Origin of the sequence: Chroogloeocystis siderophila 5.2 s.c.1 (genome assembly GCF_001904655.1) — a bacterium.
Classification (GTDB): domain Bacteria; phylum Cyanobacteriota; class Cyanobacteriia; order Cyanobacteriales; family Chroococcidiopsidaceae; genus Chroogloeocystis; species Chroogloeocystis siderophila.
The window spans coordinates 113,535-228,877 of sequence record NZ_MRCC01000007.1 but is presented as its reverse complement, the minus strand read 5'-3'; the positions used below and the strand labels follow the sequence as shown (position 1 = coordinate 228,877).

The following is a 115,343-nucleotide window of genomic DNA, read 5'->3' as shown; positions in this document are numbered from 1 at the left end:
TTTGAAAGTATGTCTTCGGATACGGGGTTCAAATGCTCTAGCAAGCGTCCTTCCGTTTTTGCTTTTTTACAGTTAGTTCGTTGACTCCAAACTTAGCCGAACGTTGCTGAACATTTGTACTACTTAATCGTTGCGCAGCTTTTTCTTTCGAGAATCGCGATCGCTTGATCAATCTTTGTACTAACGTCTGCGTCATCATTCTTCATCATTTACGAAGTGCTACTTTGTTTTAGCACTCAAAAATAGTGTTTAAATATTCGACAATAATGGTTTTTAATGGTAGCTATAGATTGTCTTAATGCTGGCAGTGGTGTGATGCAAGTTGGTTGAAATTGCACTCATAAGCTTTTTCCTATTCAAAATTGGTACAGGCGCGTGAATGTAAATGTGTCTACTTCAATAGAAATCATTGGGCGTTCGGCTCAATTTCAACAGATTGTGGAAGTTCTCGCCCGCGATGGAGATCTCTTGATTGCGGGAGTACCAGGGTGTGGAAGACGGACTTTAACACGAACCGCAGCTTTAGAAGTAGGCGCGATCGCTTTAGAAGTAGATTGCATCCGCGCGATCACAGCAAGGCAATTCATTCAATTACTCGCAGAAGCAATTAGTCAAAACTTTGACTCAACGTTGCTGCAAACGTGGATTGACACAATTGCCAAAGATTTGTTTACAGTTCACATCGCCGACAACAGCACTCACCTGAAACTCGCACCTGCGGTAACACCAAAACAACTATGGCAAGCTTTTGAAAGATTAATTCAGCTACCGCAACTTTTAGCCGAAGTTGTCAATAAACGCATTGTGCTGATTTTACAGAGTTTTCCGCACCTCCGCTCGTGGGATCGCAATAGTGAATGGGAAAACACGCTCAGACGAGAAATTAAGCTACAGACACGAGTCAGCTACGTACTCATTGCTACAATTGCAGAAATTATGCATACTGAAGATTACCCGCTAGAAGTTGTCGAACTCACGCCTTTAGCAGATGATGTGTTGGCAGTATGGGCAAGAGAAATTTTACATACCCAGGGGCTAATATTCGATTCGCGATCGCCTGCGATCAACATTTTCATTGATGCGGTTCAAGGACACATTGGCGATGCGATGACACTGATTCGTCGCCTTGTCAGCCGTCGTACCGATGGATTTATTCGCGATGAACAAGTACATCAAGCAATTCAAGGGTTATTACAAGATTTGTCAATTACCTTTGAATCATTAATCATGCTTTTACCTGCGAGTCAAGTGCAACTATTAGAATGTCTTGCTTTAGACCCCACAAGTAAACCACAAAGCCGCGAATATATTCAAAAACACGGGCTTTCGCGTGGCGGAAGTTTACAAGGCGCCTTAATAGGATTACAGCAGAAAGGCTTGATCTACAGTGCTGAGCAAAATTATCGTCTGGCGCTACCTTTTTTCGCTTTATGGCTGCGCCAACGTTTAAGCAGCGGTTCTAATACATGATGTTTGCCTTGGCAGTCATAGTTAAGATTAGTATATTAAGTCCTTAGACAAAATTAATTAAATCATTCTTGTCCTGTTCCCTATTTCCACGACTGGCAGTTTTATACAACTACATATGACTAACAGTAATAATCGTCTCGATCAAATAGAAGCACTGCTTGCAGAAACAGCCCAACTTACTCGCTCTAATGCTTTAGCTATTCAAGCTTTGACTGACGATCTCGTCACCTTTAAGTTAACAGTAGAACAAAATATAGAAAATGCTCGCACTGAAAGGGAGGAATTGCGGCAAGCAACAATTGGTATTGCTAACCTTTTGGCATCTCTAGATGAAGATCGACCTACATTGCGAAAGCTAAACACTATTGAGAATAAACTAGACCGACTTTTGCAACGAGAGAACGGCGATCGCGCGTAGTAAAATACCTCATTAGCCCTTTTAGCAATTAGCAATTAACTAACAGATACGAGTTCTTGCCGCTTTGCTTGTTTAATTGTACTAAGTTGTGTTTGTAATTGCTCTCGCACTTGATAGCGATAGTGGAAGAAGTGTTCGCCAGCACATAAGGCAACGAAGTAATCATATAATAGACGAGGTTTTGTGAGTGCGATCGCACCTAATTGCCACCAAAAACGAAATCGCGTCGAATGTAATAATCCTTGTCGCCAACAAAGTGCTGCAAACAATCGTAACTCAGTTATTGTGATAGGACGATTGGTCTTACCCCGCCAACCATTCATCATGCGGAAGTGATGAAACGTGCGTTTTAAGTAGGGCATTGGTTCATAAATATGGCAGAATGCATCGATATACTCTTCTGTCAGTTCTTCTACTGGACGAGTTGGCACAAAATTCATAATTGCACCTTGGTGAACTGGCCCTAACCCAATCACTTAATCGCCCTTCTTTTTGCAGACGATGCCCCATTGCTGTATTTTGCAATGCTTGTAATAGACTAAATAGACACTGAGGAATTCCTGTCTCTTCAATAAATGCTTGAATTCGCTTTCCTGCACCAGGTCGTTCGTTATCAAATCCCACAATAAAACCAGACATAATTTGTAGTCCAGCGCGGGTAATTTTATGGCACGATTCTATCAAATCTTGGCGTGTATTTTGTAATTTATGAATACCAACTAAACTATCTGTATCGGAAGTTTCAATTCCCATAAACACAATTGTAAAACCTGTTTGTACCATGAGTTCAATTAATTCATCTTCTTCAGCTAAATTAACGAAGCTTCGGTTAATAAAATAAAGGGATAATGGTGCGCTTCCATCGAGGGAATTAATGCCTTTAAAAAGACTTTGGCATTCCGCTTATTACCAATAAAATATCATCATCAACAAATACATACCGTCGTTAACCTAAGTCGTAAAGAACTTGAAATTCTTGCAACATTTGCTCTGGGCTTGTTGTGCGGGGCTTGCGTCCATACAAGTTAATAACGTCGCAAATATTCGCACTGGAAAAGACAACCCCGCGAAAACTGGACTGTAATTGCCAAGTAAGCGTCTAAATCTAGCAAGTTGTACCATGCAAAAGGAATGAGTGAAGTGATATATTCCCGCTTAAGAGAGTAATAACCTCAAAGCTACTGCTGTAGATGTCAAAAATTCCTAAAAATTCACCAATATCAATATTTATAAAAATTTATTCATGAAATCTGGCGAGTGGTTAGTAACTAGTAATTAATAAAACCGTTTCTGACCTCTGAACCTTAGGTCTGCGCGAAGCGCGCCTCTGATCTCCTTTACATCTCCTGCATAAGACGTAAGTAATTTTGGCGTAATTGTGCCATATTTTCCATCATTCGGTTGCTTAAATCTTTTTCTACGTTGCTCATTTCGTGCCAAAACTCTGCAGAACGTCGTGCAGCAATGACTTCTTGCCAGAGTATATCCATCAATTCTGCTGCTTGTGGGTTTGTCGCCGCTATTCCCTCACGCAACTGGGAAAATTCTTCATTTGCTTGGGGATGGGTAGAAACTTCTTGCGCTAACTTGAGGCACTGGCGCAGCAGAGTCGTCGGATTTGGGGAAGATTGAGTCATAATTGGAAACTAGTAATTAAAAAGTTACTTACTATAATTTTTGGGCAGTTATTGCGTAAACAATCAACTAAAATCAATGGCTAAGCAGCGCGTTCTATCTGGAGTTCAACCAACTGGTAATTTACACTTAGGGAATTATCTCGGTGCAATTCGCAATTGGGTAGAAGCACAAAGCGAATACGAGAATTTCTTTTGTGTAGTAGATCTACACGCTATTACAGTACCGCATAACCCAGCAACCTTAGCAGCAGATACATATACGATCGCTGCGTTGTATCTTGCCTGTGGCATTGACTTAGAATATGCAAACATCTTTGTTCAATCCCACATTTGCGCCCATAGTGAGTTGACATGGCTACTCAATTGCATTACTCCTTTGAACTGGCTGCAAGATATGATCCAGTTTAAGGAAAAGGCAATTAAACAAGGCGAAAACGTCAATACAGGCTTACTTGATTATCCCGTATTAATGGCAGCAGATATTTTGCTGTATCAAGCAGATAAAGTCCCTGTGGGTGAAGATCAAAAACAACACTTAGAACTAACTCGCGATATCGCAGCGCGGTTCAACTACCAGTTTGCCAGAGAAAATCCAGTACTTAAGTTACCAGATCCACTCATTCGCAAAGAAGGTGCGCGGGTGATGAGTTTGACAGATGGTACGCGCAAAATGTCTAAATCCGATCCGTCAGATGCTAGTCGGATTAACTTGCTTGATACTCCAGAACAAATTCAACAAAAGATTAAGCGCTGTAAAACTGATCCGATCAAGGGTTTAAGGTTTGATGACCCAGAACGCCCAGAATGTCATAATTTGTTAACACTTTATATGCTGCTTTCGGGTAAGTCTAAAGCTGAAGTTGCTGCGGAGTGTCAAGATATGGGCTGGGGACAATTTAAGCCGCTACTCGCAGAAACAGCGATCGCCCACCTCAAGCCCATTCAAGACAAATATCAAGAAATCATGAACGACAAAGGCTATTTAGAGTCAGTATTACGTTCAGGACGAGAAAAAGCCGAAGCGATCGCGATCTCAACCCTGAACAAAGTGAAATCTTCTTTGGGCTATTCTATGCCAGTGTAAGTGCAAGAAAACTATAAAATTTAATTTACACGCTCTAATGCTAAATAATTTAAACGGAACTTCTTTAAACTCATTACGCACAGCCATCATTCGGGGTGACTTTCTAGTTACAGCTGAAGTTGCACCTCCTAAAGGTAGCAATCCCGCGCAGATGGTGCAAATGGCACAACAACTCAAAAGTCGCGTTCATGCAGTGAATATTACTGATGGTAGCAGGGCAGTTTTGCGGATGTCTTCGCTCGCTGCTTCAGTGATATTGTTGCAACACGGGATTGAGCCAATTTGTCAAGTTGCTTGTCGCGATCGCAACCGTATTGGACTGCAAGCAGATCTTATGGGTGCTTATGCTCTGGGCATCCGCAATATTTTAGCGCTCACGGGCGACCCTGTAAAAGCAGGCGATCATGTTGATGCTAAAAGTGTCTTTGACCTCGAATCTATTCGACTCCTCAAATTAATTCATAAAATGAATTCTGGGATAGACTGTTGCGACCAACCTCTCACTGATGGTGCAACAGATTTATTTCCTGGTGCAGCAGTCGATCCACAACTCGCAAGCTGGTCAGGGTTACAAAGTCGATTTGAGCGTAAACTTGAAGCTGGAGCACAGTTTTTCCAAAGTCAACTCATTACAGATTTTGATCGCCTAGAAAAGTTTATGGATCAAATAGCCAATGGTTGTGGTAAACCAATCATGGCAGGGATCTTTTTATTAAAGTCTGCTAAAAATGCGCAATTTATTAATCGTTGTGTTCCTGGTGTAAACATTCCCCAACATATTATCGACCGTTTAGAACAAGCGCAAGATCCTCTCCAAGAAGGAGTCAAAATTGCAGCAGAACAAGTAAAAATTGCTCGCGACTTATGTCAAGGTGTCCATATGATGGCAGTCAAGCGCGAAGACTTAATTCCCCAAATTTTAGATTTAGCTGGAGTTGCACCAGTAAAAAAAGAGCCAGTTATGTCAATGACAACTTAGGTAAAATAGTACAAACTTGTTAAATAAACTGACTTTGATATCGATTGAATTGGCTTAGGCAATACTCGTGGCAATAAGAATTTTACTACACAGTTCTTGGCTTATGCTTTGCTAACTTTAATGCTGATATCAATAAAATCGTGCCCAGAATGAGGTATAGCAATGAAGCTGATACGTACCTCAATAAAATGCTGCCAATAAATGCACCTAAAATTGAACCAACTGCCATAAAACTAATAAATTTTTGCTCTGACTCAATTCCATTTAGCCGTTGCTGACTTCTATACTTAAATAAACCCATCAAAATTGTAGGAATGCTGATTGCCAAACTTAAACTTCCTGCTAATTTAATATCAACAGCAAACACTAAAATAATAGTTGGAATAATTAACTCTCCCCCTGCTACACCTAGCATACTGCTGAAGATGCCAATGATAATTCCTGCTAGAAATCCCAACATAATTTTGAACAAATATGATAGTGGTAAATCTCCAATACTAAAAATGATATCGTGTCCAATTAATACGATACTTAGAAACACTAAAAAACCGACAACAACTCGATTCAAAGCTTTTTCATTGACCTTGGTTGCATAATAAACTCCAACATATGAACCAATTAAAGAGCCTGCCAGAATATTAATGATTATTGCCCAGTTGGCAGTCACATTTTCAAGACCAACAACACGACTACGAAAAATAAATGAAAATGTTACTGCAACCAGGCTCACGATTAGATTAATGATGATCGCTTGGAGAGTACGGTAGTTAAAAAAACTAACAAGGATGGGTAGGCGAAACTCTGCACCTCCTAACCCGATTAATCCACCAAGTACTCCTACTACAGTACCCCAAATAAATGCCCAAAAATTTCTCATTCAAAGTCTCCATATTAGTAAGTTGGTGAAAATCAACGTAACATATACTAATTCGTAATTGATGAAATGCAATAGCGTTAGATTGGATGCAGCAACAACTATTTGTAATTCGTAGTTTGTAATTGATGAAGTCAGATGTAGTTGTATTTGGAAGAATTGGTATTAGGGTTTATTGATTGTTCAACTCTTCACTACAAGTCTTGTGAACAACTGAGGCTTGGCTAAGTAGGCTACAAAAGTTATGCAAGTATATTGGCAGCATATAGATAATACTTGCCCTGTTTTTCAGTGATAGAGACATTGTCAGCAAACCATGAAAAAGTGCTTGTGGTTTCTAGTTCTCGCTCTCATCGGTTGTTTAGCCGCGTGTGGAGTTTCTACTGTAAGTACGCCTACGTTAGTGACTTCTCCCTCACCTTTGGCTGAGACAATTACCTTGACTGTTTCCGCAGCCGCAGATTTAAACTACGTCTTTCCAGAGATTGGTAAGCTGTGGGAACAAGAAACCGGAAATCAAGTAACGTTTAACATGGGATCGACAGGACAACTTGCCCAGCAGATTGAGCGAGGAGCACCTGTGGATTTGTTTGCCGCAGCTAATAAGCAATTTATCGAAGATTTAGACCAAAAAGGGTTAATAAGTTCAGAAACAAAGGCATTGTATGGGGTAGGGCGCATTACAATCTGGCAGCGAAAAAATAGCTCCCTCAATATTCAAAACATTAAAGACTTAACTCAACCGCAGATTCAGCGAGTGGCGATCGCCAATCCCAATCACGCACCCTATGGCGTCGCTGCGCGGGAAGCTTTGCAATCGGCAGGTATTTGGGAAGAACTGCAACCGAAACTTGTCTTTGGCGAAAACATCCGACAAACACAGCAATACGCAGAAACAGGAAATGCAGATGTGGCGATCGCTGCGCTTTCTATCAGTGTCAATAAACCAGGCAAGTGGATTTTAATTCCTGCTGTTTTACATCAACCTCTCGAACAAATGCTCGCAGTTCCTAAAAGTGCCCGTCATCCAGAGGTAGCTAAGCAATTTGCCGCTTTTATCAATGGCGCACAGGGAAGACCTTTGATGCGCAAATATGGCTTCATTTTACCAGGGGAGGAACCAGTATTATGATCTGGCAGCCGTTTATGCTGTCTTTACAAGTCACAATCGTTGCTAGTATTCTAATTCTAATATTTGGTTTAAGCATAGGAATTTGGCTTGCCAGAAAACAGTTTCCAGGGCAGATTTTTGTTTCCACACTGCTAAATTTGCCATTAGTGTTGCCACCTAGTGTTGTAGGTTATTTCTTGTTGCTGGTATTGGGAAGAGGTAGCCCAATCAAAGAGTGGTTTGGCATTGATTTATTATTTACTTGGCAAGCTGGAGTAATCGCCTCTGCTGTTGTCGCATTTCCTTTAATGGTTGAATCAACCAGAGCCGCGATCGCCAATGTCGATCCTGAATTAGAAGCCGCAGCGCGTACCCTTGGTTCAACAGAACTAGAAGTCCTTTGGCGGGTGACAATTCCCGTTGCATACCGAGGTATTTTAGCTGGTTTTGGGTTGAGTGTGGCAAGGGGTCTTGGAGAATTCGGAGCCACCTTAATGGTTGCAGGTAGTATCCCTGGAAGAACGCAAACATTACCTTTAGCTATCTACGATGCAGTACAAATGCAACGCTATGAATTAGCAAACCTCATGGTTTTGATCACCACAGCGATCGCCTTTGCTGTGCTGTGGTGGGTGCGATATCTAGAATCACAACAACCCCAGAGTCAACGACAACAGCACAAGAAACTGCAAAAAGAAAGATTCAATGCAACTCATCGTCGATATTCAAAAGCAACTTCCCAGCTATTCTCTAGAAGTCGCTTTTAAAGTTGAGCAAGAAGCGTTAGGAATTTTGGGGAGTTCAGGTTCAGGCAAAAGTATGACTTTGCGCTGTATTGCCGGAATTGAAACACCTGATAGTGGAGTCATCGTGCTAAACGACCGAATTCTATATGACTCTTGCAAGGGAATTAGTTTGCCTAGTCGCGATCGCAACGTCGGTTTTCTTTTCCAAAATTATGCTCTTTTTCCTCATCTTACTGTTGCGCAAAATATTGCCTACGGTTTGAAAGGCTTACCGAAGAGTGTGCAAGCAAGACGCGTTGCCACTCAACTAGAACAAGTTAAACTAGCAAGGTTTGAGCATTGTTATCCTCATCAACTATCCGGCGGACAACAACAAAGAGTGGCGCTAGCTAGAGCGTTAGCGACTAGTCCAGAGATTTTGCTATTAGATGAGCCATTTTCTGCGCTCGATACTCATTTACGTAGCGAACTAGAAAAGCAACTTATTAAAACCTTATCTAGCTATCAAGGATTAACTTTATTTGTCAGTCATAATTTAGAGGAAGCTTACCGAATTTGCCAAAAATTGATTGTTCTCTCTGCTGGCAAGATTGTTGCAGATGGAAACAAACAAAACGTTTTTGAACAGCCCAACACATTAACTGTCGCACGACTCACTGGCTGTAAAAATATTTCCCGCATTCAACCAATAGGCTCCCAACAAATTCAAGCACTAGATTGGAACTGTACTCTGCAATCCTCTGAACCTGTTTCTTTGCTGCATACCCATGTAGGTATTCGTGCCCATCAAATTACCTTTCCAGAGCAATATCAGGAAAATACGTTTCTCTGTTGGTTAGTTTGGACGAGTGAAACACCGCATCGCATGACTGTATATCTAAAGTTGCAAGAACCACCGCTCAACACAGACGACTATCACTTCCAGGCAGAAATATTCAAGGACAATTGGGAATATCTGAAAAATCGCCCCTTACCGTGGTTTGCTTGTTTAGATTCACGTCGTTTGTTTTTACTCAACGATTGACAGCTTTCAGGCTATGTGGAATCTGGTAATGTAATACTAATTCGGAATACTCGTAATTTGTAGTGGGCTGCGCCCCGCTGCGCAGGGCGTAATTAAAAACCCATAGCCGTAGGTTTAAACCTACGGGTTGGCGCGTGAATCTGTTGTCAGAATCACGAGAAACGATACGTATGCAGGTTTGGGTAACATACGCTAAAACCACTGATGTTAGATACCGCTTTGTGCCAGTTCTTAAGAACTTTGATTAAGCAGTGTGAAGCAACACGATCTTTACAACAACCTCAAGCAAGTGCGGCTGCGCTTGGGTATGAGCCAGCAAGACTTAGCTGTTATTGCCGGAGTTTCTCGACAAACCATTGATGGTGTGGAATCAGGACAATATGCCCCGTCAACTACCAGAGCACTTCGTTTAGCAAAGGCATTAGGGTGTCAAGTCGAAGATTTGTTCTGGCTGGAACAAGACACTCCTCAAATTGAGGCAGTTCCCACACAGCATACTCCTACTAACAAAACACTACGCTTGAGCTTAGCGCAAGTTGGCGGACGCTGGATAGCTTATCCACTGTTGGGCAATGATGCTTTTCGGATGGAAATGATTCCTGCTGATGGAGAAGGAAAATATGATTCATCTTCATCGATACAAGTTAAGTTGCTCGACGATCTAGAAAAACTCCATCAAACCGTTGTTTTAGCCGGTTGCACGCCAGATCTCTCGCTAGGGGCGCGGGCAGCAGAACGCTGGCATCCTGAATTACGAGTTCATTGGACAACTGACAACAGTATGACTGCGTTGCAGCGACTATGTCGCGGGGAAGTTCATATTGCTGGTATGCATTTATACGATCCTATGACTCAGGAACACAATGTTCCTTTCGTGCAAGCTGCTTTACAAGACAACACAGCAGTTTTAATTAATTTGGGAAGTTGGGAAGAGGGATTAATGATGCAGCCAGGAAATCCACTCAGCCTTAAATCTGTAGAAGATTTAACTTTACCTGGAGTTACAATTGTTAACCGAGAAGCGGGATCGGGTAGCCGTCAATTGTTAGAGCGATCGCTTCAGCAAGCAGGCATTGATTTTAAACTTGTAAAAGGCTTTGAACAGACTGTCTGTGGACATCTAGAGGTGGCGCAGGCGATCGCAACAGTAAAGCAACAGCAGGAGTCAGTACCGCATCAGTTGCCGCTGCTTTTGGATTAGAATTTCTACCACTGCATCGTTCCCGATACGATTTAGTCCTTCTTAAGCCTTACCTAGATGAAGCCCCTGTGCAACAATTACTTAGTACATTAGGGCATCACCTCGTTCTCTCAGTGCGATTCGTTGGCTAGAAACCAAGCCTGCTAAAGGTTTGGGCGATTAGCCGCAAGGTAAAACTAGGGAGCAATCCCGAAAACAGAACCTTGACAACTGAGTGACCATGAGGGTGTAAATCCCTCCCCTGTAGATGCCACGTGAAAGCATATCGCCTACGGTAGCGACTAGCCATCAATCCGTAAAGCGGAGATAAACGCCTTAAACACTCCCAGTCCAGGGTAGTGTTGGGCAAGCAAAGAGCCTAGATGGGTGTAGCAATACCCCACATCCGAGTAAAGCAACGTAAAGCAACAGCTTGAATTTACGTTTAAACCATCGTCACGTGGAACCAGCAAAAAGGACTGATTAGCTGGGAGACCTAAAAAGGCAAGGATAGAGGTTGGCAGATGTTAGACTGACCAACAGCATCTCTAAATAAACCTGGTGGAGAGTGGAACTCTAAAGACTCATAGTATGGTCACTCAAAACGAAGTAACCCCCCGTATGTCTTGGTAGTCGAATACCAGGAGTAGGTGCTAACCGGATGCTGCGGGATGGTGGAATTGAGTCAAAAGCAAACGCCTTGCTGTAATGGCAAGGATAGGCTGACAGAATGAAAAAGATGGCTGCACGTCGCCGCAAAACGCTGGTGGTATGCCTTGAATGTCATCGTGATACGGAAACGGTCATGCGTCGTTTGGAGGGAGCGATTGGAAAAGTGCCAGCAATGGGAACTCGTTGGTCGCCTATCCTATCTCAAGCACGGTTTTGAAGACGAGCGGGACTCGTGAGGATCTCGCTGAGTTTAACCGGGCGTAAAGAGAGCATATGACTACTTCGGTAGCAATTCTCAGTGAAGCGTCAAGAATCCTAGCTCTAAAGGGCAGGGAGTATGTCAATTAACTTAGTTGAGCAACAAGTTGATTTTGCAACAAGATTTGATTTGTGAATAGATCCTCTACTGTAATACGTAAAAACCGCTGCTGATCGACTTGAAATAATACTTTAACGCGATCGCTTCCTGGATAACCTGGCGGCGTTAGTTGAGCAATTGATCGCGCCCCATCTTGATCGTTGAGCGGTTTAACTTGGCTTTGTCCGCTGTCGAGACGACGTGTCACAAGGCGATCGCCATCAAAATAAATTTCGGTTCCGCCCGTTTCTTGCCCAAGCTCACCGATAATTAATTCAATACTTGGTTGATTATCTACGGAAGCACCTAAAACGAGTTCTACTGGCTCGCTCATCGGATAAGGTTGTCCAGCTTTAATCAGAGGATGCCATTTATGACCGTTTTGGCGTCGATCCCAATAGCGCACGCCATAGCTGTGATAAAGAAAATCTTTAATTTCTATTCCTTGACTGAGTTGTAAAGCACCTTGTGCGATCGCTTCAAAAGGTTTTTCACAACGGATTTTTGCCGCATCGAAATACTGTTGTATCCACGTTTGTACAGCAGGCATTTGTGCTGTACCACCGACGAGTAACACGGCATTAATATCAGCAACTTCTAGCCCTTGTCGTCGTGCTTGTTGCAAAAGTTGCGTCATTGATTCATCTAATCGTTCAAAAAATGCGTGTTCTTGCAAAATATTTTCTAAACTCGCACGGTCTAACTCTAGTTGATAAGTTTCAAAGGTTTCATCATTAAAATAAACCTCACTTGCTTGCGGTTGCGTTGATAATTGAATCTTTAATTTTTCTGCAAGTCGTGTTGTTAAGGAATTGACAACTAAACCCTGCGTCGCAGCAAAGTAATCAACTAACCAATTATCAATATCCGAACCACCAAGATTTTGCCCTGCTTTGGCAAGTACCTGCGCCGTCTTGGGTTTTTGCCCTGATTTTTCGCTAAATAACTTATCGCCCCATTTCAGCACAAAGCCTAATGGTTTTTGCCCTGATTGTCCACTCCCATCGAGCTTTACCAAAGATAAATCGAGAGTTCCACCGCCAAAGTCAACAACGAGTAAATTCTCTCGATCGGCTAAACCATAACCTAAAGCAGCAGCAGTTGGTTCATCAATTAGCCGCACTTGTTCAACTGCTAGCGATTGACAAACGGCTCCTAACCAGTGACGATAAGCCTCAAAGCTATCGACAGGTACAGTCAATACGAGAGAATTACCAACATCAGGAGTTTCTGCATTGAGCGTTGTGATGATTTGTGTTAAAAACCATTGTCCGACTTGCTCAAAAGTGATCATCTCGCCATCGAGTTCGGGAAGAAATCCTTGAATATTGCTACCAATTCCGCGTTTGAAGCTGCGGAAAAATCGCGGGTTACTTGTAAGATCAAGTCCGCGATCGCGTACCGCTTGTCCGACAATGACCTTTTTTTGGGCTGCATCTTCCACATACACCAAACTCGGAACCAAAGGCGGATTTAACCCTTGTTGTACTGAAAGCCCCGCTAAACTGATTGTTTCTGGCTTTTGCGTTATGGGGTTCCAACGCGCTATGCAAGTGTTACTCGTACCAAAATCAATTGCGATCGCCATTCAACTATCTACTATGCTTTAATTCCTCATCTTATTCATACTATTTACTGTAAGCACAGGAACATCTGAATTACTTAGTTAGGATTGGTAAAAGATATTGGCTACTTTAATAACTACGCTTTCCCTCACTCCTCGCTCCTAGCTTTTAGCCCCTTATTCTAGCCACTCTTTTTGTAATAGAGTGATCGCGTCTTCTTTGGCTTTGGCTTCAACTTCGATCCAGGGGGCTTCGCGGTAGACGCTTGGCATTGTTGTAATTAAATTACTGTGCTTGCGATCGTTAAAAGCAGTTTCGCCGTTGGAAATATGTACCAATTGCCAATCTGGATTTTCCCAAGTGTCGCGCGCTGCATAAAACATTTCTGCAACTGAGGGATCTTCGTAGCTACTTAATTTTTCATGACAAATATGATGATGCGCGTCAAACACCATTGGTACACCTGTACATTGACACACTTCTAAAATTTCCCTAGCGCTATAAGCATATTCATCATTCTCAAACGTTAAACGGCTTTTGATTTCCGCTGGTAAGTCGTTCACAACTTGAATAAGTTGTTCTGGACGTTGCGCTTTACCACCATGAATATTCATTAAAGACCAATGCGATTGCGGTAATCCTAATAAGTCTAAATCTTGTGAATGCCGTTGCAAAATTTGAATACTCGATTGCACAACGCTAGGGGAATCGGAACTTAATACAACGTACTGATCGGGATGCAGCACGATCCGAATTCCTAATTCTGTGGCACGTTGTCCGATTTTACCCAACTCATCGCGCATTTGTTCTAAAACTTGTGCGCCGATTTGATCTTCCCAATCATTCAAGGGAAATAAACTTGAGGAAGCGCGGTAAAGCTTGATGTTGTGTTGCTGACAAAACGAAAGCGCTTTGTGGAACCGACTGAGATTATCGGTGTAAATATCTTTGAGCGTGCTTTCCCGTTGGCTATCACTTAGTGTGAGATAACGCGTACGCGTAATTGTGCGGAAGCGGACTTCTTTAGAAAAGGTGACACACACTAAACCAAGATTCGGTTGCGGCGATCGCACTGCTGAAGATGTCTTAAGCAAATTCTTTAGCTCAACTGCTGTCATTTATTATTTATTGTTAAACACATTCTTATTCAACTGAGCTTTGCCCTGGAAAAGTAGTACCTCCAGGAAGAATTGGCTGCGATCGCAAATATGTCAAGTATTGATGACCGCAACTAGTTATCTTTCTTTTAATAGATGACACTAGTTGTCTTCTATCTTTCTATAGATTTATCAAAAATAGTAAATTCCCCTCAAAGTGTGTTTCTTTGTGTCACAAACCTTGCATTCTTAACTGATTAATGCTCTAAGAACGCCAATTCACACGACTTTGCCCCACTTTGTCAATAATGCTACAAAGTGTCTTTTTGTCAAGTTTATGAAATACTTCTTTAGGTTAATGGCGGACAAATGAAATATTTCTTAACCTGAGGAGGCAAAGCGAGTAACGAGGATCACAATCCTGCTGACTCCTGAACCATGCAATAAGAGCGTTAATTGACCGTAAGGCGTCAAATTTATGAACAATCAGCAATCAGCGGATGCGACGATCTTCCTAGGAAACCTCAAAAACGGAATATGGCTATTGGGGATATCCTCGTGGCTGTTTGGTATCACTGACAGAACCATTGCTTCTTTTTCTGATGGTTATCTATCGGCAATAGATATTATTCAGTTATTTACCGCATCCTTCTTTTTCGTCAGTTGGCTCTTTCTCAAGCCAACATCAAAAGTGCAAACTCGATAGCATCAGCTTCAGTTCACTTGTGTCATTGAAACCAGAAAGCGCTTATCTGTTGATGGAATATTACGATGCAGAATCTCTGCAAGACTTTGAGTATCTTGAATAATTTTCATCCCAATCGGAGAGAAGGTTTTTTCGTTAAACACGTTTTCCGCAAGTAAAGGATTCGTCAACGCTTGCGAAAAGGCATCAATACCGACAAGTCTGCCAATTAAAGGAGACAAAGCAGAATTTGGGCGTGTATCTTCCGCAAACAGTCCTACATAGTATTCAATGTTATCAACATGACCGTATAAGGCTTTAAGATCCTTTTGCGTTCCTTCATCTTCCGTAATTTGATTGAAGTTGGTCACTCTAGGAAACTTGCAAATTTCTCTATAACCGTTGTAGCTAGCTAGTTTGGTATCGCGTCCTAATTTAATACTGTTGATGTCGGTGTTAAGAATAAAGTGAAGAGTGTTGTGCAAGCCAATATCGCCAGCAGGTTGCTTAGAGGCAGCGTCGAATAATATTCCTAAGCCTTTATCTGTAATTAAATCATTATTCCATTGAGTTTTTGCTATAGGAACTTCTTCGTTATTTAGCACAACTTTATCTGGTACAAGGCTATGCCAGCGATACAATAAGTTGAACTCTACTGTCATCCAATTTTGGCGATACCACTTTTCGTTTGTAAATGCAGTGGGATCGAGAATGAACTTGAAGTGATACGGAGTGATGTGATTAATGTACTCTTCAATCACAATTTTAATCAGCAAGACAATCACAATATTTCTCGCGGTTTGAAAGAGTCGTTCGTCATCCCAATCCTTATACGCTTGTGCCAAAACATCACAGATACGATTATGTTCCCTTAGAAACAGGGTATTCATCATCACATAGCCGATCTGGACGTTACCGCGTTCGTTACCCATGGCAAATAGGTGGTTCTTCTGCACTGGAGTCGTCCATTCTTCCCGAAAAATTGGTGCAGGTAAGTCTTTAAATTCTTCCCTGACTTGTCCGTTTTCAAAGTAGTAAAGAGGATAGTCTTCACCATTGATTGTTTGATAGCGTAACTTACCTCCTTGATGCAGTCTTAAAATATTAGTAATATTTTGATTTAATCCATACAGTGGGCTGATATCAATTTCATGATTAGAAGTATTTTTTAGGTTATTATTTCTATCAGTACGTAAAAAACCATCAGTAAACCACTGCGCAAAGTAAGAAAACAACAGCGTAGATTTGGGAGATAAAATTGCGTTGCCTTTACGCAAAAATAGATTTTCGGCGATCGCTTCCGGTGATGGTAGTTTCTCGTAATCTCGCTCAACTGGAGGTAAATGTCGTCCGCTATACTTTCTATCGGTTAACGAGTCCCATGATGTATAAGGTGCCATTGTGCTGAAGGGATACGGACGAGTCGGAATTTTATAAATGGCGTTGTTGATGAGGAATTTATTGATTTTGCGTTTGAGGTAATTGTTTTTTTGTACTAAGTTCCAAAACCACTTGAAGTGCGTTAAAATATAGTACTCAATATTATTTCTCAATCCGTCTTTTGCGGTACTCCTTCTTTTCATAGCAGCGCCCACCTATTGAGTATGAAAATGTTGCTGATGTTTACAAAGACGCAATACGAACGTGAATTCGACAGCCTGACAGTTAAAATCGCGGCTTGACAAACAAAGTCCATGAAGGTGGACTTATAAAATCAGCGTTGCTTAAGCCAAACGGTTTCAACTACTAAGTAAGTGGGTAAAAATAAACATAACTTAAGGGCTGGTAACTGGTCATTGGAAAGAGTTTCTATTACCCATTAACGCCAGTTGCTACAACGGAGGACTCCTCGAAGGGCGCACTGGCTCCCCATTACCTATTACCAGTTACCTGACAATGTTACAAATGTTACAAATGATATTTAAGTTATGCCCACCTACTTAGCTTTTCTTCGTCGAACTGACGTTATATTAACGTTAAGGAGTAACTACAAAAGAACGAGGAAAATTCCTGAAAATTTTCGACGTATCTTATCGATAAGAAGATACTGAGTTTTTCTCAACCTGAGCATGACGACGATGGCGACGTTGACGCCAAACTCGCAAGCTGAGAATACACGCAACTAACCACACTACTCCTGCTGCGTAACCTGCGATGACGTCAGTGGGCCAATGCACGCCTAAATATACGCGACTAAAGCCGATCGCAATGATTAATAAAACTGTAATGCTCGTAATTAATTTCTGTCGGTACGGAAAGTAACCCGTAAGTATATAAGCAATCAAACCATAAATAACGAGTGACATCACCGCATGACCGCTGGGAAAGCTGTAATCTCTTAATTTGATAAATTGTTCCCAAAACTGCGGTCTTTCGCGGGTAAATACTTGCTTGAGAACAAACTGAAGTAACAGCGCACCAATGTAAGCGATCGCTAGTGTATTTGCTGCTGATCGCCGATGATGTTTGTATAACCACACTCCCAACACAAGACAAAAGACAAACAACACGATTGGATCGCCCAAAAAAGTGGTTCCCATCATTGCTTGGTCGAGTAATGGGTAATGAATACCTCTTATTGCCAGCATAATTGCTGTATCAAAGGCATTCGTTTGTTGTTCTAAAACTTGCCGCGCCAATCGCGCAAATATCCATAGTGATAATACTGAAACGAGTATCCCAATGACTCTAATGCGGAATACTCGTAAAGAGAGTTTTGCCAGCTTGGAACGCATTCATATCGACTTAGACAACTAATATCCAGTTTAAGAGAAACTATCCCAAGCTTGAGCGACTACATCACTCAACCAGCGTCGTTGCTGGACATCGAGTAAACTATCGTCGGCTAGCACTTGAGCAGTCAATTGTTCTAATGATTGACCTTGAGCGCGGACAATTGTAATGACGCCAGCGATCGCGGCCGCGACTAATTCTTCGTCTACAGGTTTTTGGCGTAGATCAGCAATTTCTTCAGGACTAGCAGGAATGGGATAATGCATAGCGGGTTTTTACACAAATAGGAACTACTTTAATAAACTTAGTTAGATTGTAAACTTTCTTAAAAAAAATCTCAGTTAACTGTATGGGGAAGTTTAGCGCAAACTGTGATTTTGTCAACTCTATCTGCATAAATAATTAACTCGGAGTTAAGATCAGCAAAATGAGAGAACTTGTTTACATAGAAATTCCCACACCAAATACAGCGGCTGTCCGTAGCTGGCTGCAAACGGCATGGGTACCGGAAAAAGGAGAAAAAATTATCACTCCTGAAGGGCTACGTCTAAGAATGCCCCAAAATTTATCTCCGGTAACATTTATTTCAGATCCTTCAGAAGATCAACTGCCTTCTGAACTCTCCGTTTTTGTTTGGTCTGTGCAGCGGACAACGTATCTTAAAGTATTTCGCTGGGGCGATCGCGCTTTCCCAAATGAAAAGCAAATTTTGCAACGCCTGATAGCAGAACTACGAGTTCAATTTCCGCACAATTACCCCGAACCCCCTGAAATTGGCAATCAATCAATTTTTGCTGCATTAGCTCCCTATTATCCTTTGACTGTCAAGTTTTTTCAGAAATTTCCCCAAGGAGAGTATGACTTGACACGTGCTTATTGGTGGGAGAAACGATGGCGCGCAGGTGTCCGCAATCCCCAACAGCCACAGCAAGTTATTTTCAAGCTTGGTACCGAACAGCCCTCAACACCCACTTATGACTTGATTTATATAGGTGGCGCATTAGGCGTCATTCATGCGGCGGTGATGGCGCAGTTAGGATACAAAGTGTTGTTAATCGAGCGCTTACCGTTTGGGCGAATGAATCGCGAGTGGAACATTTCCCGCGCCGAACTCCAAAGCTTAATTAACTTGGGTTTGTTTACCGCTGTTGAGTGTGAAAGCCTGATTGCGCGCGAGTACAAAGACGGATTTAATAAGTTTTTCGACGGCAATAACCCGAATCATCTGAGATCGTCTGTTTTACACACTCCCACTGTATTAAACGTTGCGCTCGATGCTGAAAAGCTATTGCGGATGTGTGGCGAAAAGTTACAAGCGGCTGGGGGAGAAATTTGGGATGAGACGGAATTTCTCAACGCGGCGATAGCAGATACACATTTAACAGTAAAAGTCAAGCATTTATCTACTCACGAGGCAGAAGCAACGGGACGCTTACTGGTAGATGCGATGGGAACAGCATCCCCGATCGCGTGGCAGTTAAACGGCGGACGAGCGTTTGATAGCGTCTGCCCGACAGTCGGGGCGGTCATTTCTGGTGGTTTTGGTCCAGAGGTGTGGGATGCGCACTACGGCGATGTTTTAAATAGTCATGGAGATATCTCGCGCGGACGACAGCTAATTTGGGAATTATTTCCAGGTGCAGGCGACGACATTGCCATTTATCTATTTCATTACCATCAGGTAAATGCAACAAATCCTGGCTCCTTACTTGAAATGTATGAAGACTTTTTTACAATTCTGCCTGAGTACCGCCGCTGCGACATGGATCAGCTGGTTTGGAAAAAAGCAACATTTGGTTATATTCCAGGACACTTTAGTACGAGTAGCCGCGATCGCACAGTTGCGTTTGACCGACTGATTGCGATCGGTGACGCTGCATCACTGCAATCACCTTTAGTCTTTACTGGCTTTGGTTCTTTAATCCGCAACCTCGAACGTTTGACGACGCTGGTAGATACTGCCCTCAAGCACGACTTACTCAAATTTCACCACCTTAATCAAATCCGTGCTTACCAAAGCAATGTTGCTGTCACTTGGCTGTTTTCCAAAGGGATGATGGTTCCCACGGGTAGGTTTTTACCACCCCAGCGCATCAACTCGATGTTAAATACTTTCTTTGGCTTATTGACCGACGAACCGCTAGAAGTCGCGGATACTTTTATTAAAGACCGAGTAGACTGGTTAACCTTTAATCGCTTAGCGTTGAAAGCCGCCAGAAAAAATCCTTCTCAGGTCTTGTGGATTTGGGATTTAGCTGGAACAAAAGATCTTTGGCAATGGTTGGGTAACTATCTTAACTTTGGCTTAGCTGCCGTAATCAGTGCTTTACTCGGTAGTTGGTTTCCTCGTTTGCTGCGTCAAATACAACCTTGGTTGGAACCGCGTTATCCAGCTTTATGGCTAAAGCTCCTAGCTTATAACTACGAGCTTACAGCTGGTCTAGGACGTTCTTATCATATTAATCAGCGTGTCAAGCGGGAGAATCCGCAAGCAAGTAGTCAGATCGAAGTCAGAAGCTAATATACTTTTGATCGCTCCCCAACTCTGTGAATAAATGTTTTTCCTGATCTTCTCGTCTAGAAGTGGGAGAGAGTCAGAGGGGCAAGCGGTTTCCAAACTATTTAAAGTCCCCCACTCGTGGGGGATTGAGGGGGCTGATCATTCACTGTCTACATATGTGCAAAATTTGGTAATTCGATCGCCGCTAAGGTCTTACGCTTTTTAGCAACTCGCGAGGGATTTACTATCGGTGAAGGCCAGTTTGGATTCGCAAAAAATTCAGTTTCTTCCCATGCAAGTAACTCATCTAACTCGGTTGCTGGTTCTGCAACAGATTCAGATTGCGCTTCTATATCACTTTCTAGATTCAGTTCCGTTGTCGTGTTGTGATCGCCACTAGTTGTTGCGGATGATTCTAAATCTTCGGCAGACGATAGATTTTCTATCGTTAAGGTCTCACAATCCGGGGATTCTGTCACTTTGACTGTCTTCTGAGACACAGCATTAGCGCTAGTATCGCTGAGTAAATTCAAGACAGCATCATGTTGCTCTTGTGCGGTTTCCCCTAAAGTGGCGATCGCCTCAGGAAATTGTTCAATAAAAGTTTCTACTAAAGTTTTGTCTACAGGTGTTTCTGTAGTGTGCTTGAATGTTTGTGTGGTAAATACTTCAGTCTCAGGTTTCGATTCTTGGATTTCTTCTGCGTGTACTGACCAAGGCGGAATCGGTTGCGCTTGTGCAAATCTCGCTTGATTTGGTGCTGAATCAATATCCGAGTCGCGAGTTACTGTATAAGTAAAAATGCGATCGCCCTCAGTGTCAGTAGTAGTTTTAGATTTATTGCTTGATTGGTCAAAGCATTTGTCTAACGCTGCTTGCAGTTGCCTTCTGCGGTCTTGCTCGCGTAGCAAACGAGTACGTAGTTCTTGACAAGTGCTTTCGTTTTGTCGCAGTTGGTAAGTTTGTTCGTTGTAAGTTGCTTGCATTAACAACCACTCATGCTCAATCTGGTTGACGCGTTCTTGACTCGCTTGCAACTGAACTGTTAAGCCTTCAATTAAAATTTGTTGCTGTTGTGTTGTTTGTTGGTTGGTTTGTTGTTCCTGCTTGAGTCGCTTGATTTGTTCTTGCGCTGTCTCTAACTCTTGTATTTTCTGCGCGACCTGCGTCTGTAAAGCTTGCGATCGCTCGCGCTCAATTTGTAAATTTTTTCTAAACTCTACGAGTGCTTGTTCTAACTGCGTTACCCGCTGTTGTAGCTTTTGATTTGTGGAGCATAATGCTTGATTTACAATAGCTATTTCGTTTTCAAAACTTACAGGGGTGCTTAGCAGATCTTCTATTGCTTCCACGCGGCTGGAAGTCACGATTTCTGCCACATAATTTTCTCTTTGAGTCAGTTCCATATTCATAGGCAATTTGCCCTCAGCAAGCGCATTAGCATAGAGTACTCGTTCAGTTGCAGCTGAGTGAGTATTGTTGACGTTTGGGGAAATACTTAACTACGTTAATTTATCAGCTTTGTTCATAGCACATTGCTTGATGCAAGGATGCTATATTCAGCGCAACTTCTGTGTCTGTGATTTTCGTCACAATTTATTCAGAGGTCTTGGTTCAGCAGGAATAAGGATGTACTCGTGAATACTTAAATAGCTCAGATTGATACCGCAACGCAGCAACACACAAAAAAGTTGATATGTTCAGATGGACATGATATTAGGTCTTACTTAAGAAAACAAGAGGGCATCATCGAAGTATTTACATAATTAAACTGATAATTATGCATACAAACGCCGCGAATGCAGACTCATCAATAATTAGGCTTGTTGTTTCTTTGGGCGATCGCTGAGTAAAGATTTGTGTTATTAGTTTAGGAACAAAGTAATTTGGCAAACATAAACGCAACTTCGTAGCTAGCAATTACAAATAATTCAGCACTTAAGGAAGCCAACGCGGATGAAAACCTGGTAGAGGAAGTTGTTCGGGTTGCATAAATGGCTGTGGAGACGACGTTTGAGATAAGATTGGCAGTAACCATAACCGACTCGTTGTAATTGCCGCGCCGTCACTCGTGCGCGGTCCTGTCAGTGCTGAATTTGCTGCGTCTGTGACAACTTGGTCAAACAACACCGCCAAACCATCGGGTGCTAAACTCATTTGGACATCGCGTTGCTCAGGTAAAATCACCAAAGGTTTTTGGTTGCCTGTTTTGAGGTCAATTGCGACTAAATACGGTTGTTCTTCGTATTCCTCTTTTTCTAACAACTGTGTGAGCAGACAATAAAGATTCTGGCGCAGAGGATCGAACTGACAGCTTTTAATTGAGCCAGTTGTCCGCACAAGTTCGGTTGGTTCGCCTTGACTTGTTACCAAAAACAGCGATCGCGTGTAATCCGAATTAAATTTCACCATTGTTGCTTGGGTACCATCGCGCGAAAAACTCAGTACCATGCCATACTCTGGTAGAAAATCGAGCGGCTTCTCTGCGTCTGGTTGTAACGGTAAAATTCCAACCCCTTCGCCTTGTGCTACCGCAACTGAGGTGCTATCAGGTGTAATCATAAAATCGCCTCCTGGCTGGCTATTCAAGCGTTGCGGTTTTTCGTTATTACGCAGTAACCACAAGCCGAATTCTCCAGGATTTTGTTGATTCACGCGTTGCACAATAATCTTTTGTCCGTCCGCAGAAAGGTCAAATTTTAAGTTTTGATAATTTTTGTTATCCAATATCAGGTCAATCTTACCTACGGGTTCGGGATTAGCTCTATTTCCAACAAAAGGTAAGCGTAAGCCGAGAAAAGTGCGATCGCTTTGAATAAGATCAGAATTTATTCCTGTCGTTACCGTGTAAAGCTGTGAGGCGAGTAAGTCCTGATTATTGCTTCGCTCGGTAGCAGAGAACAAAACTTTTTTTCCATCAGGATAAGGCTTGAAGTCAACAACAACTAAATTTCTCGGTGTGAGAATCGTCTTCTGCTGTTGTGAGAGGTTGTAGAGGATCAGGCGTCCTTGTTCGTCTCCTTCGACTCCGAGATAAACAAAAGCGCGATCGCGCGTACGAAATCGACTACTAAACGGCTGCATCACTTTTGGAGAATTTTCAGCGACAGAAAGACGATCCTTAGCGCTGTGTAAATTAACTTGATAAGAATTTCCATACGGTGCAGGTGTCAGCAGCGTATACGCCATGCGTCGCCCCGCCCAACTAATTTTTCCTGGTAGCGGCGGATCAATTTGTAAATTTTCCTCAACGCTTACCGTATCCATCGGACGGCTAAAATTCAAAATAAAAGCAGTGTCTTCTGCTCCAATCGCTTTTCCGTCCCAGCTAAAATCTCGCACTTGTGGTGCGACACCATCTCCTCGCAACAGTAGCAGTCCAATGAAAACACTCAACACCAGCATTAAGGTGAGGGCGACGCGATCAAGTGGTTGCAGAAATTTATGACTGACAGACATAAAGCAGGGGTCAGGGATTAAAATCAGGTTGTATTAAAGTGATGAAGTACTATCAAGAGTAATGGCGCGTCTACCTGAGCGATTGACTAATATTCATAGGGGTTTTCAGGTTCAGCAATAGGCTTAAGCGAAGTTGCTTGAATCGTTAACTGGCGTTTTCCAACTAAAGTGTCAGTCGCCATTGTTCCTTCAACCTCTAACCAGGTATCGGGTGGGTAAGCTTGGCGCGATGTACTCAGTTTCACAGGTAATCCTACAGGATAAGCATCGGCAGCACAGCAAGTAATTACAAACCGCGAGATCAAAATGTAATCCGGGGGTAATTCGGGTGGATGAATCACAAAGCCCTGCACTTTAGCACGTTGTCCAGCATAAGCATCAGGTTCAGGATAAACATTTAAAGTTCTCACCCAGTCTAAAAGTGATCGCTCTTCAGGATTGCGCGCACTCCGAAAAGCTTGCGGTTGCGCCCGTGTTGCGCCTAAAGAATCAGTTACACCACGATCAAGTGCAGTTTGACTTGCAAAAACGCGGGGTGTAAATGTTAACCCCATAATTGCGGTGATTAACAATAGGCTACTACTCATTCCTGGAGGAAATAACGTTACGTGCTGCACAATCGCGCCTTTACTTGAACGCCGTTGTCGCAATAGTTGCCATGCTTTACTACTAGCAATAATCAGTAAACCAATTCCACCTGAAATCACTAACCAAAAATAATCAGGATGAATCAGCAAATTCAGCTTACCAGTTAGCCAATACCGCAGCATTAAAATGCCCCAGGCACCAATTGCTAGTACATCCAGCCATGTGAAAAACCAAGCTCTGCTTTTGGCTTGGCTTGGACTCAATTTTGCTTGTTTACGCTTGAATTTACCGCCGATCATATAATTAATTAAATAATCTGCAAGTTGATGAATAAAGTAAATAAAAATGTTAATTGAGCCGCTAAAGCAAATAAGTAAATAACAGCTTTAGGCTTAAAAATTGAGAGCATTAAACCAATTGCTTTTAAATCAATCATGGGTCCAAATATTAAAAATGCAAGCAGCGATCCGCTAGTAAATGTCGAAGAAAAAGAAAGCGCGAAAAAAGAATCAACTGTAGAACAAATCGACACAACCGCCGCCAGCAGCATCATGGCAATAATCGATGTGACTGGGCCATAACCTAGATTTAAAATTACTTCGCGCGGTACAGCAACTTGAATAAAAGCAGCGATCGCACTCCCAAACACTAAAACCGCACCCAACTCCCGCAGTTCCTGTATTGTGTTGTCTACTAATAATCGCAAACGGTCAGACAACGGTTTTGTTGGTGCCGTAGCTGCTAAACTTGCCTGAAGTACAGTAGCATCCATGCGCACCATTTGACCAGGCTGATTGAGTAAAAATGTTCCTGATTGTAATAGCGGTGATGCTTGTGTTGATTTTTTAAAATCTTGCGTTGGGCTAAAGTTATATTCCCAACTTTTAGCAATTGCAGGTTGTAGCAAAGGCTTAAGATCTTTTTGAACGCTAAAAACCCACCCGACGATAGTCGCAATTATTAATGAAAGCGCAATTCTCAGCACAACAATTTCTGGTTGATCGCGAAACGCTGTCCAAGTTGCCCAAATGACGATTGGATTCACGGTCGGTGCTGCTAACAAAAACCCGATCGCCACTGGTGTTGGTACTCCCTGCATCAACAATCGCCGCGCGACTGGGACATTACCGCATTCGCATACAGGAAACAAAAAACCTACCATACTACCAACCAAAGCACCTAATAACGGATTTTTAGGAAGTCTGGCGATTAACTTTTGCTCATCAATAAACAATAGCAGCACACTAGATAACAATACCCCTAATAACAAAAAGGGCATTGCCTCTACGAGCAAACTTAAAAACAGAGTGAAGGCGTTGTTGAGTTGAGTCATGCGTTTAGCTGTGAGGATCAACGATCTACAAGCGTCTGCTAAGCCATTCTATAAGGAGACTGGAAGAAGACAAAATATAGGCATTCAAACATATATTCCTACTTCGACATGACTTGAACGCATAAAATCATAAATGACGAAATAACGAGATGACAGTTCCAATTTCTGCGATCGCGTAGTCTGTTTAGATTTACACTCAGTACAGCCGTGTCTTAGGTTGTTATAAATTTATCAAACATTACGACCTTTGGAACTCTATTTCTATGGTTTAACAACAATAGGTGTGCTAATACTTACTGACTCGTAGCAAGTAAGAATATCTTGATTTCGCATTGACAAAAACTTAGGAAGAACATCTTTTCCAAGTAATTCTTCTGGCAACATGCTATGCAAAGCCTAGAATCAAGCTTAGTTGTGACAAACGAACACCTTACCGATTAATTTTTCTCTCGATGGAGAGACTGCTCTGTTACCCATCGATGCAGGCAAGCGCAATTAAGTTGCATATTTATGAATTTGCAATTCTGCTGGTAAACTTTCCACAATATTTCTATTTTAAATAAAAACTAGATGCAATTTTACTGTTTTGTTCGAGATAAACACAGCGTCAGTAGAATACTACAATTAAACAATTATGCTTTAACTTTATAATTATAAGGTTACGCTGTTAGTATTTATTGAATATTGCCAAGGAGTCTTTAATTTATAACGCGGCAATTTTATAAGCTGCAATAATTAATCCGCGTTTTTCACCATCAAGCACGGCAATTTCAGGTAGATGTCCTTTTGGCTCAAAACCAAGTTTCTCAAACATTCGCCGACTTGCATCATTGTGGTCAAAATACATTGCTATCAACGTTGTCACGCCTAAGCTAGGGCAATAATCGATCATTCGGCGGACTAACATTGTGCCATAGCCTTTACTCTGATGTTGTGGTGCGATATAAATACTAACTTCCGCAGTCGCATTATAAGCCGGACGTCCACCATAAAATGAAGTCAGACCAATCCACGCAACAACTTCGCGATCAATTTCTAGTACCCACAGAGGGCGCGATGCATTATGTTTTACAAACCAATCTAAACGACTCTCAACCCTAATTGGTTCAGTATCTGCGGTTGCTTTGCGTGTGGGGATTGATGCATTATAGATCCCAATAATATCTGGTAAGTCTGAAATCAGTGCATTGCGGATTTTCATACCGGATATATTAGATTTCCATCAACCCAGGTGGCGGATTAATTTCGACATAACGCGCTTGCAAATCCACTACAGGAACAATCTCTTTCACAAAAGGAATCAAAACCGTCCGCGAATTGTTATCTGCAATCGGATCTTGATATAACTTCACTTCTAATAAATCATTTCCCGCAGGAACTACATCAACAACAGCGCCAATCTTCGCTCCCGATTCCTGCATGATGACTTCCAAACCCACCAAGTCCAACACATGATATTCATCTTCGCCTAATATAGGACGATCGCTCACAGGAACCAACAACTTACACCCGCGCAAAGCCTCCGCCTGATCGCGGTTTTCCACTCCCAAAAATTCCACTACATACAAATTTTTACCAGCAAGATACCGCCCACTCAACAATTCAATTGGGCGTGGTTCCTCATCGGGAGAACACAACACCCATCGCGTTCCTGGCTGTTCAAACCTCTCAGGAAAATCAGTATCAGGATAAACCCGCACCTCGCCATTCAACCCTTGAGGTGCAACAATTCTCCCAATCTCTAACCACCCCGAACTTTCTTGTTCTAACTTCGCGTCCTTTGCGCCTTTGTGGTTCGCCATCAACTTGATTACGCACTCACAGCTGCACGTTGATAAACCTGTTCAGTCACCTTCGCCAAACGTTGCATCGCGGTTACAATTTCTGCATCACCTGCTGTTAGACTAATCCGCAAACACTGCTGCTTATGCAACCAACTTTCGCGCAAACCAGGAAAGAAAGTGCTACCAGGAACAACAATCACACCCACTTGCTTTAACTGTTGATATAACTCCCAATCAGTAATTGGCAAATCTTTCAACCACAACCAAGCAAAAATTGCTCCTTCACCGCGATGTAAAAACCAAGGTAAATCTTGCGGCATCGCTGCATTGAGTGTATTTTCTAGAACAGTAAACTTGTTTTGGTAAAAAGGTCGAATCACGCGTTCCGCAATTTCCGCCAACGCCCCAGAGTTAATCGCGCGCGCTGCGATCGCCTGTCCATACCGCGACGGGTGAATGCACATATTTGTTTGGAAAGATTCCAGCACCTGAATCAACTTCGCATCACCAATCGCTACCCCAATGCGTTCTCCTGGCAATCCGGCTTTCGATAAACTCATACAGTGCAGAATATTACTGCCAAACACCGGCGTCATTTCCGTAAAATTCAACGCCGGAAACGGTGGTGCATACGCCGAGTCAATAAATACTGGTACATCATACGGCGCAGCCAAAGCCGCAATTTTTCTGACTTCCTCATCTGTCATTACATTTCCGGTAGGATTACACGGACGCGAGAAAATCACACAACCCGTACTTTCGGTAATCGTCAATTGGCTAAAGTCAGGGCGATACTTGAACCGATGCGCAGCAGCATCAATATCGAGAGTTGGCTTGTAAGCAATTAATGCCTCTGGAACCAAGCTAACACCGCCGTAACCCGTGTAATCTGGGCTGAGAGGTAAAACGATTTGTTTTAAGTCCCCATCACTCGTGTATCCGCCAAAAGCATTCGCGGCATAAAAATACAGTGACTGACTTCCAGGAGTAATTAAGATATTGCGATCACTCAACTCTAAGTTGTAGCGTCGATTAAAATCGTTAGCGATCGCGGTAATTAATGGTCCATAACCTTGACTAGAACCGTAGCGACAAACGACCTCACCGTAATCTTCACTTGCTAAAAGTTCCGCCGTACAGTCTCGCCACAGTTGCTCTACTTCAGGCAAAATTAGCGGATTTCCCGCACTCAAATTAATAAATTCCCTACCTGAGCCAGCTTGTAGCGTTTCAATAATATCCTTCATAATCGCCCTGACGCCTGTCAGGTTGGACATTTGGTCGCCAATTTGAGTCAGGGCAGGGTTCATAAGTCGTCATTCATCAAGTAGTGGACAATTTGTAAGCAAGTGTTTTATTTAGTACTTTTACTTACCGAATTAACTAAAAATACACTTCTAACAGCGCTAAACGTTGATTCTACTGCGTATAGCCACTGCAAGCTGGTCATTTTTAAAATAGCTTAACTCTTAATTTATACATAAAATTTTACAAATGGAAAGGTTTTGCAGATAAAGCAAAGATATATTTGCATAAAAAGCGTGTAAAGTTGCCCACACCGCGCCCAATTGTAGAATATGCTAGCTAGCAGGAAACCAGTTGTTTTTCAGAAGCGTAGTCCCAGAACACTGATATCTCTGAGAAACAGTGAACGATGTGACATGGTTTCAACCGACGAGAATCAAGCATAACTCCAAGAACTTTATGACGAATAACGGTGCATTAACCCCTGCGCAACAGCTTAGTGAAAAGTTACCTCAAACGCTGCGAAGATTAGCAGACTTGGCATATAACTACTGGTGGAGTTGGACAACCGACCGAGTTTCTTTATTTCGTAACATCGATCCCGAAGAATGGGAAAACTGCGGACACAACCCCGTAGCGATTTTAGAGTCTGCTTCCTACGAACGCTTGACGCAACTTGCCGAAGATCCTTTTTACCTCAATCAACTACAATCTTTAGTTGCAGAATTTGACCAATACATGGCGCAGCAAGATACATGGGTTAGCCGCGTTGCACCACAAATATCAGCCGAACATCCGATCGCTTACTTTTGTGCTGAATTTGGCATTCACGAATCCTTACCGATTTACTCTGGTGGTTTGGGAATTCTTGCTGGCGATCACCTCAAGTCAGCTTCCGATTTAGGAGTCCCAATGGTCGGGATCGGCTTGCTGTATCGCCAAGGCTATTTCCGTCAACGCTTAAACCGTAGTGGTTGGCAAGAAGATTACTACGTTGACAATCCTTTCTCTCAAATGCCTTTAGAGTTAATTAAAAACGACCAAGGCGAACCTCTCACCATTGAACTGGAAATCCGCCAGCGCTGCGTTAAAGTCCAAATTTGGCGCACTCAGGTCGGGCGCGTCAGCCTTTATCTGCTAGATAGCGATCGCGAAGATAACGATCCTATCGACCGTTGGCTAACAGGACACCTCTATGGTGGCAATCAAGACACCCGAATTGCCCAAGAAGTCGTTTTAGGCATTGGCGGTGTTCGTGCCCTTACAGTGTTAGGAATCGCCCCTTCTGTGTATCACCTTAACGAAGGTCATGCGGCATTTTGTACACTTGAAGTCGCACGACAAGAAATGGAACGCACAGGTAAATCGTTCTACGATGTCGAAACTAGCGTCCGTAACCGTTGTGTCTTCACCACACACACTCCTGTTCCCGCAGGTCACGATGTCTTCTCTGGCGACCTTATGGACTCTTACTTTGCGCACTACTGGGCGCAAATGAAACTGTCTCGCGAGCAATTTATGGCTTTGGGTGCTAGACGACTCGGCGATCCTTGGGAACCTTTTGGTATGACAGTATTAGCACTGCGGATGTGTCGCGCCGCAAATGGTGTGAGTGAACTCCACGGTCATGTTTCGCGTAAGATGTGGACAATTTTATATCCAGATCGTTCCGAAGACAAAGTACCCATCGGTCATATTACAAACGGAGTTCATGCACCCACTTGGACTGCACCCCTCATGGCAGACTTGTACGCAAAGTATTTAGGTGAAGACTGGAAAACTCGCGTCATTCATCCAGAAACGTGGGCAAAAGTTGATGAAATCCCTGATGAGGAATTGTGGTGGCGACACCAAGTTCTCAAAGAAAGACTCATCGCCCACACGCGCTTTCGAGTCAGAAAAGCACGAGAACAACGCGGCGAAAGCTACGAAAACATTCAAGCAACCGAAACATTATTAGACCCCAATGTACTGACTATCGGATTTGCGCGACGCTTTAGTCCTTACAAGCGCGGCGATTTAATTTTGCGCGATGCGCAGCGAGCCATTAAGATTTTTGGTAACGCCGAACGTCCAGTGCAAATTGTCTTCGCTGGTAAAGCGCATCCTGCGGATGAAGAAGGTAAGCGGATTATTCAACGGATTATGGAATGGTGTCGCAACAACGCGATTCAAAACCGCGTGGCGTTAATTGAAGACTATGATATTTATACTGGTCAAAAACTCGTGCAAGGTGTTGATGTCTGGCTAAATAATCCGCGTCGTCCTTTAGAAGCATCCGGTACAAGTGGACAAAAAGTCTGCTTCAATGGTGGGATTAATTGTAGTGTTTTAGATGGCTGGTGGTGTGAAGGCTATCAAACAGGTTCTGATGGTAAAGGACTAAATGGCTGGGCAATTGGTGAAGATGCACACACTAGCGATCAGGAAGTACAAGATCGCATTGATTCGCAATCGCTATATCAGTTACTTGAAGAAGAAATTGTTCCGCTGTACTACGATCGCGATGTGCACGGTATTCCTCGCCGCTGGATTCAGATGATGAAAGCATCGATTAAAACGAATGCACCGTTGTTCAACACGGATCGCATGATCTCGGACTATGTATCGCAAGTATACGTACCAGAGATTGCTACTAGTGTGGCACCAATCCTTGCCAAGGTGAGCGCGTGAGCAACAATTAGCTGTTAGCGGTTAGCACTGTAGTTTGTACAATTTAAAATTGATGGCTCATTGCTAATCGCTAATGGCTGAGATTATCTGGCAAGCTGATTTTTATCGCCGTCCGTTGCGGGATGCATCTGGACAAACTTTGTGGGAGTTACTCGTTTGTGACTTAACTCGCACAATTGAATTTGTCGCGCTGTGTCCCCAATCGCAAGTTAACGCGCATTGGCTTGTGGAACAATTGCAGCTTGTTGCAGATAGAATGCCAGATAAAATCCAGGTTTTTCGTCCGCAGTCATTGAGTCTCATCACCGCTGCTGGAGAACAACTCGGAATCAATGTAGAAGCAACTCGTCGAACAGATGCTTTAAAGCAATGGTTGCAGGAGCGATCGCCGCTTTACCGCAGCATGGATAATTACACAGGAGAAGCCTACGAACTCTTAACAATCGAAAAACCACCTCCGATACCACTACCCGAGCAACTATGGGGCGAACAGTGGCGTTTTGCTGCACTTAGCGCTAAGGATGTAGAAGAAGCGTTTCAAGAACGTCCTATCCCACTTTTGGATATGCCGCCAGCATTGATGCCCTTACAGTTAGGATTAGCGTCTAATATTGCAATACCAGGTGTCATTATCTATGGTGGACGGCAATCGATGCGGTTAGCTCGTTGGTTACAACAGGCAAATCCTGTATCACTAAACTATATCGCTGGCGCTCCTGATGGCTTAGTGTTAGAAGCAGGTTTAGTAGACCGCTGGATTGTGGCAACTTTTGAGGATCAAGAAGTTTCTGCGTCTGCGCAAAATTATGAACAGCGCAAACAGCAAAGTAAAGGATTGCATTTTTTACTCGTGCAGCCTGATAATTCTGATATTACGTTTAGTGGTTTTTGGCTACTACGCTAAGATTGAACTTGGTATAGATCTCTCAGTTATTAATACTTAATACTCTAAATTAAAGGGCTTAAGACTGAAGATAGATGCAGTAAAATAAGCTAAGTTTTAGCATAAAAAGCTAAATAAACATAAGTTTTTTGAGGTCAAATTCATGGAAAATGAAGCACGCTCTAAAGAAAAAGTTACAAGAAACGAAGAGTTAGAAACCTCTACAGCAGATCGTGGTATTATTCCAGCCGAAGTAGCAGCGCGCATGGATCGCGAAGGTAGTGACTATCGTACCACTGCTGACGAACAAGCTGATCCTGAGAGCATTGATGTAACTGGGGGCGCAACTGTAGACCAAGAAGGTTTAGCAAATAACTACGCGATTGAACCTGAGATGTATTACGATACTCCAGGGGATGCGAGTCAAGAAGCTGCACAAGATCAAGCTCATCGCGCACAAGAACTTGCTGAAGCGAATCAAGATAAGCAAGGTGAGTTAACAATGGAAGAAGATAATCGTGGTAGAGGTCCAGGAGCAGTTTAAGCAAAAGTTATAAGAACTAGTTAGTAGAACCGCTCACAAGATTTCAAGGCAAAAATATTGAGCGGTTTTTTGTTATGAAAACTAGAGCAATTAACGCTCATAGCTAAGTAAAAATTGTAAGTAACTTAAATATATTTTATTTTGTATTTTTTTGTGCGTTTTTATTGCTTATTTCTCGATAAAATATCTTAAAAGCTACAGTAATACATTAATGAAAAATGGCTCAAGCTCAAATAGGAATCATTGGTGGTAGCGGTTTATATAAGATGAATGCGCTTAAAGATATTGAAGAAGTACAATTATCTACACCGTTTGGTTCGCCTTCAGATGCAGTAATATTAGGAACCTTAGACGAAACAAGAGTTGCTTTCTTAGCACGTCACGGTCGCAATCATACTTTGTTGCCATCGGAACTACCTTTTCGTGCCAATATTTATGCAATGAAGCAGTTGGGAGTCGAGTATTTGATTTCCGCTTCTGCCGTTGGTTCGTTAAAAGAGGAAGTAAAGCCACTTGATATGGTAGTACCGGATCAATTTATTGACCGGACAAAAAATCGAATTTCAACATTTTTTGGTGAAGGGGTTGTGGCGCATATTGCGTTTGGCGACCCAGTTTGTCATCAACTAGCTGGAATTTTGGCAGAGGCGATCGCTAGCCTCAACTTACCTGATGTCACACTACATCGTGGCGGAACCTACATATGTATGGAAGGTCCCGCATTTTCTACTAAAGCAGAATCGCATCTCTACCGGAGTTGGGACGCAACTGTCATTGGAATGACAAATTTACCCGAAGCCAAATTGGCACGTGAAGCAGAAATCGCCTACGCAACACTAGCACTTGTGACAGATTACGACTGCTGGCATCCCAATCATGACAGCGTTACAGTAGAAATGGTGATTGCTAACTTGCAACGCAATGCAACAAATGCTCAAAAAGTCATTCAAGAAACCGTACGCCGCTTAAGTCAGAATCCACCGCCATCAGAAGCCCACTCAGCACTAAAATACGCAATTTTGACTCGATTGGATCAAGCACCTGCGGCGACAAAAGAGAAATTGCACTTGTTATTGCAGAAGTATTTGTAAAACGTGAAGCGCAAGATTTTTACTGAGTGAGAAACTTCAGTTGTTCATAAACGCTAACCGACTCTTTACAAATCAAGTGGGCTACGAACAGCCTTACCACCACGGTTGAGCACATGGGTATAAATCATCGTTGTTTTGACATCCTTATGTCCAAGTAATTCCTGTACCGTGCGGATATCGTAGCCGTTTTGGAGTAAGTGGGTAGCAAAACTATGTCGAAATGTATGACAACCCACCTTTTTTGAATACCTGCTTGACGAACTGCTTTTTTGAGGGCTTTTTGTAGACTACTCTCATGTAAATGATGGCGGTGAACTTCTCCACTACGCGGGTCTCTAGAGATGCTACCAGAAGGAAAAACAAACTGCATTCATCCAATCGTACTTCGCTCTGGGATATTTTCTTTCTAATGCAAAAGGTAAATAAACCGAACTATAGCCTTTTTGTAAATCTTGTTGATGTAAAATTTTTACGCTTTGTAAATGAATTTTTAATTCTTCAGCTATACTTTCTGGTAACATTGTGACTCGGCTTTCATTACCTTTTGTATCGCGTGCTGTAATTTGATTTTGAGCAAAATCAATATCTTTAACTCTTAGGTTCAATCCTTCATTTAATCGTAGCCCTGTACCGTAAAGTAATTTAATTAAAAGTTGATGTACACCCGATAAGTGTTGGATAGTTGCGAAAACTTCATCTTTTGTCAGAACTGTTGGTAAATATTTAGATTTCTTTGCACGTACTGCATCAACCTTTATATCTAAATCCTGTTTTAATACTTCTCGATATAAAAATAAAACAGAATGAAGTGCTTGATTTTGTGTTGATGCCGCCACATTTTCATGAACCGCCAGATGCGTTAAAAATGCTTCAATTTCAGCACTTCCCATATCCTTCGGATGGCGTTTATTATAAAAAAGGATGTTGTAGCGTCTAATCCAGTAAATATAAGTTTTTTCTGTTTGGTAAGAATAGTGCTTAAGACGGATCGCGTCTTGTACTTGTTCAAGCAGCTTTTTCGGACATTGTTCCATAGGATGTTATACAGAAAATTCCGTTTAAGACTCCTGATCAGGATGTTATCTGGAAAAATTCTGCATAACCCCAAGGGATATACGGAAAAATTCCATATAATCCTCTCGGGAAGGGTATTTATCCGGAAGAATTCGGTATAACTCCCGAACAGGGATGTAAAAAAGAAATTTTCCATATATTTACATAGGAGTTAGCTGTAATGCTTGACATATCTCGAGCAAGAAAAAGATTATATGGAAAGTTTCCGTATAATAAATAGTTAGCCTGCAATCTTGGTTTCTGAGTTAGTCTAAGAATGCAACTCGCAGCGAGGTCAGAAATTGAGTTTTGATTTCTCCACTGCTTCAGATTCGATCGCGAATCCGCTGAGCTATTTTTCTGATCGAGGCGATGACTATGAAAAGTATCGCCCGATTTATCCTGCTTCTGCGATTGATACAATTTTGTCGGGTTTGGAATCTCCGACTCAGATTACTGCTGTCGATGTTGGTGCAGGCACGGGGATTGGCGCAAGATTGTTGGCAGATCGAGGCGTTCGGGTTGTAGCGATTGAACCCAACGAAGACATGAGGAGGGCAGCGACCCCACACGAAGGAGTAGATTTTCTGGCTGGAACTGCCGAGCAGACTCCTCTCAAGAATGCATCAGTCGATTTAGTTACCTCGTTTCAAGCATTCCATTGGTTTGATTTTGACAAAAGTCTCAAAGAATTTCGCCGTATCCTCAAAGCCAGTGGACGTTTAGCATTAATATGGAGTTTTTGGGATCAAGACGACCTTGTTTCCAAAGACTACACTCGCTTGGTTTTTGAAGCATCCAAAGATCGAGAGCATCAATCCCAATCTGGAGTACAACTGAACAAATGGTTTAAGAGCATACGTTATCAACTGTTTTGGCAAGGGTTATGGCTACCTTACTTTACAAACTTACGGCGACATGAGTTTGTGTCTAGTCAAGACCTTGATTTCACAGGGCTAGTAGGTTTAGCCCGAAGTCAAGGATTTACGCCATCCGAAGGAAAAGGTTTAGAAAAACTCATGTCAGACTTAGCCGTGTTCCAGCAACGCTTCTGCGATCGCCAGAGTTCTGTAAGGTTGATTTATCGCACACGCCTGTATACTGCAATTTCCAACCATCCTTAAAGTACTACTCGTTATGGATACAAAACCTTTGCAAAAGAAGGCTAAATCACGAGGTATTGCTGTTAATGGGCAAGGTGGTTATGAACGACATATTTTGTTGTGTACTGGGTTGCGCCAAAGTGGAGATACTTGTTGCCCTGCTGAAGAAGGTGCTAAAACTTGGAAATATCTGGGTAAACGACTAAAGCAACTTACTCAAGATGGACACAACATTTATCGCACAGAAGTGGAATGTTTGATGTTTTGTCGAGGTGGCCCGCTTGCAGTTGTCTACCCTGAAGGGACTTGGTATTGTCACGTTACAGCGGAGGTCTGTGAACGCATTATCCAAGAACATTTGTTGGAAGGCAAACCTGTTGAAGAATTTATGTTTGCGCGTAACCCATTTTTGAAAGATTTGTAAGCATACTCCCATACAGGCTAACAACCGCACTGCACCGGAACGCACCAATATAGTCGGTTGAGTTGCAAAGGTGATCTGCGTCCGGTGAGCGCGACCGTTGAGCGCCATGTTAGGCATTGGCTTCATTCAGTAGGTGGAAATTCGGAGAATCTGGGCATATCGTCGGCAAATTGTATCCAAGGCAACCGTCTAGAATCCCAGTAATGAAGTGTCGGAGTAACCATTTCCGGGTGGTCAAGGCTGCCGATGGTGATGTCGATTAAGCCAGGGATAAATTCAGCAGTAAAGCTAATCTGTGTGCCGCAGACTGGACAGAAACCGCGCTTTGCTTCTGCGGAAGACGCAAATAATTTGGGTGATTCTTTGACAAAAACAACTTGCGATTCTTGATACATTGCCCAAGCGACGGTAGGAGCTCCGTTTGCTCGGCGGCACATAGAGCAATGACAAATTGCTGCCATGACAGGCTCACCAGAAACTCGGTATCGGATAGCCCCGCAAAGGCAGCCACCCTCAAGTTTTTCATCAGTCATAAGCTTCTCCTCTTTGCTCCAACGACTTGTTAGCTGGCGGTTGTGTTCCGTTGCAACCATTCTACAAGTGCCTTGCGCTCTAGCTCACCTGCTGCAATCGCCAACACCAAACGCTCTTGCTCATCCACAGAGGAGCTAATTTCCAAGCCATTCAGAACAAGAAAAGTTTCCGTTGCAGCATGACCTGTACGTTTATTTCCATCTACAAATGGATGATTCATGATGATCGAAAACCCTAATGCTGCTGCTTTCTCCAGCAAGCTTGGGTACAGATCTTCTCCACCAAACGTCATGCGAGGTTGGGCGATCGCTGACTCTAACAAACCTATATCTCGGATACCTGACGCTCCACCGGATTGCTCAAGAATTCTGCGATGCAATTCTAATATCTCTACTAACGTCAAATAGCGGATCATGCCAAACGTCTATACAGTTCAGCATTCTTCAGGAGCACATAATCGGCTGTGTTAACAAAATCACCTTTTTGCAGATTTAGCCAATCTTCTAGGCTCGCCTTCAACAGCACTTCAATCGCAATGTCATGTGCTTTTGCTAAATCCTGTAGCTTTTGGAATTGGCTGTCTGAAAGATCAATTGTGATAGAAGCCACCGCAATCGCTCTCCTAGTGTTTCTGCATCAAGTTTAATACACACTCCATACCGATAACCTCCCTGTACCTCCCAGCCCGAAAACGAAGCCAGCTAACGGCGAGCGTCACCGGCGGCAGATTATATTGAAACGAAGCTAGGGGTTTTCAGTCCGTCCGTTGCACGCAAGGGTTAGCTGGCGATTGCTAGAGTAACAGACAGAGCTGATAAGTAGGAAATTGTTGGGTTGACAAAGGGAATTCAACCTACAAATGAATTAGGGTTTCGAGAGTTTTTTTCAGCCAACCAGGGTTTCTGTTCTATCCCTTATGAGCTTGTAAATAACCGAACTAACAAGCTGTAGCAATAGCCGCCAATCAATATCCCCGTCGCACCAATTAAACCAATTAATGGGGGAACCGGGGCAGGCAACTTCAACCAACCAAATACTATTCCGATAACCCAACCACCTAGTAGTGCCATGCTTATATCTCTGAAAACACTCATATTAGAATTCTCAAAAGTTATCAACTTTTAGCTGGAAAATCGCTCAGCTTGTCTGGATTGCGAATCGCATACAGATGGTGAATTTGTTCTGCATAAACGTCAATAGTCAATGCCGTCGCCAATTGCCCATTTTCATAGATGAGAATTCCTGGCACACCATTGAATCGTAGCATTAGGGTTTGAACTGCAATGTTCCGCTGGTGGTAGCGATCAAATATCGATATGAAGAATCTGGCTACCTGATTTGCTCCCTGAAGAATATCAAATAGAGCCTCTACCTTACCGCCACCATCGGAATATAGTTCTACGTTGTTGGACAGTACAGCCATAAGTTGTTCCAGATCTCCCTGTCTCGCTGCACTGATAAAGGCATAGAGTAGCTTATGGTGCTCTTCGGGGGTAGTGTGAAAGCGGGGACGCTGTTCCTGAACTCGCCTACGAGCACGAGTGGCTAACTGGCGGCAGCTAGCGTTGCTTTTCCCTAATATGCTTGCAATTTCACCAAAACTGAGATCGAACACATCATGCAGTAGAAACGCTGCCCGCTCTGGAGGTGATAATCGTTCTAACGCTAGTAGTAGGGCTACTGATACAGTGTCATCTAACTCTACCTGAGCACTCGGATCTTGGCTAAGCTTATCAAGGTATGGCTCTGGTAGCCACGTGCCAACATATAGTTCTCTTCGCGTGCGAGCAGATTGAAGTTGGTTCAATGCAGTACGGCTGCATACCGTAATCAGCCATGCCCGTGGAGAATGCAAACTGCTAAAATCAACCTCGCGCCATTTGAGGTAGGTTTCTTGCACGACATCTCGAGCATCGGAGAGATCACCCAGCATGCGATAGGCAATGCCTTCAAGGGTTTGGCGGTTTTGCTCAAAAATGAGAGTTCTTTCGTCTGTCATCTTTGACATGAGTACCGCAAAGCGCCAGCCTTGAGAAGTTAGACGGAAAATATGAGTGTATTTTTGGTAGGTAGAGAATACGCCATTAGACCTACTATCATGTTTATGCATGATGACTTTTTGACGACCCATTTCAAAGGCTAAATTTCCGCTTCGTTCAATGTGAAAAGGAAATTTTTGAAAATGAGCAAACTTCATGGTGCTAAAAAGTGCCTTCTCTGCGTTCAGGAAAGCAGCGCATCCTGAAACAACCTCATGGGAGGGAATTAGTAGGTGGATGTCGTCTGTACAAAGCCCGACATAGGCATCTGCATCCCCTTTAGTGATAGCATCTGCCTGACCAGCACGCAGGTATTCAATTTGCTGCTTGTCCTTTTCAGTGAACTCGCCTTGCCAAACTAGAACATCTGTCCGATCAAACAACCAATCCACCTGTTGCTTGCCATAAGATAATGCCTTCTCTTTGGACTCCTGCCCCAGAGCAGTGCCTTCCAGTGCAATGACATCTACTGAGTTGATTCCTATAAATGAAAGAATTGCTCTGAAATATGCTGTCTGAAAATCGTCCTCGTATTCTAGTGAACTTTTGCCACCTCGGGCAGTAATCACTGTTGCGCCCTTGCCGTTGAGCAGTCCCCGATAAGTTCCCTGCCGGACCCCAAAGGTGAATCCTGAGCGTACAACGTGATCGAAATAGGCTTTGAGGGTTGATGGGAGAGTAAAGTTGTAGAGAGGGCTACCGATCAGCAGATGATCTGCCTTCTTAAGCTCATCGATTAAAGTATCGGAAAGCGTACTTCCATTTGACGTCCCGCTTGAATGCTGAAATGCTTCTATCGTTTCATTACAAATATGTGGGACAGGATTACTACTAAGGCAGCGTTGAATAACACTACTGCCTGGATTAGCGCTTAGCCACTTGCTTTGAAAATAGTCTGTGAGAATTCGGGTGTTTGAGCCATCGACTCGAACGCTTGCATCAATGCGGAGGAGTGTCTTCATGGTTAGCCTCTTGTACTTGCTACCAATAAGACAATTTAGATTTGGAGAATGTGACAAGTTTAGATAGAGATATTGCGGCTGCTCAGGTAGTGATGCAGCGAGGACTCACAGCCGTAGGACATACGGTGAAGCTGCTGCTTGGCGAGGGGTTAAGCGTTAGCTCCCTAATGACCCAAGAATCCGCGTCAATTTAGTGCGCGGAGTGTCAAAAAAACACAAAGACTTGGCTTTTTCACCAAGAGGACTCAGGCGAATGGTTGATCAAAAGACAGATGTGGAACCTCAAGTAATAATTGTCAAAGTGAGAGTTCTGCTGTCAAGATACTAATAAATTGTGCCTAACAAAGCTGTATCTAACAAAGCCCATGCATGCTGACCGTCGAGAATTAATTGGTTATTATGCAAAGACTATCCACGTCCGGTGAGCAGGAACGTGAGACTGTCTCTGAAGTTGAAGATTAGTTTCCAAACACATAACAATATGCGTAGTGGATGAAGCAGCAGTAGTAATAGCCAACCCAAAGTAAGGTGAGCGAAGAAGTGTCAAACGACAATAATGGTGATGAGAAAAAGAGTAGTCTCCTGAGTAAGATTATTCCAACAGTTGTCATAACAATTCTTGTTGGTGGAACTTCTCCATGGTGGTATAGTGAATTCATAAAAAACCTCTAACATCAACCCCCAGTCTCTCGCCATCTCCGCCGTCACCGAGTCCTTCACCAACACCGACTCCATCCACCTCAAATTCAAATCTAAACATTAGTAGCAGATGGTTTGATCGCACATTAGGTTACATCTATGAGGTAATCCAAGATGGGAATGAGTTGCAATTTAAAACATGGGGTGCAGTACTGGCTGATCCCTTTGAGTCGTCAGGCAGTGGCACAATCACTGGAAGAACTTTTGAGTCCAGGTATGCTATTCAGTATCAGTCGGGTAGACAGTCAAGGGGACAGTGTTCAGGAACTATATCTGCTGATGGAATGCGCATGACATTAATATGTACTGACTCAGCTTCGGATACGTTTGTATCTGCTGCTGTGCAACAATGAAAGCTGGTACTGGCTGTGCTTAACTCGTAGCTACCTAACATAGCCCTGAGGTGGGGCGACTGCTTCCTGAATTTCTTCTCATGTCAGATTTTGATACAATTATTTAGGATAGCAGCTTTCTGAGAGGAATTGGGATTATGCGGTCAATTGAGCAACTGACTGAGGAAATATTGTCCCTACCTAGTGAGTCAAGAGCAATCCTGGCAGACAAGTTGGTGGAAAGCTTGGAGTTCGATACCGACTCAGCAATTCAGGCAGTTTGGGTAACTGAGTCCAAGCGCCGAAGAGATGAGGTGCGAAATGGTTCTGTTCAGCCAATTTCAGGTGAAGACGCTTTAGCACAAGTCAGACGGCTGATTGAGCCGTGAGGTACGTATTTCATCCTGAAGCGCTGAATGAATACGCTGAAGCAGTTCGATACTACACAGAGCAGAGAGTTGAGATAGCTCAAGCATTTATAAACGTGATCGAGGATACAGTTTACCGGATTAGGGTGTCTCCAACTCGTTACGCTAAGATTGATGAAGATGTTCGGCGGTGTATGGTGCGTAAGTTTCCTTATGGTGTTCTCTATACAATTGAGCAGGACTACATTCTGATTTTGGCGGTCATGCATTATAGTCGTGAGCCTGGATACTGGAAAAGCCGCAAGTAATTGAAGTTGCCAGCCGCCTAACACTGCGCTGCAACGGACAGCATCGAAATTCTAGTGAAGATGCAAAGGCTACTAGCTGCTGCTGAAGGGGAAACGTTATGCCGCCTCAGTTTTCGGTGGGGACGCATTTCAAGGCTATTGGTGAGATATCTACAGCTAGAGCCTAAGCAATAGTTTTAGTTACCAAAAAATCCATGTCAATTGTTCCAGTAAAAATTGACATGGATTTACAAGGTCTGAAGTGGACCAAAAACGTGAGGCGTGGTGATGGTGCGTGGGCGTATTCACAATTTAAAGTTTCTGATCTGTTTAAACTGGCATGGAAAGATGATGAAGCTAATGCCAATAGACCTGAAAAGGGCAATTTGATTTTGCTCAGACAGCAAGGATATGTCACTCATCTAGTGAGAGTTCTGGACTACAAAGCTGAACGCGAAGTTTGGAAGGGTGATTGCGACATTTACCGAATCGTTGAGGTACTTTGGGCTTTTTTCGCTTAAATCATTACTCTTTCCGCAACGCCTCACCGTTAGCCCTTAAGTAAGCTCTTCACTCTCTACTACCTGAAGGTAGGTTTTTTTACAATCAAGGAGTGCTAATAGGAAAAGGGAGGTGATAGCTGATGGTGGAAGAATCAGGAACACCACAAAAGTACTCGCTTGATTGGCAACGACGGCAATTTCTGCAACGTGCAGGAATCATTGGTGCTGGAGGCGCGATCGCCTATCTCATCTGGCAAAAACACAACACCTCAGCAGCAACACAAAGTCAAGCAGTAAATGCAAGTGAGGATTTTGGTACAATCCCGCGACGGATGTTAGGTAAAACAGGAGTAGAAGTTTCTGCTTTATCGCTTGGAGGCGCACACCTCGGTAACATCAAAGATGACCAAGTTGCGGTGCGGATTGTTCAAGAAGCAATTGACGCAGGTGTGAATTTTTTGGATAACGCTTGGGAGTATGGTAAGGGGCGCTGCGAAGAATTAATGGGTCAAGCGCTGCAAGGCGGAAGACGTGACAAAGCGTTTTTAATGACAAAAGTTTGTACGCATGGGCGTGATGCCCGCGTAGCAATGCAGCAGTTAGAGCAATCTTTACAACGGTTAAAAACCGATTACATCGATCTGTGGCAAATTCATGAAGTGATTTACGACAACGACCCTGAACTACATTTTGCCCAAGGTGGTGTGATTGAAGCCCTAGAACAAGCCAAACAACAGGGAAAGGTTCGATTCATTGGCTTTACAGGTCATAAAGATCCGGCAATTCATCTCAAGATGCTGGCGTACAAATACCCATTTGATACTTGTCAGCTACCCTTAAATTGTTTTGACGCTAGCTTTCGCAGCTTTGAGCAACAAGTTCTACCAGAACTCAACCGCCAGCAAATTGCGGCAATTGGGATGAAAAGTTTGGGTGGTAATGGCGACGCATTGAAAAAAGGAATCGTTACAGTAGAAGAAGCACTCCGTTACGCTATGAGTCTCCCTGTAGCGAGTACGGTTAGCGGTATTGATTCTTTGGCGGTGCTGTACCAGAACCTACGTATTGCTGGAAACTTTCAGCCGATGAGTACACAAGAAATGCAAGCTGTACGCAATCGATATGCTAGCTACGCCGCAGATGGACGCTTTGAACTGTACAAAACATCAAAAAAATACGACGGGAGACCAGGTAGAGAACAGCACGGCTTTCCGCTATCACAACAGTTGAAACTTTAGGAGAAATTTGAGGAGTTTGTATGACAGCAACACTTTCTGCACCAGAAACAATTGAATCTTGGTTGGGTGAAGAAGCCGAAGATTTGCTAACCCATAAAGCCAAAGTGTCAAAAGATTTACTGCACTTACCAGGACCCGATTTTGTTGATCGCATTTTTACGATTAGCGATCGCTCACCGCAAGTATTACGCAGTCTCCAACAACTTTACTCTTATGGTCGTTTAGCAAATACGGGCTATCTTTCTATATTGCCAGTAGACCAGGGAATCGAACACTCTGCAGGGGCTTCGTTTGCGCCCAATCCAATTTATTTTGATCCAGAAAATATCGTCAAATTAGCGATTGAAGCAGGTTGTAACGCGGTTGCAACAACTTTAGGAGTTTTAGGCAGTGTGTCGCGTAAATATGCTCACAAAATCCCTTTTATTGCCAAACTCAACCACAATGAACTGCTGACATATCCAAACCAATTTGACCAAGTGATGTTTGCATCTGTTGAACAAGCTTGGAATTTGGGTGCGGTTGCGGTTGGTGCGACAATTTATTTTGGTTCGGAACAATCAACGCGGCAAATTCAAGAAGTTAGTCAAGCTTTTGCCCGCGCCCATGAACTTGGTATGGCAACAGTTTTATGGTGTTATCTGCGCAACAAGGCCTTTAAGCAAGATAAAGATTATCACGTCTCCGCAGATCTCACAGGTCAAGCAAATCACTTGGGCGTAACGATTGAAGCTGATATTGTTAAACAGAAGTTGCCAGAAAATAACCATGGCTATGCCGCAGTTGCCCAAGCAACAGGAAAAAGCTACGGCAAAACCAATGATCGCATCTACACTGATTTAGTCACAGATCATCCGATTGACTTGACCCGTTATCAAGTCTTGAATTCTTATTGCGGACGTGCGGGGTTGATTAATTCGGGTGGTGCTTCTGGTAAAAATGATTTTGCTGAGGCAATTCGCACAGCAGTTATTAACAAACGTGCTGGTGGTTCCGGCTTAATTTCTGGTCGTAAGACATTCCAACGTCCTTTTGAAGATGGAATAAAACTGTTTCACGCGATTCAGGATGTTTATCTATCGTCGGAAGTGACGATCGCATAAGCTCATCTTTTTAATTGGTAATTGGGAATGCGGTAATTGCTTTTTTATTACCTATTCCCGATTACCCGTTACCCATTACCATTTCCCTACTTAAATTAATTTATGAGTACACATAGTGCTGTTGTTGCAAAAGTTAAGGATTTACAAAATGGCGAGATGAAGCAAGTTGCGGTGGGAGACACTGATGTATTGTTAGCGCGAATGAATGATGAATTTCACGCAATTGGTGCTTACTGTACGCATTATAAAGCCCCACTTGCGGAAGGAGTTTTGAGTGGCGATCGCGTGATTTGTCCTTGGCATAATGCTTGTTTTAACTTGGTGACAGGAGATCTACAAGAACCGCCAGGATTAGATGCGCAACCTTGTTATGCGGTACGAATTGACGGGGAAGATGTCGTTGTGAGTGTTCCTGATTCTGCACTACAGCAACGAACACCTGCAATGGTTGAGTATCAACCAGATGTAGACCAACGTACGTTTATTGTATTAGGCGCAGGTGCGGCGGGAAGTGCAGCGGTAGAAGCATTGCGACAAATAGGTTTTGCAGGGCGTATTGTTATGCTGACGGATGAGGACAAGTTACCGTATGACCGCACTTGGTTGAGCAAAGACTATTTTAATGGCAAAGTTTCTCGCGATGAAATGCCGTTGCGATCGCAGAAGTTCTACGATGAGCATGGTATTGAAGTGTTGTTGAATAAGCGCGTTGAACGCATTGATGCCACAACTAGAACTATCGCCTTTGCAGATAGTGAGACAATGACTTATGACTCATTGTTGTTGGCTACAGGTGGTAAACCACGTCAGTTGGATGTTGAAGGGGTAGATTTAGAAAATATCTTTACCTTACGTAGTTTTGCTGATACAGAAAAGATCCTCTCATCCGCAAAAAATGCATCGCGTGCAGTTGTGATTGGTTCAAGTTTTATTGGGATGGAAGCGGCTGCGGGGTTAACACAACAGGGTTTACAAGTTACTGTTGTTTCGCCAAGTTCAGTACCGTTTGAGAAAATCCTGGGTAAAGAAATTGGACAGTTGTTTCAGCAGGTACATGAAGAAGAAGGTGTGAAATTTCTGCTAGGCACAAAAGCTAAGAAATTTGAGGGTAACGGTAAAGTAGAAGCTGTTATTTTAGAAAATGGCGATCGCCTAGCAACAGATTTAGTCGTTGTCGGTATTGGCGTACAGCCAGCAACCGAATTTCTTGAAGGCGTGGAGTTACACGAAAAAGATCGCAGTGTCATTGTTGATGAATACCTTTGTGCGGCTGATGATTTGTATGCAGCGGGAGATATTGCACGTTATCCTGACTGGCGTACAGGTGAATCAACACGCGTAGAACACTGGCGATTAGCAGCCCAACACGGTCGCATTGCAGCTTACAACATGGCAGGAAAGTCTATAAAATTTGCAGGTATCCCAGTTTTTTGGACAATGCAATTTCAGTTTCCTTTGCGTTATGTCGGACACGCGACTGAGTGGGATGAAATTATTTTTGATGGTAGCTTGCAGGAACGAGAATTTATTGCTTTTTATGTCAAAAACAATCAAGTACTAGCTGCAGCAGGAAGTCAACGCGATACCGAAATGGCAGCAATTTCTGAGTTAATGCGTTTAAATCAGATGCCTTCTGCAATTGAATTGCGTAGCAGTAATATCGATTTAGTAGCACGAATAAAGAACTAATTTTGCATCTAGATAACAACAATGTTATTACGTGTAAGATTTGGTTCGCCGATCAGTTTGGCAATTTGAATCGCGTCAGCGTTGCCAGTTCCATCAACGTCAAAGAATAAATTACCGTTACTGCGGTTGTAAATGAAGCGATCGCTTGAATTTTGTGTAGCTGCTACGCGAAACTCTCTGCTTGTCAGAGTACCTCTCGAAAGCCCACCACCAAAGCCTGCTTGAGAAACTATGATTGTATCGAAGTTGGGATTAAAGTCTCTAATAATATCAACTCCCTCAGCGGGGTAATTAAACACAAAGCGATCGTAACCAGAACCGCCAATTAACGTATCATTACCAAACCCGCCAATGAGTGTATCATTACCAGCGTTCCCTTGCAGAACATTAGCAGCACCATTGCCGATTAACTTATCAGCAAATCGCGAGCCTGTAACATTTTCTATCCCCGTCAGAGTATCGCGGTCAACTAGTGCATCATACCAAGCGTTTCCCAGTTTATCGTAGCCTTGATGATGAGGATGAATACCATCAGAAGTTAAGTCACTCAGCTTAAGACTACCTCCTGCGTTGACAAAGCTAACATTCTTGCCTTGCGCAACTTTGCGATCAACTAAGCCAGGAAGAAGAGCATTAAAATCTTGAGCAAGGTTAGCAGCAGTTTCACCACGAACGCTAGCATTAATCGGAGCAATGGATGAAACAAGGATCTGAGTCTTTGCTGATTGCTGCACAATGCGGTCAATTAAGTAGCTTAAGTCGTTGTACATTTCTCTCAAACCACTACGACCTAAAGCATCATTTGTGCCGATCATTAGTAATACAATATCAGGTTGGTATGTTTTGAGAATTCCTCTATCGACTAAATTGGTGATTTCATCAATTGTCCAACCTCCGTGTCCTTCGTGGTTTTTGTCATCAAGGCTTGGAGGTCCATTAAACTGTGAACCTACAAAGTCGATTTTCAAACCATCCGCCGATACATTGTTCCACAGTCGAATTCGGTAAGTTCCAGGAGTAGGGTTAACGCGGTGTTCTCCCTCGGTGATAGAGTCACCTAAAGGCATAATTTTGGGCTGACTTGAGGGCGCAAAGATTGGCGTGACAACAATTCCTTGTTTAAGATTTGCAATGATTCCCTGAGTCGCCTGGTTATAACTTGCTGTATCTATCCCACTACCACCAACAAGTCGGTCATCACCACTACCACCATAGAGCGTATCATTGCCACTACCCCCAAATAAAGTATCTTGACCACTACCCCCTCGCAGCAGATCGTTACCCGCATAACCGTAGATTTTGTCATTACCAGCAAGACCGTAGATTCTATCTGCTAGTGGAGTGCCAGTCAGGGTATCGTTCTTAGAAGTTCCTTGAATAAAAGCCATGAAATTTATTTAAAGTCGTCTGCAAGATGCAGTCAAAATATCACAACCCAAAAACACGGTTAAATGTCCTAAGAGTATGGTTTTAGTTGCTACTATGACAAGCAATCAAAATTTACGTTCCAATCGATCTCAAGAATAAGTAAGCAATGAAAAATACAAATCAGGAGTAAGACTCTAAGATATCCTAGATAAATTAGAGTTTTGCCGAAGATAGTGAGCATGAAGTTGGCAGCACGAGTAGGTGAGGTAACTCCGTCTTTAACACTGGCGATCGCCGCCAAAGCCAAAGCAATGAAGCTAGACGGAATCGATGTTTGTAGTTTTAGCGCAGGAGAACCGGATTTTGATACTCCCGCGCACATCAAAGCCGCTGCTCAAAAAGCCTTAGATGAAGGTAAAACAAAGTATGGTCCCGCTGCTGGAGAACCGAAATTACGCCAAGCGATCGCGCGCAAGCTGCAAAACGAGAATCACCTCGACTACAACGCCGAAAATGTCATTGTGACCAATGGCGGTAAACACAGTTTATTTAACTTGATGCTGGCATTGATCGAGCCAGGCGATGAGGTCATTATTCCTGCGCCCTACTGGCTTAGTTATCCTGAAATGGTCAAGCTAGCTGGGGGAAAGCCCGTCATTGTCCAGACGGATGCGGCTACAGAATACAAAATTACACCAGCGCAATTACGTTCAGCGATTACTGCTAATACTAAGCTCTTTGTTTTCAATTCACCGTGTAACCCTACGGGTGTTGTTTATACACCAACCGAAATTCAAGCGCTTGCAGAAGTCATAGTCGAACAGGATATTTTAGTTGTTTCAGACGAAATTTACGAAAAGATTATCTACGACGATGCCAAGCATATTAGTATTGGCTCACTAGGCAAGGAAATTTTTGCACGGACAATTGTCAGTAGTGGCTTTGCCAAAGCATACTCGATGACAGGTTGGCGACTTGGTTATTTAGCGGGTGCGGTTGAGTTAATTAAAGCAGTAAGTACAATTCAAGGTCATAGTACTTCTAATGTTTGTACGTTTGCGCAGTATGGTGCGATCGCGGCGTTTGAAGATTCACAAGATTGTGTCGAACAAATGCGTTTAGCTTTTGCCGAACGACGACAAGTGATGTTAGAGCGCATTCGTGCTATACCTGGAATTAGTTGTGCGCCGCCAAATGGTGCATTCTATTTATTCGTTAATATCAGTAAAACTGGCTTAAGTTCGTTAGAATTCTGCGACAGCCTCCTAGAAACTCAACAAGTTGCAGCAGTTCCTGGCATCGCTTTCGGTGCAGACGACCATATTCGTCTTTCGTATGCTACTGATATGGCATCAATAGAAAAAGGTATGGATAGATTACATAAGTTTGTCCAAAGCCAATTGTCCTAAATTTCCCCTCTCAAACACAACGACCATGCGGGCAATGATTCTAGACACGCCAGGAAAACCCCTGCGTGTTGCTAATTTACCAATTCCCACACCAAATCCGCAGCAAGTTTTAATTCGCATTCGCGCCTGCGGTATTTGTCGCACAGATCTACACATTGTTGATGGAGAACTGACACAACCGAAACTACCATTAGTTCCTGGACATCAAATTGTGGGAATTATTGCAGAAGTTGGGGAACAAGTGGAGCAATTTAAAGTAGGAGATCGCGTCGGTGTTCCTTGGTTAGGGCACACGTGTCATCATTGCCGCTATTGTCTCAGTGGGAAAGAAAATCTTTGTGATTATGCGCAGTTTACTGGCTATCAAATCGATGGTGGTTATGCTGAATACACCGTTGCTGATGCTAGGTTTTGTTTTCCGATTCCTGCGGATTACCCAGATTTACAAGCAGCGCCTTTATTGTGTGCAGGATTGATTGGTTATCGTGCTTACCGCATGACAGGTAATGCCCAAAAGTTGGGTTTTTACGGCTTTGGTGCTGCTGCACATATTCTAATTCAACTCGCACGCTATCAAGGGCGAGAAGTTTACGCTTTTACCCGCGAGGGAGATAGCAAAGGACAAGAATTTGCGCGTCAGCTTGGTGCTGTCTGGGCTAGTAGTTCAGAAGAATTACCACCGGAACCTTTAGATGCTGCAATTATTTTTGCGCCAATTGGTGCTTTAGTCCCTGCTGCACTTCGTGCCGTTGCGAAGGGGGGTGTTGTTGTTTGTGCAGGAATTCATATGAGTGATATTCCATCATTTCCTTATCATATTTTGTGGGAAGAACGAGTTGTGCGATCAGTCGCAAATCTTACGCGTCGCGATGGCGAAGAGTTCTTAACTCTAGCACCGCAAGTTCCAATTCACACTGAAGTCAATCTTTTTCCCTTAGTTAAGGCAAACGATGCACTTGATGCCCTGCGCAGTGGCAAAATTAATGGCGCAGCTGTCTTAGTTGTCGCCCATGACTAAAATAACGCACGGCACGATCGCCGCAGGACATCATAAAACTGCCGAAGCTGGAATTGAAATGTTTCGCTTGGGAGGTAATGCGTTTGATGCTGCAACTGCAGCTATATTGGCATCTTTTGTTACTGAATCGGCGCTAACTTCTGCCGGTGGTAGTGGCTTTTTACTAGCGCATACGAACCAGAACGAAAATATTTTATTTGATTTTTTCTCGCAAACACCGCGACATAAAAGACATATTGGCAAACTCGACTTTTATCCGATTAAAATTGTCTATGGAGATGCCGCCCAAGAGTTTCATATTGGGCTTGGTGCAATGGCTGTACCTGGTAATATTGCTGGAATTTTTCACATTCAAGAAAGATTAGGGAGACTGCCTTTTAAAGCGATCGCTGAACCAGCAATTCACTATGCAAAAACAGGTGTAGAAATTGGGAATTTTCAACACTACTGCTTAAATATCCTCAAACAAATTATGGTTTCCTCTCCCACTGGGAAACAAATATATGCACCAAATGGAGAAATACTTCAGCTTGGCGAAAAAATATTCATGCACGATTTTGCAGAAACTTTATCGGCTCTAACAGTAACAGGATGCCAAGAATTTTATCAAGGGGAATTGGCACGTCAGTTAGTGAGTGACTGTCAAGAATATGGTGGATATTTAACATTAGAAGATCTCAAAAATTATCAAGTTATTGAAAGAAAACCTTTAAAAATTAACTATCGAGATAATACTTTTTTAACAAATCCTCCTCCGAGTTCGGGCGGAATCTTAATGGCATTTGCTTTAGAACTTTTATCTAATATTGATTTAGAAACTGTTGGTTTTGGCACGTCGCGTCATCTGCAAATTTTAGCGGAAGTCATGCGACTTACAAACGAAGCAAGAAAGGATGGATACAATACAAATATTTATCAAAAAGATGTTACTGAAAAGTTTTTGTCAGAAGAGCACATTGCGCAATACGAACAGCAATTAACTGAGAGCGCACACAAGTGGGGAAGCACAACTCATATTAGTGTTGTTGATGCCGAAGGTAATGCAGCTAGCGTAACAACGACACACGGTGAAGGTTCTTCTTATATGATTCCTGGCACAGGCATTATGATGAATAATATCCTAGGGGAAGAAGATTTAAATCCACAAGGATTCCATCAATGGCAAGAGAATGTCAGAATTTCTTCGATGATGGCACCAACAATAGTGCTCAAAGATAATCAACCTGAAATTGTTCTTGGTTCAGGAGGGGCAAATCGGATTAGAACAGCAATTTTACAGGTTATTTCTAATATTATTGATTTCAAAATGCCTGTTCAGCAAGCAGTAAGTGCCCCGCGTGTTCACTGGGAAAATAATGTTTTTAATGTAGAACCAGGATTTAGCGATTCAGTCATTAAAGCAATCGAAAATGATGACGATCAGTTGATTTTGTGGAATAGAAAAAATATGTTTTTTGGTGGTGTACACACCGTTATGGAAACATCTGAAGGTGTGATTTCAGGTGCAGGCGATGAACGCAGAAATGGCGCGATCGCTCAAATCTAATTATCAGTTACCTTTGGACTGCGGATTTTCTGCCAATTCTCTAAAATTCGGTTACACATTTCTATCGCAAAATTTAGTTTTTACTAGCTTCTTTAAGTACGAATTAGTATTACCGGAAATCAAGATGATTACTTGTTCTTGACGTACATATATAGCATTAAATTGCAAATATTGAGCTTCTTTCACACATCTTATCCGAAATTGAGGCAAGTCGGGTTGTAGTCAGTGAAGGATGGTTCTAAATCGCATGACTACCCGTGTTATAGGAGACATATAAATGCCTCATCATTTATTTGATGCTTCTAATTTATTGAGGCACTCAGATAGTACCAATCAGCGACAGTTTCTAGAAAAATGCTTTGCCCAGTCAGTTGAAGAAACATCAAGCAATCAGCCACTTTTATTGATTGTGTTAGTGAGTTTAGCGATCATCAGCACTACTGCACACAGACACGCACCGCACATATCTCGTTCTTTACAAGCCGCAGGTACGCACACTGCGCAAGAACTGCTGTGGCTAAATTCTCGATAACAAACTTACGACAACGACAAACTGCAAATGGTTTACCAACTCACTGCTTTAACGACTCAATCAAAGGTGAAAACTATGACTTTATCCTACCGTGGTTTGAAGTACGAAACTTCTGCTGTCCCTGTAAATAGCAATATTGGTATAACTGCCAAATATCGAGGTCTTATATATCGAAAGCATCCCCGTACTACCCTAGAAAGACAAGTGTGCCAACTAAGATATCGTGGTTTAACTTACAATAGCGTGCGTTTCAAGTGAAAACAAACTAGTCATAGGAGGATGCTTGCTAAAAAAAGTCACTACAGGCGATCGCATAATCGCTAGTACATTTAAGAACACTCCTCCTTTCTCTATGTAGAAATCATCTGAATTGGACAATTATCAATTACCCATTACCTCTTACCTAGTATCAATCCTAATTAACTTAAAATCGTTACTATCGTTCTACTTGAGTTTTTCGTAAGCATCGCTAATAATTCTTTCAGTTTCTTCCCAGCTAATACACTTATCTGTTACTGAAACACCATATTTCAAATCTGCTAAATTGCTCGGGATCGATTGTCCGCCTTCATACAAATTCGATTCCAGCATCATGCCAACAATCGCAGTGTTACCCTCAACAATTTGCTGAACGACGTTGTTAAACACTGTAGCCTGTAACTTATAATCTTTATTTGAGTTTCCATGGCTGCAATCAATCACGATTTTTGCTGGTAAATTTGCTGCTTTTAGTTTTTCTTCAGCGGCTCTAATACTCTCTGGGTCGTAATTCGGCTTACCACCGCCACCTCTAAGAATAATATGCCCGTGAGTGTTTCCTTTGGTTTTAAATACACTAACTTGCCCGTTGTGGTTAATACCTAGAAAATGGTGCGGAACCTCAGCCGACTTTAAGGCATTTAAGGCAACTTCGATACCACCATCAGTGCCATTTTTGAAACCAACAGGCATTGATAAACCACTTGCCATTTCTCGATGCGTTTGTGATTCAGTTGTACGAGCGCCGATCGCAGACCAAGCAATTAATTCACTAATATACTGCGGTACAATGGGGTCTAAAGCTTCAGTCGCGGCGGGTAATCCTAGTTCAGCTAAATGAATTAGTAATTTTCGTGCTGTTAACAAGCCCTTTTCGATGTGAAACGAATCATTCATGTCTGGATCGTTGATTAAACCTTTCCAGCCAACGTTTGTTCGGGGCTTTTCAAAGTAAACTCGCATGATGAGTAGGAGTTTATCTTTGACTTGATCGGCAAGTTTTTTGAGCTTTTCAGCATACTCTTTAGCCGCTTTGACATCATGGATCGAGCAAGGTCCAACCACAATGAATTTACGGCTGTCGTAACCTTCTAGAATCGCCTCTATTTCTTTCCTAGCGCGCAAAACCGTCTTTTCTGCCGAATGTGTGAGAGGGAGTTTTGCTTTTACTTCCTTCGGAGTCATTAAGATATGTGAATCTTCAATATGCGTGTTGAATAGTTTGTTGTGCATAAGATAGAATTTTTTATTTACTCAAAAATGTACTCAATATTAAGTTCTGAATTTACGTAAAAACATTACTTATCTTAATCTAAAAACCTATATGTTAGCAGGAAAATTTTGGTAGTATTTGTAGGATTGAAGACGCGATCGCATTTGTCAAATCTAACCTTTTCATTGCTCGATTCTACACAGAAGGACGCATTATTAAGTTTTTTTATAAAGTTTAAATAAAAAATTACTATCAATAAAATTAGTAAATAATGCTTAGCGACGGATGCTAAAGTCAGAAAATCCCTCTGATTCTTTGTACTTAACAGCGACATCTTCGACGACAGCAGCCCGACTCCCTTGGCGACACCATCGCACCATCTCTTCTACTACATCTTTACTTCCTTCAAAAACAGCTTCGACGCGACCATCTGCAAGATTGCGTACCCAGCCATTTAGCCCTAACGCTTGAGCGACATCGTAAGTTGCCATGCGATAACCAACTCCTTGCACTCTACCAGAAACTAAAACATGAACTTGGATTTGCGCCAGGGGTAGTGATGAATCTAACATCAGCTTGAATTGTTACCAGTGATATAACGACATAATAAATTCGCCTTAGTCTATCTTAAACAAATTGAGACAAAAGCGATGTGTTTCTTAGTGCCACAACTTAATTCAATTCAATCGTCATCATCGTCATCATCGTCATCATCGTCGCGGTATCGGTTACGGCGGCGATCGTCATCTTCAGATCTTCCTCGTGGGAATCCTGGAATATTTCTTAGAAAATCGTCTATTCCCATAATTCTTCTCCTAGAAGCGGAGTTGAAGCGCTTGCTTTTGTCATCAGTTTGTCATAATTTTTTTATCTACGATCTCTTCCAACAGAGATAGATCTTGATGAGAAGCGTTAATCAAACTTCACATGATAAATTGCACAAAATTTTGGCGTAGCTTGCTGTGAAGCCTTTAAATAATTCATATCCTTAGTTTCAAAAAAAGTTTCCCTCAAATAATGAAAACTTATGAACATCCCTCAATTGTTACCACTAAATACAGACACAATTTGGGCAATTATCAACAATACAATTGACGATGCGACCGTTAATCGATTGGTATGGCACTATTTAGGTTATCGTTACGATGAGGCGACGGATACATGGGATAACACAAAAGTTGTAGACGAGTGGCGCAATGAGTATCCACAACCACCAAACTTCATCGAGAGTCGTCCCGCGACAGTCAAGCTAACTCGTTCAATTCCTCCAGAAAATAAACAGCTTTTAAAAGAAATCGGTTTTTCTGGTTATAAAATTGGCGAGTTTGAACCTCGACAAACTCGCCGCGCAACAGTTGCAAACTGGTTATTAAGTTATATGCAACAAACCAACGAAAACATCTAAAGATTCATTTTGTCGGTATGACTTCTAAAGCATTAATCATGGGTAGCTGAACGCGGGGCATAAATTTGATATCTAACTGACCGTCTTTTACTGTAACCTTAACGGTTTTGACAAGCGCATTATTTCTACCATTCGCTTCTGAGTATACATCAATATTTGCCAGTTTTGCCTCTTCTACTGCCACATCAAATACGCGTTGACCTTTTGCTGAAATACCATTATAAGTTTCTGCAAAATGTAGTTTAACAAGGTAGTTACCGTTAGGAATTGCGAATGTATAACCTGTCAGACCATACCGTTCAGTTTGGTAAATTCTAGCATTGGATGTATTAGCAATAGGAACGTCACCACGCTCTACGGTTAAACCATTTAAAAAACCTTGATCTGGAACCCATTTACTACCATCAGATGCAATAAACTCTGTATTGCTTCCTGCTACAATTCGGAGTGGGAAGCTGAATGTTGATGGTTTAGCTTGTGGTGAATTGCTGTTACGCTTTTCGGATAACCAATCGCGTGTAAAGCTTCCATGATATCGAGGACTATTGCGCGGATTCCAGTTACGATCAAATAACTGTGGATACCAAGGGTTATTACTTGCTACCCAACTCGTCCAACTTAAACCATAATCATCAATAAATTTCTTTAATTCATTTCCATAACTATTTTGATTTCCATAAACTTCCGTACCTGACATATCTTCATCCCACCCCCATTCAGTCACGACGACTGGGTAACGCTGCGCTAAGTAGCCGATTTCGTACTCATACTTTTGTCGCTGTGAACTTCCTTGACGCCCATAAAAGCTAGGGTAAATGTGTGCAACATAAGCTAAATTTGGCGAATTAGGAAACATAGGATCGTAAAATGGCGCATCAGCAGCCTCACGCATATGCTGGCAGTATTGAGGACCGCAGATTAAAATAATATTTGGTGCGCCAGCAGAGCGAATTGTATTAATCCACGGTTGCGCCAGATTTTTCCAAGTACTCCAATTCATCCCACGACTAGCATTGCTAGAGTTTTCATTGAATATCTCATAGAGAACATTGCTATAGGAACTAAACTTAGGTGCCATGTACTTCCAGAAGGCAAGTGTTTGACTTTGTTTGCTACGCGGATCTTGTACGTAATGCCAATCGATAATGACATACAATCCTTTTGAGGTTGCATAGTCTACCAAAGGCTTTAAGTACTGATCGAAGTGGCGATCTGCCTTCGTTTGAGAAAAAGCTTCGTTTTCTAACCAAGTATGAGGATGAATCGGAACGCGAACAATTTTGGTATGCCAATTTTTACTCGGATCGGTGAGTAAATCGATAATAAATTTATAGCCAAAATTCTTACTAATATGTTCTGCATCTGTAAGACTAACTCCACGCAATACAACAGTCTTGCCTTGAGAATCTTGGAATTTATTACCCACTACTCTAATACTTGGTGGTGGAGCAGCAATAGCTTTACGAGTTATCTCAGTTAGGCTTACTCTCCCTATTACTAGTATTCCTAATAAAATGTTTAGGAAAGAGCGATTTCTTGTAACAAAAGCCAAATGTCTTTTACCTTTCATGCTAAATTTTCAGTAGAGTTCAACAACTCACTTCTGTAAGTGAGCCATGCATTCATACTTCAAGTGCTAAATCTCATGAAATTGAGCTTTTTTAGACAATAAAGCCCTACACAAAAATGAGAAATTCAGATTAATAATGAACTCATCTTTGTCGACCGCGACTTTAGTAGATTTGGTTTGCTGCTTTACTCAAACTTTATAGCTTTGTGTTCTAAATCAAAATAAATATAAATTCTGGAGAGTTCCAGCGTGTTTTTACTGATTTTTTTGATTTATGTAATTATACGTAGTCGGATATTTTTATTCAGAAATATATCTTTAAAGCTTCATTCATTTGTGTGAAAGTATTCAGAAAATTTGACTCCTCGGAATGTAATCGCGAACGAATTTACCCCTAAACACATAAAGTCCACCGCAGTGGACTTTGTTTGAAGAATGGCTATATTTATGCAAAAAGTTTAAAGTTTACTAACCAACAGCCTTACTCTACAGTATTACATCAGCTATTGACTATAAGCTATTAATGCACTCTGGACTATTATTTGTCGATTTGTTGACTAAGGTACTCACTGGGTATGAGTTCATTGCTTGTGATGAGTATGGACGTAACAAATCCTGTAATTCTGTTGGCTGTGCAGCAGAATTTAACCAAAGAGTGTAGTCTTGAGGGTTTAAAATGACTGGCATCCGATTGTGGATCGAACGCATAAGTTCGTTAGCTTCTGTCGTCAGAATAGTGCAAGTATTGATATCTTCTCCATCTGAAGATTGCCAATGCTCCCACAAACCAGCGAAACCAAACGGCTGCTTATCCTGAAGCTGAAAGTAGTATGGTTGTTTTTTATGTTCTTGGCGTTGCCATTCATAAAATCCATCTGCTACTACCAAACAACGGCGCTGGCGAAACGCTGCACGAAAAGATGGTTTCTCGCTGACAGTTTCTGAACGTGCATTAATCAAGCGCGCACCAATACTCGAGTCTTGCGCCCATGAAGGAATTAAACCCCAACGCATTAGTTTTAACTGGCGTTGCTTTTCAGGAGAATATAATATTACAGGCACTGATTGAGTTGGCGCAATATTATATCGAGGTTCCATCTCTGGTACTGCATCCAATCCAAACGCAGCAGCGATCGCTTCGGCAGACTGAGTGAGGGTATATCTTCCACACATAATTTTACCTAGCTAATATACTTAATTATAAAATCTTGGCGATCGCTTTTTTATGCTAAATGTGCCATGCTTCGACTTAATTATGTGTTTCTTTACTATTTTCATTTTTAGCAATTCTAGCTTTAAAAAACAAGTCAAACATCATACAATATGTTTGTAAGTAGATATATTATTTTCAGATATCATTTACCCAAGCTGCGTATGAATTAACAGACAACACTAGCACACCTTCAGATAATTCACCAATTCTTTTTTCATTAATAATTTCGGTAAAGTCACGAATAATCAGAGAATTTTCTTCAATAAAAGCAGTTACTCATTCGTGAATTAACTGGAGTTGACTTAAATTTATTTCTTGAGTTTCATTGTTACAAGTCAATTTAGCTGAGCGGTCTATTTGAATTATTTTTAGCCAATCATTATCAGGACGAGTACTTTGCCAGTTATTAATTGTCAATATATTTCCTAAGTAATTTTTGCTGAATATGCTAATTTGACTTAAGGCGTTTAAGACTTCTTGCTTTGTAATTATTATTCGTTTGAAACCTAAAGCAGCAAATATCTTTCGCTTTATAGTAATCTCTTGTTGAGATACATCAGCTTTTTGCAGTACTGTTTGATGTTGCCTGACTAGCTCTTCTAATTGCTCAACTATTTGATTTATCAACCTTTCTTCTTGATACACTTCTAAAAGTAGATTTTGCAAGACATCTTCTAGATAAACACTCTCTATGAGTTGTTGTAGAATTTCTTTTGAGTTAAAAAACACCCCTGGTTGATTAAGTAGTGTTCTCAGCTCACTTTCGGAATATAGTATAAGTTTACGGATGTAATAAGCAGTATTAAACGATAGCTTTTTCATGTTAATTCTTATTGTAATTATTAAATTGAAATAAAATAACTTATACTAGTTTACAAGGAGGTTAAAGACACTATGAGATTTAAAATTTGTATTAATTTCTAAATTATCAATAATTCGTATTAAGAAATTATTTCTTTGATATTGAATATTTGCTGACTTTTTTCTGTATTAACTGAACTTTGTTCAACTATCAAGGCTAGTTGTATTGATTTCAACATCTCGGTAGCAGACGCGAAGCGACGCACAGGTAGCTTTTGCAATGCTGTTGACAGGATAGAGCGTAGAAGTAAAGGAATGGTATTAGGAATTTCTATAGGTTGAGCGAGATGTGCAGACATTAATTCCCCAGGTGAGCCAGAAAAAGGGCGGTAGCCTAACAACATTTCGTAAAGTACAACTCCAACTGCATACAAATCAGAAGTAGGTAAGAATTGTCCATAAAATTGTTCAGGAGCCATATATGCAGGCGATCCTAAATTAATTTCTGTGCAATCTTGGCTGAGCGCGATTCCAAAGTCAGCAAGACAAGCTGTCCAACCTGTTTCACTTTGATGTAGGAGTATATTCTCTGGCTTAATGTCACAGTGAACAATACCACGAGTATGAGCATATTCTAAACCAGCAAGCACATCTGCGATTATTTTCAAGCTTTGAATTGAACTAATAATGTTATTCGACTGCATGAAATGGCGTAAATTACCACCATCCCAATAATCGAGTACTAAATAGCGTCCTTTTTCATTGTGTTCAATAGCTTGAAAAGCAACAATATTAGGATGTTTTAGCTGTGTTAAAAAATTTATCTCCCGTAAAAAATTACGAGTAGAAAAACGTTTTTTTTCTAATTCTTTGAGTGCAACTAAACTATCATTCGGTATGTAAATTGCTTTGAAAACTCGTCCAAATTGACCTTGTCCTAGTAATTCTAAAATTTGATATTGAGAACTCATAAAAATAGTTCATGTATTTAAGCACATCAATACTTCAATTCACTGTTGTCGAAGACATTTTTCCTACTAGTAACATATTATTAGTATTAGTATTTGATGTTTTCAGTTCATAAATTTCTTGACTAAAAGATTTTGCTTTTTGGTAGTTTTCAATATCACCTTTAGCAAAAAATAGTTTTGCAGCTGCGCGACAATCTTTAAGGGCTTGCTTTTTGCGTCCTAACTCTATGCAGGCGAGTCCTCGGTTATAGTAAGCTTCAGTATAGTTGGTATTTAGGTGAATAGCTTGATCGTAGTCGGCGATCGCTGCGGCGTCTAAACCTAGGTAGATTGCTTTTAGGAAAGTCTCTGGTAAGGCAAGTAGGTGATCGCCGCGACGATTTTCAATTAAACCTGACTCAAAATCACCTTTAATATACGCATCCGAGGCAAAATAGTTGCCAGGTAGATACTTATCTTTAACTAAATCGGCAACATTAATCATCACTCTTACTCTAGCCGTGGTTACTTTATCCTGGACATATCAAATCATTGTGGGATAGATATTCTGTTTATCTACTTTGTTTGCTAGCAAAAGTGTGTTTCTAGCCTGATTTATAAACGGTGATATTAATGCTAATTGTTCGCTATTCGGCATTTTTTCTAACTGTTTTTGCAATACTTCAGAAATTGCTCGATCAATGGTTTGTCGTTGCTGAACTTGCACTAAATCTGTCAGCCATTCTAAAAGTCTGTGCCGTAGAAAAGTTGCATCTTTCAATAATATTGCCATAGCAGAATAACGAATAATTAACAACCAATCTTTAAGCACTCGTTCTAAAATTTGTTTTTCTTGAGGGAAATCAGTAGATATTTGATCGGCAACTTCTTGAAAAATGATTATTGCGCGATCGCGCAATATTTCATAAGCTTCTAAGCGTGATTTTAGTGATAGTGTACAATCTTTGAGCTTTGCAGTTTCCTGAGAATGTAGATATTGCGTCTCAGCTTGATAAACTAAGTTTTGAATTTCTAAATACATAATTACTATGCTGTTCTAAAATAATTCAGTTAATGTCAATGCATGTGCTACTTCAAATACAGATATCGACTTTGATGCTAACCATTTTGGTAATGCACCAATTTCTGTTTTTCCTTCCCACGGTACAAATCGCGCAAAATCACTGACTTTTTGGATAAACCACGTTGATTCATCTAACCATTTTTGTTTTATGCGTTGCCCTTCCCAACTGCAAAAGCTAAAGAAACTATCTACTGATAAATATTGCCAATGTATTCTTGCTTGTATTGGTGATTGTGCAGCCGTTGTACCTTCCCAATTGCCGGAAACTAGAAAATTATCCACTGATAGACACTGCCAAGAAGATGATACAAATTGGCTATGATATTGAGCTTCCCAGCAGTCAGATTCAAAAAATTCGGCCACTGATAGACACAATTGAGAATTTTGTGTTCTCATCCCAGAAGTTCTCCATGCTGCAATCGCTTCTCAATATCTCTTGGTGTTGCTCCTTCGTTTTGCCAAAAAGTTGCAGCATCAATTCGATCTTTTGTGCCTAAAAGAAATTTGCAATAAGTTTCTCCCATGGAATAGCATTGAATTTCAATGCAATTAAGAGATTTGTTGACAACATGGCTAAAGAAACCAGCCAAGAAACCAGCATAAATATGACAAACAGGTTTTCTTACATCACTACTTAATGTGCGTGCAACTGCAGAATCAAAAATATTCACAAACATAAATCCATTCTTATGCTCACTCATGTCTACTTCCCAATTACCCCAACCTTGGGTAGTAAAAGACCACCACCAAGCCTCTAACATAAACATAGAGTTAGCTTCAAGAATCTTTTTCTGATATTCTTTTTCAAACCAATTTTGGAAAAACTGCGCGTCTTGATTGCCCCATTCATAGCCAATGTTGTACATCACAACAGTAGATGCACTGCCAACTTCCTCTTCTAAGCCTTCAATTAAACCGATAATGAAATCTTCGCTAGCAAAAAGATTACGCCCATCATTCCAATCGGTTACAACTCCTATATCAGTTTGAAAATGAAAAAACTCCTCAAACTTGTAATGAGCGTGCCTTTCAATATACTTCTGCTTAAGAGGATGAGTTAATTTATTAACCTGCTTGTTATGACTAATAAGCGCACTGTCTGCTGTAACAATCATTGAGTAAATACTCCACTATAATGTTAAGTACTTTGCTTTTTTGCTCTGAAAACAATAAGTTAATTACGTCGAACTGCTAGTTTCTCAACAACTTTTACTTAATATTCATTTATGATTAACTCTTCAGGCATCGATAAAAATACGAATTTTTAATTAGACACTTATCAGTAATTTTACTTACTTTGATTTTCATTAAACGAATGTCAAATTAAAATGTTTCCTATTAACAAAAATATTTTATTTTAAGAAAATAATAACGAATAGTTAATTTGCGATAATTTCTACTATTTTTTGCCGTGATACAATACCAGAATTAATTTTGATGTTAGCTCTGGGTATTTTAAATTTCTCTGATAATATTTTAACTAATTCTATGTTGGCTTCTCCTTCAACTGGAGGGGATTTTACATAAATTATCAGACTACCATCTGCTTCTTCAATAAAACTTTGAAATTTAGAATTAGGTTTAATTTTCATCTTTATTTATTATGACTTTTATATACCTAAATTTTGTTTTACAGTCATAAGTATATAAAAAATCAGGGTAAGCAATAACTTACCCTATCTCAGAAGCTAATTATCTAATTGACTATGGTTGAAGACGGCTTCCTGGACCTACTACACCAATTTTATGACGGTAGGATAATTCAGCACCAAACCATCCAGAAACACTTGTGAGAGTACCAACGATGGTAGAAATAACTAATCCCCAAGGCAGTACTGCGGTTTCGTAGTTTCCCAAACGAGTGTATAAATTGATTGCCGTCAAAACGAGTAAAGACACGTTGATAACCATATGCGCCCAACCTGCGCTACGTTTGCGGACACGTTCAATTTGTAAGAAATCACTCATGCCAATAATCGCAGCAACTAGCCCAGTAGCTAAGCCTGCAACAATCAGCCAAAATGAACCTCTAGCCCAAAACGGGTCGCGCGTGAACCAGTAAACAGCATCAGTGACTAAAGCGCCTGCTAAAGATGCTATCGGAAAAATAACGCTAAGTGGATGTAGGGGATGTCCTGCGATCGCAACAGTACTAGGTACACCAGGGTCGCGATATTCGCGATCGTCGCTTTCTATAACTGGTGGAATATTGGGATACGGTGTTCCTCTTGTTTGCTGTGTTTCCATGTGTTCTCCTGCTCAAGGAATATATAGTAGAGATCACAGGGGTAAAAGGCACTGCCTTACCCGTAAGGTTCAGATGAGAGAAATGATTCTGAGGCTCTACAATGTCCTAATTATATTGACTATTGCTATAAGTGTTATTTATTCTCACTGACAATTTCAACCTGTTCAACCTGAAGGAATTTGCTCAACGTGTGCTTCAGCTTGCAAAATTATTTTCCCCGCTTCTATTTGTAAATTGTTAATTTTTAACGTCATTCCTTCCAAGTCAAAGTTGCTTAAATTTAAGATTTCGCTTGTTTCTTCGATTAAGGCTTGCGTCAGTTCGGGCGAAAGTTCCTCGTTGTTTCCATATTCAACATTTTCTAACGTCACGGTTTGTCCGCTAGCACTAACACGCGGTACAGCCGAGAAAGCAACTTGATGTATTTGTCCCGTTTCTCGCAACATTACACTTGCGTTTAGCGCTACTTTCCCTTCTCCTGGTAAGCGAAAATTGACTTGTTGAGCATCAACAGTTACAGGTTGACTCTGGACGTGGATTTGTTGCTGTTGCAATTGCTGACGTACATAATCTGAGTTAAACGCACGATTGATATCTGCTTCGGTTAAAACAGCGCGAACACTTGCTTCGGTTGGTTTTGTGAGTTCAATTTTACCCAACGCAACACTCAGCGGATTGATCGCAACGCTGCTCATGTACATATCAAGTTCTTCTACGCGCAGATCGCCCTGCATGACCAAGCCATTGCCATCAATTGTTACCGAGTCAACTTCTCCTTGAATCAGCTTGAATGCGTCAGTTTTAATATCTACATCCAAGTTTTCCACATCATCAAGCTGGCTAGCTAGTCCAAGTTCTGCTACTTTGTTAAGTGCTTCCTCACCTAATCCAGGCTGTTGGTCGAACATTACCTAATATTTCCCTTTGAATAAGAGCTTATTTCCTTCGTAAATCTAGCGATTTGCGCTTAGCCTTGTATCTGTCAACTGGCGGAGGAAAAATTCATACTCTTTGTATTCGTCGATGCAGCCATGCTTATACAGTTAATCTATGATTCAAAGTCTTGCTTGTGCTGAATCAGTCATAAGGAGGATGAATCGCCAAATTGGGTTATGCGAAGCTCTAATTTATTGCAAGTTATTCTCGTTTAAACTAGAGCAATCGGAGAAATATAGAGTATGGCAACTACGCTTAATGAAACACAGCTTCAGGCGATCGCAAGCCGACTCGCAACATTAAAAGCCATCCAAAATTTATTAATTAGCAACGAGCAGACCTTAAGCTCTGCTATTAGCGATACAGATATTCGCGATCGCCTACAAGATATGCTCAAGGACGATCAGAAGAATCTTCAAGTCATTGAAAATAGTATTGCCAAACTCGGTGTTTCTGCTGACGCCCCCGAAAAAGTTCGCAAACTCGTTGAAACTGTGCAAAACCTGATGACGGGTAACGAACTATCGCCCTACGAAAAAGTGTTTGAGCATGAAAAATTAAAACACCAGCAAGCGATGACTGGTCTTTTAATTCATAAAGCCGCGCAAGTTGTTGGCGAAGACTTAATGGAAGCGATCGGACCGCTTAATCAAGTCAATTTTGAGAATAGAGCGCATCAAGAGCAACTTAAAGGTGTTTTAGAAATATTAAGTACTCGCGAACTCGTAGGACGCGATCCTGACCAAGGCGTTTGGGGAAGAGTTCAAGATGCAGTATCGGCGTTGAGTGGTGTCTTTGGTAGCGTAGCTAGCTAGAACAATATGACGTTCCCTAACTGCTCAACTGTTCATTTTCAGCATTGACCTAAAGATAGGTCTTAAATATTGCTCAATTTAACTTAATAACTCTCAAACTTTAGCCTTTATCTTTGATAACTGCGTGTTTTCCAAACGTGAAAGTCAACGATAAGGGCTTGCTTCTTTTGGATTATTCTTAACAAATATTATGGCTACAAGATATAGCAGTTAATCAGTCATAAGAAAGAGGAACAAGCTAGAGAAGCATAGATATATTCAAAGTTAAGAACACTGGTACGAATAAAAGAGAGGAAATCGTAGAATGCCGGTAACGCTAGATGATACAAAGCGCGCTGCGCTTGGTAGCAAAATGGCAGATTTTAAAGCTGTTCAAGAGCTATTAATTTTTAGTGAACAACAATTATTATCTGAAGTAGATGACGAGGAGGGCAAAAAAGACCTCCAGAGTATGATTGAGTCTGACCAAAAAAATCTTGGTATCATTGAAACTGCATATGTTCAATATGGCGTTAAGGGAGAACCAAAGCAAACTGAGCAACAGTTTGTCGAAACTGTTAAGAAACTAATGCAAGGTTCTGAACTTAGTACCTATGAAAAGGTTGCTCAGCTTGAACTTCTTAAGCACAAGCAGTTCATGACAGGAGATTTAATTCACAAAGCAGGGCAAGTTATTGGCGCAGACGTACAAGCTGCGATCGCACCAATTAACACCGTTAACTTTGAAAATCGCGGTCATCAAGAGCAACTAAAGCCACTGCTTGAGCGACTCGGTGTTCGTGAAATCACCGGACAAACCCCAGATCAAGGACTATTCGCGCGCATTCAAGACGCAGCAGCAGCGGCTACTGGTGTTATTGGTAGCGTCATCACTCAAGGATCTGATAAAAAAGACATGAACATTCAGGATATTATCCGGATGGATCATGCTAAAGTCAACACCTTATATACGGAAATGGGTGCTACTAACGATCCTCAAAAGATTCAAGAATACTTCGGTCAAATGTATAAGGATCTGTTAGTCCACGCTCAAGCTGAAGAAGAAGTTGTTTATCCAGCAGTTCGTCCTTACTATGGTGACAATGACACCCAAGAGTTGTACGACGAACAAGCCCAAATGAAGCAAATGTTGGATCAAATCAAAGCTTTAGATCCTTCATCTTCTCAATTCAAAGACCAAGTTAAGCAATTGATGGATGTTGTAGGCGATCATATCCGTCAAGAAGAAAGCACAATGTTCACCGCAATCCGCAATAACTTCAGTGATGAACAAAGTGAGCAACTGGCTACAAAATTCAAAGAAGCTAAGAGCAAGTTGCAAGACCAAATGGCTGCTAGTTAATTTAGTCATTAATTGACAGTTTAGTTAGGGTAAACCCCCACCACTATTTGTGGTGGGTTTCTTTATCAAGGTCTAATTTTTTATGGATATTATTGATTTAATTAAACAAGAACATCAAAAAATAACGAATTTATTAGCAGAAATGTGTAATGCAGATGTTCAAAAAAGATATACTCTCTTCAATGAACTTAGCCAAGCTATTGAATTACTCACAGAAGTAAAGCAACACTTCTATCCTTTGCTACGGCAACGATGCACAGATATTATTGAGCAAATTGCCATAGCTGAAGATCAATACGATCACCTTAAGTTCTTGATTGCGGAACTTGAGTTATTGAGTCCCGCGACAAAAGAGTTTGAGCAAAAAGTTTATGACTTGCAAAAATTAGTAAGACTTTATATCCAAGAAGAAGATAAGGTTTTAGGAGAAGCTAGTAAGCGCTTAACAAACGCACAACGACAGCAGTTATCGTATGATGGTAAAAGATAGTTTTATAAAAACAAAAAAAGCCCGCTACTGCGGACTAATATTAGATAAATCTCACTAGTTTCTTAACCATTAACGATCGTGCCACCATTGGGGTGTAAAACTTGCCCTGCAATATAAGACGAATCATTAGCCGCAAGAAATACATAACACGAAGCAACTTCTTCCGGTTGACCTGCACGACCCATAGGAACTTGTTTGCCAAATTCTGCAACTTTTTCTTCTGGAAAGGTTGCAGGAATCAGCGGAGTCCAAATTGGACCTGGTGCGACAGCATTAACCCGAATTCCTTTTTTCACCAAGCTTTGGGAAAGCGATCGCGTAAACGCAACGATCGCGCCTTTCGTCGAAGAGTAATCAATTAACTGCTGATTACCTTGATATGCAGTTACAGAGGTTGTATTAATGATTGTGCTACCTTCTTGAAGATGCTTCAGGGCTGCTTTGGTTAGGTAGAACATCGAAAAAATATTCGTGCGGAATGTGCGTTCCAATTGTTCTGCGCTAATATCTTCAATGCTTTCTTGAGGATGTTGTTCGGCCGCATTGTTCACTAAAATATCAAGCTTACCAAACTCTTGGACAACTTGCTCGATCGCCTGCTTGCAAAAACTTTCGTCGCCAATATCTCCGGCGATCGTTGTCGCTTTACGTCCTTTTTCTTCTACGAGGCGCTTTGTTTCTTTCGCATCATCGTGTTCATTAAGGTACATGATCGCAACGTCAGCACCTTCTTTTGCAAAGGCGATCGCCACCGCACGACCAATACCACTATCACCACCAGTAATCACGGCAACTTTACCCAGTAATTTACCGCTACCTTGATGTTGAGGGTCATCCGCCTTGGGCTTTGGCGTCATTTCCGATTCAAGTCCTGGTTGTTGGTCTTGCTCTTGTGGCGGTTGCAACGATTGTTCTTCTGGCATAGCTAATTATCTCCTGTAATGAATTACATAAAACAGGCTTAGTCTTGTTTTTCTCAGCAGTAATACACTTTTTAGATGATGCTGCGTTGATTCCTGTCATATGAATTCTTAAACAACTTTCTGAGCAACGCGACTATCATCTCTAGCACTAACTTATCTATCACCTCCTTTGACTTTATCGATCTAGAGATGGAAAGCAAAATTTCTGCGTGTCAGCCTTAGGAGGTAGAGTCAACTAACATCTACTTTTTTAATTTGAGGTAGATGACATATTTCCTTTACGAAAAACTCAACACTAAAGCTTTTCTAATACATCAGAAAATGTAATTTATGACCGCGATCGCACATTCATTTCTACGCATAAAATTTGACTAATTTGCCAAAAAATTGGCTTGATAAGTAAATACAATCATTTCGATGCGAGTGTGCCTAATCTTACTGTTTCTTAAGAAGTATTTCGTACACAATAATAATCAGAGTAAAATCGCTGTAGTTAAGGTCTGTAGGCTGGGGCGATGCAAACGTTAGATCCTTCATTAATAGAAACGCAACATATCGAAGTATTCAAACAGCTACAATCTCAGTTACGCGATCGCTGGGCAACAATCGAATTGTTTGACCAAAGTGATGCTGATATCTTGGTCATTCCTTCATTGAGTGTAGACCAACGCGAACTCCTCAAAATACCAGGCTGTCATCACTATGAAGAACGTTTACTGTTCTCTTTGATTCGCCTGCAAAACCCGCGTACCCGCCTGATTTATGTCACTTCGCAGCCGATACATCCAAGTGTCATAGACTACTATTTGCAGCTTTTACCAGGAATTCCCTTTTCCCACGCCCGCGATCGCCTGCTACTCCTTTCGACTTACGATTCCTCACTCAAACCCCTGACGCAAAAAATTCTCGAACGTCCGCGCCTCATTCAACGAATACGTCAAGCGCTCGACCTCAAAAACGCCTATATGATCTGCTATAACTCATCTTTTCTAGAAAGCGAGTTGTCTGTGCGCATCGGAGTTCCCTTGTATGCCTGCGATCCCCAACTATCAATTTGGGGGACAAAAAGCGGAAGTCGGCAAATCTTTACCGAAAGTGGTGTACCGCATCCTGATGGAAGTGGTAGCGTATGGAATGCGCAAGAATTAGCCGCAGAAGCTGCCAATTTATGGGAACGTAAACCCGAAATTAAACGCCTAGTCGTTAAACTCAACGAAGGAATTTCTGGCGAAGCAAACGCTTTACTTGACTTAAAACCAATTCATCATTTAGCACCTGGAAGTGCAACACGCGAACAACGCATCGAAGCAATTACTCAGCGCTTTGGTACGATGAGTTTTCAAGCCACCTCCGAAAATTGGGCAAACTTTTCGACTCGCATTCCTGAATTAGGCGCAATTGTTGAAGAATTTATTGAAGGAGATATTAAGCGATCGCCCAGCGTTCAAGGTCGTATTACCCCAAGTGGAGAGGTAGAAATTCTTTCAACACACGATCAAATTCTTGGTGGTCCTGACGGTCAAATTTATCTTGGTTGTCGCTTTCCCGCCGATGAAGCCTATCGGATGCGGCTACAAGAATTAGGGACAAAAGTTGGTAGAAAACTAGCTGAAAAAGGTGCTTTAGAACGCTTTGGTGTTGATTTTATTGCTGTACAACAACCTGATCGTAACGGCATACAACACTGGGATTTACAAGCAATTGAAATTAATTTACGCAAGGGTGGAACAACACATCCATTCATGACGCTGAAACTATTAACTAATGGACGTTATCACCCAGCAACGGGAATGTTTTATAGCCCGCATGGTCGTCCAAAATACTACATTGCCACCGACAATTTACAAAAAGAGCGCTATCGCGGTTTACTTCCTAGCGACTTAATGGATATCATTGCTTATCATCGGCTACATTTTGACACTGGAACCGAAACAGGTACAGTTTTTCATCTAATGGGTTGCCTTTCAGAGTTTGGCAAACTTGGATTAACAAGTATCGGTGATTCTCCGCAACAAGCTGAGGAAATTTATAACAAAGTCGTGAAAATTTTAGATGAAGAAACGCGCCACAATCCTCATAACCTTACTTGGGAGTTAGACGCTTGCGGTCCTATTATTTGGAACGGTGCAACTTGAGTAACGATTTGCATTGGTTTATATCTAAAGGAAGTACCTACCCAAGAAAACTGTAAGTCATTATAAAGACAGTGCCAAGGTCAAGTTAAAACTGATTATTCATCAGATGTAAACCTGGTCTAGACAAACATGATTCTACCAGGAGTTAGTAATGACAAATATCAAAGAACAAATTACAAACGACCTCAAACAAGCGAAAGAAACGGGTCAATTAAAAGCATCTCGCATTCGTGAAATCGTCCAAAATGCGGTTTCACAAGTAACCGACGAATTCAAATCAGGCTCAAACGAAATTCGTTCGCTCGTTAAAGATGCTGTTTCAGCCGTCGCCGAAAATGTTCAGCAACAAGGAGACGATCTCAAAGAAAATATTACCGCTTCAATTGAAGGCGCGATCGATGGCGTGACTAGCCTAAGACGTAAAGCCAACGCCAAAACTCATGCTGAAGTGAAGGAACTACAAGCAAAGCTTGATTCTGAAGAAGAAGAATTGCAACAAGAAATTGAAAGACTATTAGGAGATATTGAAGATACTGGAAAAGATACTTCGCCCAACCTCAAAGCGGCAATCGAATCGGCAATCAACACGCTAAAAAATAGCGAGGAAGCTGCAATTCTACAAAAGAGATATGCACAACTCCAAGCCCAAGCAGCCATTCTACGCGCTAACATAGCGGCGCGTTACGGTGGAAGATACGAAGATGTCAAAGAGTATCTTGACGAGGCTAAAGCTTGGTATAACAAAACACGCACCCAGGCTGAACCCGTTGCTGAACAAGTAGAACAAAAGCGATCGCAGTTAGAAGAAAAAATGGGAGATGCAGGAGTCGCGATCGCTAAAAAAGAAAGACAAATCAAACGGATTCTCAGCGATTTACTGCAAACAGCAACTGACTATTTGCGAGATAAAAAGCCACCGACAACATAATCGATGTGATTGGTTTATGGCAATACAGTTTCTGAGTGAGTCTCTTTTAACACCTAGAGGCTCAGTATTTTGTTGTATATTTTTAGGTTAAACAAATAAAATAACCGTACTCGAATGAGCAGTACGGTTTCCTTAATTCATAACGTCAGATATTTCATGCTAGCTACCTGACATTAATATACTGGCTTGTTCGTGCGTTCTTCGTGCTTAACAATTATCCAAACTGCATGAATACTCCCAGGAAGCCAGCCTAAGATGGTAAGCACAATGTTAATTAAAAAAGCTGTGCTAATTCCTTCTGTGAGAAAGACTCCCAATGGAGGTAGAAGAATACCCGTAGCTATACGTAGTAGTTTCATATTATTACTCTTAAACCTTGTCCTGAACTACCTTTAAATCTATACTCTTGCATTTATAGTTTTAGTGCCTCCACCTAAGGAATTATTACTTCTACAATTGTTTCTCAACGGATCAGAAATATTTTTTTTTGATATAAAAGCAGTTTACTTAATTTTTCTGTAACTCAGACGATTTAAATATAAATCCGGCTTGATTTCATTACTTATTTATTGACTTAAACTATCTAAGCCAACAACGTATTGAGCCGGATTTGATTTGTTTGTTTCAGTCAACCTGAAATGGTTTAAATGAGGAACTACGATTTAACTTCTGTATTGGTCGTAGTTGTTGTCATACCTAAATTTCTTTCAGCAAAGTACTTACTCAAAAAGGTGTTGACAAACGATAGAATCACTGGACCTAGAAGCGCGCCTACAATGCTATATACAGCAAATCCTGGAACAAACAACGCCGCTAACCAAAAACACAAGCCATTGACAACTATTGAAGATAGCCCCAAAGTAGCGTAGTTAAGTGGTAAAGCTAGTTTAGTAAGTGCTGGTTTAACCGATGAATTAGTTACTCCAATTACAAAAGCAGCTATCAAAGCAGCCGGAAAAGTTGCAATATCAACACCTGGAACAACAATGTCAACAATCAGTAGGCTAAGAGCAGTAGCTAGTAGTGTAAAAAAAGCTGCGGTCATAAAGTATATTCTCCTGAATTTATGACTTGAAATTTCAGAGAGAGTTTAATAAATATGATCTTCTATGGTTATCGGCGATCACACCTCTCCAAGAAGATAGATCTCTGAAAAAAAGCTTTATTTGCTCTTACGCAGCTGCTCTTTGAAGATGCGATAGAAGAATAATGGATTACCGATAACGTAGCGTTCCCACAAGCGATGTGGCTCAGTTACTAAACGTGTTAGCCATTCCAACCCACGGTTAGTCATCCACTCTGGACCGCGATACACAGTACCTGTATAAAAATCAAGACAAGCACCCAAAGGTAAAAAAACGCGAGCATTTATGCGCTCTATATTATTCAATATCCATTGTTCCTGTAATGGCATACCAAAGCCAACAAAAAGAATCCCTGGACTAAATTCATTGATTGTTTGAATAACACGTTCATTTTCAGCACCAGTTTTTTCAAAATAGCCGTGATGTCCTTGTACCTGTAAATTAGGTGCGGCCGCAGTCAGCTGAGTAATTGCTTTCTCAACGACACCAGGCTTACCAGCAAGTAAAAACAAAGAGACATTATTTTGCTCGCAAGCCAATCCTAAATTTTCTATATAATCAGGGCACGTCATCCGATGCGTAGAGGACACCTCATAACCAAGCATTCTTGCTCCTAGTAGAACCCCAAAACCATCGCAGAATACTAAATCTGAATTATTAATGAAATCTCTATACCAAGGTAGCTCATATGCAAGATTCATTGCTTTAATATTTACATTGCTAGCTACAATTTTTTGATCGCATTTTGCAGCTTTGACAACATAATCTATGAGTTGACAAACATTAAGTTTATGAAATTTGATATCAAGGATGTTGACTTCATCAAACTGGTTCATTCTGGATAGCATTACTCGTTGCTCGTATTTACCAAACACTTTTTAAATTGACGTAAGCAGAATACTGTACATGGTAATTGCAGCGCAAGCTTCCCATCAAGAATTCAAGCGAGTTTCTTACAACCTCCCGTGGCGTCAAATGTAAGTCGGTAAACACGTCTTGATTTGGCAGTGCTGTGATGTAACAACTCATCGTTGTGTAAAATCGAGAAAGCCTGCATATTTTGGTAGTCGTGTCGCAGTTGGTTCAGCGTGCAATTCACTGCATTAACCCAAATTGCCCGCATCCTTATCCTAAGACTTGGGGAAGCAAGTTTTGCGATCGCTGTGGTACATCGCTACAGTTAAAAGGTCGCTATGTGCCTTTACAACAGTTAGGCGCGGGTGGATTTGCCACGATATACACCGTTTGGGACTTGCAGTTGCAGACTCAACAAGTACTCAAGGTCTTAATCGATCCTTCACCTAAAGCATTAAAATTATTTGAACAAGAAGCCGCCGTACTTCAGCATCTACACCATCCAGGTGTTCCTAGAGTAGAACCTCATGGCTATTTTCAGGTCAATGTTAAGGGTTCTCAACCGCTTTCCTTGCCATGTTTGGTAATGGAAAAAATCGACGGTCAGACTTTGCAAGAGTTGTTAGAAAAGTATCCGCAAGGCTGTCCAGACGAGTGGGTCATAGCTTGGCTAAAGCAAGCTATAGAGATTTTACACGAGTTACACGCCCGCCAGATCGTTCATCGCGACATTAAACCATCAAATCTCATGTTGCGAGAAGCAACAGGACAACTCGTTTTAATTGACTTTGGGGGAGCCAAGCAGATTGCAGCAACATCACGCTTAGCAGACCACTCAACACGATTATTCACTTCAGGTTATAGCCCACCTGAACAGATAGCGGGAGGCGTTGTTGAACCATCCGCCGATTTTTATGCACTGGGGCGGACGATGATTGAAATGCTTACGGGTAAGTACATCTCGGACTTACAAGATCCGATGACAGGACAATTACAGTGGCGTCGCTTTGCGCAAGTTAGCTCTGCGATCGCTGATTTGCTCGACGATATGGTGCAAGATGATGTCCGCCGTAGACCAGCAAACGCGAGAATTATTCAAGAACGTCTAGCGAAAGCGCAAAAGCCTTTTCGATGGCTATTTTTATTCAAACTCCTGCTCAATAGCTGGAACAGTTCGCGGATTGTCTTTCGTTCCTTAACAGTTGGGCTATCGAAATCAACGGTTGTTCTACTGAGAGCGATCGCGCAGGTACTACGCGCTACTTGGGATACCTTTTGGGAAATGCTATTAGGTGCAAGCGGAGCTTGTGTCGCAACGCTCATCGGCTTTGTTTTAACATACTGGTCACCGCTGGGAAATGCGATCGCTAGTTTTTTGTCGCAACAGCTTTTTTTGACCGTAGAAGCAGATATTCTCCTATTTGCAATTGTTGGTATGGGAACCGCGTGGGGACTTACCGGCGCTGGTGGATTTGGTCAACGACGGCGATATTTGATCGCTGCACTTATGGGGTTATTTGGCTATGGTTTAAGTTGGTTAGTTTGGCGGTTAACTCTTGGGAATACTGGAGATGCTGGAATTGCAGCATCAATTGCGATCGCTGTTGCTTTTCTCACCTTAGGTTTAGGTTTACCCAGCCATTATTTAGTTCACGCAACAGTTACGGCGAGTGGTTGTGCGGCGGTGTTTTTGCTTCTCAATAGCTTGAATATTTATCCACCTGGTTTTTGGCACTTTCCCATTACAGTTTCACCTAATTGGTTAGATTTAGCTGCGGCGATCGCTTTTTTTGCTACTTTAGGTCTAATCCTCGGCTTTTGGTTAGGTATTAGCTATTACATTGTTGTTCCTATACTACGCTTTTTCGGTTGGCGCTAAAATGTTGTTTTACCTAAGGCTGGTGCATAAGGGCAGCCCTGCTGCAAAGGAGAAACATTGATTCTCATTTATTGAAACAGTTGTATAGGTCTAGGTATAAGTTTAAGGTGTGTTGACGAGATATTTAAACAGATCATCAATGATCGCATGAATTGCTAAAATATCTGATTCGTGCTAGTGTTCGCCTACAATATAAACTCGATTGCGTTGAATAACGTTGAGTTGTTGCCACAATGCTCTTTGTTTAAGATTCTCTGATTTTATCTGATCAAATTCCATAGGTACAAGAAAAAGAACATCGCCATCGATATTAGGTAGAGTTTCTTCCGAAATGTTTTCTATCGCGGACGTTGCAATCCAAGGTCTTTGAGAACTGTTCTCAAATAATGCTTTTTTCCGTATGCCGTAATTAGCAGTCGCTTCAAGTTGGCGAAGCCGCCCAACGCGTGCTCACCGCGACGCGTCTATGTGATTCTCTCTGTGACTTTTTTCGCCAGGCTATACGTAATGAATAAAACATCGGGTAATTAAGTCATAAAAAGTTCAATCAATTAAACCTGAACTTTACCTTATTTTTCTTACATTCAAGATTAATTACCCTGTACTGGTGATCGCCAATGCTGTAAAATTTCCACTCTATTTAAAGATTTAGTGTAGTGGAACAGATTATTTTAGTTGGCGTCAAACAGTTTGAGCTATAAATTTAACACAGCACCCTTCCAAATTACACTTAATTAGTAAGTAAGTTAGTTACGCAATGAAACTCACTCTTTTTTCCGTCGCTATTTTGTTAACTCCCATGTGGTTTGCGGCTTCAGCACAAGCGTATAGTCCTCAGGATTTGGAGCAACTCAAGCAAACTAGGGCGTGTCCTCGATGTGACCTCAGCGATGCACCGCTAAATCAATTAAATTTAAGTGGTGCTAACCTGCGAGGTGCTAATCTAACTCGTGCAAATCTATCGCAAAGCAATCTCACAGGTGCTGACTTAAGTGGTGCGAACTTAGATGTTGCAGATCTGCGTGGTGCTAACTTAACAAATGCTACTTTAACTGGAGTTAATCTCCGAACAGCAAATTTAGAGAATGCTGACTTGACTTTTGCCGGTTTCATTGCTGCTAATTTAGAGGGAGCAAGCCTCCGAGGTGCAAGACTGTTAGTGACTAACTTCCGAGGTGCAAAGTTTCGACTCACAACAATGCCTAATGGCGTCGTTACACCTGATCGCCGCTATTGGTAATCGCTGAACCTCAGTATATATACTGAGGTTTCTGTATACAAAAATGTAAAAAACATAAATTTAGTGTTATTGCGTTTCTGAGTTTGGGATTAATGAGCGAAGCACAGACTTGGTGACGCAATGAAAATTTTACAACTAGCTACAATTTCAACGGCTGCTATTTCTTTTTTAGCAGGGTTGGCTCCCGCAATAGCTCAAAACGCTGACTATGTTTGTTACATGACGACCAAATCCGGTCAAGTATTAGATTTATCAGCATCAGTGTGTCAGGTCAACGCATCTACCCGATTAGCAAAAGCAACTAGTGGCGTAGGAGGCGATCGCGCTTTTCTCGCAGACTACAAGCGCACAGTCACGAGCTATCCCCAAATTCGAGATAAATTGTTAGCAAGCATCGAGCAATCGCCCGAATCGAGTATTATGCAAGCAAAAAGCATATGCAACGAGCTAGAAGTCGGGCTGACATTAGAAGATGTCATCTACCATCGCACCGAAGGCGTTACAAATACGGTCGATACTGTTAATTCATCGGTAATTGCCACTTTGGCGACAAAACACTACTGTCCTCAGTTTAGTAAGCAATAATCGGTAATTAGCAAACATTACTGTATACATGAGCATACTTACATATAAATTATTGCTCGAACGATTCTTTATCATGGGGGAATAGGTAATTACGAATTCCTGCATCGATGCTCAGCCGTATAAAAGAGTTAGCAACTGAACTAGCACCCCGCCTGATTGAAATTCGCCGCCATATTCACATTCATCCAGAATTGAGTGGTCAAGAGTATCAAACAGCTGCTTTCGTCGCAGGAGTTTTATCATCCTGTGGAATTCACGTACAAGAAGGCGTAGGAAAAACTGGCGTTGTGGGAGAGGTGCAGGGAGGTGGTCGCGACGATCACTTACTCGCAATTCGGACTGATATGGACGCTTTACCGATACAAGAGCGTACTGGTTTAGAATACGCTTCGCGGACACCAGGAATTATGCACGCCTGCGGTCATGATATCCACACTACAGTAGGACTAGGTACAGCGATGGTTTTATCGCGCATTGCAGAAGAATTACCAGGTAATATCCGATTTTTGTTTCAACCAGCCGAAGAAATTGCGCAGGGCGCTAGTTGGATGGTGGCTGATGGCGTTATGGAAAGCGTTTCGGCAATTTTTTCACTTCATGTTTTTCCTTCGATTCCTGCGGGTTCGATCGGGATACGCTACGGAGCCTTGACCGCTGCTGCGGATGATTTAGAAATTATGATAATTGGAGAATCAGGACACGGTGCGCGACCACATGAAGCGATCGATGCGATTTGGATTGCGGCGCAAGTTATTACAACTCTACAACAAGCAATTAGCCGCACGCAAAACCCACTACACCCGATCGTATTAACGATTGGTCAAATTCACGGTGGTAGAGCGCCGAATGTGATTGCGGATCAAGTTAAATTGCTAGGAACCGTGCGATCGCTTCATCCCGAAACCCGCGCCAAACTTCCGAATTGGATTTCGCAAATGGTTGCGAATGTTTGCCAAAGCTACGGTGCAAGGTGCGAAGTGAAATATAATCTAGGAGTGCCAGGCGTGAATAATGACTTGTCACTCGCACAACTATTGCAAACTGCGGCGGAAGAAGCTTGGGGAAGCGATCGCGTGCAAATTTTACCCGAACCATCGTTAGGTGCTGAAGATTTTTCCGTTTACCTTCAAAAAGCTCCTGGTGTGATGTTTCGTTTAGGTGTGGGCTATCCTGATCGCAGTGTAAATCACCCCTTGCACCATCCGCAATTTGAAGTAGACGAAACGGCGATTGTTACCGGAGTTGTTACCTTAGCATACAGCGCTTGGAAGTATTGGCAGCAAAACAATGGATCTTCTAAAGATTAACCAAACAAAGGCAGATGGCAAGATGTGATTTGAGACACACAATTCTAAAAATACAGTGCTGCTTTTGTCTCTCATACCTTCTGCCTTTACAAGGCTAATTTCTGACTCCTAAACGCTGTCTTCCACAAGAAGGATGTTGCTTGTACGTTCTATTGGTAATCTATCAATACATTGAGTAGATAACGACGAGTAAGCTATGCCATCAAATACACCATTGCAAGGCACTGATTTAGTAGATTGTGCCAGAGCAAATGCTAAGCAAGGAATTGAAACTGCTGCTTATCAATGTGGCTATGGTGAAGATGTGAATGCGTTTGCAAAAGAACTCAAAGCTGCTTGCGAGCAAATGAATCTACAGGTTAAGGAATTAAGTGAATTAATTGACGAGCAAGAAATGCCTTTACAGTTAGGAGGAGAAGTTGTCGCTCCAGATACACCATCCGAGCTATAAACAGCTTCTACAGTCGCAAAATTGCGCGGGCTAAGTTGAAGTAAATCAAGACGCCTAGCACATCAACAGCCGTTGTAATAAAGGGAGCAGACATTAAGGCTGGGTCTAAGCCTAGTAAGCGAAATAAAAACGGTAATGCTGAGCCAGAAACCGAAGCCAAAACCGAAATAGCAACTAAACTTAGCCCGACCGCGATCGCGACTAACCAACTTCCTTGCAAAAAGTAACTCCAAACCGTGGCGATGCTTCCTAGCATTGTTCCTAATAAAGCTCCGGCGATCGCTTCGCGCAATATAACTTGTAGTGGTCCTAGGGCTTTAATTTCATCAGTATTCATTCCTCGAATCACAACAGTAGAAGATTGTGCGCCAACATTTCCACCTGTACCAGTGAGCAGGGGAATAAAAGCTGCGAGCGTGACTACTTTTTGTAGAATTTCTTCTTCAGACCTGATAATGGTTCCAGTAACAGTGTTGGTTAAAAGTAGCACAAATAACCACACAACGCGCTTGCGTGCAACTGTTAGGAGATCGGTTTGAAAATAGTTATCGCCCCCCGATTGAACGCCACCACCCAATGCATAAATATCTTCAGTGGTTTCTTGTTCTAAGATATCAATGACATCATCAACCGTGACAATTCCTACGAGACGCTGTTCGCGATCAACAACAGGCACTGCTAAAAAGTCATAGCGTTGAATTAATCTCGCCACTTCTTCTTGATCAGTATCGGTATAAACAAATACAACCTCACGCGTCATGATTTCGCCGATTGTTTGCTGCGGCTGTGCGGTGACGAGTTCTCGTAGCGACAAAATCCCAGTTAATCGCCTTGCCGGGTCGGTAACATAAAGATAGTAAATTGTTTCAGTCGCATTTGCTAAACGGCGAATTTGCTCTAATGCTTGCGCGGTGGAAAAGTTTTCTTTTAACGAAATGAGTTCGGGTGTCATGATCCGCCCAGCTGTACCCGCTTCGTAACCTAATAGTTGAGCGGTTGCTTGGCGTTCCGCAGGACTCAGTTGTTCTAAAAGGCGAGTTACAAATTTTGCTGGTAATTCATCAAACAACCTGGCGCGATCGTCGGGTGACATTTTATCGACAATATCGAGAACGTCTTGACTTTTAAATTCTAAGATCAGTGCTTCTTGAACGTTAGAGTCAAGATACTCGTAAACTTCGATCGCTTCACTTTTAGATAACAAACGAAAGGCGATCGCTTGCATCGCTTTTGGTAGGCCTTCGATTACTTCTGCGATATCTGCGGGCTTTACAGGTTCTAGAATAGCCTTGGCTCCCTGCAAATCTCCTTGTTCGAGGAGTGATTGCAGTTGATTCCGTACTAACTCTCGCAGTTCTCTGCACGAGACATCCTGAAATTGTGAGGATACGTTGTTAGTTGCAGTCAAAGCTTACCGTCCTGAACCCAAAAGTGCAAAGTTCGCTGCTTTTAGTCTATGTGATCTGGGCAAATTTCCGAAATATTGATTAGTCTATATTTTTTTTACATCGAGCAAGCTAGAAAGACCGTAAGGTTCCACATCCTCACCCTTCTCTTAAGCCAAGTGCGGAGTTATTAATCTTGAATTCAAAACGCATCACTCAAAATTCAGAACTGAGCGCAGCGGTAAGGTGCGGCTTTTGCGGTGGAATGTTAAGTAAACACCGAACTGTTACTCGCAATCGCTTACTTTTACAATGACTTTAGAGCGACTCAGTTCAATCGCTCACATTGGTAAGTCAATGTTTTACCTGCCAGTATCGCTGCTACTATTTCTTGTCTTATTGCTGTTACTGCCATTTTTGTGGTTTACGCTAGCAGTTGACGTTGTTAGGCTAGCAGTAGCCAAGTTAGGCTTTGCGCCCGATGTAGCAGTCTTATTACTTGCTGCGGTGATTGTTGGTAGCATAATCAATCTTCCACTTTACAAAGTCGAAGCGCCGCAACCAACCGCAGATAACTTTACCGAATTATGGTTGCGCGAGTATTGGGGTATTCCACTCAAGCGAATGAAGCGCTCTACTGTCGTTGCGATTAATGTAGGAGGCGGTGTCATTCCTGTAGGATTAGCATTGTATCAATTTACGCAAGGTAATACCTTGGCAATTGTACTAGTAACGACGATCGTCACGGTAGTAAGTTACTATGCAGCTAGAGTCGTGCCAGGGATTGGTATTCAAATGAATCCCTTAATTGCACCGTTAACTGCGGCATTATCCGCAATGGTATTAGCGACAGCCCATGCTGCACCTGTGGCTTTTGCAGGTGGAATTTTAGGGACTTTGATTGGTGCTGACTTACTTCATCTCAAAGATATTCAATCAATGAGTTCGGGTGTATTGAGTATTGGTGGTGCAGGAGTATTTGATGGTATTACTTTGTGCGGTTTATTCGCCTTACTATTGACCTAAATCAATAGTTTCAAACACAAAGCGTTCTTATTTTCATAGAGTCTCTTAATTGCCCTGACATCCAAATCCTCTACAAGCTAGAAGCCATCGACTGAATATAGGAGAAGTTATAAACAATGCCTGTTGAAACAAACAATAATAAGCGCTCAAAGAAGCCGCCACAAGCACGGCAATTTGGAGGCAGCTTGCTCATTTTATTTACGATACTTTTGCTACTAAACTTTATTGTGCCGAGCTTTGGAGCGCGCTTACCGCAAGTACCTTACAGCGATTTTATTGCGCAAGTCGAAGCAGATAAAGTTGATCGGGCAATTGTTGGTAGCGATCGCATCGAGTTTGTGCTCAAATCCGAAACACCAGAAGAGAAGGGTCAAGTTTTTACGACAACACCAATTGCGATTGACTTAGATCTTCCTAAAATTCTCCGCGACCACAACGTTAAATTTGCTGCTCCAGCACCGAATAATAATGGCTGGATTGGCACAATTTTGAGTTGGGTGATACCGCCATTAATCTTCTTTGGTATCTGGGGATTTTTGATTAACCGTCAAGGTGGCGGTCCAGCTGCGTTAACGGTTGGTAAAAGTAAAGCGCGGATCTACTCCGAAGGAACTACCGGAGTGAAATTTGGTGACGTCGCCGGAGTCGAAGAAGCGAAACAAGAAGTCCAAGAAATTGTTGATTTCCTCAAAAACGCGGGTAAATATACTCGACTTGGAGCAAAGATCCCCAAGGGAGTACTGCTTGTCGGACCTCCAGGAACTGGAAAAACATTACTCGCAAAAGCGATCGCCGGTGAAGCGGGTGTTCCTTTCTTTAGCATTTCCGGTTCAGAATTTATCGAGTTATTTGTCGGTGTCGGTGCAGCGCGAGTCCGCGATCTGTTTGAACAAGCGAAGCAACAAGCCCCTTGCATCGTCTTTATTGACGAGTTAGACGCGTTGGGTAAGTCGCGTGGAGGTGCTAACGGCTTTGTTGGCGGTAACGACGAACGCGAACAAACGCTAAACCAACTCTTAACCGAAATGGATGGTTTTGATGCGAATACTGGCGTGATCATCATCGCCGCGACAAATCGTCCCGAAATCCTTGACCCTGCATTACGTCGTCCAGGAAGATTTGATCGTCAAGTTGTTGTCGATCGCCCTGATAAAGTCGGTCGCGAAGCGATTCTCAAAGTTCATGCGCGAAATGTGAAGTTAGCTGATGATGTCGATTTGCTAACCATTGCAGGACGTACCCCAGGATTTGCGGGAGCCGATTTAGCCAACTTAGTCAACGAAGCCGCACTTCTCGCCGCCCGCCAAAATCGCGAAGCTGTGTCGATGAGTGACTTTAATGAAGCAATCGAGCGTGTTGTGGCTGGTTTAGAGAGGCGATCGCGCGTTCTCAACGAAAATGAGAAAAAGACGGTTGCTTATCATGAAGTTGGTCATGCCATTATCGGTGCTTTGATGCCTGGTGCGGGTAAGGTCGAGAAAATCTCTGTAGTTCCTCGCGGTGTCGGTGCATTAGGTTATACCGTACAAATGCCTGAAGAAGACCGCTTTTTGATGATTGAAGATGAGTTACGCGGGCGGATTGCAACCTTACTTGGTGGACGCTCCGCTGAAGAATTGGTTTTTGGGAAAGTGTCTACAGGTGCGAGTGATGACATTCAAAAAGCTACTGATTTAGCAGAACGTGCTGTGACACTCTACGGTATGAGTGATGAGTTAGGTCCAGTTGCTTTTGAGAAAATCCAACAAGAATTCTTAGGCGGTTTTAGTAACCCGCGTCGTTCGGTTAGCCCCAAAGTTGCAGAAGAAATCGACCGCGAAGTCAAAGAAATCGTTGATGGAGCGCATCACATTGCTTTAAGCATTTTGGCTCAAAATCGCGACTTGTTAGAGGAAACCGCGCAGATATTATTGCAGCAAGAAATCCTCGAAGGCGAAAAACTGCGCGAACAACTGAAAAAAGTGCAAGCACCATCTGAGTTAGATGAGTGGCTGCGTAGTGGAAAGTTATCTCCTGACAAGCCTTTGATGCAATCAGTTTTGGTGTAAGTGAAGCTAAAGAATTAAGGCGATCGCCTCTAATGCAAGGGTGATCGCTTTTTCTTGTCAATAAATCAATGCGTGTGAGTCTCGCCCTCACCCTAAATTCCTCTCCCAAACTTGGGAGAGGGACTTTGACAGAACGCTTTTTGGCATTCAATCTTCTGTATCTAAGCGCCGAATTCTTCGCTGTAATTCAATTTCTTGCGAACTACAAATTGTTTCCAAATCAGCGACTCGCTGTTCTAAGTTCTTGATCCTATTTGCCAAATTGTGACTTGCGTCATTATCTGAGCTACGCCAAACTGCAACTGTACTAATAGCTGCACCTGTCACTACCGCTAACGGCAGAATAGGACCACTTCTAGTCACAGGGACTAACGGAATGCAGATTGCAAGCATACCTGTCGCAAAGCCCCAGATTTTGCCGGTAGCTGAAACACGGATATCTGTTTCGGAGTTACTTGCCATAAAATAGTCAATTTTACATTGAATAAACACGACTTGATGTACTTCTGCTTTGTCAAGTTGAGCCACTGCACGAGGTCACTTTGAAGTTACTACAAATAGGCAGCTTCAGGAGCCGGCGCCGTGCGGAGTTTACCCTTAATCCCCACTCCATGGAGCCTCCGAGTCCCCCGTTGAGGCGACTGGCGGGGCAGAGAAGAAATGATTTGTCGTTTTTATTTAGTGAAATGATCTTATGCTCCAAGTATGAATCTTGAGATAGCAAGAGCCAATCAAAATTCACTCTATCTTTAGATTAATCTCTCTAGATAGATGACCGAGATAAATAAAGTTTTCAAAATAACATTTATAAGTAAAATCAATTAATGAGCAGAGTGATTCTGCATTTGGGTACAGCGTAACAGGCTTTCAGCCTAGTGGTACTAAACTTTATCTCAGGTAAAAACAACAAGCGATCGCTTTCAACAAGTTGTTGGTCACGGTTACAACCAATTTTGGGTTGCTTGAGTAATAAAGATTTAGTGAATAATAATCATTTTCATAAAGAAAATTGACCCCACTATTTAGCTGTATTGCAACGTTGTTGCGCATAAAAAGAAGAGTTAAGGGGCTTTTAAGCTGCAATTATGTCGCCTGGTATACTAATTTTAATTGCGATGCTCGGCATCGGCTTGCTGCTGTTTCTAGTAATGGGTTTAAGGCTACAAGCATTCGTAGCTTTGCTCTTGAGTAGTTTATTCGTTGCGGTTGCCGCAGGAATACCTTTAAACGAGATTGCCAGCACAATTCAACAAGGTATGGGGAACACCCTAGGCTTTATTGCAATTGTGGTTGGTTTGGGTACGATGTTTGGCGAGATGTTGCGCGTGTCTGGCGGCGCGGAACAATTAGCAAATACTTTAGTAAGACGCTTTGGACAAGATCGCGCGCAGTGGGCGTTAGGCTTGACAGGATTTTTAGTCGCAATTCCTGTCTTTTTTGATGTTGGTTTAATTATTCTGATTCCGCTAGTGTACAGTTTAGCGCAACGGACTGGAAAATCGTTGTTGTATTATGCCATTCCCTTAACCGCAGGGTTAGCAATTACTCACAGCTACATTCCACCAACGCCAGGTCCGGTTGCAGTTGCGTCATTAATTAATGCGGATTTGGGTTGGGTGATTTTGTTTGGTGCGATCGCTGGTTTACCAGCAATGATCGTCGGCGGTGTCTTCTTTGGTAAGTACATCGGCGGGAAAATCCACGTGAAAGTACCAGAATACATGATCATTGACGCACCAGAAAAGGAAGTGGCAAAAGACCCACCGCCGTTTGGTATGATTGTTGCCATTATTGCAATTCCACTGTTACTGATTTTGCTCAATACTGTTTCTGGAATTTTGTTGCCAGAAGGTAATTTTGTCCGTAATTTACTCGGATTTTTAGGACATCCATTTACCGCGTTACTTCTTGCGGCGCTTGCTTCGTTTTATTTATTAGGAACTCGACGCGGTTACACGCCAGACGAAATTCAAACTATCGCCACAAAATCGCTCGAACCAGTAGGATTGATTATTTTAGTTACAGGTGCGGGTGGTGTTTTTGGCAGAGTTTTGGTAACAAGTGGCGTTGGTGATGCGTTAGCCGGTATCATGGCGGCATCAAACTTACCGATTATTCTTCTTGCGTTCCTTATTGCGACTGCGGTACGAGTTTCGCAAGGTTCGGCAACAGTATCAATGGTAACAGCCGCAGGAATTATGGCACCCGCAATCGAAGCAGGGAATTATTCTGCACCAATGGGTGGATTAATTACAATTGCGATCGCCTCCGGTGCAACCGTACTTTCCCATGTTAACGATTCAGGTTTTTGGTTAGTCAGCCGTTATCTCGGATTATCTGAGAAAAACACACTACGTTCTTGGACAGTCATGGAAACCATTATTGGTTTAGTGGGCTTTTTGATAGTATTCCTGATCAGCTTCTTTGTGTAACTCAGGTTAGCGAATCGGTAGATGCTTTCTATCAGACCAATTACCAGTTACCAATTTATTTACATTTATTTTCACCCACTTAATTAACCACTCAATCTATGACTCAAACTTACTTTCTTGGTGTTGATGTTGGCACCACGAGTACAAAGGCGATTGTTTTTTCAGCCTCAGGTGCAATTAAAGGTATGGGGAATCGGGGATATAAAATTATTGTCCCCAAACCTACCTGGGCAGAACAAGACCCTGAAGCAATTTTTTCGGCAGTCATCGGTGCGGTGCGCGATGCAGTAGATGCGGCAGAAATTTCAAAATCGGCGATCGCTGCATTAGGATTTAGCGCAGCAACACACAGTTTAATTGCTGTTGATGCCAAAAATTATCCTTTAACGAATGCAATGATTTGGGCAGATAATCGCAGCATTCATCAAACAGAGTACTTAAAGCAACAAGACATTAAACACGATCTTTACTTGCGTACCGGAAGCCCAATTCATCCTGTTTCAGTGGTTACAAAGCTGATGTGGATGCGCGAAGTCAACCCAGATGTTTTTGAAAAAGCTGCTAAGTTTATCTCGATCAAAGAGTACATTTTTTATCAATTATTCGAGCGCTATATTATTGATTACTCGATTGCATCGGCGACAGGATTACTCAATTTAAAACAGCTTGATTGGGATACAGAAGCGCTTGAACTTGCAGGAATACGTTCTGAACAATTGAGCGAACTTGTTTCGCCAACGCACGTTTTGCGTGGTATGAAAACGCGTCATGCAGAAGTCATGCGAATTGCAGCGGATACACCCGTAGTTATTGGGGCAAATGATGGAGTTTTAGCAAACTTGGGAGTCGGGGCGATCGCGAGGGGTGAAGTTGCGATTACGATTGGTACGAGTGGTGCAGTGCGGACGGTTGTTGACACACCACTGACTGACGAGAAAGAAAGAACGTTTTGTTACGCTTTAACTGCAAAACACTGGGTTATCGGTGGACCCACAAATAATGGTGGAATTGTTTTACGGTGGTTTCGCGACAACTTTTGCGCGCCAGAAGTCGCAAAAGCAAAGCACTTGGGGGTAGATCCTTACGACTTGATGATTGCGTCGGCAATGGAAGTTTCTCCAGGCGCTGAAGGTTTGTTGTGTTTACCGTATTTATCAGGCGAACGCGCACCGCATTGGAATGCGAAAACACGTGGTTTATTTTTTGGTGTAGGGTTACATCACGGGCGATCGCATTTTGTCCGCGCGATTATGGAGGGGATTTTATTTAACGTTTACAGTGTTAATGTCGCTTTACAAGAACTCACCGGAGATATTAAAGAAATTCGCGCTTCGGGTGGTTTTGCGCGTTCGACTCTTTGGCGACAAATGATGGCAGATTTGTTCGGGATTGAGGTATTAATGCCAGAAGTTTATGAAGGAAGTGGATTTGGTGCAGCCGTATTAGCAATGTATAGTGTAGGTGCGATCGCCGATCTTACTGACGTGCAAAAATTAATTCGCATAACTTATCGTCATAAACCCAATTCGCATTTAGTCAGCAGCTATCACGCTCTGTTCTCATTATACGAACGCTTGTATCGAAATCTGGAAAATGAGTTTAATGCGATCGCAGATTATCAAAGCCAAGCAGTTAAGAGGAATTGAATACGAAACATCTCAAGTCTCAGGTTCAATCCTCAACTTACATCGTGATAAAAGCGGAATGACAAGGTTCTTAAAGTTGCAGTTGACTATCCACAACGCGTTCAGCGCTTAGTACTAATTGGTGCTGCACCTAACTGCAGTGGGGAATTTAGTTATCAAAGAACTTAATGATACTATTCAAGGGTTAGTTGAGCCAATAGCTCTTAGTTTTGTTCGCGATGTTCAAGCGAGTACCTTTTACAAACCGATTCCCCCTGCATTTTTAGATACTGCGGTTTCTGAAAGTTTGAAAGTAAGTACCACTAATGGTATGGAAACAAGCTTTAGCAGGGCTAATTGTCGAAAATCACGCCGCGCAGTTAAACCAAATTAAAGCCCCTACGTTAATTTTATGCGGCAATCGTGATGGCATCGTAACATTACAAGACCGATTGCATCTTCAATTTTCGACTCTGATTGCCCAGGATCGACACTTGCACTCGCAGACACCAGTGCTTGTTTTGCAACTCGCTCAGCTAAAGGAACTGCATACTCTTGAAACATCTGCATCCGCGACTGAATCGGTAGGTTGTGTCCGCCCAACGCGATCGCTTCATCGGATGGCAAGTTAACTGCTAAGTGTCTTTTGTCAATTCGAGTATTGCTATAAAGCTTCTCAATCCGAAATTGATTTTGCTCTAAACCAGCGAAGTTCGCAACAAATTTAGCTGCATCAGATTGGCGAATGACAGTCTCAGGAGTGCCAGTGGCAATACTTTCAATCGTGGGTAGCAGCCGCTTTGACCTAATCGCGCGTAGAGGCGATCGCTTTCACACCTGGTAGCTTCACTCTTCACTACAACTAGGTTACGAAGCAGTTTAATGTATTTTCGGCAATAGTAATCGCGTAATTAAGCCATCAATTGATCCTAACTTGGTACTCAGAGCTACACATATAGTAAGTGTATTTCCAAGTTGTATTTTCTACTGTTTGAATTAAGCAAAAAGTTCTAGTTCATTACCAACAAGTAGAAAACAATGAACATTTTATGGAAAAACTTACTAATTAAAACAGTACTTTGGCTCGTTGTAGAAATCATTCTGAGCGTGCTAGGACTTGATAATATTGCTGACTACAGCGAGTTTGTCTTCGGGCAAGATTACACAGTAGCAGGCTACAGTCAGCTAGCTATTCATCAAAATTCCTTTGTGCTTTAACACTTTAAATCAAATTGATATATCGAGAACTAAAAAATGCGGAAGACACAGCATTTATACAAATTTATAAAAAACCTTAAGAAATTAAGTAATTACTATTATTTATTTTTACTTTACTGTAGGTTTGGTGTAGCATAAATTAATTAAATTTTATACACAATCATATTTATATTTCTTTGCGATAAAAACTAATTTGTTAAGGAAACCAATTTTGTGATTCAAAGAAGTTGGTGCGGTTGGCAGTTAAAACTAGCAGGTTGGGTTACGTTTGTTGGGGTAGTAGCAGGAGGGGGCGATCGCACTCTAGCTCAAGTCACTGCCGATCCTTCATTAGGAACTACAGTCACGCTCAACGGCGATACCTTTGAAATCACGAATGGTACAACCATTGGAGATAAAAATCTATTCCATAGTTTTAGTAATTTCAGTATTCCCAACGGTGGAACCGCGCATTTTGTCAATGCGCCTGCGATCGCCAATATATTGGCACGAGTTACAGGTAGTAACTCCTCAGATATCCAAGGACTAATTCGGGCACAGGGTAATGCGAATCTATTTTTGATGAACCCCAATGGCATTTTATTTGGACCAAATGCGAGTTAGATCTTGGTGGTTCGTTTGTGGCAACGACTGCGAATGCAATTCAGTTTCCTGGTGGTGCAGAGTTTGCGCAAACTTCCCCCGTGAGTACAAATAATTCGTTGCTAAGTGTCAATCCTTCGGCTTTTTTGTTCAATCAAATGGCTGCCCAACATATTACTAATCAATCTCAATTCGGTTTACTGGTTCCTATTGGTAAAAGCTTGTTGTTATTGGGCGGTGATGTAAGTTTAGAGGGCGGAAAGTTATTTGCTCCAGGTGGTCGTATCGAGTTGAGTAGTGTAGCAGGAGTGGAAGTAGTAGGACTAAATGTGTATGAAGATAATCTCAGCTTGAGTTTTTCTGACAGTATTGCTAGAGGAGATATATCGCTTACTGCACAGTCTGAAGTTGATGTTCGCGCTGGTAGTGGTGGTGACATTGCGATTAACTCTCGTAATCTAAAAGTGTTAGCAGCTAGCCGAGTACGAGCAGGAGTTTTACCAGGATTGGGTTCATTTGATAATCAAGCAGGAGATATTAATATCAATGCGACAGGTGAAATAACTCTTGTAGACGGGTTAACCTCGATTTCAAATGTAGTACAACAGGGAGCTATCGGTAATAGTGGCAATATCAACATCGTTACTCGATCGCTTTCTTTACTTGATGGCGCTATTTTGGGGACAGCTACTTTTGGAAGAGGAAATGCAGGTAATTTGCAGATCGAAGCTAGTGGTGATGTAACGCTCGCCGGAGTGAGTAAAAGTAACGGTAGCCTCTCTAGTAGTCTCTTGAGTAGCGTACAAGCTGGAGCCGTAGGCACAGGAGGTAATATTGAGATTAAGACTGGTTCGCTATCTGTCACCGATGGCGCTCAAATAATTGTGCTTACTGCTGGAACAGGAGACGCAGGTGATATAAATATTCAGGCGAGAGAGGGCGTTAGGTTCGCAGGGGTGAGAGGCAACGGTCTCGCTAGTGGTGCCCTTACTAGAGTAGATATCAACGCAGAGGGGAAAGGTGGCGAAATTAATATTAAAGCAGGAACCCTATCAATTACTGATGGTGCGCGATTGAGTGCTAGTACATTTGGAACAGGAAATGCTGGCAATGTAAATATTGATGTCCACGATACCGTTACTCTTGCTGGAGTCTATCTTTTGCCATTTAGAAGTTTGAACATTCCGTATTTAAGTAGTATTGATAGCCTTGTAGGGATAGGAGCAGTAGGAAATGGTGGTAACATCGCAATTCAAACTAAGTCATTTTCCTTGAGTGATGGCGCTGCTCTTTCAGCAGAAACATTTGGTCAAGGACATGGTGGCAACATAAATTTGCAAGCTAACAACTCTGTTTCTCTTTCAAACCTGGGTAATATCTTTGCTAATGTTCAATCAGGAGCAGAGGGAAACGGCGGCAATGTTGCTATTCATACGCAAACTCTATCCCTAACAAGCGGTTCTGCGATAGCTGTTGCCGTGATTGGACAACAAGGTGAAATCCTTGGTAGTAAGGGAAACGGAGGAACCATTCGAGTAAATGCTTCTGATTCTGTAAGGATCGCCGGAGTTAGTTCTTTTAAATTTCCTGTTTCTGTAGTTAATCTTGCTAACCCTTCTATGAGTTTTCAAACCGAGGGGTTTTCTAGCGGACTATTTGCAAGTACTCAGGTAGGAGCTAGTGGTCGAGGCGGAAATATTATAGTTAATACTCCTACCTTTCGCATTGCAGATGGTGCAGTAATTAATGCTCAAACTTTTAATCCTAGTACTGGGGGAAGCATTACTATTAACGCTAATAATTTTGAAGCTACCAATGGCGGGCAAATATTAACCACGACTTTTAGTAGCGGAAGCGCAGGTAGCATTATCTTAGATATTGCAGATAACATCACTATTTCTGGTAGCGATCCTAATTTTGCTAGTCGTCTTGCTCAGTTTGGCGAGAATGTAGTGAATAATCAAGGTTCTGCTAGCGGCATCTTTGCTAACACTACCTCCAACTCCACAGGAAACGGTGGCAGTATAAACATTGACACAACAACTCTTAGGTTAACTGACGCTGCTCAGATATCTGCTCAAAGTCGAAGTATAGGTAGTGCAGGTAGCATTACCATTACTGCTACAAGTGAATTAAATGCCAATAATGGCGAAATTACTACCGCTGCTACTCTTTCTGGGGGTGGTGACATTACTATTACTGCAAGTGACATCCGTTTACGCAATGACAGCGACATTAGAACAGACCTTGCTAGCAGCACAGGAAGTGGCGGTAACATTGACCTAATTGCTGACTCAATCATTGCGTTTGATGACAGCGATATTTTGGCATTTGCTGCTGAAGGTCAAGGTGGTAATATTACGCTGAACACGCCTGTTTTCTTTGGCTTCGGCTATCGCCCAGGTGCTTCAGAAACGGATTACGCTATCCTCGATGGCAATAACCGAGTAGATATTAATGCCAGTGGCGCGATCGCATCAGGTAACATTACCACTCCAGACACTACATTTATCCAAAATAGCTTGACAGAATTGCCAGAAAATGTATTAAACGCGAATACGCTCGTTGCGAATAGTTGCATTGCGCGTAGCGATCGCCAACAAGGTACTTTCATCATCACAGGTAGTGGGGGTTTACCGACGCGCCCTGGAGATAACACCGCTTCATCCTACCCTACAGGCACAGTGCGTCCAGTACGCACTACTAATGCTAGTCGTTCTTGGCGAATTGGCGATCCAATTGTAGAACCACAAGGTGCGTATCGACTGCCAAATGGTCAGCTTGTTTTAAGTCGTGAGTGTTCATAATTTGCAACTTCTAGTAACCTTATTGTACAAACTATAGAAACCTATGAAGATAAGTTTCGTTTTTGTAGCTGCGTTTCAACCGCTAAGCTCTTTAACGCATATCGTAACCAAACAAATTCGGGTCAACGTCTTGCAGATTTAGATTTTCTAAACCATATTCTGCCCAACGCCTTTCTACCATCGCAGCAACATCAGGATCGGACTCTAATACTGCACCCCACTCGTGTTCGGTTTCTGGCGGGATTTTGGTCGTTGCATCGATTCCCATACGCCCGCCTAAACCAATTTTTTCACTAGCAAAATCTAATGAATCAAACGGTGTATTAGGTAAGATAAACACATCTCTAGTCGGGTCAACTTTAGAACTAATTGCCCAAACAACTTGGCGAGGATCGCGGATATTAATATCTTTATCGACAACAATCACAAACTTAGTGTAAGTGAACTGTGGTAACGCACTCCAAAATGCTAATGCTGCCCTTCTTGCTTGTCCAGGATAAGCTTTATCAATGGAAATAATCGCCGCTTTGTAACTCAAGGCTTCCATTGGTAAGAAGAAATCGACGATCTCTGAAACTTGTTGACGGAGTATTGGCGTATAGATGCGGTTGAGGGCGATCGCCATCATGGCTTCTTCTTTGGGTGGACGACCGCTAAATGTTGTTAAATAAATCGGGTCTTTACGATGTGTCATGCACTGAAAACGAATCAGTGGTGAATCTTCTACACCACCGTAGTAACCCATATGATCGCCAAAAGGTCCATCGGGTAATACTTCCCCTGGTGTAATCGTTCCTTCTAAGACAAATTCCGAGTCGGCGGGGACTTCTAAATCAACGGTTTTACACTTGGCTAGCTGTACTCCCGAACCGCCGTAAAGCCCTGCAAATAGCCATTCAGATAAATCGACGGGAATGGGTGTCGCGGCTGCCATAATAATGAGCGGATCGACACCAAGCGCGATCGCAACTTCCAATTTTTTCCCGCGTTCAGCGGCTTTACGGAGATGTCTCGCCCCACCGCGCACAGATAACCAGTGAACGGTCATAGTATTTTTTGATTGCAATTGCAGGCGGTAAACTCCAACGTTCGGGGTTCCTGTTTCACAATCTTTGGTAATGACTAGCCCAAGCGTGATGATTTTACCCGCATCACCTGGATAAGGACGAATCAACGGTAGTGTATTCAAATCTAAGTCATCGCCTTGAAACACAACTTGCTGACACGCAGGGAAAAAGTCGCGCCCTGGTTTGGCTTTGACGACATCGAATAGCAATTTGCCAAATTCTACGGCTTGTCCAATTTTCTTGGGTGGTTTGGGCTGTTGTAGCATACCAAGTTTTTTCCCCAAGGTTTCTAATTCTTGGGGGGTTTCCATATTCATCGCCCAGCAGATACGTTCTACAGTTCCCATGAGATTAATGGCGACGGGATAAGCTGCACCTTTGACGTTTTCAAAGAGTAAGCCAGGACCACCTTGCTGTAACATTCGATTAGAAATTTCAGCGATTTCTAAATCTGGGTCAACTTTGGTAGTGATGCGTCGCAGTTGTCCGCGTTGTTCGAGGAGTTTGATGAATCCGCGTAAGTCTCGTGCCATGATGTTTGTAGATTTGTGAAGCTTTTTTCATTATCACAGGTGTTTGTGAAGGGTGGGCAACGTAGACGCATAGAGGTTTGCCGTAGGCTACCACTTAGGCACAAAGAACCGGAGAGAAAGAGGGAGTAGATTAGGCCACCCTAGCTTTTTGTGGGGATATGGAGAGAAAGCACAAAGACTACGGGTAAAATCATACTGAAGTTGAACAAAGCTAGAGCGAAGCGATCGCACCTGAATAAACACTCACCTTACAAGTGGCACAATCAAACAGAAGATCAGTTGATTTATAATGCCATCTACTCCTGTCTACACTCAGCAGCCGTGGTTAGAAACTTATAGTGAAATTATTGATGTCCGTTCCGAGGGAGAATTCGCAGAAGATCATATTCCTGGAGCAATTAATTTACCAGTATTAAATAATGAAGAACGCGCCGAAGTTGGTACGATATACAAACAAGTATCCCCATTTACCGCGCGTAAAGTAGGTGCAGCACTCGTTTACAAAAACCTATCCCGACATCTGCGCGAACACTTTGCCGATAAAGAAAAAGATTATCGCCCTTTAGTGTACTGCTGGCGGGGTGGACAGCGTTCTAATAGCATGGCGTGGGTACTCGGACAAATTGGGTGGCGTGTAACTGTAATTGAAGGCGGTTACAAAACTTACCGCGCTTATGTCCGCGAACAATTGGCGAAATTACCGCTTGATTTCACTTATCAAGTTCTCTGTGGTAAGACTGGTAGCGGCAAAACTTATATCTTGCGACAGATGCAGCAGCGTGGCGCGCAAGTTTTAGATTTAGAAAATTTGGCGAATCATCGCGGTTCACTGTTAGGTGAAGAATGGCACGATAAGCCGCTAGCGCAACCATCGCAAAAGTATTTTGAATCGCTTTTATTGCAACAAATCCAAAGTTTCGATTCGCGTTTCCCCGTGTGGGTAGAATCAGAAAGCAATAAAATTGGACAAGTTTATGTGCCAAAATCACTGTGGTTGCAGATGAAACAAGCAAGCTGTGTGGAAATTCACGTCCCAACCGCAGCACGAGTCGAGTTTCTTTTACAGCAATATCCCCATCTCATTGAACATCCTGATGTCTTGCAAACTAAGCTTGGGTATTTGAAAGTACGCTACGGCAAGAAGAAAATATCACAGTGGTATCAGGCGATCGCACAACAAGCATGGGGGGATCTTTTTCAAGATTTGTTAGAGTCGCACTACGACCCGACATACACGCATTCGATGCAGCGCGATTTTCACAATGTCAAACACGAGTTCTCGCTTCCCGATTTGTCGGATACGAGTATTGCAAAACTACTCAATGCTTTAATGACCGAGAGTGTAGCGCTTAGCTCAAAAAAATAATATAAAATTTTCTGAAAAATTCATAAGTTTATATTAAGCTTTATCAAGTCTCATTTTGGCTAGTAATTGGTAATTGCTCCTTTTTAACCTGTTACCTAAGTTGGAATGTACTGAATCCGAAATTAGTTTGGATGAAGATCATCCTGCATGAAAGTTCTTTTAGTTGAAGACGATCCATCGATTAGCGAGTGTTTCGCTACTACCTTAACTGCGCATCGGTATACTGTCGATATCGCCGCCGACGGTCAACTGGGATTTGATCTTGCACTTCAAGGAGAGTATGACATCATTTTGCTCGATGTCATCCTGCCGAAGCTCAATGGTTTGACTGTTTGCCAACAACTACGTCAACAAGAATGCCAAACTCCAATCTTGATGTTGACCGCAAAAGACACAAACGAAGATGTCATTGCTGGACTTAATGCTGGTGCTGATGACTATATTACAAAACCCTGCGATGCCGAGCATTTGTTAGCGCGAGTTCGCGCGCTGCTACGTCGTCAGGGAAGTACAACGTTTGTGCCAATTCTTACATGGGGCGATTTGCATCTCGATCCTACACTGATTCAAGTAACTTATCGGCAACAAATCGTTGTCCTCAGTCCCAAAGAATACAGCCTACTAGAGTTGTTGTTACGCTATCCGCAGCGCATTTTTAGCCGTAGCAGTATTATCAATCATCTGTGGTCAATTGACGACTCGCCTACAGATGCCGCAGTGACGAACTTGATCAAAGATCTGCGACGAAAACTAAAATCAGCAGGAATGCAAGAAGAATTGATCGAAACGGTGTATCGTTTGGGATATCGATTAAGGACACCACCTAAAAAAGAGATACAAGCAAAAGTAGATACACGCGAACACGAACAACAAGTTCTTCTCGAACAGGTGACGCAGAATTTTCGGGCTTCGTTGCAACAACGAATTGATGTTTTGGAAGCAGCGGTGCGATCGCCAGTTGACCGCCTCAGCCCACTGCAATATCAACAAATTCAGGCAGAAGCCCATCGCTTAGCTGGTGGATTAGGAACATTTGGCTATACTAAAGGTTCAGATTTGGCCCGCGCAATCGAACATTTATTGATCGCGGGTGATTGGGAAGCAAACCGACAGCGAGAGTTTTCTCAGCTTTTAACTCAACTCAAGCAAGAAATTGCGAATCCACCGATCGCCGCCCTCGCAACAGCCACACCTTTAATCTTAGCGATCGCCGACGATGATTCCTTAATACAACAATTACAGCAAACTGCACCGCATCGCGGCTGGCGTGTTGAATTTATCTACAATCGCGCAGATGTGTTGTCTCGCATAGAAGATGTCCCCCACGTCATTTTTATGAGTCTCCATTATGCGGTACCGGATCGCGGGTTAATGCTGCTGCAAGAATTAAAAATGCAGTTTCCCACCGTACCAATCGTTATTCTGACAACGCAAGACAGTTTAGATAGCCGAGTCGCGGTAGCGCGCTTAGGAGTCAGTCGGTATATTGTGCAACCTGTAACAACCAACGAGATTTTTGATGCGATCGCGCAAGTTTCGCCGCAAACATCACCCACCGATGCTAAAGTCTTGATTGTCGATGATGATCCCTTCGCATTGCAGACATTGACCACGCTGTTGCAACCGTGGGGATTGCAAATTACCGTACTGAGTCAACCCGAACATTTTTGGCAAGTTCTGACTTCTACGGTTCCCGACGTGCTGCTGTTGGATCTTGAAATGCCTACGTATAATGGACTTGAACTGTGCCGCGTCGTGCGACAAGATGCTAACTACAGCGATATCCCGATTTTAGTCGTGACCGCACATACTGATATTACCTCGATTCAACAAGTTTTTGCCGCAGGAGCCGATGACTTTATTGCCAAACCGATCGCAGGTCCTGAACTTGTCACGCGCACGCTTGCGCGTATCGAGCGATCGCGCATTCAGCGACAACTGCTACAGTACCAACAACAAGGGCAAACTCACCAGAAAGCTACTATTGATACATTGACGCAAGCCGCAAATCGTCCTTATTTTGAAGAATTTCTCTACCGTGAATGGCAACGCCTAGCACGTGCACAAGCTCCAATTAGTATGATTTTGTACGATATCGATCATTTCAAAGCTTACAACGATATGCATGGATATCCAGCAGGCGATGCTTGTTTGCAACAAGTTACTCAAATTGTGCGCAACTGCATTCGCCTCGACCGCGACCTCATAGCGCGTTGTGGGGGCGATGAATTTGCAATTGTTCTAGCAGAGACGAGTCTCGAACAAGCCTTACAAGTTGCCCAACGCATTCAAAGCGCGATCGCTCAAGGACAAATTCCCCATCACGCGCATCAATATATTACGATTAGCCTCGGCATTAGTGGGACAATTCCCCAAAATAATACCTTTCCTCAAAATTTAATTGCAATTGCGACTCAAGCACTTTATGCTGCAAAGGCAAGGGGTCGCAATACATATTGTTTATATCCACTATGAAGGAATCGTCCGCTCCACCGCACTACTTGCAGCAACACCTCGCAAAAATTCCGCTAGGAATACTTTTGAGTGTACCATTCCTTCTTCAAATTTTAGGTTTTACCAGATCAATACACTATTTTTCGGCTCATAGCGAACCGCAAGCGATTGATGTAGTACAATATCATACTTATCAACTGGATGACTCGTCAAGTACAACGCCAGCAGCTAGTCGCGAGATTCTGAGTGTTATTAGCAATAGTCTGGAGAAGCTTCAAAACCGCGAGTTTGATTCGCAGCATTGGCAATACGGTTTTAGTTCTATCAAGTTTGAAAGAGTTGATGTAACGACTCACTTTGGCAACAACGCACAGAATTCAGACATTGCATCTCAACTCGATAAACGATTTGTCTACTCATTTACTGATCGCAACAGTCATACACAACTCAAAGTGGCGATCGCAACGCACTCGATAAAATCACTAGACTTAGCAAACGAATTCGTCGTCAAACAATCGCTGTCTACCTCGACCGATTTCCTGTTCGCGCTCTTATTGCGAATGTGCGTTAGTACACTTGGTTTAGCAAGACCCGAAGCAAGTATCAGAGCATCTTTGATTCATGTTTTGATCCGCACTCTTCTTTACCGAGATAAATCCGATTTGGATAGCGTAAGCGTCATTACGCCTGAATCGGAAGTGAGGAGAATCAGTAACCAACATCTGCAAATCTTAGCAGGTTGTTGTCTTACCGTCATCCTTGCATTAGCAACATGGCTGCTTACAGCCCGCAGGCTGCTCAAACCAAGGCGGTACTTCTCAAGAGAAGCAACTACACACAACCAGTCTGCGCAAGTTGTCACACCACTTGATGTCACGCGATTAATTAATGCTTTGCCACAGATCAATCGCATAACGCTTCCACTCCTAGAACCCCGCGATGATCGCCTGCAAAATTTAACAAATACATTACCAGGAATTATTTACGCGGCAATTATTGAACCGGACGGCTTGATGCACTTTGAATACATCAATCAAGCCACAGAAACTTTTTATGAAATCAGTGCGCAAGAATTTTTGGCGCAACCAAACCGAATTATTTTGATGCAGATGCATCCAGAAGATCGTGCTGGATTTCTCAAACAGTTGGCGCACCAGCGTCAAACGCTAGCAACTTTTACGTATGAGTGGCGTAGTATTACACCTTCTGGTAAGCTCAGGTGGTTGCGTGCCACAGCACAACCCCAAAAACGGAAAGGTACTATCTACTGGCACGGCATGATCCTGGATATTAGCAATCTCAAGCAACGCGAACAAGCTCTGCAAGCATCTTACGCGCAACTTGATGATATTCTCAATTCTGCCGGAGTTGCCATTGCGCAATTGCGCTTTTACCCTGATCGAACGGTTGATGCTGACTATCGCACGGCTGGTTGTACCGCTGTCACTGGCTACATCCCAGAAGAACTAACTGCACAATTATGGGCATCGCGAATTCCCTCAGAAGATTTGCAAGCTATCTCAGCACAAGCATTTGCAGCTATCAGTCAAGAACAGCCAGTTACCGTTGAGTATCGCTTTCGGCGTAAAGATGGTTCACAATGTTGGATCGCAGATATCTTAACTTCACGCTGGAATGAAACCGCAGGTTACTGGCAAGTCACTGCGGTAGGAGTTGATATTACCGATCGCAAAAACGTCGAGACAGCTTTACATCAAAGTGAAGCACTCAATCGCGCAATTCTGAAGACATTGCCAGATTTGATCGTGCGGATGCATCAAGATGGTACATATCTCGATGTCAAGCCAACTACCGCATTTCCGATTTTGACCTCACCGAACTTGATTGGCTCAAATATTCGTGATGTGCTACCGCCAGACGCGGCACAACAAAGACTCGCAGCAGCAGCTACCGCCTTGTCTACAAAGCAAATGCAGGTTTACGAGTTTCCGCTTGTCGTTACGGGACAATGGCTTTGGCAAGAAGCCAGAGTTATGCCGCTGACTACCGATGAAGTATTGATTGTCATTCGCGATCTTACGCAACGCAAACAAGCTGAACAAGCACTACAAGAAAACGAACAACAGTTTCGCCAAGCTTTTGACGATGCACCAATCGGGATGGCATTGATTTTAATCACTGGTGAGTTTCGCCAGGTTAATCGTTCGCTGTGTGAAATTGTCGGCTATTCTGAAGCTGAATTACTCGCGCTGACGATTGCAGACATTACGCATCCTGACGATCACCAAACCGATGCAGAGTATAGACAACAGCTATTAGCAGGTACGCTGCGCTGCTACGAAATCGAAAAAAGGTACGTGCGCAAGCAGGGCGATATTGTCCAGACACTATTAAACGTATCGCTTGTGAGAGATGCCACGCAACAACCGCTGCATTTTATTGCTCAAATCCTCGACGTGAGCGATCGCTACGAAATTGCACGAATGAAAGATGAATTTGTTGCGATTGTCAGTCACGAACTACGCACGCCACTTACGGCAATTCGCGGTTCTTTAGGGATTTTAGCAACGGGTGTTTTAGATGACGAACCGAGCAAAGTTCAAGATCTGCTACAAATTGCGCTCAACAATAGCGATCGCCTGATGCGGCTAGTCGATGATATTCTCAATTTAGAACGGTTAGAATCGGGCAAAATCCCACTAATGCTCGAAGCGTGTGAAGTTGGCGATCTTATTCAACAAGCGATCGCCTGTACCGCAACGATCGCCGAGGCAGCAAATATCAAAATTTCGACACTGTTCCCAACAATTCAAATCAAGGTAGCCAGCGATGCGATCGTCCAGACCTTGACAAATTTGCTAAGTAATGCGGTCAAGTTCTCGCCGTCAGGGAGTACGGTGTGGTTAAATGCCGAAGTACGCGACAACGACGACACAGCCACATCTACACCTTATATCCTCTTTAGCGTGAAAGACCAAGGACGCGGTATTCCTGCTGATAAAATTGAAACCATTTTCCGACGATTTCAGCAGGTAGATATTTCGGATTCTCGTCAAAAAAGAGGTACTGGGTTGGGGTTAGCAATCTGCAAAAGCATTGTTCAGCAACACGGCGGGCAGATTTGGGTAAAAAGTCAGCAAGGTATTGGCAGTACGTTTTATTTCACACTTCCGATTGCGCAGCCAGAATGACAAAACGTATCTTAATGGTAGATGACGATGAAGACATCTGCAAACTTGTGCAAATTGCTTTAGAAAAGTTTGCTGGCTGGACAACTATCGTAGCAGAGTCTGGGCAAGAAGGGTTATTTATAGCCAAAACACAACCCCTAGACGCGATTCTGCTTGATGTTTCGATGCCTGATATTGATGGTGTTCAATTGTTTACGCAGCTGCAAGCAGATGCAACAACGTGCTCGATTCCAGTCATACTGCTGACGGCTAAAATATTACCAAGCGATCGCCAACGGTTTGCGCAAATATCTGTTGCTGGTGTCATCACCAAGCCGTTTAATCCGCTGACTATTTGGACTCAGATCGCCGCAATTTTAGGCTGGTAATAAAACCGCCCGTGCGACAGAAAGAAGCACAGCACTGGTAAAAATTGCAACAATCGCGATCAAACCAAATAATACGATCGCCGTAATGACAAATATGGTTGAAGTATGAATCGGTTGATACAAATAGTCAGCTTGTGAAATTGACTGAACATCTTTGGTATAGCTGATAATCGCTAACACTAACAAAAATATTCCTAACGCGATCGCACCCAAGCCAATGATCTGAGCTATCTGCGCATTAAGCGCGGTATCATTGCTGGCAAAGGTCTGATTCACTGCGCTAAATATGCGATCAAACGCAATCCCAAAACCGATCAGCGTTAAACAATTTTGAATCCAACCGATCAACGTTCGTTCAGCCGCAGCCCGATTGCGCTGTTTTGCTAGTTCGTTGGTAATATTTCTTGGCTGCTGAGAATTCATATATTGTAGCGGTCAGAGGTCAGAGGTCAGAGGTCAGATGACAGTGCGTGTTCGATGTCCTAACTCTATTAGAATAAAATACCGATAAACGCGATCGCACCGATACCAACAAGCGCGATCGCAACCATTAACCCTAATGAGCGACGCGGGGTATAAAGATAATCTTCCTCGCGTTGGATGCGTGCAAGTTCTTGCCGATGCTCGATGGATGCCACAATCATGGCATACGTTCCCAAGGCAACAAAAGCTAAACCAAGAATTCGCGAAAGCCTTACAGGATTGAAGTCTCCAGCAACTTGCAAGCTGCGAATCGCACTAACGATGCGATCAATCCCAAACCCAAAGCTAATCAAAGCCAGACAAGTCCGAATCCATGCCATGAGCGTACGTTCAGCCGCAGCGCGGTTGCGTTCTTTGGCAAGTTCAGCTTGAATATTCGGTACTTTGCGCGCCGGAAGCGGGTCATTCATAGCAGGGGTTAGGGGTCAGAGGTTAGGATTCAGGGTTAAATTCCCCTCAGGGAAATCGCTATGAGTTTTTATATTGACTAGGGCTATAAAACCAAATTTAGCTTGAGCAGTCATAAAAAGTTAAATAACTCAGTTTAAAGATAGATTATTTTTCTATTAATAACAGGTTAAAAGTATTTCAATTAACTTCATACACTGAGTTAATTAAAACACATAGTTAGCGAAAGATGGATAGCTAATCCTACCAATTTTTGGCGACAAAAGCTGTTGTAGAGCGTCAATCAGGAAAAAGATGAGTAAAGCTGCTACAAAAACAATACGCCTTCCAGGAAAAGCAAATACCAGTATTTGGTCGCAGTTTGAAGCGAAGCGATCGCTGCATTACGCGAGGTTTAGCCTTACACAACATAACTGTAACTGAACCTGTAGGACAACCTGTTGCCGCTCATTTTGGGTTTCTCGGTAACACTCAAGTCAAAACGGCTGTGCTAGAAATGGCAGCAGCGGCTGGATTACGCTTAGTGCCACAGGAAGTCCGCAATCCCCTCATTACAACAACTTACGGTGTCGGAGAACTCATTAAAGCCGCACTCGATTGCGGTGCAGAACGTATTTTGGTTGGTTGTGGTGATTCGGGTACAAATGACGGCGGTGCAGGAATGGCACAAGTCTTAGGAATCCATTTTCTCGATGCTGATGGTCAGGAATTAGGAAAAGGTGGTAGCGAACTCGCCAAGCTGCAACGCATTGATTTACGCGATCGCGATCCGCGTTTGGAACACGTCAAAATCGATGTTGCGTGTAACTGGCACAATGTCCTGTGTGGCGATAAAGGTGTCGCCCGCGTATTTGGCCCGCAAAAAGGTGCGTCGCCGGAGATTGTCGAACAATTAGCGCAAGCACTCGATAACTATGCTGCAGTGATTGCAAACGAAGTGGGCATTAATGTACGCGAAATGCCTGGAAGTGGAGCATCGGGGGGTTTAGGAACTGGATTGCATGTTTTTTTAGGTGCCACACTTCACCCGCGTTATGACATTGTGATGCAGTACTTAGAACTTGATAGTTTACTGCAAGTTGCCGATTTAGTGATTACGGCAGAAGGAAGTATTGACTTTCAAACTCCACGCGGCAAAATTCCCGCAGAAGTTGCCCGACGTGCTAAAACTTATCAACTGCCCGTGATTGCTTTAGCAGGGACAATTGGTAAAGATGCAATAGTAAATTTAGAGCATGGCATTGATTCTTTTGAGAGCATTTTAGATGCACCGTGTACGCTCAAAGATGCGATCGCACAAGCTCCTGAATTGGTCACAAATGCGGCTGAGCGCACTATGCGTTTACTACTCGTAGGGCAGCATCTTAAGTAGTATTGCCCTACTATTGTTGCTTGCGACTCGTTAAACTAGCAGCATCAACGTTAATCAACGGTAGAGTACCATTACCGCTCATTACGGTAGGAAAACGACCATCCCACTTTTCGATTGCTTGTTTTTGCAAAAGTTCTGGCGTGAGTGTCAGCCTTTGCAGTCTTTGGGCTTCAGCTTGTCCTTTGGCGCGGTTGACTTCGGCGATCGCCTCTTTGGAAGCTTTCAAAGCGATAAATTCGGCTTGTTTGGCTTCTTGTTCAGCAATTTGTTTTGATTCAATTGCTTTGCTAAACTCTGGCGAGAAGGCAAAATTCACGAGCGAAACATCATCAACAACAAGCCCATAATTGGCTAATCGACTTTCAAGTTGTTTGTCAATTTCTTCTTTTAAATCCGTTCTTTCGGTAATAATTTGTTCAGCCGTTTTTTTCGCTGTTGCTGCTTTTAGTACTTCAGAAACAGCCGGAGTAATAATACCAGCAACAATTTGTTCTTCATCGCCAACTTGCTGATAAACTTTATTCACTCTTGCAGGATCAATATGCCAGTTTAGCGAGATCTCTGTAGTCACTTTCTGTAAATCTTTAGAAGCTGCGTCAGAATTAAAACTACTTTCTTGCACCCGCACATTGATACCTCTAACAGTAGTTACAATCGGCATAATGGGATGGATACCCTCATCTAAAACGGTATCTTGGACTTTACCAAATCGCATGACAACACCTCTTTCACCAGCATTAATGATGGCAAAAGGTTTAAAGACAACTGCTGCAAGTACAAGAGCAACACCGCCTGTAAACAAAACTCCTGACTTGAGACTATCGATAGCACCAAATCTGGTTCGCATATTGTATGTTTAAGTAATTTAATAGCGAAAGTGAATAAATTGATGGATCTTTTCTGTTGCGCTGTTTTAGCAATAATCTACCCTTATAGAAGCTGAACTTATTTTCCGTTAATGTTCACTACAATTAGTATCGCTGCTATTTAGGAAAAACTCAAAAAGTTTAATGAAAATTCGCCAACATCATTCTTGGGTACTCACAGTCGAAGAGGCGATCGCGCTGCAAGAAAAGTTGACAAAAGAAGTGATTACGGTAGATCAAATTCCGCAGCCAGTGCGGTATGTTGCTGGGGTAGATATGGGATTTGAATCGGCTGGAACAATTAGTCGTGCGGCTGTAGCTGTGTTAAGTTTTCCAGCGTTGCAATTGCAAGAGTATGCGATCGCGCGTCGCCCGACATCGTTTCCTTACATACCAGGATTGCTATCGTTTCGTGAAATTCCTGCTTTACTCGATGCCTTGGAAAAAATTAATACTACACCAGATTTAATTCTCTGCGATGGTCAAGGAATTGCACATCCACGTCGTTTAGGGATTGCCTCGCATTTAGGGTTAATTTTAGATATGCCAACGATTGGCGTTGCGAAATCTTTGTTGGTTGGTAAACATCAAGAAGTACCGAATGTCAAAGGCAGTTGGCAACCGATAATCCATCGTAAAGAAACGATTGGGGCAGCATTACGAACGCGTGTAGGTACAAAGCCAGTGTATATTTCGAGTGGTCATCGCGTAAGTTTACCAACAGCAATTGATTATGTTTTGCAATGTACGCCAAAATACCGCTTACCAGAAACGACGCGAATTGCCGATAAGTTAAGTAAAAGTGATGATTAATTCCTTATGAATAAAATTGCTGCAAGCTTGAGTGATTTGGAAACTTCTTAGCCAGGCTAGGAGATTAATTAAGGAGCTTTACACCTAATGAAGCAATTGCTAATACAAGATGGACGATCTGAAAACTTTAAATTAGAACAGCAAATAAATGGCCTAATCTACAAAAATTTAGAAGTTGATTTTTGCCATCTCAGGTCTATAATGCGAGTTCCATCCAGAGCACGATTAACGTGTGTAGGGCAATCGACCTCAGTACCAGCAAGTACAGCAGCAGAAGTCAAGTGTTCAGCTTCCAGTCTACTCATACCTTTATTCATCAGTTGAGAGCGGTATTGCCCCTTTGCTGACTCAGAAGCACTTTCAACGGTCATATTCGCATCAATCATTGCTGAGCAAGTGTTATTACCAATTGTTCTAGCAAAGTTGAGTAATGCGATTTCAGAGCCGAAATGGGGAACATATCTATCTACTGCTCCTACACTAGCCAAGATAACTTTATAACATAACATTGTGTTCCACTTAGTCCTTGGCACTGGCTTGCGTTAGCTGAGGCTGTATAAATAAAAGTAGTTAGAATAGAAGCGAGAGCAAAAACAGTTTTAATACTTTGAAGGAAACGGGACATTGACTTTTCTTCTAGCAAGTAGTTGTTACGTATGCCAATTTTGGCAAAGCTACTTAGCTGTTGTACTTGTTGTTACCACGGATTTTTGTTTCCTCAGTACAAATGATGTTCGAGTGCGGGTTTGAACATTTTATAGAGGTGGTTTCCTTTACAAAAGTGTGTTAGTTTGAAGATTAGCCCTTGTTGACGACAAAAGAAGTAGGAGTTTAAACGTAAGGGTTGCCAGAGTAAGAGGGCGATAGTTGAAAGCCTAAGTAGTTTCTTCGACTTACTACCTACTTAGAACACAACTTTGTTGAAGATATCCTTGTTTGCTACTATGAAATATCTGTAGAACTTACGCAGTTAATGTCATGCTGAGCGATCGCCTGCGACAAAATTACGCTACATGAATGCGATCGCGACACTCAGATTGACAAAATAGCATTCAAGTAGGTAACTGCTGAATTAGCTAAATGCTTTTTGGTAACAAAAGATAAAACTTCTTTCGTTAAAGAGATTTAAGGTTTTGCGGCTGAGATTGCCTCTACAATCCAAAAGTGACAAGCTAGCCAACTCGGAATAATGAATAGGAGATATTTGGGTAACGAGCGTTTGGGAAGTCGATTCGGTTTGATACCGTTGATGGGGTTAGTGACAATAGTCGCTGTAGAAAGTGGTACAAAGCCTGCATCTCCTGCTGCAACTTTATCAAGTTGGCGCTTCGATCCTGCGGCAAATCAGTTAGAAATTACGCTAGAAGCAAAAACAACACCTAATTACTTTTTGCTCGATCAGCCGTTACGGATTGTTCTTGATTTACCGAACACGCAGTTAGGAAAAGTCGCGACACAACAAGATTATACTGGGGCAGTTCGTCAAGTTCGCGTTTCGCAGTTTGATAAAAATGTCACTCGAATTGTTTTAGAACTTGCGCCCGATACTATTTTAAATACAGGGCAAATGGTGCAACTGCAACGAACAACACCGCAAGCGGATAGTGGCGATCGCTGGGTATTACGTCCCCAAATTGCGCGTCAAACGTCACTTCCTACTACACTACCGCCCGCAACGCTTCCTAGCCCCCAACAACCCGTTGTAAGCGTACCACCGTTACAACCATCGCCTACCGCGAGTTCTGCACCCAACGAACTAATTATTGATTTTGGGCAACCGTTACCTACAACTGCGCCAAGCGTTACACCGCCAATTCCAACGCCGTCGCCAACTCCCTCTAGTAATGTTACAGCACCTGTTATCGTTGTTCCTGCGAGTCCTGCACCACTTCCTAATACGGCTTTACCCAATACGGCGATGTTGAGCAGACAGTCACCCGATGTCCTATTACTCGCAGGTACAAGGCTTAACCTTCGCTACGCTGGTGAATCACCGTTACTTCTCAAAGCAGGCGTTCCCCAACCAGCAAAAATGGTTCTCGCAGAAGATGTTCGAGATCGCAATCTGAATGCTCAAAGTGTTGTTATCGATAATTTAATCGCCCCCGCCGGTACTACGATCATTGGAGAATTTGAAACCGATACTCGTGGTAGTCGCTTTGTGGCGCAGGCGATCGCGCTTCAAGGTCAAAATTTGCCTTTAGCGGCTGAATCAGGTATTCTTGACGCCGCTGATAAAGTCGCTGCTGCTAACGCGACAACGATAGAACCAGGCAAAATTGTCCAAATTCGCTTAACTCAAGATCTCATAAAACCGGGAAGTGATTAGCAACTTAGATGAGCGATATCGTACTTGTTGAGGTCGGGTAATGGGTAATGAGTAATTGTTCCATATTCTTACCAATGACCAACCTTCTCATTACATTTACTTCTACCCACCACTTATTAAAATCTTTGCGACTCTTGTGGTGCAACTGTACCAGGTTGATTGAGATAGAAGTTTTTAGCCGAATCGTTTTGATAAACGCAGTTAATTTCAGGTGAACTACCTAAGTCGCCTGTAAAAGCAAACGTATTCATCCGGTTCTTACAATCGCGTACTTGCTGCGATGAAACAAGGTTACGCTGCTCTAAAATTGCCCAGTTGTTGGTACGCAATACGCATCCAGGGCGTAAACTCGGCTGCGCTACGTAAACATTAAAGGGGTTGAGCGATACGAATAAACGCGTGTCCATTACCATCGCGCTAGCGCCAAATTGAACGCACAGTTGAGGATTGGGGGCGCTTTGGTCGATAAATTCCCTAGAGGCTACGTTGGAAGGGCTGAGTGTTGTCGTGGAACTGAAGGCAATGCCAATGCCAATTCCTAAAATGAAAACCCCTGCTAACACAAACATTGAGGTCAAATTAAATGCTGTTGATACAAAGCCAGGAGATTTAGTTTCAGGAGTTCTAGTATATTTACGTTTCATTTTTGCTTGGTTATGCCAGTTACTAGATAAATAGTAGGACGATCTTATTCTCGCAATAGTTTAGGGCAAGTGGGGTGCTTGGATCGTGTGCGCGAGATGCACTGTTTTTACATTAGATGTAAATTAATTAACACAACTTGATTTCTCAACAACAGTGAATTCTCAAAGCTCACTACAACTCGGTAAAACGAATCAGTCTTCTCAATGGCGATCGCTCATCACGGATAGCCTCACGGTGTTTTGGGGTGATTGGTTGAAGTTGCGCGTACGCATTGCCCAAATAGCAGCCTCTGGGCTAGTGTCACCACTGATTTATATTTTAGCTTTCGGACTCGGTTTGGGTAGCTCCTTACCGCAGCCAGCGATTGGTAATAGTTATTTAGAGTTTATTCTGCCAGGAATGGTGGCATTGTCGTCCATGACGATTAGTTTTGGAGGTACGACGTTTTCCATTTGTGGGGATCGCTTGTTTACCAAAACGTTTGAAGAAATGCTGCTTGTTCCGGTTCATCCGCTGGCGTTGCATATCGGTAAAATGCTGGCAGGTATTGTGCGCGGATTGATGACGTCCGGTTCAGTGATTCTTATCGCTATTCTATTTACTGGGAAAATTTGGAGTTTCCTTAACCCGTTATTTCTGCTGTTGCTTGTACTTAATTGTGCTGTCTTTGCAGGGTTAGGAGTTCTTGTCGGATTAAATGTGCGATCACTTGAAAGTGTTGGACTATATAACAATTTTTTAATTATTCCGATGTCTTTTTTAGGCGCAACCTTTTTTGATCCTGCTAGCTTACCCGCCGCCTTAAAAGTGATTGTTTATCTTTTACCTCTTACCTATACAAGTACAGGATTACGTGCTGCTGCTTACTTACCGCTGTCGCAGTTTCCGTGGTATAGCATCCCAATTTTACTAGGGTGTGCGATCGCATTATCGATGCTAGGAGCATATCAGTTTGCGCATCAACAAGATTGATTGTGATGGGTACTGATGCATTGTGTGTGTTGTGGGCAGGCGCAAATGATTATATCATTTTGCCACCAGAACTACGGACAACTGATACCCAAGCGGTAGTCAACAATCTGTCTAATGCACTTACAACGCTCATCGGTGCTGGGGCGCGTAATTTAATCGTGCCTAACTTACCTGATTTGGGTAATACTCCCCAAGAAGTGTTTTACCAACTGCAACAGCACTAACAGCGTTAACCAATAGCCATAATGCTAATTTAAGAACTGCGTTGCAAGGATTAGCGGCAAATCGTGACGTCAATATTATTCCACTCGATGTCAATGCGCTATTGAGTGAGGTAACGGCTGAGCCGGCAACTTATGGCTTGACAAATGTTACTGATTCATGCTTAGGGAACCCAAACTGCACTAACCCCGATCAATTCTTATTCTGGGATGGAATTCATCCTTCAGCGCAAAGTCATCGTATTATTAGTGAATATGTGGCAGCTGTCATTACTGCACCGCAAGCAATTATTCCCCAAACTGATATTGCTTTGAATATTGCCAAAAGGCACGTACAGCATATCGATGCACGCTTATCAGCGCTGCGTGGAGTTCAAACTTCTACTGACGGGCGTTTAGGTGTATTCCTGAATGGCAATGTTAACTTTGGCGATCGCAATACAACAAGTAACGAACTTGGCTACGACTTTATCAACACTCATATCACGGCAGGTGTAGACTACCGCGTTACAAATAATCTGGCGCTTGGTGTTGCGTTAGGTTATGTCGATAATGACACTAATTTAAGTAACAACTTGGGCGACATCAACGTTGATGGCTATGCTGTTTCAGTTTATAGCAACTTTGTCCAAAACAACTTTTATACCGACGCGGTTCTCAGCTACGGCAATAATAACTTTGATATCGCGCGCCGAACGAATTTTTATAACCGTACTGCTACGGTGGATACGAATAGCAATCAATTTTCAGCAGTTCTCAATAGCGGTTACGTGATTCGTTCAGGAAATGTTGCCTATGAACCGACACTTGGTTTGAGATACGCTCGCATTAATATTGACAGCTACACTGAAAACAATGCTGGTAGCTTGAATATGAGGGTTAATGACCAACATGCCGAATCGTTTGTGCTAAGTGTTGGCGCCCAAGCATCTGTTGCTTTTAATACTGATGCTGGTACGGTTATTCCGCATCTCCGTGCCAGTTACGAACGCGAATTAGCTGATAATAATCGAGAAATTGTAACGGAATTTGTTACCCAGCCAGGAATTCCGCTGCGCACTCGTGTAGGCAATCGCGATCGCGCTTACGTCAAATTAGGCATTGGCGCACAGATAGTCTTTTCGGAAAATGCCTTAGGTTTGATTGATTACGAAACCGCAATCGGGCGCGATAATTTTAACGAACAAGTTGTTAAATGAGAAATTCGCTATCAATTTTGATGTAGTAAATAAATGATATCATCTCCGGCTAAATCACCAGAACAACAGTTGACAGTGAAGAGAGTGTAAGAAGACTTTGTCAACTGTCAACTATAAACTGTCCATTACCGATTAATACTTTCTTTCTTGTGGTTCAAACATCGTAATTGTTACAGGACGATATTGTAGGTCAATTCCTGCAGGTGAATAGTAAGCCATTGTGTGTTTGAGAAACTCAGTATCATTGCGATCAGAGTAATCTTCACGGTAATGGGCGCCACGACTTTCTTGGCGATTCAATGCTGAGGCGAGAATGACTTGTCCGACAACAAATAAACTTTGAAGTTCTAATGCTTCAATAATTTCTGTATTCCAACACGTACTTTTATCGTCTAAATAAATATCTGGATATTGTAGTTGCAATTGTTGGATTTGTTGTAAACCTTCTTGCATAATTTCTGCGGTACGAAAGACGCCACAATGCTGCGTCATGCAGTCTTGAAATGCGGTACGAACTTGGTTGATGCGATACTTTCCTGGTTGTTCGAGTAAGGCTTGTAGGCGACGCTGGGCTTCTGTGATGTAACGTTGCTCGTCGATTATGGGTAACTTGCGATTTTGCACATATTGAGCGATCGCCGCCCCTGTTCTCCGCCCGTAAACGACACATTCAAGTAGTGAATTGCTTCCTAGACGATTTGCGCCATGCACCGAGACGCACGCACACTCACCCGCCGCGAAGAAACCCTCAACTAAATTGTCACCACTACTGCGGACTTGTCCATCGGTATTTACCGGAATTCCTCCCATCGAATAATGCACCGTCGGGCGTACCGGAATCGGTTGATGTACTGCGTCAATTCCCACTAAGCGGTGGGCTTCTTCCCAACAAAAGGGAACGCGACTCATGATTTTTTCTTGTCCCATATGACGCAAATCGAGATAGACAAATGGTCCTCCTGCACTACCATCAGGATGAATACCGCGACTTGCACGAATTTCAAGAGCGATCGCGCGCGATGTGATATCGCGTGGTGCTAATTCCATGCGACTTGGTGCATAATTCGCCATAAAGCGATCGCCTTCGCTATTAATTAAATACGCACCTTCACCGCGCACAGCTTCGGAAATCAAAACGCCGACTGGATACAAACCTGTGGGGTGAAATTGCACAAACTCCATATCTTCCAACGGCAATCCCGCCATTGCGGTCATTGCCAACCCATCACCTGTGGAAGCATAATCATTCGAGGTAGTATTATAAACGCGACCATAACCACCTGTTGCAAACATCACTGCCTTAGCGCGGACAACCTCTAAATGTCCATCGCGAATGTTGTACGTCACAATACCTTTAACTTGACCATCTTCTAAAATCAAGCGCAGAACGTACCACTCATCGTAAATCTGGACGCCATACCGCCGTAAATTATTGACGAGTTCGTGTAAAATTGCATGACCAGTTTTATCGGCTGCGTAGCAAGTGCGGTTATGTGAGTGTCCCCCAAACGCACGTTGCGCAATCCGCCCATCAGGTAAACGGGAAAATAACACCCCCATGTGTTCCAGATCGATCACCACATCCGGTGCTTCTCGCGCTAGCAATTCCACCGCATCTTGATCGGCGAGGTAGTCGGAACCTTTAACCGTATCAAATGCATGGGCTTCCCAAGTGTCACTAGCATCGACGTTTTTGAGCGTTGCAGCAATTCCCCCTTGCGCGGCGACCGAGTGCGATCGAATTGGGTGCGTCTTGGCAACAACCGCAATATCTAGTTTTGGATCAGTGCGGGCAATTTCTACTGCGGCGCGACATCCGGCTAATCCGCCACCAACTATAACAACATCGTGTTTGAGCATGATTTAGTATAAAATTTTTGCTTTTAATTTAGCTTATAAATCTATTGTGGTCTGAAATCTGTAACGCCTAGCGAATGAATTCGCGGCTTAAAAACAAAGTCCACCTACATGGACTAAAGAAGATCAAGGCTGTAAAAATCTGTGAAGACAGGTTCTGTTTATTTAGTGGCGGTTTCAACCGCGTCTTTTCTTAGTTTCAAAACAGCACGCAACCTTAACAACCAAAACATCAAAGAAGTTCCCCTGACCTCTGACCCCTCTTAAAAAGGGTTAATATTATAGACTAACCGATTAAACTCATCCACCTTGCGTTCATGGCAGAAACACTCTTTTTTAACGCGCTGCGTGCCGCCATTGATGAAGAAATGGCACGTGATGCCACCGTATTTGTTCTCGGTGAAGACGTCGGACACTACGGCGGTTCGTACAAAGTTACCAAAGACCTTTATAAGAAGTACGGTGAACTGCGGCTACTCGACACACCAATTGCCGAAAATAGTTTTACCGGACTCGCTGTAGGTGCGGCAATGACCGGATTGCGCCCGATTGTTGAAGGCATGAACATGGGGTTTTTACTACTTGCTTTTAACCAAATTGCGAATAATGCTGGAATGCTACGCTATACCTCAGGCGGTAACTTCAAAATTCCGATGGTGATTCGCGGTCCTGGTGGCGTGGGTAGGCAACTCGGTGCCGAACACTCGCAACGGCTAGAAGCTTATTTTCAGGCAGTTCCAGGGTTAAAGATTGTCGCCTGTTCTACTCCTTATAACGCCAAAGGATTACTCAAGTCAGCGATTCGTGACGAGAATCCAGTACTATTTTTTGAACACGTACTGCTGTACAACTTAAAAGAAGATTTACCAGAAACTGAATATTTATTGCCTTTAGATAAAGCCGAAGTTGTCCGCCAAGGCAAGGACGTGACAATTTTGACGTACTCGCGAATGCGGCATCACGTGATGCAAGCGGTCAAAACTTTAGAAAAAAATGGCTTTGACCCTGAGGTGATCGATTTAATTTCGCTCAAGCCTCTCGATTTTGAGACGATTGGCGAGTCGATTCGCAAAACGCATCGTGTCATTATTGTGGAAGAGTGTATGCGTACTGGAGGAATTGGGGCAGAACTCATTGCTTCAATTAACGATCGCCTTTTCGATGAACTCGATGCACCCGTGCTGCGCTTGTCTTCACAAGATATTCCGACACCTTACAATGGAACATTAGAACGATTGACAATTGTGCAGCCTGAGCAAATTATCGAAGCAGTCGAGAAAATGGTGGCGTTGCGCGTTTAGAACGCATTTACATTGTTGCAGGCGGGTTTAGAGTATGCAAAGACAGCGATCGCTATTGGCTTTGATCGTCGTTTTGGTAATCGCTGCGATCGTGGCGATCGCCAGAATTCCGATTTCCTTGGGGCTAGACCTCCAAGGTGGTTCGCAATTAACAATTCAAGTCCAACCAACAGCGGAAATTCCACAAATTACTGACCGCGAACTAGAAGCCGTTCAGAGGGTAATAGAAAATCGAATTAATGGTTTGGGTGTTTCGGAACCCGTTGTGCAAACAGTCGGGCAAGACCAAATTCTCGTTCAACTACCTGGAGTAAGCGATCCAGAGCAAGCTGAGCGCGTGCTTGGCGGTACTGCCCAGTTAGAGTTTCGCACGCAACGACCTGGCACCGAAGCCCAATTATTTGCCGAACAGCAAGTGCGATTGGCACTGCTAGCAAAACAGCAAGAGTTACGTACGACAGGTAACACCGCAGAAATTCAGCAAAATCAGGAAGCGATTGACCGTAGTAATACAGCGATCGCGCAGTTATTTGAAAGCACGAATCCTCCCCTGACAGGCAGAAACCTCGAAGATGCGTTTGGTCAACCCACGCAGGTCGCCAACAACTGGGAAGTTGGGATTCGCTTCGATGCACCTGGTGCTGAACTTTTTGCGCAATTGACGCGCAATCTTGCGGGAACAGGACGCAGTATCGGTATTTTTCTTGATAACGAATTAATTAGCGCTCCTACAGTAGGTCCTGAATTTGCGCAAACCGGAATCACTGGAGGATCAGCCGTAATTACAGGACGCTTTACCGCCCAAGAAGCGAACGATTTAGCAATTCAATTACGTGGTGGTGCGTTACCTGTCCCTGTTGAAATTGTCGAGAATCGGACTGTAGGTGCCACCTTAGGAAGAGACAGCATTCAACGCAGTATCTATGCTGGTATTGGTGGTTTGATTCTTGTATTGATCTTCATGGTCATCTACTATCGCCTTCCTGGTTTAATCGCCAATCTATCACTTGTCGTTTATGCTTTACTCACCTGGGCGAGTTTTGCCTTACTTGGTGTTACCTTGACATTGCCTGGCATTGCGGGTTTTATTCTTAGTATTGGTATGGCAGTTGACGCTAACGTCCTGATTTTTGAGCGAACGCGCGAGGAACTTCGTGCTGGTAAGTCGCTGTATCGTTCAGTTGAATCAGGATTTTACCGCGCTTTTTCCAGTATTTTAGATAGCAATGTAACAACCTGGATTGCTTGCGCAGCATTGTTCTGGTTAGGAGCAGGTTTAGTACGTGGTTTTGCCTTAACTTTGGCGCTTGGTATCGCAGTGAGTATGTTTACAGCAATTACTTGTAGTCGTACGCTGATGTTTATTGCCATTAGCTTGCCTTCGTTGCGTAAACCAGAATTGTACTGCCCAAACCTACCAGCAGTTCGGAGGGCAGAGGTGACACGATGAAACTGAGTATTAACCAATCGCGAAAACTATGGTGGACAATTTCTACCGCCGCAATTATTGCTGGGTTAGTGGCAATGCTGATTTCTTGGCAGCAAATTGGCGCGCCATTGCGTCCTAGTTTAGATTTTATTGGCGGTACGCGATTACAACTCGAACGCGATTGCAGTCAACCAAATAATTGCGCTCAACCGATAGATATTACTGCGGTGCGCGAAGTTCTCGCCGCGCAAGGACTTTCTAACAGCAGCATTCAGATTTTGGGGCAAGAACAACAAGGAATCTCGATTCGCACGAGTACCTTAAACGTCGAGCAACGCACACAGTTGCAAGATGCATTAAGTCAACAAATTGGTGCATTCGATCCGCAATCGACGCAGATCGACACCGTAGGTCCAACAATCGGTCGCCAGTTGTTAACTTCTGGCTTGTTGGCGTTAATTGTCTCCTTTGTCGGCATTATCATCTATATTAGTCTGCGGTTTCAGTTGGATTTTGCCGTATTTGGAATTATCGCGCTCCTGCATGATGTGTTGACAACGGCAGGCGTTTTTGCCATTTTAGGCTTAGTGTGGGGTGTTGAGGTAGACAGTTTATTTATTGTTGCTTTACTCACCATCACGGGTTTTTCGGTTAACGATACTGTGGTAATTTATGACCGAATTCGGGAAATATTAAAAACAAGTCCTGACCGTCCGATTAGTGATATTGTCGATGATGCTGTCAATCAAACGCTCACAAGATCAATTAACACGACATTAACAACATTACTCGCGTTGTTTTCTATTTTTCTATTTGGTGGAGAAACTTTAAAAAACTTTGCCTTAGCATTGATTATCGGTTTCATTTGTGGTGCTTACTCCAGCATCTTCATCGCGAGTACCCTCCTTGCTTGGTGGCGCGAACGTAGTGGTCAACGTTTGGCAACACAAGGTGCATCTGTGATTAATTCCTCACCGGAAGATCCTTAGAAATCCTACCCTCACTATGGCTCAACCCGATCAGCCACGCTATTACAATCAATCTGAAATTTATCACGACACAACTTTAAAACAGCAGGTTGAGAAGCTATATCAGCTAACTGTCTACGGTAGATGGTTGTTTGTAGGTATATTGTGGCTAACGATTGGTTTGTTGAGCTTGTGGGGGTTACGCGAAGAAATTGCTTTGTGGCGACAGTATTTCACCTGGGTAGCAGTGCGCTATGGCTTGTACTACAACCCAATATCAACTTTGGGTTTAGCAATCTGTATTGGGATGACTTTAGGTGTCTTAATATGGCAAAGTCGCAATATCCTCTGGGGAATACCTTCGCAGGAAAAGCGCCGTTTAGAACAACAAGTGCATCGCATTCGTCAACAAGGTGCGACTCATCCATTATGGAAGTGGGTTTGTCGGTAGTTTAAATTTTAAGCGGGCAGCGAGAATCGAACTCGCATCAATAGCTTGGAAGGCTATGGTTTTACCACTAAACTATGCCCGCAGCAGAATCTAGTTTAACTAAGATAACACATATTGCTAATTGAATACAAATTGATCTTCTTTTCGTTGTGTCAGTTTAAAAGCTGCACTATGCGAAACGGACAGATCGCACTATACTGAAGTTACAACAAAAGATAGGCAGTTTTTATTTAGTGAAAATGTCCTTGCGTACCAACCGTCGGAATGGATACCTTACGGCTGTGCCAAAAAGCCTAATCGGTGCGGGAACTTT

General features: G+C 42.5%; 112 protein-coding genes, 1 tRNA gene and 2 pseudogenes. 61 read left to right on the top strand and 54 right to left on the bottom strand.

Features of this window, described 5'->3' with window-relative positions; genetic code table 11:
• Positions 1 to 37: 37 nt before the first annotated feature.
• The gene (locus tag NIES1031_RS24300) at positions 38 to 199 is read right to left on the bottom strand and encodes a hypothetical protein (RefSeq protein WP_178378105.1); all 162 of its coding nucleotides are present in this window, start codon (positions 197 to 199) and stop codon (positions 38 to 40) included.
• Between the two features lie 188 nt (positions 200 to 387).
• Here NIES1031_RS24300 and NIES1031_RS10580 point away from each other — a divergent pair, with 188 nt between their 5' ends.
• On the top strand, positions 388 to 1,470 hold the full coding sequence (locus NIES1031_RS10580) for an ATP-binding protein (RefSeq protein WP_236738797.1): 1,083 nt from the start codon (positions 388 to 390) through the stop codon (positions 1,468 to 1,470).
• Positions 1,471 to 1,585: 115 nt separating this feature from the next.
• Positions 1,586 to 1,888, top strand: a complete 303-nt coding sequence (locus NIES1031_RS10575; protein ID WP_073549352.1) for a hypothetical protein — start codon at positions 1,586 to 1,588, stop codon at positions 1,886 to 1,888.
• 35 nt (positions 1,889 to 1,923) lie between these two features.
• Here the strand turns inward: NIES1031_RS10575 and NIES1031_RS25590 are convergent, their stop codons facing one another.
• From NIES1031_RS25590 to NIES1031_RS10565, 3 genes are all read right to left on the bottom strand, one after another.
• A complete protein-coding gene (locus tag NIES1031_RS25590) occupies positions 1,924 to 2,328 on the bottom strand; it encodes a DUF4070 domain-containing protein (RefSeq protein ID WP_236738796.1) in 405 nt (134 codons plus the stop codon).
• Positions 2,255 to 2,671, bottom strand: coding sequence for a radical SAM protein (locus NIES1031_RS25585; protein ID WP_236738795.1), 417 nt, complete (start codon positions 2,669 to 2,671; stop codon positions 2,255 to 2,257). The genes NIES1031_RS25590 and NIES1031_RS25585 overlap by 74 nt, the downstream gene beginning before the upstream one ends.
• A gap of 554 nt (positions 2,672 to 3,225) precedes the next feature.
• Positions 3,226 to 3,525, bottom strand: coding sequence for a hypothetical protein (locus NIES1031_RS10565; protein WP_073549351.1), 300 nt, complete (start codon positions 3,523 to 3,525; stop codon positions 3,226 to 3,228).
• 76 nt (positions 3,526 to 3,601) lie between these two features.
• Here NIES1031_RS10565 and trpS point away from each other — a divergent pair, with 76 nt between their 5' ends.
• Positions 3,602 to 4,609 (top strand): tryptophan--tRNA ligase, encoded by a 1,008-nt coding sequence (trpS, locus tag NIES1031_RS10560; RefSeq protein WP_073549350.1) that lies wholly within the window; start codon positions 3,602 to 3,604, stop codon positions 4,607 to 4,609.
• A gap of 37 nt (positions 4,610 to 4,646) precedes the next feature.
• Positions 4,647 to 5,588, top strand: coding sequence for a methylenetetrahydrofolate reductase (locus tag NIES1031_RS10555; protein ID WP_073549349.1), 942 nt, complete (start codon positions 4,647 to 4,649; stop codon positions 5,586 to 5,588).
• A gap of 85 nt (positions 5,589 to 5,673) precedes the next feature.
• Here NIES1031_RS10555 and NIES1031_RS10550 read toward each other — a convergent pair whose 3' ends face one another.
• Positions 5,674 to 6,465, bottom strand: a complete 792-nt coding sequence (locus NIES1031_RS10550) for a sulfite exporter TauE/SafE family protein (protein WP_073549348.1) — start codon at positions 6,463 to 6,465, stop codon at positions 5,674 to 5,676.
• A gap of 313 nt (positions 6,466 to 6,778) precedes the next feature.
• Here NIES1031_RS10550 and modA point away from each other — a divergent pair, with 313 nt between their 5' ends.
• The 5 genes and pseudogenes from modA (at position 6,779) to NIES1031_RS24295 (ending at position 11,412) form a co-directional block, all read left to right on the top strand.
• The gene (gene modA, locus NIES1031_RS10545) at positions 6,779 to 7,594 is read left to right on the top strand and encodes a molybdate ABC transporter substrate-binding protein (protein ID WP_073549347.1); all 816 of its coding nucleotides are present in this window, start codon (positions 6,779 to 6,781) and stop codon (positions 7,592 to 7,594) included.
• Positions 7,591 to 8,340 carry a molybdate ABC transporter permease subunit gene (gene modB, locus NIES1031_RS25580; RefSeq protein WP_073549346.1) on the top strand — a complete coding sequence of 250 codons (750 nt, stop codon included), beginning with the start codon at positions 7,591 to 7,593 and terminating at the stop codon, positions 8,338 to 8,340. The genes modA and modB overlap by 4 nt, the downstream gene beginning before the upstream one ends.
• Entirely contained in the window at positions 8,279 to 9,343 is a 1,065-nt protein-coding gene (locus NIES1031_RS25575) for a sulfate/molybdate ABC transporter ATP-binding protein (RefSeq protein WP_073549345.1), read from the top strand. The genes modB and NIES1031_RS25575 overlap by 62 nt, the downstream gene beginning before the upstream one ends.
• 307 nt (positions 9,344 to 9,650) lie before the next feature.
• Positions 9,651 to 10,675, top strand: a pseudogene (locus NIES1031_RS10530) (substrate-binding domain-containing protein).
• A 578-nt stretch (positions 10,676 to 11,253) separates the two neighbouring features.
• Positions 11,254 to 11,412 carry an HNH endonuclease gene (locus NIES1031_RS24295; protein ID WP_178378104.1) on the top strand — a complete coding sequence of 53 codons (159 nt, stop codon included), beginning with the start codon at positions 11,254 to 11,256 and terminating at the stop codon, positions 11,410 to 11,412.
• Between the two features lie 127 nt (positions 11,413 to 11,539).
• On the opposite strand, the gene NIES1031_RS10525 is transcribed toward NIES1031_RS24295, so the two are convergent.
• Positions 11,540 to 13,141, bottom strand: a complete 1,602-nt coding sequence (locus tag NIES1031_RS10525; protein ID WP_073549344.1) for an Hsp70 family protein — start codon at positions 13,139 to 13,141, stop codon at positions 11,540 to 11,542.
• 153 nt (positions 13,142 to 13,294) lie between these two features.
• Positions 13,295 to 14,236 carry a UV DNA damage repair endonuclease UvsE gene (gene uvsE, locus NIES1031_RS10520; protein ID WP_073549343.1) on the bottom strand — a complete coding sequence of 314 codons (942 nt, stop codon included), beginning with the start codon at positions 14,234 to 14,236 and terminating at the stop codon, positions 13,295 to 13,297.
• Between the two features lie 457 nt (positions 14,237 to 14,693).
• On the opposite strand from uvsE, the gene NIES1031_RS10515 reads away from it, so the two are divergent.
• On the top strand, positions 14,694 to 14,921 hold the full coding sequence (locus NIES1031_RS10515; protein ID WP_015188572.1) for a hypothetical protein: 228 nt from the start codon (positions 14,694 to 14,696) through the stop codon (positions 14,919 to 14,921).
• A gap of 8 nt (positions 14,922 to 14,929) precedes the next feature.
• Here the strand turns inward: NIES1031_RS10515 and NIES1031_RS10510 are convergent, their stop codons facing one another.
• The 3 genes from NIES1031_RS10510 to NIES1031_RS10500 all read right to left on the bottom strand — a co-directional run bounded on the left by NIES1031_RS10510 (position 14,930) and on the right by NIES1031_RS10500 (position 17,899).
• The gene (locus tag NIES1031_RS10510; RefSeq protein WP_073549342.1) at positions 14,930 to 16,483 is read right to left on the bottom strand and encodes a peroxidase family protein; all 1,554 of its coding nucleotides are present in this window, start codon (positions 16,481 to 16,483) and stop codon (positions 14,930 to 14,932) included.
• Between the two features lie 447 nt (positions 16,484 to 16,930).
• Positions 16,931 to 17,635: a phosphatase PAP2 family protein gene (locus tag NIES1031_RS10505; RefSeq protein WP_073549341.1), complete on the bottom strand. Its 705-nt coding sequence runs from the start codon at positions 17,633 to 17,635 to the stop codon at positions 16,931 to 16,933.
• Between the two features lie 30 nt (positions 17,636 to 17,665).
• Positions 17,666 to 17,899, bottom strand: coding sequence for a hypothetical protein (locus NIES1031_RS10500; protein WP_073549340.1), 234 nt, complete (start codon positions 17,897 to 17,899; stop codon positions 17,666 to 17,668).
• 161 nt (positions 17,900 to 18,060) lie between these two features.
• Here NIES1031_RS10500 and NIES1031_RS10495 point away from each other — a divergent pair, with 161 nt between their 5' ends.
• A complete protein-coding gene (locus NIES1031_RS10495) occupies positions 18,061 to 20,154 on the top strand; it encodes an NAD(P)/FAD-dependent oxidoreductase (RefSeq protein ID WP_073549339.1) in 2,094 nt (697 codons plus the stop codon).
• A gap of 149 nt (positions 20,155 to 20,303) precedes the next feature.
• Here the strand turns inward: NIES1031_RS10495 and NIES1031_RS10490 are convergent, their stop codons facing one another.
• From NIES1031_RS10490 to NIES1031_RS10460, 7 genes are all read right to left on the bottom strand, one after another.
• Positions 20,304 to 21,545, bottom strand: a complete 1,242-nt coding sequence (locus NIES1031_RS10490; RefSeq protein WP_143167747.1) for a hypothetical protein — start codon at positions 21,543 to 21,545, stop codon at positions 20,304 to 20,306.
• A 526-nt stretch (positions 21,546 to 22,071) separates the two neighbouring features.
• Positions 22,072 to 23,592: a hypothetical protein gene (locus NIES1031_RS10485; protein WP_073549337.1), complete on the bottom strand. Its 1,521-nt coding sequence runs from the start codon at positions 23,590 to 23,592 to the stop codon at positions 22,072 to 22,074.
• An 86-nt stretch (positions 23,593 to 23,678) separates the two neighbouring features.
• Positions 23,679 to 24,479 (bottom strand): TIGR03943 family putative permease subunit, encoded by an 801-nt coding sequence (locus NIES1031_RS10480; RefSeq protein ID WP_073549336.1) that lies wholly within the window; start codon positions 24,477 to 24,479, stop codon positions 23,679 to 23,681.
• An 8-nt stretch (positions 24,480 to 24,487) separates the two neighbouring features.
• Complete coding sequence (locus tag NIES1031_RS10475; protein WP_073549335.1) at positions 24,488 to 25,513, bottom strand: permease; 1,026 nt, start codon at positions 25,511 to 25,513, stop codon at positions 24,488 to 24,490.
• Between the two features lie 703 nt (positions 25,514 to 26,216).
• A complete protein-coding gene (locus tag NIES1031_RS10470) occupies positions 26,217 to 26,714 on the bottom strand; it encodes a GNAT family N-acetyltransferase (protein WP_073549334.1) in 498 nt (165 codons plus the stop codon).
• 10 nt (positions 26,715 to 26,724) lie between these two features.
• Entirely contained in the window at positions 26,725 to 27,315 is a 591-nt protein-coding gene (rimM, locus tag NIES1031_RS10465; protein WP_073549333.1) for a ribosome maturation factor RimM, read from the bottom strand.
• Positions 27,316 to 27,323: 8 nt separating this feature from the next.
• Entirely contained in the window at positions 27,324 to 28,607 is a 1,284-nt protein-coding gene (locus tag NIES1031_RS10460; RefSeq protein ID WP_073549332.1) for a valine--pyruvate transaminase, read from the bottom strand.
• Positions 28,608 to 28,944: 337 nt separating this feature from the next.
• On the opposite strand from NIES1031_RS10460, the gene glgP reads away from it, so the two are divergent.
• From glgP to NIES1031_RS10440, 4 genes are all read left to right on the top strand, one after another.
• A complete protein-coding gene (glgP, locus tag NIES1031_RS10455) occupies positions 28,945 to 31,215 on the top strand; it encodes an alpha-glucan family phosphorylase (RefSeq protein WP_236738793.1) in 2,271 nt (756 codons plus the stop codon).
• Positions 31,216 to 31,288: 73 nt separating this feature from the next.
• Positions 31,289 to 32,119, top strand: a complete 831-nt coding sequence (locus NIES1031_RS10450) for a Tab2/Atab2 family RNA-binding protein (RefSeq protein WP_073549330.1) — start codon at positions 31,289 to 31,291, stop codon at positions 32,117 to 32,119.
• A gap of 142 nt (positions 32,120 to 32,261) precedes the next feature.
• Positions 32,262 to 32,642: a hypothetical protein gene (locus NIES1031_RS10445; RefSeq protein ID WP_073549329.1), complete on the top strand. Its 381-nt coding sequence runs from the start codon at positions 32,262 to 32,264 to the stop codon at positions 32,640 to 32,642.
• A 218-nt stretch (positions 32,643 to 32,860) separates the two neighbouring features.
• Positions 32,861 to 33,733, top strand: coding sequence for an S-methyl-5'-thioadenosine phosphorylase (locus NIES1031_RS10440; protein WP_073549328.1), 873 nt, complete (start codon positions 32,861 to 32,863; stop codon positions 33,731 to 33,733).
• Between the two features lie 65 nt (positions 33,734 to 33,798).
• On the opposite strand, the gene NIES1031_RS26555 is transcribed toward NIES1031_RS10440, so the two are convergent.
• Positions 33,799 to 33,969 carry a tyrosine-type recombinase/integrase gene (locus NIES1031_RS26555; RefSeq protein WP_218596742.1) on the bottom strand — a complete coding sequence of 57 codons (171 nt, stop codon included), beginning with the start codon at positions 33,967 to 33,969 and terminating at the stop codon, positions 33,799 to 33,801.
• A 108-nt stretch (positions 33,970 to 34,077) separates the two neighbouring features.
• The gene (locus NIES1031_RS10435) at positions 34,078 to 34,767 is read right to left on the bottom strand and encodes an integron integrase (protein ID WP_218596741.1); all 690 of its coding nucleotides are present in this window, start codon (positions 34,765 to 34,767) and stop codon (positions 34,078 to 34,080) included.
• Between the two features lie 321 nt (positions 34,768 to 35,088).
• Here NIES1031_RS10435 and NIES1031_RS10430 point away from each other — a divergent pair, with 321 nt between their 5' ends.
• Positions 35,089 to 35,910 carry a class I SAM-dependent methyltransferase gene (locus NIES1031_RS10430; RefSeq protein WP_073549327.1) on the top strand — a complete coding sequence of 274 codons (822 nt, stop codon included), beginning with the start codon at positions 35,089 to 35,091 and terminating at the stop codon, positions 35,908 to 35,910.
• Between the two features lie 13 nt (positions 35,911 to 35,923).
• Positions 35,924 to 36,313 (top strand): (2Fe-2S) ferredoxin domain-containing protein, encoded by a 390-nt coding sequence (locus NIES1031_RS10425; protein WP_143167746.1) that lies wholly within the window; start codon positions 35,924 to 35,926, stop codon positions 36,311 to 36,313.
• Between the two features lie 122 nt (positions 36,314 to 36,435).
• On the opposite strand, the gene NIES1031_RS10420 is transcribed toward NIES1031_RS10425, so the two are convergent.
• From NIES1031_RS10420 to NIES1031_RS23265, 5 genes are all read right to left on the bottom strand, one after another.
• Entirely contained in the window at positions 36,436 to 36,846 is a 411-nt protein-coding gene (locus NIES1031_RS10420) for a GFA family protein (protein WP_073549407.1), read from the bottom strand.
• Positions 36,847 to 36,875: 29 nt separating this feature from the next.
• Positions 36,876 to 37,262 (bottom strand): type II toxin-antitoxin system death-on-curing family toxin, encoded by a 387-nt coding sequence (locus tag NIES1031_RS10415; RefSeq protein WP_084544306.1) that lies wholly within the window; start codon positions 37,260 to 37,262, stop codon positions 36,876 to 36,878.
• A complete protein-coding gene (locus NIES1031_RS10410; RefSeq protein WP_009555816.1) occupies positions 37,259 to 37,456 on the bottom strand; it encodes a hypothetical protein in 198 nt (65 codons plus the stop codon). The genes NIES1031_RS10415 and NIES1031_RS10410 overlap by 4 nt, the downstream gene beginning before the upstream one ends.
• A gap of 305 nt (positions 37,457 to 37,761) precedes the next feature.
• The gene (locus NIES1031_RS10405) at positions 37,762 to 37,917 is read right to left on the bottom strand and encodes a DUF1427 family protein (RefSeq protein ID WP_218596739.1); all 156 of its coding nucleotides are present in this window, start codon (positions 37,915 to 37,917) and stop codon (positions 37,762 to 37,764) included.
• 44 nt (positions 37,918 to 37,961) lie between these two features.
• Positions 37,962 to 39,848 (bottom strand): RNA polymerase sigma-70 factor, encoded by a 1,887-nt coding sequence (locus NIES1031_RS23265; protein WP_084544305.1) that lies wholly within the window; start codon positions 39,846 to 39,848, stop codon positions 37,962 to 37,964.
• 50 nt (positions 39,849 to 39,898) lie between these two features.
• On the opposite strand from NIES1031_RS23265, the gene NIES1031_RS23755 reads away from it, so the two are divergent.
• Entirely contained in the window at positions 39,899 to 40,042 is a 144-nt protein-coding gene (locus tag NIES1031_RS23755; protein ID WP_218596738.1) for a hypothetical protein, read from the top strand.
• A 734-nt stretch (positions 40,043 to 40,776) separates the two neighbouring features.
• On the opposite strand, the gene NIES1031_RS24290 is transcribed toward NIES1031_RS23755, so the two are convergent.
• Positions 40,777 to 40,941, bottom strand: coding sequence for a hypothetical protein (locus NIES1031_RS24290; RefSeq protein WP_178378103.1), 165 nt, complete (start codon positions 40,939 to 40,941; stop codon positions 40,777 to 40,779).
• A gap of 96 nt (positions 40,942 to 41,037) precedes the next feature.
• Here NIES1031_RS24290 and NIES1031_RS10380 point away from each other — a divergent pair, with 96 nt between their 5' ends.
• The 6 genes from NIES1031_RS10380 (at position 41,038) to NIES1031_RS10355 (ending at position 46,067) form a co-directional block, all read left to right on the top strand.
• The gene (locus tag NIES1031_RS10380) at positions 41,038 to 41,268 is read left to right on the top strand and encodes an addiction module protein (RefSeq protein ID WP_073549325.1); all 231 of its coding nucleotides are present in this window, start codon (positions 41,038 to 41,040) and stop codon (positions 41,266 to 41,268) included.
• Positions 41,265 to 41,555, top strand: coding sequence for a type II toxin-antitoxin system RelE/ParE family toxin (locus NIES1031_RS10375; RefSeq protein WP_073549324.1), 291 nt, complete (start codon positions 41,265 to 41,267; stop codon positions 41,553 to 41,555). The genes NIES1031_RS10380 and NIES1031_RS10375 overlap by 4 nt, the downstream gene beginning before the upstream one ends.
• Before the next feature lie 194 nt (positions 41,556 to 41,749).
• Positions 41,750 to 42,055 carry a hypothetical protein gene (locus tag NIES1031_RS10370; protein ID WP_236738792.1) on the top strand — a complete coding sequence of 102 codons (306 nt, stop codon included), beginning with the start codon at positions 41,750 to 41,752 and terminating at the stop codon, positions 42,053 to 42,055.
• A gap of 122 nt (positions 42,056 to 42,177) precedes the next feature.
• A complete protein-coding gene (locus NIES1031_RS10365) occupies positions 42,178 to 43,275 on the top strand; it encodes an aldo/keto reductase (protein ID WP_073549323.1) in 1,098 nt (365 codons plus the stop codon).
• A gap of 20 nt (positions 43,276 to 43,295) precedes the next feature.
• Positions 43,296 to 44,378 (top strand): class I fructose-bisphosphate aldolase, encoded by a 1,083-nt coding sequence (locus NIES1031_RS10360; protein WP_073549322.1) that lies wholly within the window; start codon positions 43,296 to 43,298, stop codon positions 44,376 to 44,378.
• 102 nt (positions 44,379 to 44,480) lie between these two features.
• Positions 44,481 to 46,067, top strand: a complete 1,587-nt coding sequence (locus NIES1031_RS10355) for an FAD-dependent oxidoreductase (RefSeq protein WP_073549321.1) — start codon at positions 44,481 to 44,483, stop codon at positions 46,065 to 46,067.
• Positions 46,068 to 46,075: 8 nt separating this feature from the next.
• Here NIES1031_RS10355 and NIES1031_RS10350 read toward each other — a convergent pair whose 3' ends face one another.
• A complete protein-coding gene (locus NIES1031_RS10350; protein WP_073549320.1) occupies positions 46,076 to 47,455 on the bottom strand; it encodes a GDSL-type esterase/lipase family protein in 1,380 nt (459 codons plus the stop codon).
• Positions 47,456 to 47,674: 219 nt separating this feature from the next.
• Between NIES1031_RS10350 and NIES1031_RS10345 the strand changes: the two genes are divergently transcribed.
• The 5 genes from NIES1031_RS10345 to NIES1031_RS10325 all read left to right on the top strand — a co-directional run bounded on the left by NIES1031_RS10345 (position 47,675) and on the right by NIES1031_RS10325 (position 52,198).
• Complete coding sequence (locus NIES1031_RS10345) at positions 47,675 to 48,844, top strand: pyridoxal phosphate-dependent aminotransferase (RefSeq protein ID WP_073549319.1); 1,170 nt, start codon at positions 47,675 to 47,677, stop codon at positions 48,842 to 48,844.
• Between the two features lie 25 nt (positions 48,845 to 48,869).
• Positions 48,870 to 49,862 (top strand): zinc-dependent alcohol dehydrogenase family protein, encoded by a 993-nt coding sequence (locus NIES1031_RS10340; protein ID WP_073549318.1) that lies wholly within the window; start codon positions 48,870 to 48,872, stop codon positions 49,860 to 49,862.
• On the top strand, positions 49,855 to 51,408 hold the full coding sequence (gene ggt / locus NIES1031_RS10335) for a gamma-glutamyltransferase (RefSeq protein ID WP_073549317.1): 1,554 nt from the start codon (positions 49,855 to 49,857) through the stop codon (positions 51,406 to 51,408). The genes NIES1031_RS10340 and ggt overlap by 8 nt, the downstream gene beginning before the upstream one ends.
• Positions 51,409 to 51,685: 277 nt before the next feature.
• Positions 51,686 to 51,940 (top strand): hypothetical protein, encoded by a 255-nt coding sequence (locus NIES1031_RS10330; RefSeq protein ID WP_073549316.1) that lies wholly within the window; start codon positions 51,686 to 51,688, stop codon positions 51,938 to 51,940.
• A 75-nt stretch (positions 51,941 to 52,015) separates the two neighbouring features.
• The gene (locus tag NIES1031_RS10325; protein ID WP_178378102.1) at positions 52,016 to 52,198 is read left to right on the top strand and encodes a DUF4278 domain-containing protein; all 183 of its coding nucleotides are present in this window, start codon (positions 52,016 to 52,018) and stop codon (positions 52,196 to 52,198) included.
• A 186-nt stretch (positions 52,199 to 52,384) separates the two neighbouring features.
• On the opposite strand, the gene NIES1031_RS10320 is transcribed toward NIES1031_RS10325, so the two are convergent.
• The 3 genes from NIES1031_RS10320 to NIES1031_RS25995 form a co-directional block, all read right to left on the bottom strand.
• Entirely contained in the window at positions 52,385 to 53,431 is a 1,047-nt protein-coding gene (locus NIES1031_RS10320) for a 3-deoxy-7-phosphoheptulonate synthase (protein WP_073549314.1), read from the bottom strand.
• Between the two features lie 255 nt (positions 53,432 to 53,686).
• Entirely contained in the window at positions 53,687 to 53,983 is a 297-nt protein-coding gene (locus NIES1031_RS10315; RefSeq protein WP_178378101.1) for an acylphosphatase, read from the bottom strand.
• Positions 53,984 to 54,093: 110 nt separating this feature from the next.
• On the bottom strand, positions 54,094 to 54,216 hold the full coding sequence (locus NIES1031_RS25995; RefSeq protein WP_269086001.1) for a hypothetical protein: 123 nt from the start codon (positions 54,214 to 54,216) through the stop codon (positions 54,094 to 54,096).
• A 222-nt stretch (positions 54,217 to 54,438) separates the two neighbouring features.
• On the opposite strand from NIES1031_RS25995, the gene NIES1031_RS10310 reads away from it, so the two are divergent.
• On the top strand, positions 54,439 to 54,816 hold the full coding sequence (locus NIES1031_RS10310; protein ID WP_073549313.1) for a DUF1823 family protein: 378 nt from the start codon (positions 54,439 to 54,441) through the stop codon (positions 54,814 to 54,816).
• Between the two features lie 4 nt (positions 54,817 to 54,820).
• Here NIES1031_RS10310 and NIES1031_RS10305 read toward each other — a convergent pair whose 3' ends face one another.
• The 11 genes from NIES1031_RS10305 to NIES1031_RS10255 form a co-directional block, all read right to left on the bottom strand.
• Positions 54,821 to 56,242, bottom strand: a complete 1,422-nt coding sequence (locus NIES1031_RS10305; protein ID WP_073549312.1) for a cellulase family glycosylhydrolase — start codon at positions 56,240 to 56,242, stop codon at positions 54,821 to 54,823.
• 654 nt (positions 56,243 to 56,896) lie between these two features.
• Positions 56,897 to 57,559, bottom strand: coding sequence for an SOS response-associated peptidase (locus NIES1031_RS10300; RefSeq protein WP_073549311.1), 663 nt, complete (start codon positions 57,557 to 57,559; stop codon positions 56,897 to 56,899).
• Between the two features lie 316 nt (positions 57,560 to 57,875).
• On the bottom strand, positions 57,876 to 58,421 hold the full coding sequence (locus NIES1031_RS10295; protein WP_073549310.1) for a hypothetical protein: 546 nt from the start codon (positions 58,419 to 58,421) through the stop codon (positions 57,876 to 57,878).
• Positions 58,422 to 58,540: 119 nt separating this feature from the next.
• Positions 58,541 to 59,371, bottom strand: coding sequence for a serine/threonine protein kinase (locus NIES1031_RS10290; protein WP_073549309.1), 831 nt, complete (start codon positions 59,369 to 59,371; stop codon positions 58,541 to 58,543).
• A 34-nt stretch (positions 59,372 to 59,405) separates the two neighbouring features.
• Positions 59,406 to 59,858 (bottom strand): tetratricopeptide repeat protein, encoded by a 453-nt coding sequence (locus NIES1031_RS24860; protein ID WP_218596737.1) that lies wholly within the window; start codon positions 59,856 to 59,858, stop codon positions 59,406 to 59,408.
• A gap of 36 nt (positions 59,859 to 59,894) precedes the next feature.
• Positions 59,895 to 60,392, bottom strand: a complete 498-nt coding sequence (locus NIES1031_RS10280; RefSeq protein ID WP_073549308.1) for a globin family protein — start codon at positions 60,390 to 60,392, stop codon at positions 59,895 to 59,897.
• 15 nt (positions 60,393 to 60,407) lie between these two features.
• Positions 60,408 to 60,716, bottom strand: coding sequence for a hypothetical protein (locus NIES1031_RS10275; RefSeq protein WP_143167745.1), 309 nt, complete (start codon positions 60,714 to 60,716; stop codon positions 60,408 to 60,410).
• A gap of 110 nt (positions 60,717 to 60,826) precedes the next feature.
• The gene (locus NIES1031_RS10270) at positions 60,827 to 61,549 is read right to left on the bottom strand and encodes a V4R domain-containing protein (RefSeq protein ID WP_073549306.1); all 723 of its coding nucleotides are present in this window, start codon (positions 61,547 to 61,549) and stop codon (positions 60,827 to 60,829) included.
• A gap of 264 nt (positions 61,550 to 61,813) precedes the next feature.
• Positions 61,814 to 62,026 (bottom strand): DUF167 domain-containing protein, encoded by a 213-nt coding sequence (locus NIES1031_RS10265; RefSeq protein WP_073549305.1) that lies wholly within the window; start codon positions 62,024 to 62,026, stop codon positions 61,814 to 61,816.
• A 112-nt stretch (positions 62,027 to 62,138) separates the two neighbouring features.
• Positions 62,139 to 62,681, bottom strand: coding sequence for a DUF2231 domain-containing protein (locus NIES1031_RS10260; protein ID WP_073549304.1), 543 nt, complete (start codon positions 62,679 to 62,681; stop codon positions 62,139 to 62,141).
• Positions 62,682 to 62,846: 165 nt separating this feature from the next.
• Entirely contained in the window at positions 62,847 to 63,590 is a 744-nt protein-coding gene (locus NIES1031_RS10255; protein ID WP_073549303.1) for an LmeA family phospholipid-binding protein, read from the bottom strand.
• Between the two features lie 270 nt (positions 63,591 to 63,860).
• Here NIES1031_RS10255 and NIES1031_RS10250 point away from each other — a divergent pair, with 270 nt between their 5' ends.
• The 3 genes from NIES1031_RS10250 to NIES1031_RS10240 all read left to right on the top strand — a co-directional run bounded on the left by NIES1031_RS10250 (position 63,861) and on the right by NIES1031_RS10240 (position 66,265).
• Complete coding sequence (locus NIES1031_RS10250; protein WP_073549302.1) at positions 63,861 to 64,433, top strand: hemerythrin HHE cation-binding protein; 573 nt, start codon at positions 63,861 to 63,863, stop codon at positions 64,431 to 64,433.
• Between the two features lie 304 nt (positions 64,434 to 64,737).
• Positions 64,738 to 65,775: a hemerythrin domain-containing protein gene (locus NIES1031_RS10245; RefSeq protein WP_073549301.1), complete on the top strand. Its 1,038-nt coding sequence runs from the start codon at positions 64,738 to 64,740 to the stop codon at positions 65,773 to 65,775.
• A gap of 82 nt (positions 65,776 to 65,857) precedes the next feature.
• Complete coding sequence (locus NIES1031_RS10240) at positions 65,858 to 66,265, top strand: hemerythrin domain-containing protein (protein ID WP_073549300.1); 408 nt, start codon at positions 65,858 to 65,860, stop codon at positions 66,263 to 66,265.
• A gap of 62 nt (positions 66,266 to 66,327) precedes the next feature.
• On the opposite strand, the gene NIES1031_RS10235 is transcribed toward NIES1031_RS10240, so the two are convergent.
• On the bottom strand, positions 66,328 to 67,188 hold the full coding sequence (locus NIES1031_RS10235; RefSeq protein ID WP_073549299.1) for an SDR family oxidoreductase: 861 nt from the start codon (positions 67,186 to 67,188) through the stop codon (positions 66,328 to 66,330).
• A gap of 515 nt (positions 67,189 to 67,703) precedes the next feature.
• Between NIES1031_RS10235 and NIES1031_RS10230 the strand changes: the two genes are divergently transcribed.
• Together NIES1031_RS10230 and NIES1031_RS10225 are read left to right on the top strand one after the other, a co-directional pair.
• Positions 67,704 to 69,323 carry a peptide ligase PGM1-related protein gene (locus tag NIES1031_RS10230; protein WP_073549298.1) on the top strand — a complete coding sequence of 540 codons (1,620 nt, stop codon included), beginning with the start codon at positions 67,704 to 67,706 and terminating at the stop codon, positions 69,321 to 69,323.
• A 151-nt stretch (positions 69,324 to 69,474) separates the two neighbouring features.
• Complete coding sequence (locus NIES1031_RS10225; RefSeq protein WP_073549297.1) at positions 69,475 to 70,251, top strand: histidine kinase; 777 nt, start codon at positions 69,475 to 69,477, stop codon at positions 70,249 to 70,251.
• Between the two features lie 173 nt (positions 70,252 to 70,424).
• Here the strand turns inward: NIES1031_RS10225 and NIES1031_RS10220 are convergent, their stop codons facing one another.
• From NIES1031_RS10220 to NIES1031_RS10210, 3 genes are all read right to left on the bottom strand, one after another.
• Positions 70,425 to 70,610, bottom strand: coding sequence for a YqaE/Pmp3 family membrane protein (locus NIES1031_RS10220; protein WP_073549296.1), 186 nt, complete (start codon positions 70,608 to 70,610; stop codon positions 70,425 to 70,427).
• 296 nt (positions 70,611 to 70,906) lie between these two features.
• A complete protein-coding gene (locus NIES1031_RS10215) occupies positions 70,907 to 71,296 on the bottom strand; it encodes a phage holin family protein (RefSeq protein ID WP_073549295.1) in 390 nt (129 codons plus the stop codon).
• Between the two features lie 117 nt (positions 71,297 to 71,413).
• Positions 71,414 to 72,184, bottom strand: a complete 771-nt coding sequence (locus NIES1031_RS10210) for a WecB/TagA/CpsF family glycosyltransferase (RefSeq protein WP_236738791.1) — start codon at positions 72,182 to 72,184, stop codon at positions 71,414 to 71,416.
• Between the two features lie 221 nt (positions 72,185 to 72,405).
• Here NIES1031_RS10210 and NIES1031_RS10205 point away from each other — a divergent pair, with 221 nt between their 5' ends.
• From NIES1031_RS10205 to NIES1031_RS10185, 5 genes are all read left to right on the top strand, one after another.
• A complete protein-coding gene (locus NIES1031_RS10205; RefSeq protein WP_073549294.1) occupies positions 72,406 to 74,070 on the top strand; it encodes a serine/threonine-protein kinase in 1,665 nt (554 codons plus the stop codon).
• A gap of 757 nt (positions 74,071 to 74,827) precedes the next feature.
• Positions 74,828 to 75,310 (top strand): pentapeptide repeat-containing protein, encoded by a 483-nt coding sequence (locus NIES1031_RS10200; protein ID WP_073549293.1) that lies wholly within the window; start codon positions 74,828 to 74,830, stop codon positions 75,308 to 75,310.
• Between the two features lie 120 nt (positions 75,311 to 75,430).
• Positions 75,431 to 75,895, top strand: coding sequence for a DUF732 domain-containing protein (locus tag NIES1031_RS10195; RefSeq protein ID WP_073549292.1), 465 nt, complete (start codon positions 75,431 to 75,433; stop codon positions 75,893 to 75,895).
• A gap of 107 nt (positions 75,896 to 76,002) precedes the next feature.
• Positions 76,003 to 77,202: a M20 family metallopeptidase gene (locus tag NIES1031_RS10190; RefSeq protein WP_073549291.1), complete on the top strand. Its 1,200-nt coding sequence runs from the start codon at positions 76,003 to 76,005 to the stop codon at positions 77,200 to 77,202.
• Between the two features lie 196 nt (positions 77,203 to 77,398).
• Positions 77,399 to 77,653 (top strand): hypothetical protein, encoded by a 255-nt coding sequence (locus tag NIES1031_RS10185; RefSeq protein ID WP_073549290.1) that lies wholly within the window; start codon positions 77,399 to 77,401, stop codon positions 77,651 to 77,653.
• A 7-nt stretch (positions 77,654 to 77,660) separates the two neighbouring features.
• Here the strand turns inward: NIES1031_RS10185 and mgtE are convergent, their stop codons facing one another.
• A complete protein-coding gene (gene mgtE / locus NIES1031_RS10180; RefSeq protein ID WP_073549289.1) occupies positions 77,661 to 79,061 on the bottom strand; it encodes a magnesium transporter in 1,401 nt (466 codons plus the stop codon).
• A 334-nt stretch (positions 79,062 to 79,395) separates the two neighbouring features.
• Between mgtE and NIES1031_RS10175 the strand changes: the two genes are divergently transcribed.
• Entirely contained in the window at positions 79,396 to 80,064 is a 669-nt protein-coding gene (locus tag NIES1031_RS10175; protein WP_073549402.1) for a DUF1614 domain-containing protein, read from the top strand.
• A gap of 116 nt (positions 80,065 to 80,180) precedes the next feature.
• Positions 80,181 to 82,112, top strand: a complete 1,932-nt coding sequence (gene ftsH, locus NIES1031_RS10170) for an ATP-dependent zinc metalloprotease FtsH (RefSeq protein ID WP_073549288.1) — start codon at positions 80,181 to 80,183, stop codon at positions 82,110 to 82,112.
• 147 nt (positions 82,113 to 82,259) lie between these two features.
• Here ftsH and NIES1031_RS10165 read toward each other — a convergent pair whose 3' ends face one another.
• A complete protein-coding gene (locus tag NIES1031_RS10165) occupies positions 82,260 to 82,640 on the bottom strand; it encodes a hypothetical protein (protein ID WP_236738790.1) in 381 nt (126 codons plus the stop codon).
• Between the two features lie 557 nt (positions 82,641 to 83,197).
• On the opposite strand from NIES1031_RS10165, the gene NIES1031_RS10160 reads away from it, so the two are divergent.
• The 5 genes and pseudogenes from NIES1031_RS10160 to NIES1031_RS10130 all read left to right on the top strand — a co-directional run bounded on the left by NIES1031_RS10160 (position 83,198) and on the right by NIES1031_RS10130 (position 90,776).
• Positions 83,198 to 84,544: a GntT/GntP/DsdX family permease gene (locus NIES1031_RS10160; RefSeq protein ID WP_073549287.1), complete on the top strand. Its 1,347-nt coding sequence runs from the start codon at positions 83,198 to 83,200 to the stop codon at positions 84,542 to 84,544.
• Positions 84,545 to 84,642: 98 nt separating this feature from the next.
• Positions 84,643 to 86,190: a gluconokinase gene (locus NIES1031_RS10155; protein WP_073549286.1), complete on the top strand. Its 1,548-nt coding sequence runs from the start codon at positions 84,643 to 84,645 to the stop codon at positions 86,188 to 86,190.
• A gap of 305 nt (positions 86,191 to 86,495) precedes the next feature.
• Positions 86,496 to 86,801, top strand: a complete 306-nt coding sequence (locus NIES1031_RS24285; protein ID WP_178378099.1) for a hypothetical protein — start codon at positions 86,496 to 86,498, stop codon at positions 86,799 to 86,801.
• 406 nt (positions 86,802 to 87,207) lie between these two features.
• Entirely contained in the window at positions 87,208 to 87,387 is a 180-nt protein-coding gene (locus NIES1031_RS10140; protein ID WP_073549283.1) for a hypothetical protein, read from the top strand.
• A gap of 213 nt (positions 87,388 to 87,600) precedes the next feature.
• A pseudogene (locus tag NIES1031_RS10130) lies at positions 87,601 to 90,776 on the top strand (two-partner secretion domain-containing protein).
• A 91-nt stretch (positions 90,777 to 90,867) separates the two neighbouring features.
• Here NIES1031_RS10130 and NIES1031_RS10125 read toward each other — a convergent pair.
• On the bottom strand, positions 90,868 to 92,376 hold the full coding sequence (locus NIES1031_RS10125; protein ID WP_073549280.1) for a UbiD family decarboxylase: 1,509 nt from the start codon (positions 92,374 to 92,376) through the stop codon (positions 90,868 to 90,870).
• Between the two features lie 289 nt (positions 92,377 to 92,665).
• Here NIES1031_RS10125 and mnmH point away from each other — a divergent pair, with 289 nt between their 5' ends.
• From mnmH to NIES1031_RS10105, 4 genes are all read left to right on the top strand, one after another.
• A complete protein-coding gene (gene mnmH / locus NIES1031_RS10120; RefSeq protein ID WP_073549279.1) occupies positions 92,666 to 93,742 on the top strand; it encodes a tRNA 2-selenouridine(34) synthase MnmH in 1,077 nt (358 codons plus the stop codon).
• Positions 93,743 to 93,889: 147 nt separating this feature from the next.
• Entirely contained in the window at positions 93,890 to 96,217 is a 2,328-nt protein-coding gene (locus NIES1031_RS10115; protein ID WP_073549278.1) for a response regulator, read from the top strand.
• Complete coding sequence (locus tag NIES1031_RS10110; protein WP_073549277.1) at positions 96,214 to 99,348, top strand: PAS domain S-box protein; 3,135 nt, start codon at positions 96,214 to 96,216, stop codon at positions 99,346 to 99,348. The genes NIES1031_RS10115 and NIES1031_RS10110 overlap by 4 nt, the downstream gene beginning before the upstream one ends.
• Positions 99,345 to 99,716 (top strand): response regulator, encoded by a 372-nt coding sequence (locus NIES1031_RS10105; RefSeq protein WP_073549276.1) that lies wholly within the window; start codon positions 99,345 to 99,347, stop codon positions 99,714 to 99,716. The genes NIES1031_RS10110 and NIES1031_RS10105 overlap by 4 nt, the downstream gene beginning before the upstream one ends.
• Here NIES1031_RS10105 and NIES1031_RS10100 read toward each other — a convergent pair.
• Together NIES1031_RS10100 and NIES1031_RS10095 are read right to left on the bottom strand one after the other, a co-directional pair.
• Positions 99,705 to 100,139 (bottom strand): YidH family protein, encoded by a 435-nt coding sequence (locus tag NIES1031_RS10100; protein WP_073549275.1) that lies wholly within the window; start codon positions 100,137 to 100,139, stop codon positions 99,705 to 99,707. The genes NIES1031_RS10105 and NIES1031_RS10100 overlap by 12 nt on opposite strands.
• Positions 100,140 to 100,207: 68 nt before the next feature.
• Positions 100,208 to 100,609 (bottom strand): YidH family protein, encoded by a 402-nt coding sequence (locus tag NIES1031_RS10095; protein WP_073549274.1) that lies wholly within the window; start codon positions 100,607 to 100,609, stop codon positions 100,208 to 100,210.
• Between the two features lie 359 nt (positions 100,610 to 100,968).
• On the opposite strand from NIES1031_RS10095, the gene NIES1031_RS10090 reads away from it, so the two are divergent.
• Positions 100,969 to 101,979, top strand: coding sequence for a glycerate kinase family protein (locus NIES1031_RS10090; RefSeq protein ID WP_236738789.1), 1,011 nt, complete (start codon positions 100,969 to 100,971; stop codon positions 101,977 to 101,979).
• A 10-nt stretch (positions 101,980 to 101,989) separates the two neighbouring features.
• Here the strand turns inward: NIES1031_RS10090 and NIES1031_RS10085 are convergent, their stop codons facing one another.
• Positions 101,990 to 102,826, bottom strand: a complete 837-nt coding sequence (locus tag NIES1031_RS10085) for a prohibitin family protein (protein WP_073549273.1) — start codon at positions 102,824 to 102,826, stop codon at positions 101,990 to 101,992.
• 163 nt (positions 102,827 to 102,989) lie between these two features.
• On the opposite strand from NIES1031_RS10085, the gene nfi reads away from it, so the two are divergent.
• Entirely contained in the window at positions 102,990 to 103,658 is a 669-nt protein-coding gene (gene nfi / locus NIES1031_RS10080; protein WP_073549272.1) for a deoxyribonuclease V, read from the top strand.
• Positions 103,659 to 103,816: 158 nt separating this feature from the next.
• On the opposite strand, the gene NIES1031_RS10075 is transcribed toward nfi, so the two are convergent.
• Positions 103,817 to 104,167: a hypothetical protein gene (locus tag NIES1031_RS10075; RefSeq protein WP_073549271.1), complete on the bottom strand. Its 351-nt coding sequence runs from the start codon at positions 104,165 to 104,167 to the stop codon at positions 103,817 to 103,819.
• Positions 104,168 to 104,847: 680 nt separating this feature from the next.
• Here NIES1031_RS10075 and NIES1031_RS10070 point away from each other — a divergent pair.
• Positions 104,848 to 105,987 (top strand): AMIN domain-containing protein, encoded by a 1,140-nt coding sequence (locus tag NIES1031_RS10070; RefSeq protein ID WP_084544303.1) that lies wholly within the window; start codon positions 104,848 to 104,850, stop codon positions 105,985 to 105,987.
• Positions 105,988 to 106,103: 116 nt separating this feature from the next.
• Here NIES1031_RS10070 and NIES1031_RS10065 read toward each other — a convergent pair whose 3' ends face one another.
• Positions 106,104 to 106,631 carry a DUF3172 domain-containing protein gene (locus tag NIES1031_RS10065; protein ID WP_073549269.1) on the bottom strand — a complete coding sequence of 176 codons (528 nt, stop codon included), beginning with the start codon at positions 106,629 to 106,631 and terminating at the stop codon, positions 106,104 to 106,106.
• Between the two features lie 217 nt (positions 106,632 to 106,848).
• Between NIES1031_RS10065 and NIES1031_RS10060 the strand changes: the two genes are divergently transcribed.
• From NIES1031_RS10060 to NIES1031_RS10050, 3 genes are read left to right on the top strand one after another with little or no spacing between them, the layout of a single operon-like run.
• Positions 106,849 to 107,604, top strand: coding sequence for an ABC transporter permease (locus tag NIES1031_RS10060; protein WP_407919494.1), 756 nt, complete (start codon positions 106,849 to 106,851; stop codon positions 107,602 to 107,604).
• A 5-nt stretch (positions 107,605 to 107,609) separates the two neighbouring features.
• Positions 107,610 to 107,828, top strand: coding sequence for an SGNH/GDSL hydrolase family protein (locus NIES1031_RS25990; protein ID WP_073549267.1), 219 nt, complete (start codon positions 107,610 to 107,612; stop codon positions 107,826 to 107,828).
• 41 nt (positions 107,829 to 107,869) lie between these two features.
• Complete coding sequence (locus NIES1031_RS10050; protein WP_073549266.1) at positions 107,870 to 109,024, top strand: autotransporter domain-containing protein; 1,155 nt, start codon at positions 107,870 to 107,872, stop codon at positions 109,022 to 109,024.
• 132 nt (positions 109,025 to 109,156) lie between these two features.
• Here the strand turns inward: NIES1031_RS10050 and NIES1031_RS10045 are convergent, their stop codons facing one another.
• On the bottom strand, positions 109,157 to 110,884 hold the full coding sequence (locus tag NIES1031_RS10045; RefSeq protein ID WP_073549265.1) for a succinate dehydrogenase/fumarate reductase flavoprotein subunit: 1,728 nt from the start codon (positions 110,882 to 110,884) through the stop codon (positions 109,157 to 109,159).
• A 314-nt stretch (positions 110,885 to 111,198) separates the two neighbouring features.
• Between NIES1031_RS10045 and NIES1031_RS10040 the strand changes: the two genes are divergently transcribed.
• From NIES1031_RS10040 to NIES1031_RS10025, 4 genes are read left to right on the top strand one after another with little or no spacing between them, the layout of a single operon-like run.
• Positions 111,199 to 112,182, top strand: coding sequence for an alpha-ketoacid dehydrogenase subunit beta (locus NIES1031_RS10040; RefSeq protein ID WP_073549264.1), 984 nt, complete (start codon positions 111,199 to 111,201; stop codon positions 112,180 to 112,182).
• Positions 112,183 to 112,216: 34 nt separating this feature from the next.
• Complete coding sequence (gene secD, locus NIES1031_RS10035; protein WP_073549263.1) at positions 112,217 to 113,632, top strand: protein translocase subunit SecD; 1,416 nt, start codon at positions 112,217 to 112,219, stop codon at positions 113,630 to 113,632.
• Positions 113,629 to 114,600 (top strand): protein translocase subunit SecF, encoded by a 972-nt coding sequence (secF, locus tag NIES1031_RS10030; protein ID WP_073549262.1) that lies wholly within the window; start codon positions 113,629 to 113,631, stop codon positions 114,598 to 114,600. The genes secD and secF overlap by 4 nt, the downstream gene beginning before the upstream one ends.
• A 16-nt stretch (positions 114,601 to 114,616) precedes the next feature.
• Positions 114,617 to 115,030 carry a hypothetical protein gene (locus NIES1031_RS10025; RefSeq protein ID WP_178378098.1) on the top strand — a complete coding sequence of 138 codons (414 nt, stop codon included), beginning with the start codon at positions 114,617 to 114,619 and terminating at the stop codon, positions 115,028 to 115,030.
• 11 nt (positions 115,031 to 115,041) lie between these two features.
• On the opposite strand, the gene NIES1031_RS10020 is transcribed toward NIES1031_RS10025, so the two are convergent.
• A tRNA-Gly gene (locus NIES1031_RS10020) sits at positions 115,042 to 115,112 on the bottom strand.
• Positions 115,113 to 115,343: the final 231 nt, after the last annotated feature.

Bases quoted from the DNA above. Each gene is read 5' to 3' on its own strand.
- NIES1031_RS24300 (WP_178378105.1), bottom strand. From the start codon at position 199: ATGATGACGCAGACGTTAGTACAAAGATTGATCAAGCGATCGCGATTC.
- NIES1031_RS10575 (WP_073549352.1), top strand. From the start codon at position 1,586: ATGACTAACAGTAATAATCGTCTCGATCAAATAGAAGCACTGCTTGCA.
- NIES1031_RS25590 (WP_236738796.1), bottom strand. From the start codon at position 2,328: ATGAATTTTGTGCCAACTCGTCCAGTAGAAGAACTGACAGAAGAGTAT.
- NIES1031_RS25585 (WP_236738795.1), bottom strand. From the start codon at position 2,671: ATGGTACAAACAGGTTTTACAATTGTGTTTATGGGAATTGAAACTTCC.
- NIES1031_RS10565 (WP_073549351.1), bottom strand. From the start codon at position 3,525: ATGACTCAATCTTCCCCAAATCCGACGACTCTGCTGCGCCAGTGCCTC.
- trpS (WP_073549350.1), top strand. From the start codon at position 3,602: ATGGCTAAGCAGCGCGTTCTATCTGGAGTTCAACCAACTGGTAATTTA.
- NIES1031_RS10555 (WP_073549349.1), top strand. From the start codon at position 4,647: ATGCTAAATAATTTAAACGGAACTTCTTTAAACTCATTACGCACAGCC.
- NIES1031_RS10550 (WP_073549348.1), bottom strand. From the start codon at position 6,465: ATGAGAAATTTTTGGGCATTTATTTGGGGTACTGTAGTAGGAGTACTT.
- modA (WP_073549347.1), top strand. From the start codon at position 6,779: ATGAAAAAGTGCTTGTGGTTTCTAGTTCTCGCTCTCATCGGTTGTTTA.
- modB (WP_073549346.1), top strand. From the start codon at position 7,591: ATGATCTGGCAGCCGTTTATGCTGTCTTTACAAGTCACAATCGTTGCT.
- NIES1031_RS25575 (WP_073549345.1), top strand. From the start codon at position 8,279: ATGCAACTCATCGTCGATATTCAAAAGCAACTTCCCAGCTATTCTCTA.
- NIES1031_RS24295 (WP_178378104.1), top strand. From the start codon at position 11,254: ATGAAAAAGATGGCTGCACGTCGCCGCAAAACGCTGGTGGTATGCCTT.
- NIES1031_RS10525 (WP_073549344.1), bottom strand. From the start codon at position 13,141: ATGGCGATCGCAATTGATTTTGGTACGAGTAACACTTGCATAGCGCGT.
- uvsE (WP_073549343.1), bottom strand. From the start codon at position 14,236: ATGACAGCAGTTGAGCTAAAGAATTTGCTTAAGACATCTTCAGCAGTG.
- NIES1031_RS10515 (WP_015188572.1), top strand. From the start codon at position 14,694: ATGAACAATCAGCAATCAGCGGATGCGACGATCTTCCTAGGAAACCTC.
- NIES1031_RS10510 (WP_073549342.1), bottom strand. From the start codon at position 16,483: ATGAAAAGAAGGAGTACCGCAAAAGACGGATTGAGAAATAATATTGAG.
- NIES1031_RS10505 (WP_073549341.1), bottom strand. From the start codon at position 17,635: ATGCGTTCCAAGCTGGCAAAACTCTCTTTACGAGTATTCCGCATTAGA.
- NIES1031_RS10500 (WP_073549340.1), bottom strand. From the start codon at position 17,899: ATGCATTATCCCATTCCTGCTAGTCCTGAAGAAATTGCTGATCTACGC.
- NIES1031_RS10495 (WP_073549339.1), top strand. From the start codon at position 18,061: ATGAGAGAACTTGTTTACATAGAAATTCCCACACCAAATACAGCGGCT.
- NIES1031_RS10490 (WP_143167747.1), bottom strand. From the start codon at position 21,545: ATGAATATGGAACTGACTCAAAGAGAAAATTATGTGGCAGAAATCGTG.
- NIES1031_RS10485 (WP_073549337.1), bottom strand. From the start codon at position 23,592: ATGTCTGTCAGTCATAAATTTCTGCAACCACTTGATCGCGTCGCCCTC.
- NIES1031_RS10480 (WP_073549336.1), bottom strand. From the start codon at position 24,479: ATGATCGGCGGTAAATTCAAGCGTAAACAAGCAAAATTGAGTCCAAGC.
- NIES1031_RS10475 (WP_073549335.1), bottom strand. From the start codon at position 25,513: ATGACTCAACTCAACAACGCCTTCACTCTGTTTTTAAGTTTGCTCGTA.
- NIES1031_RS10470 (WP_073549334.1), bottom strand. From the start codon at position 26,714: ATGAAAATCCGCAATGCACTGATTTCAGACTTACCAGATATTATTGGG.
- rimM (WP_073549333.1), bottom strand. From the start codon at position 27,315: ATGGCGAACCACAAAGGCGCAAAGGACGCGAAGTTAGAACAAGAAAGT.
- NIES1031_RS10460 (WP_073549332.1), bottom strand. From the start codon at position 28,607: ATGAACCCTGCCCTGACTCAAATTGGCGACCAAATGTCCAACCTGACA.
- NIES1031_RS10450 (WP_073549330.1), top strand. From the start codon at position 31,289: ATGGCTGAGATTATCTGGCAAGCTGATTTTTATCGCCGTCCGTTGCGG.
- NIES1031_RS10445 (WP_073549329.1), top strand. From the start codon at position 32,262: ATGGAAAATGAAGCACGCTCTAAAGAAAAAGTTACAAGAAACGAAGAG.
- NIES1031_RS10440 (WP_073549328.1), top strand. From the start codon at position 32,861: ATGGCTCAAGCTCAAATAGGAATCATTGGTGGTAGCGGTTTATATAAG.
- NIES1031_RS10435 (WP_218596741.1), bottom strand. From the start codon at position 34,767: ATGGAACAATGTCCGAAAAAGCTGCTTGAACAAGTACAAGACGCGATC.
- NIES1031_RS10425 (WP_143167746.1), top strand. From the start codon at position 35,924: ATGGATACAAAACCTTTGCAAAAGAAGGCTAAATCACGAGGTATTGCT.
- NIES1031_RS10420 (WP_073549407.1), bottom strand. From the start codon at position 36,846: ATGACTGATGAAAAACTTGAGGGTGGCTGCCTTTGCGGGGCTATCCGA.
- NIES1031_RS10415 (WP_084544306.1), bottom strand. From the start codon at position 37,262: ATGATCCGCTATTTGACGTTAGTAGAGATATTAGAATTGCATCGCAGA.
- NIES1031_RS10405 (WP_218596739.1), bottom strand. From the start codon at position 37,917: ATGGCACTACTAGGTGGTTGGGTTATCGGAATAGTATTTGGTTGGTTG.
- NIES1031_RS23265 (WP_084544305.1), bottom strand. From the start codon at position 39,848: ATGAAGACACTCCTCCGCATTGATGCAAGCGTTCGAGTCGATGGCTCA.
- NIES1031_RS24290 (WP_178378103.1), bottom strand. From the start codon at position 40,941: ATGTTAGGTAGCTACGAGTTAAGCACAGCCAGTACCAGCTTTCATTGT.
- NIES1031_RS10380 (WP_073549325.1), top strand. From the start codon at position 41,038: ATGCGGTCAATTGAGCAACTGACTGAGGAAATATTGTCCCTACCTAGT.
- NIES1031_RS10370 (WP_236738792.1), top strand. From the start codon at position 41,750: ATGTCAATTGTTCCAGTAAAAATTGACATGGATTTACAAGGTCTGAAG.
- NIES1031_RS10365 (WP_073549323.1), top strand. From the start codon at position 42,178: ATGGTGGAAGAATCAGGAACACCACAAAAGTACTCGCTTGATTGGCAA.
- NIES1031_RS10360 (WP_073549322.1), top strand. From the start codon at position 43,296: ATGACAGCAACACTTTCTGCACCAGAAACAATTGAATCTTGGTTGGGT.
- NIES1031_RS10355 (WP_073549321.1), top strand. From the start codon at position 44,481: ATGAGTACACATAGTGCTGTTGTTGCAAAAGTTAAGGATTTACAAAAT.
- NIES1031_RS10350 (WP_073549320.1), bottom strand. From the start codon at position 47,455: ATGGCTTTTATTCAAGGAACTTCTAAGAACGATACCCTGACTGGCACT.
- NIES1031_RS10345 (WP_073549319.1), top strand. From the start codon at position 47,675: ATGAAGTTGGCAGCACGAGTAGGTGAGGTAACTCCGTCTTTAACACTG.
- NIES1031_RS10340 (WP_073549318.1), top strand. From the start codon at position 48,870: ATGCGGGCAATGATTCTAGACACGCCAGGAAAACCCCTGCGTGTTGCT.
- ggt (WP_073549317.1), top strand. From the start codon at position 49,855: ATGACTAAAATAACGCACGGCACGATCGCCGCAGGACATCATAAAACT.
- NIES1031_RS10330 (WP_073549316.1), top strand. From the start codon at position 51,686: ATGCCTCATCATTTATTTGATGCTTCTAATTTATTGAGGCACTCAGAT.
- NIES1031_RS10325 (WP_178378102.1), top strand. From the start codon at position 52,016: ATGACTTTATCCTACCGTGGTTTGAAGTACGAAACTTCTGCTGTCCCT.
- NIES1031_RS10320 (WP_073549314.1), bottom strand. From the start codon at position 53,431: ATGCACAACAAACTATTCAACACGCATATTGAAGATTCACATATCTTA.
- NIES1031_RS10315 (WP_178378101.1), bottom strand. From the start codon at position 53,983: ATGTTAGATTCATCACTACCCCTGGCGCAAATCCAAGTTCATGTTTTA.
- NIES1031_RS25995 (WP_269086001.1), bottom strand. From the start codon at position 54,216: ATGGGAATAGACGATTTTCTAAGAAATATTCCAGGATTCCCACGAGGA.
- NIES1031_RS10310 (WP_073549313.1), top strand. From the start codon at position 54,439: ATGAACATCCCTCAATTGTTACCACTAAATACAGACACAATTTGGGCA.
- NIES1031_RS10300 (WP_073549311.1), bottom strand. From the start codon at position 57,559: ATGTGTGGAAGATATACCCTCACTCAGTCTGCCGAAGCGATCGCTGCT.
- NIES1031_RS10295 (WP_073549310.1), bottom strand. From the start codon at position 58,421: ATGAAAAAGCTATCGTTTAATACTGCTTATTACATCCGTAAACTTATA.
- NIES1031_RS10290 (WP_073549309.1), bottom strand. From the start codon at position 59,371: ATGAGTTCTCAATATCAAATTTTAGAATTACTAGGACAAGGTCAATTT.
- NIES1031_RS10280 (WP_073549308.1), bottom strand. From the start codon at position 60,392: ATGTATTTAGAAATTCAAAACTTAGTTTATCAAGCTGAGACGCAATAT.
- NIES1031_RS10270 (WP_073549306.1), bottom strand. From the start codon at position 61,549: ATGATTGTTACAGCAGACAGTGCGCTTATTAGTCATAACAAGCAGGTT.
- NIES1031_RS10265 (WP_073549305.1), bottom strand. From the start codon at position 62,026: ATGAAAATTAAACCTAATTCTAAATTTCAAAGTTTTATTGAAGAAGCA.
- NIES1031_RS10260 (WP_073549304.1), bottom strand. From the start codon at position 62,681: ATGGAAACACAGCAAACAAGAGGAACACCGTATCCCAATATTCCACCA.
- NIES1031_RS10255 (WP_073549303.1), bottom strand. From the start codon at position 63,590: ATGTTCGACCAACAGCCTGGATTAGGTGAGGAAGCACTTAACAAAGTA.
- NIES1031_RS10250 (WP_073549302.1), top strand. From the start codon at position 63,861: ATGGCAACTACGCTTAATGAAACACAGCTTCAGGCGATCGCAAGCCGA.
- NIES1031_RS10245 (WP_073549301.1), top strand. From the start codon at position 64,738: ATGCCGGTAACGCTAGATGATACAAAGCGCGCTGCGCTTGGTAGCAAA.
- NIES1031_RS10240 (WP_073549300.1), top strand. From the start codon at position 65,858: ATGGATATTATTGATTTAATTAAACAAGAACATCAAAAAATAACGAAT.
- NIES1031_RS10235 (WP_073549299.1), bottom strand. From the start codon at position 67,188: ATGCCAGAAGAACAATCGTTGCAACCGCCACAAGAGCAAGACCAACAA.
- NIES1031_RS10230 (WP_073549298.1), top strand. From the start codon at position 67,704: ATGCAAACGTTAGATCCTTCATTAATAGAAACGCAACATATCGAAGTA.
- NIES1031_RS10225 (WP_073549297.1), top strand. From the start codon at position 69,475: ATGACAAATATCAAAGAACAAATTACAAACGACCTCAAACAAGCGAAA.
- NIES1031_RS10220 (WP_073549296.1), bottom strand. From the start codon at position 70,610: ATGAAACTACTACGTATAGCTACGGGTATTCTTCTACCTCCATTGGGA.
- NIES1031_RS10215 (WP_073549295.1), bottom strand. From the start codon at position 71,296: ATGACCGCAGCTTTTTTTACACTACTAGCTACTGCTCTTAGCCTACTG.
- NIES1031_RS10210 (WP_236738791.1), bottom strand. From the start codon at position 72,184: ATGCTATCCAGAATGAACCAGTTTGATGAAGTCAACATCCTTGATATC.
- NIES1031_RS10200 (WP_073549293.1), top strand. From the start codon at position 74,828: ATGAAACTCACTCTTTTTTCCGTCGCTATTTTGTTAACTCCCATGTGG.
- NIES1031_RS10195 (WP_073549292.1), top strand. From the start codon at position 75,431: ATGAAAATTTTACAACTAGCTACAATTTCAACGGCTGCTATTTCTTTT.
- NIES1031_RS10190 (WP_073549291.1), top strand. From the start codon at position 76,003: ATGCTCAGCCGTATAAAAGAGTTAGCAACTGAACTAGCACCCCGCCTG.
- NIES1031_RS10185 (WP_073549290.1), top strand. From the start codon at position 77,399: ATGCCATCAAATACACCATTGCAAGGCACTGATTTAGTAGATTGTGCC.
- NIES1031_RS10175 (WP_073549402.1), top strand. From the start codon at position 79,396: ATGTTTTACCTGCCAGTATCGCTGCTACTATTTCTTGTCTTATTGCTG.
- ftsH (WP_073549288.1), top strand. From the start codon at position 80,181: ATGCCTGTTGAAACAAACAATAATAAGCGCTCAAAGAAGCCGCCACAA.
- NIES1031_RS10160 (WP_073549287.1), top strand. From the start codon at position 83,198: ATGTCGCCTGGTATACTAATTTTAATTGCGATGCTCGGCATCGGCTTG.
- NIES1031_RS10155 (WP_073549286.1), top strand. From the start codon at position 84,643: ATGACTCAAACTTACTTTCTTGGTGTTGATGTTGGCACCACGAGTACA.
- NIES1031_RS24285 (WP_178378099.1), top strand. From the start codon at position 86,496: ATGGTATGGAAACAAGCTTTAGCAGGGCTAATTGTCGAAAATCACGCC.
- NIES1031_RS10140 (WP_073549283.1), top strand. From the start codon at position 87,208: ATGAACATTTTATGGAAAAACTTACTAATTAAAACAGTACTTTGGCTC.
- NIES1031_RS10125 (WP_073549280.1), bottom strand. From the start codon at position 92,376: ATGGCACGAGACTTACGCGGATTCATCAAACTCCTCGAACAACGCGGA.
- mnmH (WP_073549279.1), top strand. From the start codon at position 92,666: ATGCCATCTACTCCTGTCTACACTCAGCAGCCGTGGTTAGAAACTTAT.
- NIES1031_RS10115 (WP_073549278.1), top strand. From the start codon at position 93,890: ATGAAAGTTCTTTTAGTTGAAGACGATCCATCGATTAGCGAGTGTTTC.
- NIES1031_RS10110 (WP_073549277.1), top strand. From the start codon at position 96,214: ATGAAGGAATCGTCCGCTCCACCGCACTACTTGCAGCAACACCTCGCA.
- NIES1031_RS10105 (WP_073549276.1), top strand. From the start codon at position 99,345: ATGACAAAACGTATCTTAATGGTAGATGACGATGAAGACATCTGCAAA.
- NIES1031_RS10100 (WP_073549275.1), bottom strand. From the start codon at position 100,139: ATGAATTCTCAGCAGCCAAGAAATATTACCAACGAACTAGCAAAACAG.
- NIES1031_RS10095 (WP_073549274.1), bottom strand. From the start codon at position 100,609: ATGAATGACCCGCTTCCGGCGCGCAAAGTACCGAATATTCAAGCTGAA.
- NIES1031_RS10085 (WP_073549273.1), bottom strand. From the start codon at position 102,826: ATGCGAACCAGATTTGGTGCTATCGATAGTCTCAAGTCAGGAGTTTTG.
- nfi (WP_073549272.1), top strand. From the start codon at position 102,990: ATGAAAATTCGCCAACATCATTCTTGGGTACTCACAGTCGAAGAGGCG.
- NIES1031_RS10075 (WP_073549271.1), bottom strand. From the start codon at position 104,167: ATGTTATGTTATAAAGTTATCTTGGCTAGTGTAGGAGCAGTAGATAGA.
- NIES1031_RS10070 (WP_084544303.1), top strand. From the start codon at position 104,848: ATGAATAGGAGATATTTGGGTAACGAGCGTTTGGGAAGTCGATTCGGT.
- NIES1031_RS10065 (WP_073549269.1), bottom strand. From the start codon at position 106,631: ATGAAACGTAAATATACTAGAACTCCTGAAACTAAATCTCCTGGCTTT.
- NIES1031_RS25990 (WP_073549267.1), top strand. From the start codon at position 107,610: ATGGGTACTGATGCATTGTGTGTGTTGTGGGCAGGCGCAAATGATTAT.
- NIES1031_RS10045 (WP_073549265.1), bottom strand. From the start codon at position 110,884: ATGCTCAAACACGATGTTGTTATAGTTGGTGGCGGATTAGCCGGATGT.
- NIES1031_RS10040 (WP_073549264.1), top strand. From the start codon at position 111,199: ATGGCAGAAACACTCTTTTTTAACGCGCTGCGTGCCGCCATTGATGAA.
- secD (WP_073549263.1), top strand. From the start codon at position 112,217: ATGCAAAGACAGCGATCGCTATTGGCTTTGATCGTCGTTTTGGTAATC.
- secF (WP_073549262.1), top strand. From the start codon at position 113,629: ATGAAACTGAGTATTAACCAATCGCGAAAACTATGGTGGACAATTTCT.
- NIES1031_RS10025 (WP_178378098.1), top strand. From the start codon at position 114,617: ATGGCTCAACCCGATCAGCCACGCTATTACAATCAATCTGAAATTTAT.